Origin of the sequence: Herbaspirillum sp. CF444 (assembly GCF_000282135.1) — a bacterium.
Lineage (GTDB): Bacteria > Pseudomonadota > Gammaproteobacteria > Burkholderiales > Burkholderiaceae_D > Herbaspirillum.
In genome coordinates, this window is the sequence record NZ_AKJW01000080.1 from 1 (window position 1) to 112574 (window position 112574).

General features: G+C 60.5%; 112 protein-coding genes, 1 tRNA gene and 1 pseudogene (1 of these 114 running past the window's edge). 51 read left to right on the top strand and 63 right to left on the bottom strand.

Annotated features, from left to right (window positions below; all coding sequences use genetic code 11):
- Positions 1-98 precede the first annotated feature (98 nt).
- Together ilvN and PMI16_RS18055 are read right to left on the bottom strand one after the other, a co-directional pair.
- A complete protein-coding gene (gene ilvN, locus PMI16_RS18050; RefSeq protein ID WP_007882202.1) occupies positions 99-590 on the bottom strand; it encodes an acetolactate synthase small subunit in 492 nt (163 codons plus the stop codon).
- A gap of 2 nt (positions 591-592) precedes the next feature.
- On the bottom strand, positions 593-2311 hold the full coding sequence (locus PMI16_RS18055) for an acetolactate synthase 3 catalytic subunit (protein ID WP_007882203.1): 1719 nt from the start codon (positions 2309-2311) through the stop codon (positions 593-595).
- 525 nt (positions 2312-2836) lie between these two features.
- Here PMI16_RS18055 and PMI16_RS18060 point away from each other — a divergent pair.
- From PMI16_RS18060 to PMI16_RS18080, 5 genes are all read left to right on the top strand, one after another.
- The gene (locus PMI16_RS18060; RefSeq protein ID WP_007882204.1) at positions 2837-3406 is read left to right on the top strand and encodes an RNA polymerase sigma factor; all 570 of its coding nucleotides are present in this window, start codon (positions 2837-2839) and stop codon (positions 3404-3406) included.
- Positions 3403-3813, top strand: a complete 411-nt coding sequence (locus tag PMI16_RS18065; protein ID WP_007882205.1) for a DUF3619 family protein — start codon at positions 3403-3405, stop codon at positions 3811-3813. The genes PMI16_RS18060 and PMI16_RS18065 overlap by 4 nt, the downstream gene beginning before the upstream one ends.
- A 24-nt stretch (positions 3814-3837) precedes the next feature.
- On the top strand, positions 3838-4497 hold the full coding sequence (locus PMI16_RS18070; protein WP_007882206.1) for a DUF3106 domain-containing protein: 660 nt from the start codon (positions 3838-3840) through the stop codon (positions 4495-4497).
- 259 nt (positions 4498-4756) lie between these two features.
- Entirely contained in the window at positions 4757-5248 is a 492-nt protein-coding gene (locus PMI16_RS18075) for an RDD family protein (RefSeq protein WP_034381198.1), read from the top strand.
- Positions 5249-5324: 76 nt separating this feature from the next.
- A complete protein-coding gene (locus PMI16_RS18080; protein ID WP_007882209.1) occupies positions 5325-6257 on the top strand; it encodes an esterase/lipase family protein in 933 nt (310 codons plus the stop codon).
- A 60-nt stretch (positions 6258-6317) separates the two neighbouring features.
- On the opposite strand, the gene PMI16_RS18085 is transcribed toward PMI16_RS18080, so the two are convergent.
- A complete protein-coding gene (locus PMI16_RS18085; protein WP_007882211.1) occupies positions 6318-6653 on the bottom strand; it encodes a hypothetical protein in 336 nt (111 codons plus the stop codon).
- Between the two features lie 135 nt (positions 6654-6788).
- Positions 6789-7643, bottom strand: a complete 855-nt coding sequence (locus PMI16_RS18090) for a ferritin-like domain-containing protein (protein WP_007882212.1) — start codon at positions 7641-7643, stop codon at positions 6789-6791.
- 91 nt (positions 7644-7734) lie between these two features.
- Between PMI16_RS18090 and PMI16_RS18095 the strand changes: the two genes are divergently transcribed.
- The gene (locus PMI16_RS18095) at positions 7735-8259 is read left to right on the top strand and encodes a gamma carbonic anhydrase family protein (RefSeq protein WP_007882215.1); all 525 of its coding nucleotides are present in this window, start codon (positions 7735-7737) and stop codon (positions 8257-8259) included.
- A gap of 70 nt (positions 8260-8329) precedes the next feature.
- On the top strand, positions 8330-9250 hold the full coding sequence (hslO, locus tag PMI16_RS18100) for an Hsp33 family molecular chaperone HslO (RefSeq protein ID WP_007882216.1): 921 nt from the start codon (positions 8330-8332) through the stop codon (positions 9248-9250).
- A 57-nt stretch (positions 9251-9307) separates the two neighbouring features.
- Here the strand turns inward: hslO and PMI16_RS18105 are convergent, their stop codons facing one another.
- Both PMI16_RS18105 and PMI16_RS18110 read right to left on the bottom strand, forming a co-directional pair.
- Complete coding sequence (locus tag PMI16_RS18105; RefSeq protein ID WP_007882217.1) at positions 9308-10024, bottom strand: pseudouridine synthase; 717 nt, start codon at positions 10022-10024, stop codon at positions 9308-9310.
- Positions 10021-10794 (bottom strand): RNA methyltransferase, encoded by a 774-nt coding sequence (locus PMI16_RS18110; RefSeq protein ID WP_007882218.1) that lies wholly within the window; start codon positions 10792-10794, stop codon positions 10021-10023. Before PMI16_RS18110 ends, PMI16_RS18105 begins: the two co-directional genes overlap by 4 nt.
- A 187-nt stretch (positions 10795-10981) precedes the next feature.
- Between PMI16_RS18110 and PMI16_RS18115 the strand changes: the two genes are divergently transcribed.
- From PMI16_RS18115 to PMI16_RS18125, 3 genes are all read left to right on the top strand, one after another.
- The gene (locus PMI16_RS18115; protein ID WP_007882219.1) at positions 10982-11779 is read left to right on the top strand and encodes an inositol monophosphatase family protein; all 798 of its coding nucleotides are present in this window, start codon (positions 10982-10984) and stop codon (positions 11777-11779) included.
- Positions 11780-11932: 153 nt separating this feature from the next.
- Positions 11933-12412 (top strand): VOC family protein, encoded by a 480-nt coding sequence (locus PMI16_RS18120; protein WP_007882220.1) that lies wholly within the window; start codon positions 11933-11935, stop codon positions 12410-12412.
- Positions 12413-12424: 12 nt separating this feature from the next.
- Positions 12425-13183 (top strand): alpha/beta fold hydrolase, encoded by a 759-nt coding sequence (locus PMI16_RS18125; protein WP_007882221.1) that lies wholly within the window; start codon positions 12425-12427, stop codon positions 13181-13183.
- 1 nt (position 13184) lies between these two features.
- On the opposite strand, the gene PMI16_RS18130 is transcribed toward PMI16_RS18125, so the two are convergent.
- Entirely contained in the window at positions 13185-13619 is a 435-nt protein-coding gene (locus PMI16_RS18130) for a winged helix-turn-helix transcriptional regulator (protein WP_007882222.1), read from the bottom strand.
- Between the two features lie 85 nt (positions 13620-13704).
- On the opposite strand from PMI16_RS18130, the gene PMI16_RS18135 reads away from it, so the two are divergent.
- From PMI16_RS18135 to PMI16_RS18145, 3 genes are all read left to right on the top strand, one after another.
- Positions 13705-14022: a DMT family transporter gene (locus PMI16_RS18135; RefSeq protein ID WP_007882223.1), complete on the top strand. Its 318-nt coding sequence runs from the start codon at positions 13705-13707 to the stop codon at positions 14020-14022.
- A 218-nt stretch (positions 14023-14240) separates the two neighbouring features.
- The gene (locus PMI16_RS18140; protein ID WP_007882225.1) at positions 14241-15641 is read left to right on the top strand and encodes a DEAD/DEAH box helicase; all 1401 of its coding nucleotides are present in this window, start codon (positions 14241-14243) and stop codon (positions 15639-15641) included.
- Between the two features lie 36 nt (positions 15642-15677).
- Positions 15678-16166, top strand: a complete 489-nt coding sequence (locus PMI16_RS18145) for a GNAT family N-acetyltransferase (protein WP_007882227.1) — start codon at positions 15678-15680, stop codon at positions 16164-16166.
- Positions 16167-16370: 204 nt separating this feature from the next.
- Here the strand turns inward: PMI16_RS18145 and PMI16_RS18150 are convergent, their stop codons facing one another.
- The 6 genes from PMI16_RS18150 to PMI16_RS18175 all read right to left on the bottom strand — a co-directional run bounded on the left by PMI16_RS18150 (position 16371) and on the right by PMI16_RS18175 (position 22455).
- Positions 16371-17504, bottom strand: coding sequence for an osmoprotectant ABC transporter ATP-binding protein OsmV (locus PMI16_RS18150; protein WP_007882229.1), 1134 nt, complete (start codon positions 17502-17504; stop codon positions 16371-16373).
- Positions 17501-18151 (bottom strand): ABC transporter permease, encoded by a 651-nt coding sequence (locus tag PMI16_RS18155; protein WP_007882231.1) that lies wholly within the window; start codon positions 18149-18151, stop codon positions 17501-17503. Before PMI16_RS18155 ends, PMI16_RS18150 begins: the two co-directional genes overlap by 4 nt.
- Positions 18152-18161: 10 nt before the next feature.
- Positions 18162-19073, bottom strand: a complete 912-nt coding sequence (locus tag PMI16_RS18160) for a glycine betaine ABC transporter substrate-binding protein (protein ID WP_443134898.1) — start codon at positions 19071-19073, stop codon at positions 18162-18164.
- A 20-nt stretch (positions 19074-19093) separates the two neighbouring features.
- The gene (locus PMI16_RS18165; RefSeq protein WP_007882234.1) at positions 19094-19807 is read right to left on the bottom strand and encodes an ABC transporter permease; all 714 of its coding nucleotides are present in this window, start codon (positions 19805-19807) and stop codon (positions 19094-19096) included.
- A gap of 469 nt (positions 19808-20276) precedes the next feature.
- Positions 20277-21011, bottom strand: a complete 735-nt coding sequence (locus tag PMI16_RS18170) for a DUF4197 domain-containing protein (RefSeq protein WP_007882235.1) — start codon at positions 21009-21011, stop codon at positions 20277-20279.
- Positions 21012-21105: 94 nt separating this feature from the next.
- Entirely contained in the window at positions 21106-22455 is a 1350-nt protein-coding gene (locus PMI16_RS18175) for an MFS transporter (RefSeq protein WP_007882237.1), read from the bottom strand.
- 402 nt (positions 22456-22857) lie between these two features.
- On the opposite strand from PMI16_RS18175, the gene PMI16_RS18180 reads away from it, so the two are divergent.
- Entirely contained in the window at positions 22858-23301 is a 444-nt protein-coding gene (locus tag PMI16_RS18180) for an NINE protein (protein WP_007882239.1), read from the top strand.
- Between the two features lie 15 nt (positions 23302-23316).
- On the opposite strand, the gene PMI16_RS18185 is transcribed toward PMI16_RS18180, so the two are convergent.
- The 9 genes from PMI16_RS18185 to PMI16_RS18225 form a co-directional block, all read right to left on the bottom strand.
- Positions 23317-24420, bottom strand: a complete 1104-nt coding sequence (locus PMI16_RS18185) for an NAD(P)/FAD-dependent oxidoreductase (protein ID WP_007882240.1) — start codon at positions 24418-24420, stop codon at positions 23317-23319.
- Positions 24421-24445: 25 nt separating this feature from the next.
- Positions 24446-25603 carry an NAD(P)/FAD-dependent oxidoreductase gene (locus PMI16_RS18190; RefSeq protein WP_007882241.1) on the bottom strand — a complete coding sequence of 386 codons (1158 nt, stop codon included), beginning with the start codon at positions 25601-25603 and terminating at the stop codon, positions 24446-24448.
- Positions 25600-26985, bottom strand: a complete 1386-nt coding sequence (locus PMI16_RS18195; RefSeq protein WP_007882242.1) for an FAD/NAD(P)-dependent oxidoreductase — start codon at positions 26983-26985, stop codon at positions 25600-25602. The genes PMI16_RS18190 and PMI16_RS18195 overlap by 4 nt, the downstream gene beginning before the upstream one ends.
- Positions 26967-27299, bottom strand: coding sequence for a (2Fe-2S)-binding protein (locus tag PMI16_RS18200; protein ID WP_007882246.1), 333 nt, complete (start codon positions 27297-27299; stop codon positions 26967-26969). Before PMI16_RS18200 ends, PMI16_RS18195 begins: the two co-directional genes overlap by 19 nt.
- Entirely contained in the window at positions 27296-29191 is a 1896-nt protein-coding gene (locus tag PMI16_RS18205; RefSeq protein WP_007882247.1) for an ABC transporter ATP-binding protein, read from the bottom strand. Before PMI16_RS18205 ends, PMI16_RS18200 begins: the two co-directional genes overlap by 4 nt.
- Positions 29192-29195: 4 nt before the next feature.
- Positions 29196-30077, bottom strand: coding sequence for an ABC transporter permease (locus tag PMI16_RS18210; RefSeq protein WP_007882248.1), 882 nt, complete (start codon positions 30075-30077; stop codon positions 29196-29198).
- Positions 30074-31030 (bottom strand): ABC transporter permease, encoded by a 957-nt coding sequence (locus PMI16_RS18215; protein WP_007882249.1) that lies wholly within the window; start codon positions 31028-31030, stop codon positions 30074-30076. Before PMI16_RS18215 ends, PMI16_RS18210 begins: the two co-directional genes overlap by 4 nt.
- Positions 31031-31066: 36 nt before the next feature.
- The gene (locus PMI16_RS18220) at positions 31067-32695 is read right to left on the bottom strand and encodes an ABC transporter substrate-binding protein (protein WP_007882250.1); all 1629 of its coding nucleotides are present in this window, start codon (positions 32693-32695) and stop codon (positions 31067-31069) included.
- 123 nt (positions 32696-32818) lie between these two features.
- Positions 32819-33487, bottom strand: a complete 669-nt coding sequence (locus PMI16_RS18225) for a haloacid dehalogenase type II (RefSeq protein WP_007882251.1) — start codon at positions 33485-33487, stop codon at positions 32819-32821.
- A gap of 525 nt (positions 33488-34012) precedes the next feature.
- On the opposite strand from PMI16_RS18225, the gene PMI16_RS18230 reads away from it, so the two are divergent.
- From PMI16_RS18230 to PMI16_RS18290, 14 genes are all read left to right on the top strand, one after another.
- On the top strand, positions 34013-34906 hold the full coding sequence (locus tag PMI16_RS18230) for a GNAT family N-acetyltransferase (protein WP_007882252.1): 894 nt from the start codon (positions 34013-34015) through the stop codon (positions 34904-34906).
- Positions 34907-34960: 54 nt separating this feature from the next.
- Positions 34961-35887 (top strand): 2-hydroxyacid dehydrogenase, encoded by a 927-nt coding sequence (locus PMI16_RS18235; protein WP_007882256.1) that lies wholly within the window; start codon positions 34961-34963, stop codon positions 35885-35887.
- A gap of 181 nt (positions 35888-36068) precedes the next feature.
- A complete protein-coding gene (locus PMI16_RS18240) occupies positions 36069-36767 on the top strand; it encodes an HAD-IA family hydrolase (RefSeq protein ID WP_007882260.1) in 699 nt (232 codons plus the stop codon).
- Between the two features lie 70 nt (positions 36768-36837).
- Positions 36838-37197 carry a cupin domain-containing protein gene (locus PMI16_RS18245; protein ID WP_007882261.1) on the top strand — a complete coding sequence of 120 codons (360 nt, stop codon included), beginning with the start codon at positions 36838-36840 and terminating at the stop codon, positions 37195-37197.
- 117 nt (positions 37198-37314) lie between these two features.
- Positions 37315-37500, top strand: coding sequence for a hypothetical protein (locus PMI16_RS26035; protein ID WP_157212695.1), 186 nt, complete (start codon positions 37315-37317; stop codon positions 37498-37500).
- A gap of 201 nt (positions 37501-37701) precedes the next feature.
- Entirely contained in the window at positions 37702-38994 is a 1293-nt protein-coding gene (locus PMI16_RS18250) for an NAD(P)/FAD-dependent oxidoreductase (protein ID WP_007882262.1), read from the top strand.
- A gap of 58 nt (positions 38995-39052) precedes the next feature.
- Entirely contained in the window at positions 39053-40672 is a 1620-nt protein-coding gene (locus tag PMI16_RS18255) for an ABC transporter substrate-binding protein (protein WP_007882263.1), read from the top strand.
- Positions 40673-40714: 42 nt separating this feature from the next.
- Entirely contained in the window at positions 40715-41671 is a 957-nt protein-coding gene (locus PMI16_RS18260) for an ABC transporter permease (protein ID WP_007882264.1), read from the top strand.
- A 16-nt stretch (positions 41672-41687) separates the two neighbouring features.
- The gene (locus PMI16_RS18265) at positions 41688-42614 is read left to right on the top strand and encodes an ABC transporter permease (RefSeq protein WP_007882265.1); all 927 of its coding nucleotides are present in this window, start codon (positions 41688-41690) and stop codon (positions 42612-42614) included.
- Positions 42614-44239 (top strand): ABC transporter ATP-binding protein, encoded by a 1626-nt coding sequence (locus PMI16_RS18270; RefSeq protein ID WP_007882273.1) that lies wholly within the window; start codon positions 42614-42616, stop codon positions 44237-44239. Before PMI16_RS18265 ends, PMI16_RS18270 begins: the two co-directional genes overlap by 1 nt.
- Positions 44240-44254: 15 nt before the next feature.
- Positions 44255-45343: a tartrate dehydrogenase gene (locus PMI16_RS18275; RefSeq protein ID WP_007882277.1), complete on the top strand. Its 1089-nt coding sequence runs from the start codon at positions 44255-44257 to the stop codon at positions 45341-45343.
- A gap of 33 nt (positions 45344-45376) precedes the next feature.
- Positions 45377-46855 (top strand): NAD-dependent succinate-semialdehyde dehydrogenase, encoded by a 1479-nt coding sequence (locus PMI16_RS18280; protein WP_007882278.1) that lies wholly within the window; start codon positions 45377-45379, stop codon positions 46853-46855.
- 261 nt (positions 46856-47116) lie between these two features.
- Positions 47117-48493: an aspartate aminotransferase family protein gene (locus PMI16_RS18285; protein ID WP_007882281.1), complete on the top strand. Its 1377-nt coding sequence runs from the start codon at positions 47117-47119 to the stop codon at positions 48491-48493.
- A gap of 166 nt (positions 48494-48659) precedes the next feature.
- Complete coding sequence (locus tag PMI16_RS18290) at positions 48660-49154, top strand: Lrp/AsnC family transcriptional regulator (protein ID WP_007882282.1); 495 nt, start codon at positions 48660-48662, stop codon at positions 49152-49154.
- A gap of 546 nt (positions 49155-49700) precedes the next feature.
- Here the strand turns inward: PMI16_RS18290 and PMI16_RS18295 are convergent.
- From PMI16_RS18295 to PMI16_RS18325, 7 genes are all read right to left on the bottom strand, one after another.
- Entirely contained in the window at positions 49701-51026 is a 1326-nt protein-coding gene (locus PMI16_RS18295; RefSeq protein ID WP_007882283.1) for a hemolysin family protein, read from the bottom strand.
- 173 nt (positions 51027-51199) lie between these two features.
- A complete protein-coding gene (locus PMI16_RS18300; protein ID WP_007882286.1) occupies positions 51200-52858 on the bottom strand; it encodes a flavodoxin domain-containing protein in 1659 nt (552 codons plus the stop codon).
- A complete protein-coding gene (locus PMI16_RS18305; RefSeq protein WP_007882288.1) occupies positions 52855-53862 on the bottom strand; it encodes an FAD:protein FMN transferase in 1008 nt (335 codons plus the stop codon). Before PMI16_RS18305 ends, PMI16_RS18300 begins: the two co-directional genes overlap by 4 nt.
- A gap of 113 nt (positions 53863-53975) precedes the next feature.
- Positions 53976-54794, bottom strand: a complete 819-nt coding sequence (locus PMI16_RS18310) for a DUF4198 domain-containing protein (RefSeq protein ID WP_007882289.1) — start codon at positions 54792-54794, stop codon at positions 53976-53978.
- A gap of 12 nt (positions 54795-54806) precedes the next feature.
- Positions 54807-55343 (bottom strand): DUF2271 domain-containing protein, encoded by a 537-nt coding sequence (locus PMI16_RS18315; RefSeq protein WP_007882290.1) that lies wholly within the window; start codon positions 55341-55343, stop codon positions 54807-54809.
- A gap of 38 nt (positions 55344-55381) precedes the next feature.
- Positions 55382-55999 (bottom strand): PepSY-associated TM helix domain-containing protein, encoded by a 618-nt coding sequence (locus PMI16_RS18320; protein ID WP_034381206.1) that lies wholly within the window; start codon positions 55997-55999, stop codon positions 55382-55384.
- A 314-nt stretch (positions 56000-56313) separates the two neighbouring features.
- Complete coding sequence (locus PMI16_RS18325) at positions 56314-56982, bottom strand: glutathione S-transferase (RefSeq protein WP_007882293.1); 669 nt, start codon at positions 56980-56982, stop codon at positions 56314-56316.
- A 69-nt stretch (positions 56983-57051) separates the two neighbouring features.
- Here PMI16_RS18325 and PMI16_RS18330 point away from each other — a divergent pair, with 69 nt between their 5' ends.
- Positions 57052-58509, top strand: coding sequence for an aminotransferase-like domain-containing protein (locus PMI16_RS18330; protein ID WP_007882294.1), 1458 nt, complete (start codon positions 57052-57054; stop codon positions 58507-58509).
- 3 nt (positions 58510-58512) lie between these two features.
- On the opposite strand, the gene PMI16_RS18335 is transcribed toward PMI16_RS18330, so the two are convergent.
- From PMI16_RS18335 to PMI16_RS18375, 10 genes are all read right to left on the bottom strand, one after another.
- On the bottom strand, positions 58513-58761 hold the full coding sequence (locus PMI16_RS18335; RefSeq protein ID WP_007882295.1) for a helix-turn-helix domain-containing protein: 249 nt from the start codon (positions 58759-58761) through the stop codon (positions 58513-58515).
- A 10-nt stretch (positions 58762-58771) separates the two neighbouring features.
- Positions 58772-61108, bottom strand: a complete 2337-nt coding sequence (locus PMI16_RS18340) for an FdhF/YdeP family oxidoreductase (RefSeq protein WP_007882296.1) — start codon at positions 61106-61108, stop codon at positions 58772-58774.
- A 258-nt stretch (positions 61109-61366) separates the two neighbouring features.
- Positions 61367-62374, bottom strand: coding sequence for an ABC transporter ATP-binding protein (locus tag PMI16_RS18345; RefSeq protein ID WP_007882297.1), 1008 nt, complete (start codon positions 62372-62374; stop codon positions 61367-61369).
- Positions 62371-63399, bottom strand: coding sequence for an ABC transporter ATP-binding protein (locus PMI16_RS18350; protein WP_007882298.1), 1029 nt, complete (start codon positions 63397-63399; stop codon positions 62371-62373). The genes PMI16_RS18345 and PMI16_RS18350 overlap by 4 nt, the downstream gene beginning before the upstream one ends.
- A gap of 26 nt (positions 63400-63425) precedes the next feature.
- Positions 63426-64259 carry an ABC transporter permease gene (locus PMI16_RS18355; protein ID WP_007882299.1) on the bottom strand — a complete coding sequence of 278 codons (834 nt, stop codon included), beginning with the start codon at positions 64257-64259 and terminating at the stop codon, positions 63426-63428.
- Positions 64260-64291: 32 nt separating this feature from the next.
- Entirely contained in the window at positions 64292-65233 is a 942-nt protein-coding gene (locus PMI16_RS18360; protein WP_034381208.1) for an ABC transporter permease, read from the bottom strand.
- Positions 65234-65533: 300 nt separating this feature from the next.
- Entirely contained in the window at positions 65534-67105 is a 1572-nt protein-coding gene (locus PMI16_RS18365; RefSeq protein WP_007882303.1) for an ABC transporter substrate-binding protein, read from the bottom strand.
- Between the two features lie 256 nt (positions 67106-67361).
- Positions 67362-67718, bottom strand: a complete 357-nt coding sequence (locus PMI16_RS26040; protein ID WP_157212697.1) for a hypothetical protein — start codon at positions 67716-67718, stop codon at positions 67362-67364.
- A 34-nt stretch (positions 67719-67752) separates the two neighbouring features.
- Positions 67753-68205 carry a MarR family winged helix-turn-helix transcriptional regulator gene (locus PMI16_RS18370; RefSeq protein ID WP_007882304.1) on the bottom strand — a complete coding sequence of 151 codons (453 nt, stop codon included), beginning with the start codon at positions 68203-68205 and terminating at the stop codon, positions 67753-67755.
- A 48-nt stretch (positions 68206-68253) separates the two neighbouring features.
- Positions 68254-68742, bottom strand: coding sequence for an Lrp/AsnC ligand binding domain-containing protein (locus tag PMI16_RS18375; RefSeq protein WP_007882305.1), 489 nt, complete (start codon positions 68740-68742; stop codon positions 68254-68256).
- 105 nt (positions 68743-68847) lie between these two features.
- Here PMI16_RS18375 and PMI16_RS18380 point away from each other — a divergent pair, with 105 nt between their 5' ends.
- Complete coding sequence (locus PMI16_RS18380; protein WP_007882306.1) at positions 68848-70131, top strand: D-amino acid dehydrogenase; 1284 nt, start codon at positions 68848-68850, stop codon at positions 70129-70131.
- Between the two features lie 300 nt (positions 70132-70431).
- Entirely contained in the window at positions 70432-71562 is a 1131-nt protein-coding gene (locus PMI16_RS18385; protein ID WP_034381212.1) for a DNA topoisomerase IB, read from the top strand.
- 60 nt (positions 71563-71622) lie between these two features.
- Here PMI16_RS18385 and PMI16_RS18390 read toward each other — a convergent pair whose 3' ends face one another.
- The 4 genes from PMI16_RS18390 to PMI16_RS18405 form a co-directional block, all read right to left on the bottom strand.
- A complete protein-coding gene (locus PMI16_RS18390; protein WP_007882308.1) occupies positions 71623-72858 on the bottom strand; it encodes an MFS transporter in 1236 nt (411 codons plus the stop codon).
- 115 nt (positions 72859-72973) lie between these two features.
- Positions 72974-73621 (bottom strand): DNA oxidative demethylase AlkB, encoded by a 648-nt coding sequence (gene alkB, locus PMI16_RS18395; protein ID WP_007882309.1) that lies wholly within the window; start codon positions 73619-73621, stop codon positions 72974-72976.
- Between the two features lie 22 nt (positions 73622-73643).
- Positions 73644-74744: a bifunctional DNA-binding transcriptional regulator/O6-methylguanine-DNA methyltransferase Ada gene (gene ada / locus PMI16_RS18400; protein WP_007882310.1), complete on the bottom strand. Its 1101-nt coding sequence runs from the start codon at positions 74742-74744 to the stop codon at positions 73644-73646.
- A 92-nt stretch (positions 74745-74836) separates the two neighbouring features.
- Complete coding sequence (locus PMI16_RS18405; protein ID WP_007882311.1) at positions 74837-75355, bottom strand: Lrp/AsnC family transcriptional regulator; 519 nt, start codon at positions 75353-75355, stop codon at positions 74837-74839.
- Positions 75356-75533: 178 nt separating this feature from the next.
- Between PMI16_RS18405 and hppD the strand changes: the two genes are divergently transcribed.
- Both hppD and PMI16_RS18415 read left to right on the top strand, forming a co-directional pair.
- Positions 75534-76628, top strand: a complete 1095-nt coding sequence (gene hppD, locus PMI16_RS18410; protein ID WP_007882312.1) for a 4-hydroxyphenylpyruvate dioxygenase — start codon at positions 75534-75536, stop codon at positions 76626-76628.
- Between the two features lie 129 nt (positions 76629-76757).
- Positions 76758-77045 carry a hypothetical protein gene (locus tag PMI16_RS18415; protein ID WP_007882313.1) on the top strand — a complete coding sequence of 96 codons (288 nt, stop codon included), beginning with the start codon at positions 76758-76760 and terminating at the stop codon, positions 77043-77045.
- Positions 77046-77084: 39 nt separating this feature from the next.
- On the opposite strand, the gene PMI16_RS18420 is transcribed toward PMI16_RS18415, so the two are convergent.
- The 6 genes from PMI16_RS18420 to PMI16_RS18445 form a co-directional block, all read right to left on the bottom strand.
- The gene (locus tag PMI16_RS18420; protein ID WP_034381217.1) at positions 77085-77720 is read right to left on the bottom strand and encodes an FMN-binding negative transcriptional regulator; all 636 of its coding nucleotides are present in this window, start codon (positions 77718-77720) and stop codon (positions 77085-77087) included.
- Between the two features lie 265 nt (positions 77721-77985).
- On the bottom strand, positions 77986-78690 hold the full coding sequence (locus tag PMI16_RS18425; protein WP_007882317.1) for an ABC transporter ATP-binding protein: 705 nt from the start codon (positions 78688-78690) through the stop codon (positions 77986-77988).
- Entirely contained in the window at positions 78690-79475 is a 786-nt protein-coding gene (gene livG / locus PMI16_RS18430; RefSeq protein ID WP_007882318.1) for a high-affinity branched-chain amino acid ABC transporter ATP-binding protein LivG, read from the bottom strand. The genes PMI16_RS18425 and livG overlap by 1 nt, the downstream gene beginning before the upstream one ends.
- On the bottom strand, positions 79472-80698 hold the full coding sequence (locus PMI16_RS18435; RefSeq protein ID WP_007882319.1) for a high-affinity branched-chain amino acid ABC transporter permease LivM: 1227 nt from the start codon (positions 80696-80698) through the stop codon (positions 79472-79474). The genes livG and PMI16_RS18435 overlap by 4 nt, the downstream gene beginning before the upstream one ends.
- Positions 80698-81624, bottom strand: coding sequence for a high-affinity branched-chain amino acid ABC transporter permease LivH (gene livH / locus PMI16_RS18440; protein WP_007882320.1), 927 nt, complete (start codon positions 81622-81624; stop codon positions 80698-80700). The genes PMI16_RS18435 and livH overlap by 1 nt, the downstream gene beginning before the upstream one ends.
- 113 nt (positions 81625-81737) lie before the next feature.
- Positions 81738-82835: a branched-chain amino acid ABC transporter substrate-binding protein gene (locus PMI16_RS18445; RefSeq protein WP_193365744.1), complete on the bottom strand. Its 1098-nt coding sequence runs from the start codon at positions 82833-82835 to the stop codon at positions 81738-81740.
- A gap of 527 nt (positions 82836-83362) precedes the next feature.
- Here PMI16_RS18445 and PMI16_RS18450 point away from each other — a divergent pair.
- From PMI16_RS18450 to PMI16_RS18465, 3 genes are all read left to right on the top strand, one after another.
- Positions 83363-84160 (top strand): phosphodiester glycosidase family protein, encoded by a 798-nt coding sequence (locus tag PMI16_RS18450; RefSeq protein ID WP_157212698.1) that lies wholly within the window; start codon positions 83363-83365, stop codon positions 84158-84160.
- A gap of 133 nt (positions 84161-84293) precedes the next feature.
- Positions 84294-85094, top strand: coding sequence for a MetQ/NlpA family ABC transporter substrate-binding protein (locus PMI16_RS18455; protein WP_007882324.1), 801 nt, complete (start codon positions 84294-84296; stop codon positions 85092-85094).
- A gap of 851 nt (positions 85095-85945) precedes the next feature.
- Entirely contained in the window at positions 85946-86641 is a 696-nt protein-coding gene (locus tag PMI16_RS18465; RefSeq protein WP_007882326.1) for a M15 family metallopeptidase, read from the top strand.
- A gap of 15 nt (positions 86642-86656) precedes the next feature.
- Here PMI16_RS18465 and PMI16_RS18470 read toward each other — a convergent pair whose 3' ends face one another.
- Positions 86657-87247: a chorismate mutase gene (locus PMI16_RS18470; RefSeq protein ID WP_007882327.1), complete on the bottom strand. Its 591-nt coding sequence runs from the start codon at positions 87245-87247 to the stop codon at positions 86657-86659.
- 158 nt (positions 87248-87405) lie between these two features.
- On the opposite strand from PMI16_RS18470, the gene PMI16_RS18475 reads away from it, so the two are divergent.
- Together PMI16_RS18475 and PMI16_RS18480 are read left to right on the top strand one after the other, a co-directional pair.
- Positions 87406-87744, top strand: coding sequence for a hypothetical protein (locus PMI16_RS18475; protein WP_007882328.1), 339 nt, complete (start codon positions 87406-87408; stop codon positions 87742-87744).
- A 162-nt stretch (positions 87745-87906) separates the two neighbouring features.
- Complete coding sequence (locus tag PMI16_RS18480) at positions 87907-88122, top strand: hypothetical protein (protein WP_007882329.1); 216 nt, start codon at positions 87907-87909, stop codon at positions 88120-88122.
- Positions 88123-88373: 251 nt separating this feature from the next.
- Here PMI16_RS18480 and PMI16_RS26045 read toward each other — a convergent pair whose 3' ends face one another.
- Positions 88374-89018, bottom strand: a complete 645-nt coding sequence (locus PMI16_RS26045) for a hypothetical protein (protein WP_007882330.1) — start codon at positions 89016-89018, stop codon at positions 88374-88376.
- A 207-nt stretch (positions 89019-89225) separates the two neighbouring features.
- On the opposite strand from PMI16_RS26045, the pseudogene PMI16_RS25425 reads away from it, so the two are divergent.
- Positions 89226-89548 (top strand): annotated as a pseudogene (locus PMI16_RS25425) (helix-turn-helix domain-containing protein); the annotation flags it as partial.
- A gap of 237 nt (positions 89549-89785) precedes the next feature.
- Here PMI16_RS25425 and PMI16_RS18490 read toward each other — a convergent pair.
- Positions 89786-89862: transfer RNA gene (locus PMI16_RS18490), tRNA-Met, on the bottom strand.
- Between the two features lie 259 nt (positions 89863-90121).
- Between PMI16_RS18490 and PMI16_RS18495 the strand changes: the two genes are divergently transcribed.
- The 4 genes from PMI16_RS18495 to PMI16_RS18510 all read left to right on the top strand — a co-directional run bounded on the left by PMI16_RS18495 (position 90122) and on the right by PMI16_RS18510 (position 93707).
- Positions 90122-90697 (top strand): NUDIX hydrolase, encoded by a 576-nt coding sequence (locus PMI16_RS18495; protein ID WP_007882331.1) that lies wholly within the window; start codon positions 90122-90124, stop codon positions 90695-90697.
- 280 nt (positions 90698-90977) lie between these two features.
- A complete protein-coding gene (aat, locus tag PMI16_RS18500) occupies positions 90978-91700 on the top strand; it encodes a leucyl/phenylalanyl-tRNA--protein transferase (protein ID WP_007882332.1) in 723 nt (240 codons plus the stop codon).
- 155 nt (positions 91701-91855) lie between these two features.
- Positions 91856-92584: an arginyltransferase gene (locus PMI16_RS18505; RefSeq protein WP_007882334.1), complete on the top strand. Its 729-nt coding sequence runs from the start codon at positions 91856-91858 to the stop codon at positions 92582-92584.
- An 88-nt stretch (positions 92585-92672) separates the two neighbouring features.
- Positions 92673-93707, top strand: coding sequence for a quinone-dependent dihydroorotate dehydrogenase (locus PMI16_RS18510; protein WP_007882336.1), 1035 nt, complete (start codon positions 92673-92675; stop codon positions 93705-93707).
- Between the two features lie 234 nt (positions 93708-93941).
- Here the strand turns inward: PMI16_RS18510 and PMI16_RS18515 are convergent, their stop codons facing one another.
- From PMI16_RS18515 to PMI16_RS18535, 5 genes are all read right to left on the bottom strand, one after another.
- On the bottom strand, positions 93942-94664 hold the full coding sequence (locus PMI16_RS18515; protein ID WP_007882341.1) for an amino acid ABC transporter ATP-binding protein: 723 nt from the start codon (positions 94662-94664) through the stop codon (positions 93942-93944).
- A complete protein-coding gene (locus PMI16_RS18520; protein ID WP_007882342.1) occupies positions 94661-95413 on the bottom strand; it encodes an amino acid ABC transporter permease in 753 nt (250 codons plus the stop codon). The genes PMI16_RS18515 and PMI16_RS18520 overlap by 4 nt, the downstream gene beginning before the upstream one ends.
- An 85-nt stretch (positions 95414-95498) precedes the next feature.
- Positions 95499-96278, bottom strand: a complete 780-nt coding sequence (locus PMI16_RS18525; RefSeq protein WP_007882343.1) for a basic amino acid ABC transporter substrate-binding protein — start codon at positions 96276-96278, stop codon at positions 95499-95501.
- Between the two features lie 212 nt (positions 96279-96490).
- Positions 96491-97399, bottom strand: a complete 909-nt coding sequence (rocF, locus tag PMI16_RS18530) for an arginase (RefSeq protein ID WP_007882344.1) — start codon at positions 97397-97399, stop codon at positions 96491-96493.
- A 40-nt stretch (positions 97400-97439) separates the two neighbouring features.
- A complete protein-coding gene (locus PMI16_RS18535; protein WP_007882346.1) occupies positions 97440-98507 on the bottom strand; it encodes an ornithine cyclodeaminase in 1068 nt (355 codons plus the stop codon).
- 133 nt (positions 98508-98640) lie between these two features.
- Between PMI16_RS18535 and PMI16_RS18540 the strand changes: the two genes are divergently transcribed.
- Positions 98641-99108 (top strand): Lrp/AsnC family transcriptional regulator, encoded by a 468-nt coding sequence (locus PMI16_RS18540; protein WP_007882349.1) that lies wholly within the window; start codon positions 98641-98643, stop codon positions 99106-99108.
- Here PMI16_RS18540 and PMI16_RS18545 read toward each other — a convergent pair.
- Positions 99089-99742: a tRNA-uridine aminocarboxypropyltransferase gene (locus PMI16_RS18545; protein WP_007882358.1), complete on the bottom strand. Its 654-nt coding sequence runs from the start codon at positions 99740-99742 to the stop codon at positions 99089-99091. The genes PMI16_RS18540 and PMI16_RS18545 overlap by 20 nt on opposite strands.
- Positions 99739-100659, bottom strand: coding sequence for a LysR family transcriptional regulator (locus PMI16_RS18550; RefSeq protein WP_007882359.1), 921 nt, complete (start codon positions 100657-100659; stop codon positions 99739-99741). The genes PMI16_RS18545 and PMI16_RS18550 overlap by 4 nt, the downstream gene beginning before the upstream one ends.
- A 96-nt stretch (positions 100660-100755) precedes the next feature.
- On the opposite strand from PMI16_RS18550, the gene PMI16_RS18555 reads away from it, so the two are divergent.
- A complete protein-coding gene (locus PMI16_RS18555) occupies positions 100756-101763 on the top strand; it encodes an SDR family NAD(P)-dependent oxidoreductase (protein ID WP_007882360.1) in 1008 nt (335 codons plus the stop codon).
- A 64-nt stretch (positions 101764-101827) separates the two neighbouring features.
- Here the strand turns inward: PMI16_RS18555 and PMI16_RS18560 are convergent, their stop codons facing one another.
- From PMI16_RS18560 to cysT, 4 genes are read right to left on the bottom strand one after another with little or no spacing between them, the layout of a single operon-like run.
- Positions 101828-102763, bottom strand: coding sequence for a CysB family HTH-type transcriptional regulator (locus PMI16_RS18560; protein WP_007882362.1), 936 nt, complete (start codon positions 102761-102763; stop codon positions 101828-101830).
- A complete protein-coding gene (locus PMI16_RS18565) occupies positions 102760-103845 on the bottom strand; it encodes a sulfate/molybdate ABC transporter ATP-binding protein (RefSeq protein WP_007882364.1) in 1086 nt (361 codons plus the stop codon). The genes PMI16_RS18560 and PMI16_RS18565 overlap by 4 nt, the downstream gene beginning before the upstream one ends.
- 3 nt (positions 103846-103848) lie before the next feature.
- Complete coding sequence (cysW, locus tag PMI16_RS18570) at positions 103849-104766, bottom strand: sulfate ABC transporter permease subunit CysW (protein WP_007882365.1); 918 nt, start codon at positions 104764-104766, stop codon at positions 103849-103851.
- Position 104767: 1 nt separating this feature from the next.
- Positions 104768-105631, bottom strand: a complete 864-nt coding sequence (gene cysT, locus PMI16_RS18575) for a sulfate ABC transporter permease subunit CysT (RefSeq protein WP_007882366.1) — start codon at positions 105629-105631, stop codon at positions 104768-104770.
- A 436-nt stretch (positions 105632-106067) separates the two neighbouring features.
- On the opposite strand from cysT, the gene PMI16_RS18580 reads away from it, so the two are divergent.
- From PMI16_RS18580 to PMI16_RS18605, 6 genes are all read left to right on the top strand, one after another.
- Positions 106068-106808, top strand: coding sequence for a FadR/GntR family transcriptional regulator (locus PMI16_RS18580; protein WP_007882367.1), 741 nt, complete (start codon positions 106068-106070; stop codon positions 106806-106808).
- Between the two features lie 120 nt (positions 106809-106928).
- Positions 106929-108350: a glucuronate isomerase gene (gene uxaC, locus PMI16_RS18585; protein ID WP_007882368.1), complete on the top strand. Its 1422-nt coding sequence runs from the start codon at positions 106929-106931 to the stop codon at positions 108348-108350.
- A gap of 114 nt (positions 108351-108464) precedes the next feature.
- Positions 108465-109652, top strand: coding sequence for an extracellular solute-binding protein (locus PMI16_RS18590; protein WP_007882370.1), 1188 nt, complete (start codon positions 108465-108467; stop codon positions 109650-109652).
- Positions 109653-109741: 89 nt separating this feature from the next.
- Positions 109742-110842: an ABC transporter ATP-binding protein gene (locus PMI16_RS18595; protein WP_007882371.1), complete on the top strand. Its 1101-nt coding sequence runs from the start codon at positions 109742-109744 to the stop codon at positions 110840-110842.
- A 5-nt stretch (positions 110843-110847) separates the two neighbouring features.
- On the top strand, positions 110848-111717 hold the full coding sequence (locus PMI16_RS18600) for an ABC transporter permease (RefSeq protein WP_085942288.1): 870 nt from the start codon (positions 110848-110850) through the stop codon (positions 111715-111717).
- A 29-nt stretch (positions 111718-111746) separates the two neighbouring features.
- Positions 111747-112574, top strand: the 5' portion of a protein-coding gene (locus PMI16_RS18605; RefSeq protein ID WP_007882376.1) for an ABC transporter permease. The gene runs 51 nt beyond the window's last position; the window shows 828 of its 879 coding nt (coding positions 1-828); its start codon is at positions 111747-111749; its stop codon lies off the right edge, out of view.

The following is a 112574-nucleotide window of genomic DNA, read 5'->3' on the forward strand; positions in this document are numbered from 1 at the left end:
CTTTGTCGTAAAAAACTTTCATGATTTTTCCTATTAACTAATTTTTAAAATACTAAATACTGAATTAAATACAGAGAGCTACCAACGATGGTCGTGCATCAGACTTTGAGGATCCGTTCGCCGCGGCCGATACCGGAGCCGCCGGTACGAACAGTCTCAAGAATCGCCGCACGGTCGATCGAGTCGATAAACGCGTCCAGCTTGCCCTTGTTGCCTGTCAATTCGATGGTGTAGGTTTTTTCGGTGACGTCGATGATGCGGCCGCGGAAGATGTCCGCAGTACGCTTCATTTCTTCACGCTCTTTGCCTACGGCACGTACCTTGATCAACATCAGTTCGCGCTCGATATGCGCGCCTTCAGTCAGATCCACGACCTTCACCACCTCGATCAGGCGATTCAGGTGTTTGGTGATTTGTTCAATCACGTCGTCCGAGCCGCTGGTCACGATGGTCATGCGCGACAAGGTGGCGTCTTCGGTAGGTGCAACAGTCAGAGTCTCGATGTTATAGCCGCGTGCGGAGAACAGACCCACGACACGGGACAAGGCGCCGGCTTCGTTTTCCAGCAGTACAGAAACAATATGGCGCATGATTACAGATCCTCCGAACCCAAGAGCATTTCAGTCAAACCCTTACCCGCCTTGACCATCGGCCAGACGTTTTCGGTTTGATCCGTAATGAAGTTCATGAAGACCAGCTTGTCTTTCATGCCGAACGCTTCCTTGAGCGCACCGTCCACATCGCCCGGTTTCTCGATCTTCATGCCGACATGGCCAAACGACTCGGCCAGCTTGGTGAAGTCGGGCAAGGAATCCATGTACGACTCGGAGTAGCGCGAACCGTAATCGATTTGCTGCCACTGGCGAACCATGCCGAGGAAACGGTTGTTCAGCAGAATGATCTTTGGCGTCAGGTGGTATTGCTTACAGGTTGCCAGCTCCTGGATGCACATCTGGATCGATGCTTCGCCGGTGATACAGGCGACGGTCGCGTCCGGATTGGCTTTTTGCACGCCCATGGCGTACGGCAAGCCGACGCCCATGGTGCCCAGGCCGCCGGAGTTGATCCAGCGGCGCGGCTTGTCGAAGCCGTAGTACTGCGCAGCCCACATCTGATGCTGGCCGACGTCGGACGTGATGAAAGCATCACCCTTGGTGATTTCCCACACGTTCTGGATCACGGCCTGCGGTTTGATGAATTCGTCCGAAGTGGCAAACTTCAGGCAATCTCGCTCGCGCCACTTGTTGATCTGCTTCCACCAGTTCGCGACGGCAGGCGCGTTCGGCTTGGTTTCGGAGGCATCCAGCTGCGCCAGCAATTCCTGCAGCACGTCCTTGACGTTGCCGACGATGGGAATGTCGACCTTCACACGCTTGGAAATCGACGAGGGGTCGATATCGATATGAATGATCTTGCGGGCGTTCGACGCAAAGTGCTTCGGATTGCCGATCACGCGGTCATCGAAGCGTGCGCCGATGGCGATGAGCACATCGCTGTGCTGCATGGCCATGTTGGCTTCATACGTGCCGTGCATGCCGGGCATGCCGACGAACTTGTCGCTGGTGGAACGGTAACCGCCCAAACCCATCAATGTGTTGGTGCACGGAAAACCCAGGCGATCGACCAGTTTGTTCAGCTCGGGCGCCGCATTCGCGAGGATGATGCCGCCGCCGGTGTAGATCATCGGACGTTCCGCCGTCAGCAACAGTTGCAGCGCCTTGCGGATCTGACCGGAATGGCCCTTGTCGACAGGTTTGTACGAACGCATTTCCACTGTCTTCGGATATTCATAAGCACAGGTGTGCATCGAGATATCCTTGGGAATATCGATCAGCACCGGGCCTGGACGGCCGGTTGTGGCGATATAGAATGCTTTTTTCATCGTCGCTGCGAGGTCTTTCACATCCTTCACGAGGAAGTTGTGTTTGACGCAGGGACGCGTGATGCCGACGGTATCGCATTCCTGGAAGGCGTCCTGACCGATCGCGGTCGAAGGCACCTGGCCGGAAATCACGATCATCGGGATCGAATCCATGTACGCGGTCGCCAGACCGGTCACCGCATTGGTGACGCCGGGACCGGAGGTCACGATGCAGACGCCGACTTTTTCGGAGCTGCGCGAATAGGCATCCGCTGCATGCACCGCAGCCTGCTCGTGGCGTACCAGGATGTGTTGGAATTTGTCTTGCTTGAAGATAGCGTCGTAAATATAAAGCACGGCGCCACCGGGATAGCCGAAGACGTGCTCAACGCCCTCTTCAGCCAGGCAACGGACGAGTATCTCCGCGCCGGTGAGGTTTTCTGCACTCATTACTACTTCCTTTCAAGGTCCATTGGAGATTGATCGGATGTTCTCTCCTGACGAAATCGTACTGATCGACTTGCTTCCTCCGGCATCCCTTCTTTGTGCGGTCACGTCATTTCTGCGCCTCAACCGTAGTGAGGTTCAAAATGCCGCTCAGCGCGACTCGTTCAGCCTTGGTGCAAGCACACCGTCACGAATTTCTCGCGCTTATGGCGCGGGTTAGAACAAACAGCTTTTCAATAAAGCGCGTCTTTAACAATCGCTACATTATGCGTAGCCACGTAAAGACCATAGAACTTCATGTTGATGAAGCGGACTGACACGTTAATGCGTCGCATCATTTTGGTCAAGCGAATTTCTTTGAGTAAGCCGCAAAACCGCCCGGAAATTGTGCATTTCCTATAAACACCACCACAAACAAGGGCTTTTTTGCTAGCATGCGCTCTTGTTACAAATCCGTACATTCCACCAACATGTCGGAAATGCATTCGATTCATCTATTCCCGGCTGCACATCCACAAGCCGCATTGCATGGCAACTGACAAAGAACTCTCCGATTTTCTCGAAAATGTCGAACGCCGCGCCTTCAAGCAGGCCGTCTACGCCGTGCGCAAAGATGAAGCCGCACTCGACATCGTTCAGGATGCAATGATCAAGCTGGCCGAGAAATACGGCGACAAACCGGCCGAGGAACTGCCCCTGCTGTTCCAGCGCATCCTGCAAAACACCATCCATGACTTTTTCCGCCGGGAAAAAGTCCGCACCACCTGGGTCAGCCTCTTCTCCAGCATCGGCCGCGATACGGAAAGCCAGGAAGACTTCGACTTGCTGGAAAGCTACGAGGCAGAGGAAGGTACACAGGCAGCCGAGTCCAGCGCCGACAAGGTTGAGCGCGAGCAAACACTCGCGTTGATTGACGCCGAAGTACAAAAACTTCCGACTCGTCAACGCGAAGCCTTCCTCATGCGTTACTGGCAAGACATGGATGTCGCCGAAACAGCTGCCGCAATGGGATGTTCCGAAGGTAGCGTCAAAACCCACTGTTCTCGCGCCACACACGCTCTGGCTCAAGCACTCAGGGCTAAAGGAATCAGTTTATGAACAACAAAGAACTACAATTTGCCTACCGGGTGAAGCGTGCTCTGGACGCGAATCTGGAACACTTGCCCGAATCCACCACGCAAAGCCTGGCGGAAGCGCGTCGCGTTGCGATTGCCCGCAAGAAAAAAACCGCTCCGAAGCGCGCCATCGCGCCGCAATTTGTATTGGCCGGCGCCATGGGCGGCAGCTTCCATGAACCGCAATCGTTTGCCTGGCTGGGCCGTCTGGGCGTCGCCATCCCGTTGCTGGCCGGCGTCTTGCTGTTTGCCGGTCTGTACGAGCACGAACACCAGCAACGCATCACCGAACTGGCGGAAATCGATGCCGGCGTCCTGTCCGACGAATTGCCGCTGTCGGCCTACCTCGATCACGGCTTCAACGCCTATCTGGCGCAGCAAGGCGAATAATTGATGGCGTGTATCCGGACTTCGATGAGCAACGCAATACGCAAGATGCTGAACCTTCCTGTTGCGGTCGTCGCCGTGCTTGCCTGCCTGGCCGGCGCGACGGCTCTCGCTCAGGGACCTTCGCCTGCACCCGCCACTGCCACTGCCCCGTCCGCATCACAACCTACTCCGTCGAAGCTGACAAAGAAGCCTGACACCAAACCGCTCTGGAACGAACTGACGCCTGTGCAGCAGCATGCGCTCGCTCCGCTCGCAGGAGAGTGGAACAAGATGACGCTCAACGGCAAGGAAAAATGGCTGGTCATCGGCAACAAATTCGCCGCCATGACACCTGCCGAGCAAGAACGCATGCAGGAACGCATGCGCGACTGGGTCAAACTGACGCCCGTACAACGCCGCTCCGTTCGCGAAAGCTATACTCGCGCCAAGAAGCTGGATGCCGACAAGAAATCGGCCCAGTGGAAGGAATACCAGCAGTTGTCGGACGAGCAAAAGAAAAAACTGTCGCAAGCCAAGTTGCCGAAGCATGTCGCTGCGTTGCCGGCGACGCAGAGCAAGGCTGCACCGACCATTCAGCTGCCTCAGGAAGCACGGGAACAGACTCTGGTACCGTCGCCGCCAACCATCGTGGCGCCGCCTGCTGCGCCGTCACCGGCACCAGCGGCGCCGGCCGAGACCAAATAAGCCGGATACGTCAGCCCGGGCAAAGTGCGACGGGCAAAAACATCGAACACCTCAAATGCCATGTCCGCGTGAGAATGCCGACATGGCATTTTTTCATGGCGGACACAAATGACGCCGCGTATGATGACCCCCTCATGCCGCCTGGCGCATGACTTAGCATGACTTAATCCGCCGCACGTCCGATTCATCATCGATAGAAGAGATCGCCTTGAGCGCCACATTGAACAGCACATCGAACCAGCAGGCATCGCCGCCCACGATGCCCACGCCCTCCCTCCGACGCCGCCTGTGCAGCATGCTGTATGAATCCATGCTGCTGTTCGGGGTGCTGTTCATCTCGGCCTGGCTGTTCTCCACCCTGCTGCAGCAACGCCATGCCCTGTATCTGCGCCACGCGCTGGAAAGCTGGCTGTTCATCATCCTGGGGCTGTATTTCGTCTGGTTCTGGACCCATGGCGGTCAGACGCTGGCGATGAAAACATGGCGCATCCGGCTGGTCGGCAATGACGGCTCGCCGGTCGGCACGCTGCGCGCGCTCGGCCGCTTCCTGCTGAGCTGGCTGTGGTTCATACCCGGTCTTGCGCTGGCCTGGGTCCTGGGCGCCAAAAACTGGATGCTGATAGGGATTCCCGTCGCCAACCTCATCGCCTGGGCCGGGCTGATCTATCTCGACCCGCAGCGCCAGTTCCTGCATGACAGGATTGCCGGCACCCGCATCGTCGATCTGAATCCCCGGAAAAAGAAGCAATAAGGCCTCTCTGAAACAAAACGGTCATGCAATCCTGTTACGCTAGACATTTCGTCCATCTTCACGAGGCCGCCGCTGCATGATCGCCCGCATCGCCAGAACCTTGCTGCTCACCCAATTTGGCGTTGGCATTCTGTTCTATCTCCTGCTCGTCAAGCTGCACGTCACCAACGTTCCTCTTGCGATCATCCTCAGCATCGCACTGGTCGCCTTGTTTCGTGCGTCCATCACGGCGAATAGTTTTTTTCTGACATGGCCGTATCGTGCCAAATCCGCCCATACGCCAGAGCTGACCTGGCCGGGCATTTTCAGGTTATTTGCCGGCGAATACTGCGCCACCATGGTGTGCTCGTCCTGGGGCATGCCCTTTCAGCGTTTCGACAAACGCATCTTCACCGACACGACATCCCTGCCGGTCTTGCTGATTCACGGCTACGGTTGCAACAGCGGCTACTGGCACTGGATGAGCCAGGCGCTCAGCGAAGCCCACATCACCCACTACGCCGTGGACATGGAGCCGGTCTTCGGCAGCATTGACGGCTATGCTCCGCTGGTGCACGAAGCGGTGCAACGGCTGGTCCTGGAGAGCGGCCAAGACAAGATCGTCATCGTCGCCCACAGCATGGGCGGCCTGGCGGCGCGCGCCTATCTCCGCGATCATGGCCACATCAATATCGCCAAGGTCATCACGCTGGGCACGCCGCATCACGGCACCACCATCGCCAACTTCGGCATCGGCATCAATTGCGGCGAAATGAACTGGCTCGGCCGCGCCGAAGAAGGCACCAGCAGCGAATGGCTGCACAAACTGGCCGCCACGGAAAATCCCGCCACGCGGGCCGTGATCCTGTCGGTCTATTCCCATCACGACAATATCGTGTCGCCGCAAATATCCTCTCACCTGCCCGGCGCGGAAAACATCCCCATCAGCGGCATCGGACACGTCGCCCTGGCGCTCGATCCGACCATCCAGGCGCTCGTCATCGAAGAAATCCACAAGGCCGACAAATAAAAAACCCGCATGCGAAGATGCGGGTTGTCGATGATTGTTGCCTGTCTCGGCTGAAAGCGATTACTTCTTGGCGTCTTGCGCCGCATCCTGAATTTTCTGCCCGGCAGCCTCGATCTTTTCGCCCGCCTTTTGCGCAAGATTCTTGGCTTCGTCCTTGGCGTTGGCGACGGCCTGGTCGAGCTTCTGGCCGGCTTCGCTGGCCGTTCCTTGCACCTTCTCCTGCGCCTTGTCGGCGGCGACGTTGGCCTGGTCTCCGGCGTTCTTCACGGCGCTGTCGATTTGTTTGCCCATCGTCTCTGCCGGGCCGGGCGTATCCTCTTTTTTCTGACAGGCGGATACCGCCAATGCCACTGCGCCGATCGCCAACACGGCGCTCATCAATTTAGCGAATTTCATCTTTATCCTTTCAAAATCAACATGTCCGGGAACACCCTGCGGCACGATAGCACGCCGGCGCAGCTCGGCAATCTCTGACCGTTCAAAACGGTAAAGATTTCTTCCTGAAACAATCGAATTTCTGACGCGTTGCCGTTATTCCATCAACGCCAGTTCGTCATCCGTAAAACCCGCGGCGCGGCGCGCACTCATATTGAACGGCCCCCGCATCACCGGCGCCTTGAACTCCACCGACAAGGCCGCAAAGGTGGCGATCGGATCAAGACCGCGCCGCTCGCACAGCCAACCGTACCAGCGGTTGCCGATGGCCACATGGCCGATCTCGTCGCACAGGATGATGTCGAGAATATCCGCCGCAGCCTGATCCCCGGCCTGCGCCAGTTTATTGCGCACCGGCGGCGCAGCGTCCAGGCCGCGCGCTTCCATCGTCCGCGGCACGAGAGCGATGCGGGCAAGAATGTCGGACCGTGTTTTCTCGGCCATGTCCCACAGGCTGTTATGCGCCGGGAAATCGCCGTAGGAATAGCCGAGCACCTGTAAATGCGCCGCCAGCAAGGAAAAGTGATACGCCTCCTCGCTCGCCACCTGCAGCCAGTCGGCATAAAACGCCTGCGGCATGTCCGGAAAACGCCAGATCGCATCCAGCGCCAGATTGATGGCATTGAATTCGATATGCGCCAGCGCATGAATCAGGGCGGCGCGCCCCTCTTCCGTGCGCATGGAGCGATGCGTCACCTGCAACGGCGGCACCAGCTCCGGACGCGCGGGCCGGCCCGGGATGACGGCGCCCTCCGCGGACAAGGCCGCGCCGCTATCCAGCGCCAGGCGCCCGGCATGCCAGTCGCTCGCCAAAGCCTTGACGCCGGCGACCTTCATGGCGCTTTCGGTCTGAACCAGGCAATGCAAGGCGCCCCGGCGCAGTTCGGCGCCGGCAAACAACTTGTCGTCCGGCAAATTGGCGCTCAACGGCGCGTTCAAAGGTGAATTCATGCAAGCAGCGGTAAAATGACGGGTTGATGCAACACAGTCCGTCCCAATATGGGTGTCTGTGTTCTCGATTAACCGAGGAGACAATTTTATTATGGCAATTTACAAGTTGGAACAAGACACGCCGGAAATCGCGGAAACCGCCTACGTCGCCGAGTCGGCCGTCGTGGTCGGCAAGGTCAGGCTCGAAGAGCATGCCAGCGTCTGGTTCAACGTCAGTATCCGCGGCGACAACGAACTGATCACCATCGGCGAAAACAGCAACGTCCAGGAAGGTGCAGTATTGCACACTGACGTCGGTTATCCGATGCACATCGGCAAGAACGTCACTGTCGGCCACCAGGCCATGCTGCACGGCTGCACCATCGGCGAAGGCGCACTGATCGGCATCCAGGCCATCGTGCTCAACGGCGCCAGGATCGGCAAGAACAGCCTGGTCGGCGCAGGCGCACTAGTCACCGAAGGCAAGGAGTTCCCGGAAAACTCCCTGATCATCGGTTCGCCCGCCAAAGCCGTGCGCACCTTGACGGAAGAAGATATCGCCCGCATGCGCGCCGGCACCGACAGCTATGTCGAACGCGCGCAGTTATTCAAAACCAGTCTCAAACGCATCGCCTGACGCGTCATCAAAACAAGGCACTCGACACGATGCGGTATCTGCCGCCCCTCGTGAGCATTAGAAAGAAACAATGAAAGATACGCTGCAAAAATTCATGGTTGAAGACGCACCGGTTCGTGGGGAGCTGGTGGAAATCTCGACGACCTGGCAACAGATCCTGGCGCGTCGCGATTATCCGATCGCGGTGAAAACGCTGCTCGGCGAAATGCTGTCGGCAGCCGCGCTGCTGTCGGCCAATCTCAAATTCAACGGCATGATCGTCATGCAGATCCATGGCGACGGTCCGGTCAGACTGCTGGTGGTCGAATGCGACTCCGAGTTGCGCCTGCGCGCCACGGCAAAAGTCGTCGACGGCGCGGAAGTGCCGGACGACGCCACGCTGGGGCAACTCGTCAACGCCAATGGCGAAGGCCGTTTTGCCATCACGCTCGACCCCAAGGACAAGATGCCGGGCCAACAAGCCTATCAGGGCATCGTGCCGCTGGACGGCGACAACGTCGCGACCGTGATTGAAAATTACATGCTGCGTTCCGAGCAGCTCGACACCAAGCTGTGGCTGGCCGCCGACGACAAGGTCGCACGCGGCGTATTGCTGCAAAAACTGCCGACGCATGGCGGCAAAAACGCACCGGCGGAAGAACTGGAAACCTGGAATCGCCTCTCCATGCTGGGCAACACCTTGCGCAATGAAGAATTGCTGAGCACCGATATCGAAACCCTGATGCGTCTCCTGTTCTGGGAAGAAAGCATCCGCGTGTTCGAACCCGATCATCCGGAATTCCACTGCTCCTGCTCGCGCGAAAAAGTCGGCAACATGCTCAAGATGCTCGGCCAGACGGAGATTGAAGAAGCGTTGGCAAGCCAGGAAAAACTAGGCATCAGCTGCGACTTCTGCGGTCAGCACTATGAGTTCGACGCGGTGGATTGCGCCCATTTGTTCTTTCCGGAAACGCCTGCGGACGCCGTGCCGCAGACCGATACCCGCCACTGATGCCTCATTGATCCGTTGACGTCCCGGCACATGCCGGGACGGTACAGCACTTCCGTCTCAGGCCGGCGCCAGCAACGCCAGTTGCGCCGCGTCGAGATAACACCATTCCCCCTCTTCCAGCTCCAGCGCATCCAGCAGCAGAGCCCCGATGGCAACCCGGCGCAAGGCGCTGCAATGATTGCCGGCCGCGGCCAGCATGCGTTTGACCTGATGGTATTTACCCTGCTCCAGCACGATCTCCAGCAGATGCGTATCGAGCTTGCGGCAGGTCACGGCCGCCAGCGGCGCCGACTCGTCATGCAGTTGCACGCCGCCCAGCAATTGCGCAATCAGTTCGTCCGTGACGGCATCGTGCGTGGTCGCCGCATAGACCTTGGGCACGTGGCGCTTGGGCGACGATTGCGCATGGATGAAGGCGCCGTCGTCCGACATCAGCAGCAAGCCGGTGGTGTCGTGATCAAGGCGCCCGACCGGCTGCACGTCGCGCCAGGAAAACTGTTCCGGCAAAATCGTCAGCACGCCCGGATGATGGCTGGGCTTGCGTGAACATTCAAAATTGGCCGGCTTGTTCAGCGCGATATAAACGTGTTCGCGATACGTCCACTCTTCGTCGAACAGCGTAAACACCAGACCTTCGGTATCCGGCGTAAAACGATAATCGTCGACCACTTCGCCGTTGATGACGACTTCGCCGTCTTCGATCAGCGAACGACAATATTTGCGCGATCCGAAACCTTGCGATTGCAGGATGCGATCCAGACTCAGCTTGCTCATTCCTTGGGCTTTCTTTCTTGTTTGGGGGTCAGAATCTGGCGGGCGATGCCGCGCAGGATATTGACCTCTTCGGTTTCCAGTTGCGTGCGTGAAAACAGGCGTTTCAGGCGCGGCATCAGTTTCTTGGGACTGTCGGGCTTGAGGAATTCAATGGCCACCAACGCTTCCTCCAGATGGCGGAACATGCCTTCGATCTCCGCCACGCCGGCCATCTCGCCCTGAAAGCCGATATCGGTCGCCTGCTTGTGATCGCCCAGTTCCGCCATGCGGCACTCGTAGGCCAGCACCTGCACCGCCTGCGCCAGATTCAGCGAGGAATAGTCGGGATTGGCCGGGATATTGATCAAAACGTTGCATTTCTGCACCAGTTCGTTGGGCAAACCGAAACGTTCGTTGCCGAAAATCAGCGCAGCCTTCAAGCCGGCATCGCCGGCGATCTGTTCGGCAATCGCGCGCGGCGTCACCACCGGCGGCGAAAATTCGCGCAGGCGCGCGCTGATGGCAGCGGCGAAGTTGCAATCCTGCAATGCCTCCTCGATGTTCGAGACGATGCGGGCGCCGGACAACACGTCCTGCGCACCGCTGGCGAAAGCCACCGCCGCTTCTTCCTGCACCGCATTGGGAAACCGTGGATTGACCAGCACCAGCTCGCCGAACCCCATGGTCTTGATGGCGCGGGCAGCCGCGCCGATGTTGCCTGGACTGCTGGTTTCCACCAACACGAAACGCAGGCGCTTGAAAACAGAATTATCGATTTTGGGCGTGTTCATTTAAAATAGCGGTATTCGCACGTCCGGAAACCTCGTAAGCCAGCCCAAAACAGGCTGGGCCATGCCGATTTGATGCTGAATCGGCAATTTCCGGACGGTGCACCGCTCATTAATTTCATTGTTGTGCAACTTCTCCCGACGGTAGCGAAACCGACGGCGAAGACGCCATTTTAACGGAACCCTCAGGATGCTTATCCCCCCAATGCTCAATACGGCGATCAAGGCTGCCCGCCGCGCCGCCGCCGTCATCAATCGCGCGTCCTTCGACGTCTCCCTGCTCAAGGTCACCAAGAAGCAGCACAACGACTTCGTCACCGAAGTGGACAAGGCGGCGGAAGACGCCATCATCGAGGTCCTGAAGACCGCTTATCCCGACCACGCCATCCTGGCGGAGGAATCCGGCCCATCGGCCAACCTGCACGACGACAATGAAAACGTCTGGATCATCGATCCGCTCGACGGCACCACCAACTTCATTCACGGCTTCCCGCAATACTGCGTCTCGATCGCGCTGCAACAGCGCGGCATCATCACGCAAGCCGTGGTCTACGATCCTACCCGCAACGACCTGTTCACCGCCTCCAAGGGCGCCGGCGCCTACCTGAACGAAAAGCGCATCCGCGTCAGCAAGCGCGACAAGATCGCCGACGCCCTGATCGGCACCGGCTTCCCGTTCCGCGACATGGACGGCCTGAACGAATACATGAAGATGTTCAAGATCATGACCGAAAACAGCGCCGGCCTGCGCCGTCCTGGCGCTGCCGCGCTGGACCTGGCCTATGTCGCCGCCGGCCGCCTCGACGGTTTCTTCGAAAAAGGCCTGAAGCCCTGGGACATCGCCGCCGGCTCGCTGCTGGTGACGGAAGCCGGCGGCATCGTCGGCACCTTCAAGGGCGACGCCGATTACCTGTACAAGGGCGACGTCCTGGCCGGCAATCCGAAGATTTTCTCGCAACAAGTCAATTTGCTGTCTGAATTCGCATAAGATTCAGACTTCAGTTCCGCATCACGCATTACGTACCGCTTCACAATCCGATCGCAGAACCGGAGCAGTCACCAAGTCACGCCAGGGAGGCGATGCAATTCAATTCGATCTGATTCGATTTGCAGCGCTTCCCAGCCACCCAAGGAGACGAGCATGGCAGTCAATCCCATTCCAGAAGGCTACAGCAGCGTCACGCCTTATCTGATCGTCTCCGACACCGCCAGCGCGATTGCGTTTTACGAGAAAGCCTTCGGTGCGACCGAGGTCATGCGCATCGACGGTCCCCACGACAAAATCTGGCACGCTGAAATCCAGATCGGCAACGCCCGCGTGATGCTGGCCGACGAATTCATCGAAATGGGCATCCATTGTCCCAAGACGCTCGGGGGCGCCGGCGTCAGCATGCAGATCTACGTCGACGACGTCGACACCATCTTCAACCAGGCCATCGCCATGGGCGCCGCCAAGCTGCGCGCCGTGCAGGACCAGTTCTACGGCGACCGCTCCGGCATGCTGCGCGATCCTTACGGCCATATCTGGTCGATCGCCACGCACAAGGAAGACTTGTCCAACGAAGAAATCCGCAGCCGCTCGCAAGCGCTGCTCAAGAAGTGCAAACCCACCCAGGCCTGAACCTTCCGCTCCATGCCATTTGCCCCCAGCGCCGGTCGGCGCATCCACTACGAAGTCAGCGGCGCAGGCCCTGACCTGCTTCTGCACCATGGCTTCACCAGCAGTTCGCAAGCCTGGCGTTTTTTCGGCTTCACCGAAGTCTTGCAACAACACTACCGGGTCATCGCCATCGATGCGCTGGGCCACGGCCTGAGCGACAAACCCCACGACACCGATGCCTATACGCTGCAGCAACGCACCGAAGACGTGCTGGCCGTCCTCGACGATCTCGATATCAACCAGGTCAACTACTGCGGCTACTCGCTCGGCGGCTGGGTCGGCTACGGCATGGTGCGCCACGCGCGGCATCGCCTGCAGTCGCTGATCCTGGGCGCGGCCCATCCTTATGCCGACCCCAGCTGGGACGCCTTCAAGGGCCTGGACGGTACTGACCCGGTCACATTCATCACGGCGTTCGAGTCGGTGCTCAATGAGCGGATTTCCGCCGAAGTAAAGATGATGATTCGCGCCAACGACCTGCGGGCGCTGGCATCGGCTGCGCAACAGCCGCGCGCATCCATGGAAGAATTGCTGCCGTTGATCGACATGCCCTGCCTGATGTTCTGCGGCGATGCCGATGCACGCCATGCTGCCGTCAAACGTTGCACCGAATTGTTGCCGCGCGCTTCTTTCGTATCCTTGCCGGGAGTCACACACTTCGGCGGACTGATGCAGAGCAAACTGGTCCTGCCTCCGGTGTTGGACTTTTTAGCGGCACAGGCCAAAGGCTGATTTATTTCAATTTGTGCACGATGCGGCCGGCGGTCTGTTCGCCGGCTTTTTCATTGTTGTCGAACTGCTCACGCGCGCGCCGCAAATCGGCGTGATGACGTTCCGCCCAGTTGTCCAGGGCAATCAGCGTGTCGCTCAGGGACTCGCCCAGAGGACTGAGCTCATATTCCACGTGCGGCGCGGCCGTCTCCAGATTGCAGCGCGTCACCAGGCCGTTGCGTTCCAGCTCCTTCAAGGTCTGCGTCAGCATCTTTTGCGAGATGCCCTCGATCTTGCGCAGCAAAGCGTTATTGCGCATTGGCCCCGCTGCCAGCGCAGGAAAAATCAACAAGGCCCACTTGCTGCCGACCAGCTCCAGCGCCTTGCGCGACGGACAGGCGAGGCTGTAAATATCGGTTTGCGGTTCTTCTGCAGAAATTTTGTTTGCGGGTTTCATGGTTACCAAAAAGTACCTACTTGTTGCACTTTCGCCCCTTGCCTATGCTGAGCGCCTGTTCAATCGTTTCATCATGGAGAAACAAATGGCTTGGATTTACCTGTCTTTGGCAAGTGTAGTGGAAATCATCATGGCGATCGCGCTCAAGTATGCAAACGGCTGGACCCGGCTCACACCCAGCCTGATCGGCGTCGGCGCCGCGGCATGCAGCGTGTTGTTCCTGACGCTGGCCATGCGCAACCTGCCGGCCGGCACCGCCTACGCCATCTGGACCGGCACCGGCTCGGTCGGCGTGGCGGTATTGGGCATTTACCTGTTCAACGACGCCTTGTCGCCGTTGCGCTTGCTGTGCATCGCCCTGATTATCGCCGGCACCATCGGCCTGCGTTTGCTGGACGCCTGAAACAAGCCTATCGACGTCTTGTCGTTGTCTGCACGGCAAGACGTTCATTTGGCGGCACGCCGATCAAGATTTATCCGCTGCGCTGCCGCACACCTGTTATACTGCGCCCCGTGCGGCACATTCTCCAGTCAAAGTCCGCTGTCCTCCCGACGTTTCAATCCCGTTTGCCTGCGACTGGCGCCCACTGCGGCGACAGGCCGATATTTTTAAATTCCACTATGTCATTCTCCTCTCTCGGTCTTTCCGAGGAAATCGTTCGTGCCGTAACCGAACAAGGCTATACCACGCCGACTCCCATCCAGACGCAAGCCGTTCCTGCAGTGCTCGCCGGCGGCGACTTGCTGGCAGGCGCACAAACCGGCACGGGTAAAACCGCCGGCTTCACGCTGCCGCTGCTGCAACGCCTGTCGTCGGTCGAACGCGTCAAGATCAACGGTCACGTGCCGATCCGCGCACTGATCCTGACCCCGACGCGCGAACTGGCTGCGCAGGTTGAAGAAAGCGTCCGCCTGTACGGCAAGTACCTGCCGTTGACTTCCGCCTGCATCTTCGGCGGCGTCGGCATCAATCCGCAAATTCGCCAGCTCAAGCAAGGCGTCGACATCCTGGTCGCCACACCGGGCCGTCTGCTGGATCACATGCAGCAAAACACCGTCGACCTGCGCAATATCCAGGTCCTGATCCTCGACGAAGCCGACCGCATGCTCGACATGGGCTTCATCCGCGACATCAAGAAGATCCTCGCGATCCTGCCGAAGAAGCGCCAGAACCTGCTGTTCTCGGCGACCTTCTCCGACGAGATCAAGGCACTCGCCGACGGCCTGCTGAATTCGCCTGCCATGATCGAAGTGGCGCGCCGCAACTCGACCGTCGAAGTGATCGGCCAAAAGATCCACCCGGTCGACCGCGACAAGAAGCACCCGATGCTGGCGCATCTGATCAACACCCATAAATGGACGCAAGTGCTGGTATTCACCCGCACCAAGCACGGCGCCAACAAACTGGTCGAACAGCTCGAACGCGACGGCATCACCGCCATGGCGATCCACGGCAACAAGAGCCAGGCTGCCCGCACCCGCGCGCTGGCCGAGTTCAAGGACGGCAAGCTGCAAGCGCTGATCGCCACCGATATCGCCGCGCGCGGCATCGACATCGACCAGTTGCCGCACGTGGTCAACTACGACCTGCCGAACGTGCCTGAAGACTACGTCCACCGCATCGGTCGTACCGGCCGCGCCGGCGCAACCGGCTCTGCCGTGTCGCTGGTGTGCGTCGACGAGCGCGACATGCTGCATGACATCGAACGCTTCATCAAGCGTGAAATCCCGGTCGAAATCATTCCCGGTTTCGAACCGGATCCGAAGGCCAAGCCGCAGCCGATTCAGCTGCGCAGCGGCGGTGGCGGCGGTCAACGTCGCCAGGGTGGAGGCGGTGGCGGCGGTCGTTCGCAACAACCGAAGAAATCAGGCGGCGCCGGTCAAGGCCAGGGACAATCGCAATCGGCCAAGCCGCGTCAAGGCGGTCCCGCCAAGCCGCAAGGCCAGGGTCCGGCACAAAACCGCGGACCGGCTGCACGTCCTTCGGCAGCCACACATCGTTCGGGCGGTCGCGGCAGGTAAAATGGCTGCTTTCGACTAAACGGCAGAGGTATCGAAGTGGCAGAAACGATCGACGTCATCAAGGCTGATCTCAACAATCCGCGACATGGCGTCGCCATTCTCGACATGCTCGATGCCTATGCATCCGATCTGATGGGCGGCGGCAAAGGCATCACCGATTTCGTCCGCACCCATCTGATCGATGAATTGCGCAAGCGCCCTGCCGTACATGTGTTCCTGGCGTTCGACGGCGATACGCCTGCCGGATTCGCCAACTGCATCGAAGGCTTCTCCAGTTTCGCCTGCAAACCGTTGCTCAACATCCATGACTTCGCCGTCGCGCCGGCTTATCGCGGACGCGGCATTGCAAAGCAGTTGATGCAAGCCGTGGAAAACTGCGCGCGCGAACTCGCCTGCTGCAAGATCACGCTGGAAGTGTTGGAGGGCAACACGGTTGCGCGCGCTCTTTACGCGGCCAGCGGTTTCAGCGGCTATGAATTGAATCCGACGACCGGCAAAGCCGTCTTCATGCATCGCCTGCTGTAAGGCAAAGAAAATAAAAAACTCCGGCTCTCCGGTAATGCGCTTCAGTTAAGCGTGCGACATTATTCCATCTTGCAAGAATTTTCATCTCCGTCGTCCTGACGAAAGTCAGGACCCAGTGTCGTATTGGCGGTTGTCACGACACTGGCTCCCAGCGTTCGCCAGGACGACGGTGAAAGATGGTAATCGACTTAACTGAACGGCTGATCAGGCAGCCAATTTCTGCCCGCGCGATTTGCCGGAACTGAGATAGTCGGCAATCGAATCCTGCGTCACCTCTCCCAGATACATCCCCTCCGCATCGATGACCGGCATCCAGCTCGCGCTGTGCTTGTACATCTTCGACAGCACCACGCGCAAATTCTCGTCCGGCGTCGCATTGAGCGTGAACGGCTTGACCTTGTCGCCGCTCACCCCTTGCACACCGCGAATGTCGCGACGGCTGACGTAACCGAGCGCGCGATTGTCGCTGTCGGTGATGGTCAGATATCGCGCATCCTGATCGTCCATCAGCGTCATCGCGTCCGTCAGCGGCAAGCCCGGACGCGCCGTCGCAGGCGTCGTTGCGGCGTCGCCTGCGCGCACCAGCAGCAAGCGCTTCAGGGTGTGATCCTGACCCACGAAAGCGCTGACGAAATCATCCTTGGGACGCGCCAGCAAGGTGTCCGGATGATCGAACTGCACCAGCTTGCCGGCGCGAAAAATCGCCACCTGATCGCCCAGCTTGATTGCTTCGTCGATGTCATGGCTGACCATGATCACCGTCTTGTTGAGCTGGCGCTGCATCTGGAAAAACTCGTTCTGAATCGATTCGCGGTTGATCGGATCAACCGCGCCGAACGGTTCATCCATCAACAGCACCGGTGCATCCGCCGCCAACGCGCGGATCACGCCGATACGCTGCTGCTGGCCGCCCGACAGTTCGCGCGGATAACGCTTCAGGAATTTCGCCGGATCCAGCGCCACCATCGCCATCAATTCGGTCGCGCGCTCGCGGCAACGCTTCTTGTCCCAACCGAGCAGGCGCGGCACGATGGTGATGTTTTCTTCGATGGTCATGTTCGGGAACAGGCCGATCTGCTGGATCACGTAACCGATGTGGCGACGCAGGCTGACCTCATCGATGCCGGTCGTGTCTTCGCCGTTCAGCAGCACGCGGCCAGACGTCGGCTTGATCAGCCGGTTGATCATTTTCAGGGTCGTGGTCTTGCCGCATCCGGACGGACCGAGGAAGACGCAGATCTCGCCTTCGGCCACTTTCAGGCTGACGGAATCGACGGCCTTGACCGGCGCGCCGTCTTTTTGCGTGTAGGTTTTGCTGAGTTGGTCGAGTTCTATCATTTTTGCAGTCCTTTCGGTGTCAGAAGTCGTTGCAGGCCTTGCAGCAGCACGTCGGCGACAATCGCCAGCACGCTGATGAGCACGGCGCCCACAACCAGTTTTTGCATATTGCTCTGGCTGATCGCATGCAGGATCAGCACGCCCAGCCCACCCGCGCCGATCACGGCGGCAATCGCCATCACGCCGATGTTCATCACCACGGCAGTACGCACGCCGCCCAGGATCACCGGCACCGCCAGCGGCAGGTCCACCATGCGCAAACGCTGCCAGAAGGTCATGCCGATGCCGATACCGGCTTCCTGGATGCTACTGTCGATGTTGTCGAGCGCCAGGAAGGTGTTGCGCATGATCGGCAACAGCGAGTACAAAAACACTGCCGTGATCGCAGGCAAGGGCCCGATGCCGGCGCCGAATTGCGAGAACACCGGAATCATCAAACCGAACAAGGCGATCGACGGCAAGGTCAGCACCACCGTGGCGAGGCCGAGCAGTGGCGTCGCCAGCCAGCGATGCCGCGTGATCGCAATGCCCAGCGGCACGCCGATGACGATGGCGAGACTGACGGCGATGCCGACCAGTTTCAGATGCTGCAGCGTCAGGTTGAGGATGTTGTGCCAGTCGCCGGCGAGGTATTGGATCAGGTTCATGGCCGGCTCCTCAGATCAGACCCTGCTGCTGCAGGAATTCGGTGACGACCTTGCCCACGGGCTCCTGGTCGATGTCGACGCGCTTGTTCATCTCGGTCATCTTTTCGGTGTCGATGGCGGCGGACAGCGCGTTAAGCTGCTCGGCCAGTTCCGGATTCTGCTCCAGCACTTCCTGGCGCACCACCGGCGTTGCCTTGTACGCAGCGAAGTAACCCTTGTTGTCTTCCAGCAGCTTGAGATGGAAGCCCTTGATGCGACCATCCGATGAATACGTCAAGCCGACATAGAGCTGCTCGTTACGCAAGGCGGTATAGACCAGACCCGGATCCATCTGCTTGACCTCGCTGCGGTCAAGCTGAAAACCGTACAGTTTTTGCATCGGATCGAGACCGTCGGGACGCGACGCAAATTCATAATCGACGCCCATCAGGTGCGGCTTGCCGCCGGCCTGCTGCTCTTGCGTGATGTGCTGGGCGAGATCTTCCAGCGTATTGATGCCCTGCGCGTCGGCCAGCTTTTGCGGCATGGCGAACGCATAGGTATTGTTGAGCGCGGACTCGTTGAGCCAGATCAGGCCGATCTTCTTGTCGAGCGCTTTGACGCGCTCGTAGGTTGCTTCGGCATCGAGTTTTTCATCGACGTGGTTGTAGACGATCAGCGAGGTGCCGGTATATTCCCAGACGATGTCGAGCTGATTGCTTTCCTGCGCCTTGCGCATGAGCGTCGAGCCGAGGCCGTTCTTGAGATCGACGTCGTAGCCTTTGGCGCGCAGGTATTGCGCGGTCATCTGCGACAGGATCAGTTGTTCGGTGAAGTTCTTGCCGCCGACCACCAGATCGGCAGCCTGCGAGGACGCCGTCGTCAGCATGCCCAGCGTCAATGCCAGTGCGCTGAAGGCGTGGGTGAAATATGTTTTTTTCATGATGCGGTTCCCCTTGATTGTCATGCCAGGCCGCGGCGCGACAGATACCAGTTGCTCAGCAGGCTGACCATCCCGTCCAGCAGCAAGGCCAGCAAGGCCGTGGCGGCGGCGCCCAGCAACAGCTGACCGTGGTTGTTCAGATAGATGCCGGGGAAGATCAGACCGCCCAGGCTCTCGCCACCGATCAGCATCGACAGCGGCGCGGTGCCGACGTTGATCACCAGCGCCGTGCGAATGCCCCCGACGATGATCGGCAAGGCGTTCGGCAGCTCCACGCGCAACAGCACCTGGTAAGGCTTCATGCCGATGCCTTTGGCGGCTTCGCGCATGGCTGCCGGCACGTTCTTCAAGCCTTCGAAGGTATTGCGCACGATGGGCAGCAGCGACGCCAGCCACAACGCGATGATGGTCGGCCAGTTGCCGATGCCGAAAAACGCCAGCGCCAGCGCAAGGACGGCAATCGACGGAATCGTGTTGCCGATGTTGAAGATCTGGATGAAATACTCGGCGCGGCGCGCCACCGACGGTCTGCTGAGCAGAATGCCGGCCGGAATGCCGACTGCCGTCGCCAGCAGCATCGACCACGCCACCAGCTGCAAATGCTTGCCGGTGTAGTAGATCAGATCGCTGCGGTATTGAATGATCACGTCCATGCCGATCCATTGGATCAGGCCGGCGATGACGAGCACGGAAACGGCTGCGCCACCGATGACGTTGCGGAAACATCGCGTCATGGTTACCCCCTGTGTGGCCGCCATGGTCGAGATCGATGGAATGCCGATACCGAAACCGCGACAGCGCGTTTGACTATTTTTCGTGGTTCGCTTGCCCCCGCGGGGCAGATCGTTTGGATACGAACCGATGCCGCAAGAAGCGGCGCTGAAATCGACGGCAGTGAAACAAAAGCTGCGCGATCGACGATTTATGCATCCCGGCCTGCAAGGAAAAACAGCACGCCGGAGAACGAGACAACCCGTAGACGGGTCAGGAATTACTTAGTAGTTGAACAAGATTTGTCGCTGGGACAGACATCACTATAACCGAATTGCTTAATGAAGTCCAGGCATGACATTTCAGGGAGTCATAACTGCCGAATCTGTAGACGTAAAAAAACCGGCTTTAAAGCCGGTTTTCATTGTTGCAAGGTAATTTTTACGCCCGGAATCAACTCAAATCCTCCCGGCGCCGAAAGGCCTTGGAACGCTATTTCAATGCACCAAACACCTTGCCGATGATGGCGCTGCCGGCGCCGACCGGGTCGCGGCGAATGGCTTTTTCTTCTTCGCCGATCATGAAGAACAAACCGTCGAGCGAGCGTTGCGTGACGTAGCCTTCGACGGTAGCTTGCTCACCCGACACCAGGCCGGTTTTGGAAACCTGCCCCATCGTCGCGTTGTATTTGGCCGAGAGGCCGTTTTTGTCGGTGATCTTCTTGACGATGGGAAGGAATTTTTCACCCAGCGGCGCGGAAGTTTTCTGGCGGAAGAAATCCGTCACGGACGTATCGCCGCCGGAGAGGATATTCTTCGCATCCGTCACCGACATCGACTTGACGGCATTGAGCAACAAAGGCTTGGCGAGCGGCACGGCGGACTCGGCGGCGCGGTTCATCGACACCACCAGGTCGTCCAGCTTCTGTCCCTGCCCGGTCATCTTCAGCAAGGGCATCGCTTGCTGCAGAGGCCCCGGCAACTGAATCTTGACCTTGTCGTTGTTGAGGAAACCGTTCTCGACGCCGAGCTTGGAGACGGCGACGTCGGCGCCCTTCTCCAGCGCCGCTTTCAGCCCGCTGGTGGCATCCTGGTTGCTGATGTCGGACAGCGAGAAGGCGAACGCCAGCGTACTGCACAGGACCAGGCCGGCAGCGATGGAAGCGTGTTTGACCGATTTGAAAGACGAATGGAAAGAAGACTTAGAAGATGGGCGAATGCGATGCATGGAAACTCCGTAAGAAATGACCGTGCCATCATAATACGCGCCCTGCCGCCGCGACCATCGGGGAATATCGATTTATTAGCGCTCTACTTGCTGTCTACTTGCTGGTCGCGGCTTTACCGTGCGTCAGCTCGCGCCCCGCATTGTGCGGCAAACGCCGGGTCACCGGCACCGACGCCACAGAGAACAATCCCACCACCAGGAAAGCCGGCCAGAAGTCCGCTTCGACGATCGTCGCGTGGCCCTGCACGTAATTGGAAATCTGCAGCACCAGGCCGGCAATCGTCACGCCCATGCCCAGCGACAATTGCTGCACCACGCTGGCCAGGCTGGTCGCACGCCCGGCATCGCGATTGCTGATGTCCGCATAGGCAATCGAATTGAGGCAGGTGAATTGCAGCGACGGGAAGAAGCCGCCCAGCAGCACCGACAGCAGCATCACCAGATACGGCGTGTGTGAGGAGAACAAACCGTACGACGCAATCGCCATCCCGGCGAACACCGCATTGAACATCAGCACCGTGCGGAAGCCGTAGCGGCGCAGCACCGTCGACGCCAGCGCCTTCATGAACATGGCGCCGAATGCGGAAGCGCAAGTGATCGTGCCGGCTTCGAACGGATTGAGGCCCAGCCCTTCCTGCAAGGCCAGCGGCAACAGGAAAGGCACTGCGCCCAAGCCAACGCGAAACAGCGATCCGCCCAGCACGCTGGCGCGCAGCGTGGGTATCTTCAGCAGGCGCAAGTCGAGCAAGGGATGTTCGACGCGCATCGCATGGCGGAAGTAAAAATACAGCGCAATCGAGCCGGCCACGCACATGACGATCGGCCACTCTTGCGGTATCAGATGATTGCCGATCAGCGAAAAGCCCAGCATCGCCACCCCGCCGCCACAGGCCGTCAGCAAGAAGCCTTTCATGTCGAGCGGCGCGGCATCGGGTTCGCGGAAGTTCTCGATATAGCGGCCGGCCAGATACAGGCCGAGGATGCACATCGGGATATTGATCAGGAAGATCCAGCGCCAGTGGAAATAGGTCGTGATGAAACCGCCCAGCGGCGGCCCGATCACCGGCCCCAGCAGCGACGGCAGCGTCAGGTAGCTGATCGCCTTGACCAGCTCGGCCTTGGATACCGAACGGACGATGATGATGCGCCCCACCGGCACCATCATCGCGCCGCCGATGCCTTGCAAAAAGCGCGCGGCCACGAAGGTGAACAAGGTGTTGGACAAGGCGCACAGGATGGAACCGGCCATGAAGGTGATCATCGCCGAGCGGAAAATCGTCTTGGCGCCGACCTTGTCCGCCACCCAGCCCGAAATAGGAATGAACACGCCCAGGCTGACCACATACGAGGTCAGGGCAAGTTTCAGAGTGATGGGATCCTGTCCAAGGTCGCGCGCCAGCGCTGGCAAGGAAGTGGCGATGACGGTGACGTCCATGTTTTCCATGAACAATGCACAGCCGACAATAAGCGGAACGATAAGCGAGGGAGACACGTTGATGCGGTACGACTGGAAAGGGTTCGGGTTGTTTCGGCGGGCCTGGTTGCTGCTTCGGTGCTACCGGCCTTGCTTCTGACAGCCTTCTAAGGTCTGACCAGTTTACACCACTTGCGGATTTGGCGTTGCGGACAGGAAATTTTGCCGACAACTCGCCGATGCATCGCCGGCATCGCCTCATACGCCGCATCATGTTTTCAGGGCCGCAGCGCATGAGCGCATCCGCAGGAACCATGAACGTTATACCCCTCCGCAAAGAAGCGGAAGCAGGCAGACTGCGGCGCATAAGCTCGGTACAATCGCCATGCCATCGGCCTGTTCTTCCCTTCAATCCCACTATGAGGAAACTGCATGAATATGAGTTCAGACGCCAACACCAGTCCCGGCCTCCTTGCCCACGACACGCACAGCAAGACCATCGGCTACCTGCTGTGGATCTTCGGCTTTACCGGCGCGCACCGGTTTTATTACGGCAAACCCGTCACCGGCACGATCTGGTTCTTCACATTCGGCCTGTTCGGCATCGGCTGGTTCGTCGACCTGTTCCTGATTCCCGGCATGGACAAGCAGGCCGACCTGCGCTTCAACGGCGGCGACATCAATTATTCGGTGGCGTGGCTGCTGCTGACCTTCCTCGGTTTCTTCGGCATCCATCGCATGTACATGGGCAAATGGCTGAGCGGCATCCTCTGGCTCCTCACCTTCGGCGTGTTCGGCATCGGCGTGCTGTACGACTTCTGGACACTCAACACGCAGATCTCCGAACGCAATCACGCCGCCGGCTTGTCCTCCTGAACAACGCTTTCGCCATCAATAACCGGCCGCCCATCTGCGCAGATCGGCGGCGCTTTGCCGACCTTCGAACATGCCCATGATGCGCTCGCCCAACAACGGACCGAATTTGAACATCTGACCATCGCAATTGGTGACGACGATGCCGTGACTGTGCGTCTCGAGATTGAAACGGCGCGAACTGTCCATCTCATAAAAACCGACTTGAATGCGGGTCGGTTTATAGCCTTCAGGTTCTTTGAGATAGGGCTTGAATGCGCCGAGAATGATGGCGCTTTCCGCTGCCAGATCGGAACCGAAGCCCTGCTCTTCCGGCTTGGCCGGCTTGCGATGACCGCCATGGCCGAATTTGAGGCCGGCGCCGCGGCGATCCGGCAAGGTGTAGCCGCCATGGTCGCCGATCGCGACAATCGCCGGCGACTGCCGCCAGCTTTCCACATAGGTGGCAGGAGGATCAACGTAGCAAAGTCCCTGTCGGAAGGTCGGGCTGTTGCCGAACCGTTCCTGCAGCAAGCGTGAAATCCAGGCGCCCGCTGCGACTACCAGCAAATCGCCGGCGACTTCGCCGCCATCGGCCAGTGTGGCCACGCCGCGCTCCAGATCGACGGCATCGACTTTGCAATGCGCCCGGATGACAGCGCCGTGCTCAAGCACCCATTGCGCCAACTCAGTGACAATCCGGCCGGCAAACAAAGGACCGCCGCGACCGCCCGTGACGCCCCAGGCATGGGCCGGCAACTCCAGATGCGGACACAAGGCTTCCATTGCAGCACGGTCATGCACCTCGTGTTCTTGCCCTACCTCGCGAAATGTGTTGAGCGTTTTCTCGCCATAGTCGTTGGGTTCCAGACTGATGGCAACCGCCCCGGTGTTTTCGAAATGCGCATGGCCCAGATCGCTCCAGACCCGCTCCCAGGCATCGAATGCCGGCGTCACCATGCGTGTGTAACCGCCGAAGGCGCCGTAGTGATAACGGATCATGCGATGCGAATCGAACGAGGCGCTGTGCGGATTCGGTACGCTGCTTTGCTCCAGAATCGTGACCTGGTGACCGCGCTTGAGCGCGTCGCGGGCGATGGAAAGGCCGACAATGCCGGCCCCGACGATGACGATATGAGGCATGACTGTTCTCTGAAAATAAGATTGTTCAGACAGTGACGGCCAGCGCTTCCGGCTGCACAAACCGACCGATGGAAAATGGCGCAATCGGCGTCGAGGTGCTGCCGGTGGCGATCAACTCCGCCATGACATCGCCGACGCCCGGCCCGAGCTGGAATCCCGCACCGCAAAACCCGAAGGCGTAATGCAATCCGGCCACGCGGGCGCTGGCGCCCATGATGGGCAAATCGTCCGGCAGATAACTTTCTATCCCGGACCAGACCCGGATCACATTGAGCCGGCGCAAAGCAGGCGCGATGCGTTGCAGTTGGCGTAACTGGTTCAATGTATTTTCCGGCCGGACATAAGCACGTTGGAGATCCGGATAGGCCGGACCGCGCTGACCACCGCCAAAGATGATGTTGCCGCGCGGGATCTGACGAAAATACAGCGTTTCCAGATCGGTCGGCGCCGACACCCCCACCACGGTCTTGAGGCCGTACGGCACGGGTTCGGTCACGCCCATTTGCGGGCCGTGCGCCACCAGATCGACCGCTTCGCCGAACTGCGTGCTCAGCTTGTTGGCCCAGGCGCCGGCGGTAATCAGCAAGGCCGGGGCGCGAAACATGCGACCATCGGTCGCCGTGGCAAGAAAATCGACGCCGTCCTTTTCCACCGTGCTCACTTCGGTATGCTCAAAAACCTGCGCGCCGGCGCGTGCCGCCGCGCGCCCGAATGCCGGCGCCGCCAAACGCGGATTGGCATGTCCATCCAGCGCGGAATAAGAGGCGCCGCCAACTTCCGGCCCCAGAAAGGGAAAGCGCTCGCGCAATCTGGCGCCGCTGAACAACTCCAGCTCCAGATCGTAATCGCGGGCCTTGCGGGCGTAGTCTTCGAACATCGCCAGTCGTTCCGTCCCATAGCAAATCCGCATATGGCCGGACGGCAGGAACTCCACATCCTCGCCGATCAGTTCCGGCAAATTGCGCCAGATCGCCAGCGAACGATTGGCCAAGGGCAATTGCAGCAAGGCCCGGCCTTGTCGACGCACATTGCCGAAATTGGTGCCGCTGGCCTGCTGCCCCAGCAGCCCGCGCTCCAGCAAGATCACCGAACGTCCGCGACGGCGCAGGAAAAAGGCGGCGGCGCTGCCCATGATGCCGCCACCGACAATAATGACATCGGCCTGAAAAGCGCGGGCGCTCATTGCGGCTCCTCGACGACGTTGAATGCCAGCGGCTTGACGGGCGCCTGCGTGCGCAAGCGCCCGACCTCGGCAATCGGACAACCGAGCGCAGCGGCAATCACTTCAGCGCCTGCATGACCGCAGTAGCGCCCCTGGCAACGCCCCATGCCGACCCGGCTGAAGGCTTTGGCGCGATTGGCTTCACGCGCGCCGTTGAGGTTGACGACGGCACGCAGCTCGCCGGCGCTGATGCCTTCGCATCGGCAAATCACGGCGGTATCGGGCAATGCCGCAGCCTGCCCCGCAGGCCACGGAAACGCCTGCTGCAAGCCGAGCCGAAAATCTTCCATCGGCAACTGCTGCCGCAGCAATTGCTCTGTTTGCCGTGGCGCCGCTGCGTAGCCGTGATCCGCCAGCGCCGCCAATGCCGCCAGCCGCCCGGCATTCTCGGCAGCGTCGGCACCGCGTATGCGCACGCCGTCGCCGGCCAGATACACGCCCGCCACCGAACTGCGGCCTTGCTCGTCAATCTGCGGCAACCACTGGCGCGAGGCGGCATCGAAACCGAATGCGCAACGCGCCAGATCCGCCAGTTGGGTTTCTGCACGCAAGTGGTAGCCCATGGCAACCGTATCGCAGGCAAGCTGATGTTCCGTCCCGGCGGCGGTGCGGTAGCGCACGCCCTGTACGCCGTTCTCAGCGTCGCCCGTAATCTGTATCGGCGTCACCCCACGCACGATCGGCACCCCGGCACGACGAATCGCCCTGAGCAGCAACATCCCTTTCCACAGCAAGCCCGGCCGCGCGCACAATTTCGGCAAGGCGCGCCATTGCAGCGCCAACGCCGAAGTATCCAGCACCGCGGCAACCTGCGCCCCCGCCTTGATATATTGGCTGGCCACCAGATACAGCAAGGGGCCGCTGCCGAGAAATACGATCCGGCGCCCGATCGCAACGGCCTGCGATTTCAGCGCAACCTGCGCCGCGCCCAAGGTATAGGTTCCGGCATATTCCCAGCCCGGGGTCGGCATCAGCCGGTCGGTGGCGCCGGTGCAGAGCACCAGGATGTCATAGGCCACGCTGGAGGCACGCGGCGCGCCGTCGTGATGCATCAGATGCACGCGGCCTTCGCTGATATTCCAGGCCAGCGTCTGCGGCAGATAATCCACTCGGCCGTGCAGTCTGTCGAAACTTGCATGCAGTGCTTCGGCACGGCCGGCTTCGGTGCCGTACAGCGTGGCGTAGGAACGCGAGAAATTAGCCGGTTGGCGCCGATAGATCTGCCCGCCGTCACGACGGCCTTCGTCGATGACGGTCGGCTTCAGCCCCGCCGCCACAAAAGCTTCGGCGCAGCGCACCCCGGCCGGGCCGGCGCCGATGATGACTACGCGAGGTTGGGCCATGTCGACTCCGGTGCATTGGTAGAAACCGCCATGCCTTCAAGCACTTCGGTCGAGCAGGCGCGCAAGCGACCGCCGTCGGCGGTCCATACCCAGCAATCCTGGCAGGCGCCCATCATGCAAAATCCGGCGCGTTTTTCGCCCCCGAACTCGGAGCGACGCACATGATCGCCGTACTGCAACATGGCCGTCAGCAAGGTATCTCCCTGTAGGGCGGATACCCGGCGACCGTCGATGAAGAAATCAACCGCGGTGCGGCCGGTCTCGCCCAGCCGGACGAAACGCGATGTTGTCCCTGCACTCATACCGTCACTCATACCGTCACTCCTTCTACCGGCACCAGCGGCAGTTGCATGCGTTGCAGATCGGCATCGGAACGATGGCACAGAATCTCGCCCCCATGCTCCATATTGCGGCGACGCGGCGGCACGGTATTGCAGACGCCGTCGATGCGCATCGGGCAGCGCGCCAGGAACGCGCAGATGTCCGCCGAGGCGCTTACCTCGCCGATCGGCGGCAAGTCATCCGGAGTACGGCCGCAGACTTGTTCCAGCCAACCCTGACGCAACGCCGGCACCGACGACAACAGCAAGTGCGAATACGGATGATACGGCGGCGCCATCATCGCTTCGCGCGGGCGGTTGGCCACCATGCGGCCGGCGTACAGCACCACGATGTCATCGCAGATCGCGCGCACGGTGCTGATATCGTGGCTGATGAACATATAGGAGACGTTCAGCTCGCGGCGCAACTCGGCCAGCAACTCCAGGATCGCGGCGGCCACCACCGTGTCTAGCGCCGAGGTCACTTCATCGCACAGGATCAGATCCGGTTTGGCCGCCAGCGCGCGCGCCAGATTGGCGCGTTGCTTCTGGCCGCCGGAGAGCTCGCCGGGCAGGCGGTTTGCCACGTCGGCAGGCAGTTGCACCAGATCCAGCAACTCTGCCGTGCGCTTGCGCATCGCCTCGCCCGACAGGCCATGATAGAAAGCCAGCGGACGGCTCAGGATGCGGCCGATGGAATGCGCCGGATTCAGCGCCGTATCGGCATTTTGAAACACAATCTGAATGCGCCGGAACTGTTCCCGCGAGCGCCCTGCCAGCGTCGGCGACAACGGCACGCCGTCAAGCGCAATGCTGCCGCGTGCCGGTGCGATCATGCCGGCCACGGCACGCGCCAGCGTGGTCTTGCCCGAGCCCGACTCGCCAATGATGCCGATGGTGGTGCCGCGTTCGATCTTCAAATTGATGTCGTCGAGGATACGCACGCCCGGCAAACCCTTGCTGTCCGGACTGCCATAGCCGGCAATCAGGCCGCGAATCCGCAACAAGGGTTCTTTCTGTTCGATCGGCTGCGCCGGTGCGGTGGCCGCATTGGCAGGCAGACTCGCGGCCGGCGCTGCCGCCGCCAGCAGGCTTTGCGTATAGGCGTTGGCCGGCGCCGTCAAAATTTGCGCGGTAGCGCCAACCTCGCGTACGCTGCCGTCGCGCAATACGATAATGCGATCGGCCATTTGCGCCACCACCGCCAGATCGTGCGAAACATAGACGGCGGTAGTGCCGATTTCCTTGACCACATTCTTGAAGGCGCGCAGCACTTCGATCTGTGTCGTGACATCCAGCGCGGTGGTCGGCTCGTCCAGAATCACCAGTTCAGGATCCGTGATCAACGCCATCGCCGCCATGGCGCGTTGCAACTGTCCGCCGGATACCTGATGCGGATAGCGCGCGCCGATATGCTCGGGGTCGGGCAACGCCAATGCGCGGAACAAACCGATTGCCTTGGCTTGCGCCGCGGCACGCGACATGGTCTTGTGGTTCAGCGCACTTTCGATCACCTGATCCATCAAGGTGCGCGAAGGATTGAAGGCCGCTGCCGCACTTTGCGCAATGTAGGCCACGTCGCAACCGCGCATGCCTTCCAGCGCCGCCTCGTCCATCGACAACACCTCGCGCCGGCCGATCCTGATCCGGCCGCCGGTGATATGGCAGCCGGAGCGTGCATAACCCATCAACGACAACGCAATGGTGGTCTTGCCGGAACCGGACTCGCCGATCAGGGCCAGCACTTCGCCGCGTGCAATCGAAAAATCGACATCCTTGACGATCACGACATCATCGCCGTCATCCGTGCCGGCGACCACCCGCAGACCGCTCACCTCGACCAGTGCCGCGGGTGTGTGGCCGTTATCCTTATCGCCGTGATGCATGGCCTCAATCCTTCCTGGCGCGTTTGCCGCGCAAATTGTCGATCAGCAGATTGACGCCGATGGTCAGCATGGCAATCGCCAGCGCCGGCATGATGACCGCCGTGGCGCCTTCACCCAGGCCGGAAATGTTTTCGCGTACCAGCGAGCCCCAGTCCGCATCCGGCGGCTGCACGCCGAGACTCAGAAAGCTCAGGCCGCTGAGCAGCAGCACCACGAACACGAAACGCAGCCCCAGATCGGCCATGACCGGGCCGATCATATTGGGCAGCATTTCCACGCAGGTGATATACAACACGCCTTCGCCGCGGGCACGCGCGGCCTGTACATATTCCATCGCCTGGATATTGACCGCCAGCGAGCGCACGATGCGGTAAGCGCCGGGCATGTAGGTAATGGCGGCGGTCAGGATCAGCAGCCACACCGACGAGCCGAAGGTCGCCACCATCAGCAACGCAAACATTTTGCTGGGAATCGAAATCAGCGCATCCAGTACCCGGCTGATGACCGCGTCAACCCAGCCGCCGGTCAGTGCCGCAAACAAGGCAATCGCCGTGCCCACCGAACTGGCCAGCAAGGTCGCCGCCAACGCCAGTCCGATGGTGTAACGCGTGCCGAACAAAATGCGGCTGAGCATGTCGCGGCCCAGGTAGTCGGTGCCAAGCCAGAACTTCCTGCTGATGCCGCTGAATACGTCGACATCGACGATGGCGCCGGCGTCATAAGGCGAAATGCTTGGCCCCAGCAATGCCATGGACAGCCAGAACAAGACAATTGCCAGGCCAACCAGGCTCAGCCAGGAACGGCCATTACCGTTACGCGCGTGCTTTTTCGCCGCAATGGCCGGTGCGGCAGTCACGTTTGCCGAGGATTCACGAGAGGGTTTCATCGATTTCTCAGCCTTGGGTTGGAGATGATGGCCAGCACATCGGCGGCGAGCACCAGCAACAGATAGCCGGCGCAGAAAATCATGGAACAGGCTTGTACCAGCGGCATGTCGCGCGTCGTGACCGCATCGATCATCAGCGTGGCGATACCGGGATAGTTGAAAATCGTTTCAACGATAATGACGCCGCCCAACAGGTACGACAGGCTCAGCGCCACCGCATTGGCAATCGGCCCGATCGCGTTCGGCAGCGCATGGCGCAACACGATGCGGGTGGGATTGACGCCCTTGAGCAAGGCCATTTCGACATACGACGAGCGCAGCTGATCGATCACCGCAGCGCGCGTCATGCGCGACATCTGCGCCACGATCACGCAGCACAAGGTCATGACCGGCATCGCATAGGCTTTGAGGAACTGCCCGACAGTGGCAACGTCGGAGGCATGCGAGAGCGCCGACAGCCAGCGCAGCTTGACGGCAAACACCATGACCGCAATGGTCGCCACCAAAAATTCCGGCACCGACACCAGCGACACCGCCGTCACATTGACGATGCGGTCGAACAAGGACCCGCGATACATGGCCGAGACGATGCCCAGCACCAGCGCCACCGGCACCGATACCGCCGCCGTCACGCCGGCAAGCAGCAACGACGCCGGCAGCCGGCCGGCAATCATTTGCGCCACCGGAGAATTATTGACCAGTGAAATGCCGGGATTGCCCGACAGCAAATTGACGAGCCAATGGGCATACCGCAGCGGCGCCGGCAGATCCAGGCCAAACTGCAAGCGCAAGGCGGCCACTGTTTCCGGTGTGGCGGCTTGCCCCAGCGCAGTCTGGGCAGCGTCACCCGGCAACAGGTTGGTGATGAAAAATACGCCGACCGACACCAGAAACAGGGTCAACACCCCCAGTGCCAGACGGCGCAGGATAAGACGCCCGACCATACCGTTCATATCAATCCCTTGTGGACAGGCTGCTGCCGATGCCGATCAGGCTTCGAGCCAGACGTATTCGGCGCTGGTGTAATTCATGAAGGCTCCCAGCGGAATCGGTTGCACGCCCTTGATCTTGCTGCTGATGCCTTCCAGGTTGATGATGAACACCGGAATCCCGATACCGCCCTTTTCGCTCACCAGCGTCTGCATGTCGGCATACATCTGCTTGCGCTTTTCAAAATCGGTCTGACCGCGTGCCGCGACCAGCAATTGATCGAACTGCGCATTCTTCCAGCCCGACTCGTTCCATTGCGCATCCGATTTGAAGAACTGGGTGAACAGGATATCCGCGCTGGGACGCGGATTGATGTTGCCGTAACCGAGCGGCACCTTCATCCATTGATTGGACCAGTAACCATCCGCCGGCAGGCGTTTGACGTCCAGCTTCAGGCCGATCTTCTGGGCCGACTGTTGCAATAACAATGCCATGTCGACCGAGCCGCCGGCGGCAACCGAGGCGACCAAAGGAATCGTGCTGCCGATGACGCCGGCTTTTTGCAGATGGAACTTGGCCTTGTCCGGATCGTAATGACGCTGCGGCAACCCGGCGAAGAAGAAACGGTTGGTCGGATCGATCGGCTGGTCGTTGGCGATCACCGCATAGCCGCGGAAGGCGGCGGTCTTGACCTGCTCGCGGTCCATCAGATACTTCATGCCGAGCGTGAAGTCCATGCTGTTGCCGGGCGCGACGTCCTGACGAATCACCAGATCGGTGTAAAGACCGGACTTGGTTTCCATCACGGTAAAACCGGAGGTCGACTTGATGCGCGGCGCCGAACGCGGATTGACCTCGTTGATCCAGTGCACGTCGCCGGACAGCAGCGCATTGACGCGCGCGGCCTCATCCGGAATACCGAACAACTCCACTTCGTCCAGATAAGGCTTGCCGGATTTCCAGTACTCATCATTGCGCACGCCGATGGTACGCACGCCGGGCGTGAACTCCTTGCACTTGAATGCGCCGGTGCCGTTGGCGGTGGTGAAGTTGCTGGTGCCTTCCTTGATGATCAGGAATTGCGCGGTGGCCAGGATCACCGGCAAGTCGGCATTGGGACCGACCAGCTTGATCTGCACTTCGTTCGGGCCGCTCGCCTTGATCGACTCGAACTGATCGGCGATGACCTTGACCTTGGATGCCGTTGCCGGATCCTTGTGACGCATCAGCGAAAACACCACGTCGGCCGGCGTCAGCGGCTTGCCGTCATGAAAACGAACGCCGCTGCGCAGCTTGACCGTCCACAAGGTGGCGTCGCTGGTGTTCATCTCTTCGGCCAGCACCATTTGCGGCCCCAGTTTGGTATCCAGCGTGGTCAGGCCGTTGTAGAACATATGCACGCGGGTGTAATCGGTGGAGTGCGCGCTCTTGGCCGGATCCAGCGTATCGGAGGTCGCACTCGACTGCGTGGCGATCTTGATCTTGCCGCCACGGCGCGGTGTTGCGGTTTGCGCCAGTGCCGATCCGGCGACGGTAAGCAAGCTGGTTGTCGTCGCCCCCATCAGGCTGCCGGCAAGGACGGTGCGCATCATGTCGCGGCGGGTAAAGCTGCCACGAACGTCTTCGATCGCATCGCCGGCGATGATGGTATCGACTGCGGGGTTTTGTTCGTTTTTTTGCTTACTCATGAAAAGCCTCATCAAAGAAGTTCAACCACGACGAATACCGGCCCACCGCACCGGCGGAATTTTTCAAGAAATGCACGTACAGCATGCCGGGATCGACGTGATATCGATCACAGCCACCTGGACTCAGAGTCCGACCACGCCCGGCAAGCCGCCCAGGTCGGAAATTTCGGTATAGCCGTAATGCGGCGTCGACGGTTCATGACCGCGCGCCACGAAGACCTTGTTCTTGATGCCCATGTCGGAGGCCGGCATCAGGTCGTAGCGCAGGCTCGACGACACGTGCAGCACGTCTTCGGGATTGCAGTTGAGGTTGTCGAGCATGTATTCGAAGGCGCGCAGACGCGGCTTGTAGGCTTGCGCCTGCTGCGCGGTGAAGACCTTGTGAAACGGCGCGCCGAGCTTCTCGACGTTGTGCATGATCTGTTCGTCGGCGGCATTCGAAAAAATCACCAGCGGAAATTCCTTGGCCACGCGCGCCAGCGGTTCCGGCACGTCGGGATGCGGGCCCCAGCCCGGCACCGCCTTGTAAAAGCTGCCGGCCTCTTCTTCGGTGGTTTGGATGTTCCAGCGCGCACAGGTGCGTTTGATGGCGTTCTTGACGACTTGCTCGTAAGGTTTCCATTGATCCAGCACTTCGTCCAGGCGATAGGCCGAGAATTGACGCAGGAAGAATGGCATGTCGGCGGCCGGGACACGATCGGCATACAGCGTGCGCGCCGTCTCCGACATTTGAAAGCGGGTCAGCGTGCCGTAGCAGTCGAAGGTAATGAATTTTGGCTTGAAAGTACTCATTGCAAATCGTCCTGTCAAAAAGTGATCGCGCGCCTGAATGGCGGCGAGAAAAAAGAATCGGGCGGTTCTCCTGGTAGCGCAGTGCAAAGACATTTCCTGAAGTGAATTACAACATAGCGAAACGCAGCATTTATTCCTTTTTTGAGGCATCGCGAGACACAAACATGTGTTTTGACCAGTGCAATCAGCATAGCTTGCCGAGCAGTGCAGCAATGCGCGCATGTAGAGCAGATTTACCCCCACCTCACCAAGGTGGTGCGAATGACGCCCGCCTGCTTCCTTCCATTGCGGCAGGCATCCTCAATGGTTCTTTCCTGAAGCAAGGAGACGCAGCGACGTGCCCGGCGTGCATGACAGCACGATGCGCATGCCGAAGCTGCATTATTTTGTGCCGAGAAGCCCGGGCATATCGCTATAAGATTGCGAAAATGCCCCGCCGAAGACTTCATCCTGAGTGGCATTCCAAGGCATGATGGATGTCGGCCCGCTGCCTTGATCAGCCGGTGCGTCCAATAAGGAATGTCTATGCAAAGCCCTGCAGCCCCCTCCGCCACACCGTCCAATCAATTTTCCCTGCGCGCCATGCGCGCCGCGGACATGGAAGCTTGTCATCGCCTGACGCTGGCGCTGAAATGGCCGCACCGCCTGGATGACTGGCAGTTTGTCGAGGCGCTGGGCAGCGGTTTCGTGATCGATGACGAGACTCCCGGCCACACGACGCCAAGCCTTGCCGGCAGCGGCCTGGTGTGGCGCTACGGCGACTCCCATGCCGCGCTGGGCATGGTCATCGTCGCCAATGCATTGCAAGGACTGGGACTGGGCCGCCAGCTCATGGAACGCCTGCTGGCCGAGGCCGGCGACCGCAGCGTGCTGCTCAATGCCACGGCGGCGGGACAAGCGCTTTACGAAAAACTCGGCTTCGTCGCCACCGGAAAATTGCATCAGCATCAAGGCAGCGTCTTTCAGGCCCCTCTGATGGCGCTGCCTGCGGGCGTGCGTGTCCGACCGCTGGGCGCGAATGACGCGCCGCGTCTGCTGGCGCTGGACCAGCGCGCCAGCGGCATGGATCGCAGCGCCGTCATCACGGCGCTGATGGACGTCTCCGAAGGCGTTGCCATCGCCGGCGACGGCGGCATGCTCGGTTTTGCCCTGGTACGTCGCTTCGGACACGGGCGCGTCATTGGCCCGGTGGTGGCGCCGGATGCCGAACATGCCAAGGCATTGATCAGCCATTGGATCAATACCTATGGCGGCACGTTCATGCGCGTCGACGTACCCGACCACGCAGGCTTGAGCGAATGGCTCGGCGACCTCGGCCTGACCCGCGTCGATACGGTCGTTTCCATGTGCAAAGGCAGTCCCCCGCAAGGCGATCGACAACGCCATCTGTACTCCCTCATCAACCAGGCGCTTGGCTAAACCGGCAGCCAGTCTGCCGGCCGCCACGCGTTCCAGAACAAGTTAGGAAGCAACATGAGTTTTCTGTACAAGGCAGACCCGGTACGCGGCGCCGAATGGGCCCGGTTATTCGCGCAAAAAGCCCCGGATATTCCATTTCACTGCTGGCCCGACACCGGCGACCGCAACGCCGTGCGTTACCTTGCCGCGTGGCTGCCGCCGGAAGACATGCTCAGCCAGTTCCCCAATGTCGAGATCGTATTTTCAGTCGGCGCCGGGATTGATCAGTTCGATATTTCCAGGCTGCCCGCACATATTCCGGTGGCGCGCATGATCGAACCCGGCATCGCCGCCGGCATGGTGGAATATGTCACCCATGCCGTGCTCGGCATCTACCGGCATAGCCGCCTGTATGCACAGCAGCAGCGCGACCGGCGCTGGCAGGCGCAGCCGGTCAAACCGATGAACTGCAATCGCATCGGCGTACTTGGACTGGGCGTGCTGGGCCGGGCGGTATTGAAGCAACTGAGCAGTTTTGGTTTCCCCTGTGCAGGCTGGAGCCGTTCCGCCCATACGCTGGACGGCGTGGAATGCCATAGCGGCAGCGACGGCCTGGCGCGCTTGCTCGCACGCACCGACATCCTGATCTGCCTGGTGCCGCTGACCGACGATACCCGCGGCATCCTGAACCAGCGCCTGTTCAACCAGTTGCCCAAGGGCGCGGCCTTGATCAACGTCGGCCGCGGCGCGCATCTGGTCGACGCGGACTTACTGGCAGCCCTGCAAAGCGGACAACTGTCGCAAGCCGTGCTCGATGTCTGCGAGCCCGAACCGCCGGCGCCGGATCATCCGTTCTGGTCGCATCCCGCCATCACCCTCACCCCCCATATCGCCAGCGCGACGCAGCCGGCCGGTGGGGTCGATGCCGTGCTCGACAATATCCGCCGACATCACGCCGGTCTGCCGCTGACCGGGCTGATCGATCGTCAACGCGGTTACTAGCCCCAATCGCGGAGCCACAAGAAAATGCCAAATCGGCGCGCAACAACAACATCCTGTGCCGCCGGATTGCGTCAGTTTGCTGAGCCGAGCTGCCGCCATCGCATTATGCTTATTGGTAGCATCCCCAATCAATCCAACCGCGGCGGCGTCGCCCGGTGTTTCCGTCATCACTGGAACTTACATGTCTCTGAAAAATTTTAAAGTACTCACATTTGATGTCGTCGGTACGCTCATCGACTTCGAAGGCGGCATGCTGGCCTATCTGCGCAAGGCGGTACCGGATAGCAAAATCACCGATGAAGAATTCCTTGCGGCTTACCGCGGCGCCCGGGCGGACGGCAACACCGGTTGGTATCCGGACGATCTGGAACGCTGCTGGCACGTGATCGCTCCCGGACTGGGCTTGCCGGATTCGGCGGCACTGGCAACCGGCCTGCGCGATTCGGTCGCCGACTGGCCGGCCTTTCCGGATTCGGTCGCGGCGCTACAGCGTTTGCGCAAGCATTTCAAACTGGTCACCATGACCAATGCACAAAGCTGGGCGCTCAAGCATTTCTCGGCGACGCTGGGCGAGCCGTTCGACATGCTGCTGAGCTGCGACGACGCACTCTGCGAAAAACCTGATCCACGCTACTTCGCCTATGCGCGCGGCCGCTTTGAAGGCGCCTGGGGTTATCTGCAAGCCGACAATCTGCATGTCGCGCAAAGCCAATATCATGACATCGGCGTATCCAAGAGCCTGGGCATCACCACCTGCTGGATCGAGCGCCGCCACGACAAGAAGAGTTCGGGCGGCACCATCGAATCCGAACACACCGTCCCCGACTATCACTTCCACACGCTGGCGGCGCTTGCCGACGCGGTCGAAGCCGGCAAGTGAGCGCAAGCAAGCACAAGTAAGCACAAGTAAGCACAAGCAAGCACATCATCGACTCGACGAGACCATCCACATGAGCATCACCATCCTCTCTCAATCGGCCGTCATCGGCGGCCTGCAAGACCAGGGTACGCCCGCGCGTCCGCTTTCCTCGCCATTGCCCAGATTAAGCGGCATTGAAGTCGAGGTCGCCGGCGCGGGGGATAACCGCAGCGGCATCTGGGAATGCGAACCCGGCCAATTCGAACGTCAACTGGCCAACGCCGAAGTCATGCACATTCTGACCGGCGCCGGCACCTTTACGCCTACCGGCGGTATCGCCAGGGAGTTTCGCGCCGGCGATACGCTGTTTTTTCCGGCCAACACCACCGGTGCATGGCATGTGCGTGAAACCCTGCGCAAGGTCTATGTCGTCATGGCGCTGCCGGCATAGACCACGCGGGCAATGTGTCTGCCCCAGCCATCGAAACGCGCCGGGTGCAGTCCTGCCGGCGCGTTTTTTTATTTGCATCAACGCGCGGCGTCGCCGTGTTTCAACCAGAAAAATGCCATGGGCAACAACGATGCGATGCAACATGGCCGTTTTTGGAGTCACGCATCAGAACTGTGCGGCACGCCTTCATATAAGGCGAAAATGGGTACGCGCGCACATGCGCTGTGCAGGCAGCAGAACATGCTGTCGCCAGCCGCGCAAAACACAGCTTCTCGTTCAGGCAAGCCCTATTTCCCTATATAACGCAGGCCGGCCCGTGTTGTAATCTAGGCGTCACAAGGCGAGCTGAAAAGACAGCCGGCGATACCGTCACAGGCAACGTCGACAGCCCCGAAAACACACTGTGCGTACTGATGCAGATGAAGAGGCAATATCGCGGCACTTTCTTCACGCCGATATCTGCATTGTTGAACAACCTATTTTCATGCGAGCAGCACCCCCATCATGAAGCTGGATTCCTACTGGACCGACTCTGCCCCCGCCTTCGCCTCTTCTGCCGGCGACCTGCCGGCACAGGTTGACGTTGCCGTCATCGGGGGCGGTTTCACCGGCCTGTCGGCAGCACTGGCGCTGGCCCGCCGCGGCGCCGTCGTCGCCGTGCTGGAAGCCGGCAACCGGGTCGCCGCGGAAGCGTCCGGACGCAACGGCGGCCACGTCAATAACGGCCTGGCGGTCGATTATGCCGAGCTGGCCGCCAAGGTCGGTATCGAGCGGGCGCGCAACTGGTATCACGCCTTCGACGATGCGGTCGATACCGTGGCCAACCTGATCAGGGAAGAACGGATCGACTGCGACTTCATGCGCCACGGCAAGCTTAAACTGGCCACCCGGCCGGGGCAGATGGAAATCTTGCAGCGCAATGCGCAACGTCTGATGGAGGACGGCGTGGATCAGGATGTCGAGATTCTGGATGCGGCGCGCGTGCGCGCCGAAATCCAGAGCGAGCGGTTTCATGGCGGCCTGCTGTACAAGCGTAGCGGCCAGATGCACATGGGACGCTTTGCCCACGGCCTGGCGACGGCAGCGCAACGCCATGGCGCACAGATTCACACCAATGCCGAAGTAAAACGCATCGAACGCCTGGGCGACGGCTATGCGCATCGCCTGCACACGGCGCGCGGCACGGTAGCGGCCAAACAGGTATTGCTGGCTACCGGCGCCAGCCGGCATGGCAGTTACCGCAGCTTCGGCTGGCTGCGCCGGCGCCTGGTCCCGATCGGCAGTTTCATCGTCGTCACCGAGCCGCTCGGCGCAGAACGCGCCCACGCGCTGCTGGCAGAACAACGCACTTATGTCACGGTCGCCAATATCCATCATTATTTCCGCCTGACCGCCGACCATCGGCTGGTGTTCGGCGGTCGCGCCCGCTTCGCCATGTCCAGCCCGCAATCGGATGCCGCCAGCGGCGAAATCCTGCGCGCCGGGCTGGCCGAGACCTTCCCGCAACTGGGCCGGGTGCGCCTTGACTATTGCTGGGGCGGCCTGGTCGACATGACCCGCGATCGCCTGCCGCATGCCGGCGAACGCGACGGGCTGTATTACGCCATGGGGTATAGCGGCCACGGCACGCAAATGTCGGTCCACATGGGGCAGCGCATGGCCGCCGTGCTGGCCGGCGATGCCGCCGCCAATCCCTGGCGCGATCGTGACTGGCCGGCCATTCCCGGTCATTTCGGCTCGCCCTGGTTCTTACCCGCCATCGGTTTGTATTACACACTCAAGGACAAGCTGGCCTGAGCGGCCTGCGCGCCCTTTTAATGTCTTTTCAACCCATTGCCTTCAGGAGTAGCAAAACATGAGCGATAACAACAAGAAATTCGAAAGCCTCGTCGGTCCCGGCGAAAGCCTTCGCATGATGGAATCCCTGAAACGCGGCGCCAGCCGCCGCGACGTGTTGAAAATGCTGATGGCCGGCGGCATGCAGGCCACGCTGGCCGGCGGCCTCGCCAGCACCGCGTTGTCGGCCTATGCGCAGACGCCGCGCCGGGGCGGTCGCATCCGCGTCGGCGGCGATACCTCGGCAGTCACCGATACGCTCGATCCGGCCAAACAATCGAACAAGACCGACTATTGCCGCAGCACCATGCTGTACAACGGCCTGACCTCGCTGGACGGCTCGCTGACGCCGCAGCCGGCGCTGGCCGAGTCGTTCACCACCAAGGACGCCAAGATATGGGTGTTCAAGCTGCGCAAGGGCGTGGTGTTCCACGACGGCAAGGCGCTCACGCCGGCCGACGTCGTCTTTTCGCTGATGCGCCACAAAGACCCCGCCACTGCGTCCAAGGCCAAAACGCTGGCCGATCAGATCAGCAGCGTCAAGGCCAGCGGCCCGAACGAAGTCACCGTCACGCTGGTCGCGCCCAACGCCGACTTGCCGGTCATCGTCGGCACCTTCCATTTCCATATCGTCAAGGACGGCACCACCGACTTCAACGCCGGGATCGGCACCGGTCCGTACAAACTCAAGGAATTCAAGCCCGGCGTACGTTCGGTGGTGGTGCGCAACGACGCCTACTGGAAACCGGGCAAGCCCTATCTGGACGAGATCGAGTTCATCGGCATCGGCGACGAAAGCGCCCGCGTCAATGCGCTGTTGTCCGGCGGCATCGACCTGGCCGCATCGCTCAATCCGCGCTCCATCGAGCGCGTCAAGGGCACCGCCGGCTATAGCATCTTCACCACGCAATCGGGCGCCTACAGCGACCTGATCATGCGCAAGGACCTCGGCCCCGGCGTCAATCCCGACTTTGCGCTGGCGATGAAGTATCTGTTCGACCGCGAACAGATGAAGAAGACCATCGCGCTGGATCATGCCGTCATCGCCAACGACCAGCCGATCGATCCGACCAACCGCTTCTATTTCGCCGGCTTGCCGCAACGCGGGTTCGACCTGGACAAGGCCAAGTTCCATCTGCAGAAATCCGGCGTAAGCGGCAAGATACCGGTAGTGGCGTCGCCGGCGGCAATGTATTCAGTGGATATCGCCCTGGTGCTGCAACAAAGCGCGCAACGCATCGGTCTCGATCTCGACGTCAAACGCATGCCGGCCGAAGGCTACTGGTCCAATCACTGGCTCAACAGCCCGGTCGGTTTCGGCACCGTCAATCCGCGCCCGAGCGCCGATGTGCTGCTGACGCAATTCTTCCAGTCGGACGCAACCTGGAACGAATCGCGCTGGAAGAATCCGAAATTCGATCAACTGCTCCTCAATGCGCGCGCCGAAATCGATTTCAACAAGCGCAAGCAGATGTATGCCGACATGCAGACCATGATTTCGCAAGAAGCCGGCATCGGCATCCCCATGTTCCTGGCCAGCGTCGATGGCCACGCTTCCAGGCTCAAGGGATTGGCGCCGATCCCGCTGGGCGGCCTGATGGGATATTCGTTTGCCGAAAACGTCTGGCTGGATGCGTAAAGCGGCATGCCAATCATGCCAATACCCGCTTGAGAGCCTCACATGAATGTTGCCGTCTTCAAACTTCTCGGCCAGCGTCTGCTCATGGCGCTGTTATCGCTGCTGGCGGTATCGGTGGTTGTCTTTGCGATCACCTCGGTACTGCCCGGCGACGCTGCGCAGGAACAGCTGGGACAGGACGCCACGCCGGAAGCCCTGGCCGCCCTGCGTGCGCAGATGGGGCTCGACATACCGGCGCCGACACGCTACGCCCATTGGCTCGGCGGCATTGTCCGGGGCGATCTCGGCACCTCCAGCACCACGCAGATGCCGGTCAGCGAGCTGGTTGCCAGCCGTTTGCCCAATTCGCTGTTGCTGGCGGCCGTGACGGCCTTGTTTTCGGTGCCGATCGCATTGGCCTTGGGGATCGCATCGGCAATGTGGAAGGGTTCATGGTTCGACCGCATTGCCTCGGCCGGCTCGGTCGCCGTCGTGTCGGTGCCGGAGTTTCTGGTGGCGACGCTGGCGGTCCTGATTTTCGCGGTCAAGCTGCACTGGCTGCCGGCGCTGTCTTATGCCACCGATATCGAATCGCTGGGACAGATGCTCAAGGCCTTCGCCATGCCGGTATTCAGCCTGTGTTGCGTCATCATCGCCTTGATGATGCGCATGACGCGCGCGGCCGTCATCGATCAACTGGAAGCGCCTTACATTGAAATGGTCAGCCTCAAGGGCGCCTCGCCGATGCGCACGGTGCTGGTGCATGCGCTGCCCAATGCAGTCGGCCCGATTGCCAATGCCATCGCGCTCAGCCTGTCTTATCTGCTGGGCGGCGTGATCATCATCGAAACCATTTTCAACTATCCCGGCATCGCCAAACTGATGGTCGACGGCGTCTCCCAGCGCGACATGCCGCTGGTGCAAAGCTGCGCCATGATTTTCTGCATCGGCTACCTGGTGCTGGTCACGCTGGCCGATGTCTGCGGCATTCTCGCCAATCCGCGGCTGCGCCATCGTTGAAGGAAAGACCAACACAATGAAGACCGATACTTCTACGCCTCCAGCCACCTCCACCGCCGCCGGCGTCGACACCGGAAAAAGCGGCGGACTGCTCAGTTGCCTGCGTTGCCTGCGTTGCCTGCGCTGGCTCGCCGGTTTCGGCTGGAGCGGCCTGATCGGCCTGGCGATTCTGCTGTTCTGGATCGCCGCAGCGCTGTTTGGCTCGTCCATGCTCACACGCACGCTGGCGGCCGACAGCAACGTGCAAATCTTCGGCGCGATCAGCCGCGCGCACTGGCTCGGCACCGACTACCTCGGCCGCGACATGCTGATTCGCGTGATTGACGGCGCCAGCTATACCGTCGGCGTGGCCTTCGTGGCCACCCTGCTGGCCAGCGGCCTCGGTACGATGCTGGCGCTGTTCGCGGCGGCCAGCGGACGCTGGACAGATAGCGTGCTGAGTCGCTCGCTCGATACCATCACCTCGATTCCCAGCAAGATGTTCGCCTTGATCATGGTGGCCGGCTTCGGTTCTTCGGTGACGATGCTGATTGCCACCGCCACCATCATCTATGTTCCCGGCGCTTATCGCATCGCCCGTTCGATGGCGATCAACATCAATGCACTGGACTATGTCACGGTCGCCCGCCTGCGCGGCGAAGGCACGCTGTACGTCATGCGACGCGAGATCCTGCCGAACATTGTAGGCCCCATGCTGGCCGACCTCGGCCTGCGCTTCGTGTACATCGTGCTGCTGCTGGCCGGGCTGAGTTTTCTCGGTCTGGGAGTACAACCGCCGGCGGCCGACTGGGGTTCGCTGGTGCGCGAAAACATCGGTTCGCTGGCGAGCGCCAGCGCCGCCGTCATCGCCCCGGCACTGGCCATTGCCAGCCTGACCATTGCCGTCAACCTGGTCATCGACAACTTGCCGGGCCGCGCCCGGCGTGAAACAGGAGTGAAGTAATGGGCGCCGCCGTCATCGTCAGGGATTTATGCATCACCGCAGGCGCGCAGACGCTGGTCGACAAGCTGAGCTTCGAGATTCATCCCGGCGAGGTACTGGCATTGATCGGCGAATCCGGTTCCGGCAAGACCACCACTGCGCTGGCCCTGATGGGTTTCGCCCGGCGCGGCTGTCAAATTTCCGGCGGCAGCGTGCACATCGGCGCAGTCGATGTCCTGCAAATGAGCGGGCGTCAGCAACGCGCGCTGCGCGGCCGCACCGTGGCCTATATTGCGCAGAGTGCGGCGGCCTCGTTCAATCCGTCGCGCACCATCCTGGATCAGGTCATCGAGCCGACCCGCATCCATCGGACCTGTACCCCGGCCGAAGCCAAAACCAAGGCGATTGCCTTGTTCCGCGAACTGGCGTTGCCCGATCCGGACACCATCGGCGAGCGCTATCCGCACCAGGTGTCAGGCGGCCAGTTGCAGCGCCTGATGGCCGCGATGGCGCTGATTACCGATCCGGACCTGGTGATTCTCGACGAACCCACCACGGCGCTGGATGTCACGACGCAGATCGAAGTCTTGCGCGCGTTTCGCCGGGTGGTGCGCGAGCGCCGCGCCACCGCCGTCTATGTCAGCCACGATCTCGCCGTGGTGGCGCAGATGGCGGACCATATTCTGGTATTGCGCAACGGCCAGATGCGCGAACTCAATTCGACCAGGCAGATACTGGAAGCGCCCGTCAGCGACTACACCAAAAGCCTGCTGGCGGCAGCCCGGCCCACGCCGCGCGAAGCCGGCAAAGCAGCCGACAACTCGCAAGCGCTGCTTGATCTGCATCAAATCGCGGTTGGCTACGGTCCGCTCGATGCCCGCGGCGAACCGGCCAAACTGGTATTGCAAGACATCAGTCTGAAACTCTACCCCGGCCAGGCCATCGGCGTGATCGGCGAGTCCGGCTCCGGGAAAAGCACGCTGGCACGGGCGATTGCAGGCCTGCTGCCGCCTTGTCGCGGCACCATCTTGTTCAATGGACGCGAACTCAAACCGCGGCTGGCGCAACGCAGCAAGGAAGAGTTGCGACAAATCCAGATGGTGTTCCAGATTGCCGATACCGCGCTCAATCCGGCGCAAACCATCGAAGACATTCTGGCGCGGCCTCTGCAATTTTATAAGGGCCTGCGCGGCGCGGCGCTGCAACGACGCATCCAGGAGTTGCTGGATCTGGTCAAACTGCCGCATACCGTCGCCAAACGCTTGCCGGGCGGCTTGTCCGGCGGCCAGAAACAGCGCGTCAACCTGGCCCGTGCCCTGGCCGCCGAACCCGACCTGATACTGTGCGACGAAGTCACTTCCGCGCTCGATACCGTGGTCGGCGCCGCCGTGCTCGACCTGATGGCAGAACTGCGACGCGAACTCAATGTCTCCTATCTCTTCATCAGCCATGACCTGCACACGGTGCGTGCCGTTTGCGATGAAATCGTCGTCATGCAACACGGCCGCAAACTGGATCAGGTAGCACGCGCCGACTACGACCGCGGCCCGCACCATCCGTATTACCAGCTGCTCGAACGCTCGGTGCCGGAATTGCGCCAGGGATGGCTCGACGAACTGGATCACACCCCCCCTTTAGCAACCTGAACTCAGGGAAACGAAATGACCAAGACATTCAAAATCGCACTGATCGCCGGCGACGGCATTGGCAAGGAAGTGATGCCGGAAGGCCTGCGCGTCGTCAAGGCCGCGGCCGCGCGCTTTGACATCGCGCTCGACTGCCGCGCCATCGAATGGGCCAGTTGCGACTATTACGCTGCGCACGGCAAGATGATGCCGGATGACTGGAAAGACCAGCTGCAAGGCTTCGACGCGATCTACTTCGGCGCCGTCGGCTGGCCGGCCACCGTGCCCGACCACGTCTCCTTGTGGGGCTCGCTGCTGAAATTCCGGCGCGAATTCGACCAGTACATCAACCTGCGCCCGGTGCGCCTGTTCGAAGGGGTGCCTTGTCCGCTGGCAGGCCGCAAGGCCGGCGACATCGACTATTTCGTGGTGCGTGAAAATACCGAAGGCGAATACACTTCGCTGGGCGGCATCATGTACGAAGGCACCGACCGTGAAATCGTGATCCAGGAATCGGTGTTTTCGCGTCACGGTTCCGACCGCGTCCTGAAATACGCTTTCGAGCTGGCCGACAGCCGCCCGCGCAAGCATTTGACGGTGGCCACCAAATCCAACGGCATCGCCATCAGCATGCCATGGTGGGATGGTCGCGCCGATGCCGTCGGCAAGGGCTATCCGGAAGTCAAGGTAGACAAACAGCACATCGATATCCTGTCGGCGCGCTTCGTGCTGCAACCGACCCGCTTCGACGTCGTCGTGGCCAGCAATCTGTTCGGCGATATCCTGTCCGACCTGGGGCCGGCCACCACCGGCACGATCGGCCTGGCCCCCTCGGCCAACCTCAATCCCGACCGCCGCTTCCCGTCGCTGTTTGAACCGGTGCATGGTTCGGCGCCGGACATCTACGGCAAGAACATCGCCAATCCGATCGCCATGATCTGGTCCGGAGCATTGATGCTGGATTTCCTGACACAGGGCCAAGGCGCCGGCCGCGCGGCGCACGATGCCATCGTCCGCGCCATCGAAGCCGCGCTGATCGAAGGCCCGCTCACGCCGGACCTGGGCGGCAAGGCCAGTACGACCGAACTGGGCGTCGCCATCGCGCAACGCGTTGCGGCCGCCTGATCTCCTATCCAATATCGAGGAAACCGATCCATCATGACTTTGACTTTACAGCGCCAGGACCTGATGCCGGGCGCGCAATTGATCGGCGCCAACTGGTGCGATGCCAGCGATGGCCGCCGTCTTGACGTCACCGATCCTGCCAGCGATACGGTCTTTGCCAGCGTGCCTGACGGCAGCGCGGCCGATGCCGCCGCCGCCGTCGATGCCGCCCATGCGGCCTTCCCCGCCTGGCGCGCGGTACCGGCCAAACAGCGCGCGCAAATCCTGAAACGCTGGAACGATCTGATGCTCGCCCATCAGGACGATCTGGGACGCCTGATCTCGCGAGAACAAGGCAAGCCGCTGGCCGAAGGCAAGGGCGAAGTGCTGTATGCCGCCAGTTACGTCGAGTGGTTTGCCGAAGAAGCCACGCGCGCCAATGGCGACGTGATTCCCGCCCCGGTACCGGGGCGCCGCATGTTCGCACTCCGGGAACCGGTCGGCGTGGTCGCGGCCATCACGCCGTGGAATTTCCCGGCGGCGATGATCGCGCGCAAGATCGCACCGGCATTGGCGGCCGGCTGCACGGTGGTGTGCAAGCCCGCCGAAGATACGCCGCTGACCTCGCTGGCATTGATCAAGCTGGCGCAGGAAGCCGGTGTGCCGGCCGGCGTCATCAACATCGTCACCGCCTCGCGCGAACGCACGCCGGAAGTGGTGGATGTCTGGCTCGACGATAGCCGCGTGCGCAAGATCACCTTCACCGGCTCGACCCCGGTCGGCAAGCATCTGGCGCGCCGTTCGGCGGATACCTTGAAAAAACTGTCCCTGGAACTGGGCGGCAATGCGCCGTTCATTGTGTTCGACGACGCCGATCTGGATGTCGCGGTCGAAGGCGTGATGGCGGCCAAATTCCGCAATGGCGGCCAGACCTGCGTGTGCCCCAACCGCGTGTATGTGCAAGCGGGCGTGCATGACGCCTTCCTCGACAAACTGGCCGCCAGGGTCGGCGCCTTGCGCGTCGGCCCGGCCACCGATCCGGCTTCGCAAATCGGACCGATGATCAATGCCCGCGCCGTCGACAAAATCGAACGCCATGTCCTCGATGCGGTGGCGCGCGGCGCCCGTATCGTGGTCGGCGGCAAGCGCCTGCGCTCGGCTTCGTGCGACGGCCCGAATTATTTTGCACCGACCATCCTGGCCGATGTCCATGCCGGCATGGAATGCAGTTACGAAGAAACCTTCGGTCCGGTGGCCCCGGTGACGCGATTTGCCACTGAAGCCGAAGTGATCGCGGCGGCCAACGACACGCCGTTCGGACTGGCGGCCTATTTCTACTCGACCGATGTGCGCCGCATCTGGCGTGTGGCGGAGGCGCTGGAATCCGGCATCGTCGGCATCAATGAAGGTGCGATTGCAGCAGAAGCGGCACCGTTCGGCGGCGTCAAGGAGTCAGGCTACGGACGCGAAGGTTCCGTGCACGGCTTGGACGATTATCTGCATACCAAATACATCTGCCAGGGCCAGCTCTGAAAGGCGCCGGGCGAACCCAATCGGCGTTCGCCCGGCCTTTCCCCGTCCTTCCGAACCGCTGCCGCGACCGTTCCGGGCATGGCCGAATCCGATTTCCGACATCACCGCAGAAAATGCTGCCACGCCGTATAAATAGCTTGAAGATGCGTTTCCGGCACGGCATCTTGCACACGAACACTGGTGCAGGCGGCTTAGGATATACCCAATCCGTTACCTGCTTTTTCCGCGCAGGCCCGTCAACGCCATCCAAAGCTCATCGACATGCAAACATCCACTCTCGTCTCCATTGACCGCGATCACCTGATCCATCCGGTCGCCAGTTTTCGCGAACATGAACACGTCGGCGTCACCATCCTTCAATCAGGACGCGGCGCCTATCTGACCGACCACGCCGGCAAGGAATTGCTGGATGCATTTTCCGGCCTGTGGTGCGTCAATACCGGCTACGGCCAGGACAGCATCGTGCGGGTTGCCGCCGAACAAATGACGCGCTTGCCCTATGCCACCGGCTATTTCCATTTCGGCTCCGAGCCGGCCATCCTGCTGGCGCAAAAACTGGTCGAACTGAGCCCGGCCTCGCTCACCCACGTCTATTTCACGCTGGGCGGCTCCGATGCCGTGGACGCGGCGGTCCGCTACATCACGCATTACTACAATTCCATCGGCAAGCCGACCAAGAAACATCTGATTGCATTGGAACGCGGCTATCACGGTTCCTCGTCGGTCGGCGCCGGGCTGACCGCGCTGCCGAATTTTCATTTCAATTTCGATCTGCCGCTGCCGCATCAGCATTACATCGCTTCGCCCTATCCCTACCGCAATCCGGCCACCGGCGACGAAGCCATCATCGCCGGTTCGGTCGCGGCACTGCGTGCCAAGGTTGAAGCCTTGGGTGCGGACAACGTCGCCGCCTTCTTCTGCGAACCCATCCAGGGTTCCGGCGGCGTGATCGTGCCGCCGGTCGGCTGGCTCAAAGCGATGCAAAAAACCTGCAATGAACTGGATATCCTGTTCGTCGTGGATGAAGTGATTACCGGCTTTGGCCGCACCGGTCCTCTGTTCGCCTGCGCGGCGGAAGACGTCCAGCCGGATCTGATGACCATGGCCAAGGGCCTGACCGCCGGTTATGCGCCGATGGGCGCGGTGATGATGTCGGATCGCGTCTACAACGGTATCGCCGATGGCGCCGCGCCACAAGTCGTGGTGGGCCATGGCCAGACCTATTCGGCGCATCCGGTGAGCGCCGCGATTGGCCTGGAAGTCCTGCGCCTGTATCACGAAGGCGGTCTGCTGGCCAATGCTGCGGCACAGGAACCGGTATTTGCCGGCGGCCTGCGTGCGCTGGCAGCGCATCCGCTGGTAGGCGATGCCCGCAGCCGCGGTTTGCTGGGCGCGCTGGAACTGGTGGCCGACAAACATACCAAACAGCGCTTCCCGGCGGAACTGAAGCTGCATGAACGGATCGCCGGCGCCGCCTACAAGCATGGTCTGATCTTCCGCGCGTTCGGCGACAATATCCTCGGCTTTGCCCCGGCCCTGTGCTACACCAGTGACGACTTCGCGCTGATGTTTGCACGACTCAAGACCATTCTGGATGAAGTGTTGGCGCAACCCGAGGTGCGCGACAGCATGGCCTGAGTGGCTTTGCGGGCAAAAGCACTGGCGGCGGAATCCGTGAAAGATTGAGGCGACGCAGGACATCGCAACGGATACGGCAAGACATATCAAGACACAGCAAGACACAATTTCAGGATTGTGCCGTGTGATAGGATAACGTTCTAACAAGTTGAACTAGAGGGCGACAATGAATGCTAATGGTGCTCTGAAACTGGATCGCATTGATTTACGGATTCTGTGCCACCTGCAGCAGAACAGCCGGATCACGAACGTGGTGTTGGCCGACGCCGTCGGACTGTCGCCCAGCCCTTGCCTGATCCGCGTAAAACGCCTGGAAAAAGCCGGCTACATCAGCGGCTATGGCGCCTATATCCGCCTGGAAAAACTGAGCGACGTACAGGTGGTGTTCACCGAAGTGACGCTGTCCGATCACCGCCGCGAAGACTTTGCCAAATTTGAAGCTTACATTCGCAATGTCGATGAAATCATTGAATGCCATCTGGTGAGCGGCGGCTACGATTATCTGCTGAAATTCGTCACGCGCAGCGTGGTGCACTACCAAAGCATTATTGAAGACCTGCTCGAACAGAATTTGCACATTGAAAAATATTTCAGCTATATCGTGATCAAATCGCCCTTCATCAAACACCACTATCCGCTGGAAAAATTCATTCAAACCTGAGCAGCCGCACTTGTTTGCATCAATGCTTTGAGGGATGCGCCGGCCGTGCATCCCCTTTCTCGCATGCTCTCGGGGGCCGTGACGGGTGTATTTATCTGAATAAACTCAACCACTTGCGAACAAGTCTGCGCAATACGGGGCGCGATAACAAAGCACAAGGTACGCCATCGGCATCCGAGCTGAATTGCTCCGCATTCCGGGCAACGGCGTCATTGCCGGCGAGATGAAGCAAGCAGGCATAAGGAAGATGTGTCATACACGACTCTCGCTTTCATACATGATCCGGACGTTCTCTTTATTCCTACCAACGTATGTGCAAGATATATGCCAATCTGAATGCAGATTGTCGTTTTGCACCGGAACCGATGATCTGCATCACTAGCCGTTTCATGGATGACCTGGCCTGAATGGCGACGTGCCGCCATGTCCTGAAAACCGCGCGCAACCTTGCGCACGACGGTGCTTCATGCAATGCATGCCGGCTCCTGTGAGCCCTCTCTGTTGCCGATGAATGGATCCTGCCGCGCTTGTTCGCGTCTTTTTTGTTCAGGCTTTTTCTTGTTCGGGCTTTTCGATTTTCTCCGGCTTGAATCGCGTCACCAGGAGCTGATTGATCCTGTTGCCTTCGATGTCGACAACTTCGAATTTGTAATCGGCGAACAGCGCAAAGTCGGTTTTCTTCGGAATTTTTCGCAGCATGTACATGATGAAACCGGCCAGCGTTTCATATCCCATCGGATTCGGATATTCGCTGATGGACAGTGCATTCATCACCTCGGCCAGCGGCGTGAGGCCGTCCATCAGCCAGGAGTGTTCGTCGCGCTTGACGATCTGCTGCTCTTCCGACGACAGGTTGAGCAGATTGCCCATCAGCACGCTGGTGACGTCGGTGATGCTGATGATGCCGACCACCAGCGCATACTCGTTGACGACGACGGCGAGGTCTTCGTCGACGGCTTTCATGCGCTCCAGCACTTCCCACAGATTGAGGCTGTCAGGAATCGACAGCGGCACGTGGATCAGGCCCTTGTCGCGCAGCGAAAACTGCTCGCCCTTGAGCAGGCGCTTGAGCACGTCCTTGCTGTCGATGTAGCCGAGCACGTCGTCGATATTGTTTTCGCAGACGAGGAAGCGCGAGTGCGGATGGTCGATGATCTTCTGGCGCAGCATTTCCTCGGTATCGGTGACGAGGAAATAGACGATGCTCTCGCGCTGCGTCATGGCCGAGGGCACGTAACGGCTTTCCAGCTCGAACACGTTTTCGATCAGGTGATGCTCCTGATGCAGCAAGGCGCCGGCCTGTGCGCCGGCGTCGACGATGGCGTGGATTTCATTGGGCGTGATGACGTCGTGGCGCACCTGCGGCAAACCGAACAGAGTGAAAAACATCTTCGACAAGCCGTTGAACAGCCAGATCAGCGGCTTGAACACGCGCTCCAGGAACAGCATCGGGCTGACCAGCATGATGGCAGCGCGCTCGGGCGCCAGCATTGCCAGGCGCTTGGGCATGAGGTCGGCAAACAGGATGAAGAAGGCGGTGACCAGCAAAAAGGAAATCGAAAAACTCACCGTATCCAGCCACGGTCCCTGATACACCGTGCTCACCGCGCTGACCATGTGCGGCGTCAGCGCCGGCTCGCCGACCACGCCGCCGAGAATGGCGACGGCGTTCAGGCCGATCTGCACCACCGTGAAAAAATTGCCCGGCTGCGCCTGCAGGGCGAGCACGCGCAAGGCATTGGCGTCGCCTTCCTTGGCGAGCATTTCGAGACGGATTTTGCGCGAGGCGGCGAGGGAAATTTCGGCGCAGGACAAAAATGCGCTGATGACCACGAGCAAGAGGATCAGTAAAAAGCTGGCGAAAAAACTCATTTTTCTTGTCTCTTGAAGTCGCTATGCGCCTATTCTCTCCTGTCGGAGGGGAAAAGTACAATCCGCAGCCTGGAGTCGTGAACAAAGCGCCGCTGGCAAGGCGCGCCCGCGCAGACAGTACGGAGGTACGGCAAGTGGGTGCAACGCCGCCAGCGGCGCTTTGTTCACGACTCTCAATAGACGTCGCGGCGGTAGCGGCCTTGCTCCGCCATGCTCTCCAGCACTTGCTCGCCCAGAATCGCACTCAGCGCCTGCGCCACGCCGCCTGCCATGCCCTCCAGACTGCCGCAGACATAGATGGCGGCGCCATCGTCGACCCACTGTTGCAGCAGGTGCGCCGCTTCGCGCAGGCGGTCCTGCACATAGATGCGCTGCGCCTGATCGCGTGAAAATGCCAGATCCAGGCGTGCCAGCATGCCTTGCGCCTGCCAGCGCTCGATCTCGGTGCGATGGAAAAAATCATGTTGCGCGGAACGTTCGCCGAACAACAGCCAGTTGCGCCGACGGTCCAAAACAATGCGCGCCTTCATGTGCGCGCGCAAACCCGCAAGGCCGGTGCCGTTGCCGATCAGGATCAGCGGACAATCGTCGACGGGCGGGTGAAAGCCGCGATTCTGCCGCACGCGCAAATCGAGTTCACCCCGCTCGCCCAGATGCGCCGTCAGCCAGCCTGATCCCAGTCCCGGATTGCCGTCCGGCAGAACCGTCCGGCGCACCAGCAATTCCAATTGACCGTCCTGCGGCAGCGAGGCGATCGAGTATTCGCGATGCGGCAGCGGCTTGAGACCGTCCGCCAGGGCTTGCGCCGTCATTCCCTGCAAGCGCGCCAGCTCCACTGCATCGTGCGGCAACAGGCTGCGTGCGAGGACCTCGCCAAGGGTGGCGGTTCCGTCCGGCGCCTGGTCATGCACGGGTGCGCCGCCATCCAGTTGCAAGGCATCCAGCAAGGCGCTCACTTTGGCGGGAGCGTTGCGCGGACCGATTTCGGCAATGTCGCCGGCTTGCCATGACAGCGGCTGTTGCGCATCGACAGGCTTGAACGCCAGGTGGAAAGCCGCTCCGCCGGCGCTGCCGGGATTGAGCAGACGCCGCTCGGACAAGGTCCAGCGCTCGTAGCCGGGCGCGCTCCAGTCGGCCATGTCGGCATGGCCGCTCAGCACGCCCAGATGATACTGCCAGTGGCGCAAGGCGCCGGGGTCGCCATTGTCGACCTCCACCATGTCGAACATCGCATGCGCGCCATGGTGGCGCAGCCAGGCATCGAGCGCATGGCCGAAGGCGCAATACTGCACGTAACTGCGATCGCCGAGCGCCAGCACGCCGTAGTGCACATCCTGCAGCGTCGCCGCCTGCCCCATCACCTTGCGCGCAAACCCTGCGGCACAGTCGGGAGCGTCGCCTTCTCCGGTCGTGCTGACCACGAACAGCACGCGGCGCACCGCTTGCAACTGCGCCAGATCCAGCTGTGCAAGGCTGCAGGCGCGAACCTGCATGCCGGCGTCTTTCAAGGCTTGCGCCGTCTGTTGTGCGATCTGCTCGGCAAAACCGGTCTGGCTGGCAAACGCGATCAGTACTTCTTGAGGGGTATCGCCCGTCCGGTTAGCATCGCCGTGCTGCCACACCAGCGCCGCCTGTTTCTTGCGACGATGGCTAACGAAAATGACAAAGCAGAACACCATGTAAAACAGCAGCACCAGCGCCGCCACGAACAAACGTCCGGCAGTCGCCTCCAGCAATTGCATCCGGCCGATGGCCACCGTCGCGCAGACGGCGCAGACCAGGCCGGTCAGGCCGGGACCGGGCAGGAATTGCGTACGCACAGGTTTGCTCATCCCAGCATCGCCTGCATGGCCGGGGTCAGGCGCTCGCGGAATCCGTCGCCGTCGCGACTGATGAACAAGGCCGCCACGCCATGGCGCAATGCGAGCGCAAGGCCGTCTTCGTCACCGAGCACCATCAATGCCGTGGCCCAGGCATCGGCGGTCATGCAGTCGGCATGCAGCACGGCGACGGATGCCAGCGCGTGCGCGACCGGTTGCGCCGTGCGCGGATCGATGGTGTGCGAGTAGCGGCGATCGCCGTCTTCGAAATAGCGTCGATAGTCGCCGGAAGTCGCCAGCGCCACGCCGTGCAGCGCGACAACGCTTTGCAGGCGATCATGCGTGCTCGATGTCGCGGGAGGATGCTCCATGCCTGCCCACCACGGCTGACCGTCGGCCTTGACGCCGTGTCCGTACAATTCACCGCCGACTTCCACGAGATAACTGACGACGCCGATTCTGCGCAGATAAGCGGCAACAAGATCGACGCCGTAGCCCTTCGCGATGGAAGAAAAATCGAGATACAGGCCGCCCGGTTGCAGCAAGGCATGGCGCGCGCGATCGATGTGAATGCGCTGCCAGCCGCAGCGCTGGCGTTCGCGTGCGATGGCGGCATCGTGCGGCCGGTCCGGGCGTTTGGGATCGGGGCCGAAGCCCCACAAATTAACCAGCGGGCCGACACTCGGGTCATACGCGCCGCCGCTGCGCTCGGCAACGGCAAGCGCACAATCGAGCACCTTCAGGAAATGCGCAGGCAACACATGCCAGCTATCGGCGGCAGCGTGGTTGTAGCGGCTCAGGTCGGAGTCGACGCTCCAGGTACTCATCTGCGCAACGACCAGATCGAGCTGAGCTTGTATGCCTTCCCGAATCGTCTCCGGATCACCGCCCGTCGGACGGATCAGCTTGACCGACCAGGACGTGCCCATCGTCAACCCGGACAGGCTGTCGACGACGGCATCAGCCGGAACAGGATCGGGTTGAGACAGGCTCAGCGGGATAAAAACGCGATTCATGACGGTACAGACAATTCTTTCCGGAGAGGGATGGAGAAGGCCGTCGGATGACGGCCCGTGAAAACAGCGTTCGCCGCCGGTACGGCGAACGCCTGACACGTCAACAGAGCTTCTTAAGGCGCCAACACTTCCAGCGTCGCGGTGTAATTGGCGCGACGATCGGTAGCCGGCTTGAGGTTGGGCTTGTTGTCCTTGACCGTCGCTTCCATCCAGTACATGCCGGCCGACGGCCAGGTCACGCTGAACTTGCCGTCGGCGTCGGTCGTCGGCGTCAGTTCGTTGAGCTTGTCGCGATAGCGCGTGCCGCCCGGCACCACCGTCACCTTGACGTTGGCGGCCGACTTGCCGTCGAGCAGCATGCGGAAGCTCGCCGTTTCACCGGCGATCAGATCGGTCGGATGCGTGATCGCCTGCAGCTCCAGGCCGGCGCCGGTGGTTTCCAGCACTTTCTTCGACGGCTTGCCGGCGGTGACGAAGGTCTCGATGCGGCCCTGCATCTGCGTCACTTGCAAATCCTTGGCATCGGCCGGGATTTCCCTGGCCAGGGTCTCGGCGGTGCCGCGCCAGCGTTTGGTCTGACCGGCGGCATCCTTGTAGCTGCCGAACAGGCCCATGCTGATGACGGCGATCTTGTAGGTGCCGCTTTGCGTCAGATGCAGGTCGAAGCTGGTGCGGTATTTGCCGGTGTAGGCGTTTTCCGGCTTGGCGAAGGTGCCGTCCGGCGCCGTCACTTGCAGGCCGTCCAGTTTCAGCGCGAAGCTTTCGAAGAAGAACAGATCGTTCGACACCGCGGCATCGACCGTGACCCAGGGATCATTGCCCGACAGGACCGTCGACGCCGGCAGCAGCCAGGTGCGATGCGCGCTGGCGGACAGCGGCAAACCGATTGCCAGCGCCATGGCCAGCGCGGCGAATTTGAATGAACGTTTCATGTGTCCTTCCGGTTACGGTTTGAAGTCCAGCGTGATGGCGCCAAGCTCGGATTCGCCCTTGCCTTTGGCGCTTTGCCCGGCCTTCGGCGGCCATTGCAGCGGCACCTTGACCACTTCGCGGCCGCCCACTTCGCGCGCCGCTTCCACCATCAGAACGTAGTCGCCGGGCGGCAATTGCGCCAGCGCGCCCTTGTCGCCGCTAAACGTCAGTTGCTGCTCGCCGGCAGGACGCGTCGCCCCGCTCACGCCGTCGACGGGCATCTGCACGTCGCGGCCGGCGCGGCGCCACCATTGGCGCAGGTCCTTCAGCCATTTCTCGCCTTCCTTGTCTTTCTTCTTGACGTCGTACCAGACCGCCAGCGTCGCCGCGACGCTTTGGTCGGGACGCTCCAGCCAGACGGCGACGTAGGGACGGTGGTACTCGGCCACGTTCAACCGCGGGATTTCGACTTTGACGTTCATGTCCGCCGCCACCACCGGCAACGACACCACGCCCATCAGGGCAGCCGACAACGTCGTCGGCAACAGACCAGGGACCAGCACGCGCATATGACTCAACCTCGCTTGTGAAAGAAATAAATGAAAAATCAATGAATGAAAATGATCGCCAGCACCAACGGCACGATCAGCCCGAGTCCGACCAGCGGCCAGGTCACCGGACGATTGCCGGCATGCAGTTGCAGCAAAAACATCCCCGTGATGCAGAACACCAGGCAAGCCACGGCGAAGATGTCGATGAACCAGCTCCACGCCGTGCCGGTATTGCGGCCCTTGTGCAAATCGTTGAAATAGGAGACCCAGCCGCGATCGGTTTTTTCATATTCGACCTTGCCGCTGCCGAGGTCGACGCGCAGCCAGGCGTCGCCGCCCGGACGCGGCAGGGAGACGTACAGCTCGTCGGCCGACCATTCGCCGGTCTGCTGCTCTATCGCGACCGACAATTGCTTGTCGAGCCAGGTCTTCAGCGGCGCCGGCAAGACATCCTTGTCCTTGTGCTGCTCCGCGGTCAGTTGCGCCAGCAAGTCCCTGGGCAACTGCGCCTGCTTGCTCGACACCTGCGGATGCGCCTCGATTTGCGCGGAATGATTCAGCGTCAGGCCGGTGGCCGCGAACAGCAGCATGGCGACCAGGCAGATGGCCGAGCTGATCCAGTGCCATTGATGCAAATGCTTGAGCCAGAACGAGCGACGTTGCTGTTTTGGCATGTTCCCGGCGGCGACTTCCCTCATGTTCCACTGAAGATGGCCTCAAAGCGCCAATCTAAATAATAATAATTCTCAATTATAACTTCGAGTTGAAGGAAAAATGCAGCCTTTCTTCAGGATTTACTTTGCGATACATAAGGCTGCAGATCGATACAGACGCCCGCCTCTCCGCGCGAAGGCAGGACTTCCACCGGCTGGATCTCTTGCAAAACCAACAAGATTCAGGACGAAAAAAAAATCGCCGGGCACATGTCCACGGCGATTCCGCTCCTTCAATGCAGATATGTCGCAATCCGCCGGCGGCTCACGCCATGTCAGCGCAGCAGCTCATAAGGACCGCCCCGCTCCAGCGCACGCTGATAGGCCGGACGTCCGTGGATGGCCTCCAGATACTTCAGCAGATTCGGATAATGCCCGTCGAGGCCGCCGCGCGAACGGGCGCCTTCCACCGGAAAGCTCATCTGGATGTCGGCTGCCGAGAAGGTATTGCCGGCAAACCAGGTGCTCTTGGAGAGTTCGCCTTCCAGATATTGCAAATGCCGTTTCAGTTGCGGATCGACCATGCGGCCCAACACCCCGTTGCAGATCAGGCGGGCGACCGGCCTGATCAGGCCCGGCACCGATTTCGGCAGACGGCTGAAGATCAGCTTCATCAGCAAGAGCGGCATCGCCGAGCCTTCTGCATAGTGCAGCCAGTAGCGATAGCGCAGCCGCTCAGGGGTGCCGGCTGCGGGGATGAATTGGCCGTTGCCGTAGCGTTCGACCAGATATTCGACAATCGCGCCGGACTCGGCGATCGTCAGGTCGCCGTCGGTAATCACCGGCGATTTGCCCAGCGGATGGATGTCGCGCAGCGACTGCGGCGCCAGCATGGTCTTGGGATCGCGCTGATAAAACTTGATGTCGTATTCGAGTCCCAACTCTTCCAGCAGCCATAGCACGCGCTGGGAACGGGAGTTGTTCAGATGATGGACGGTGATCATGTATGGCGCCTTTCTGTAGAATGCGTAGCAACGCTACTCTAACAGCAGAATAAAGCAGAACAATAAAGCATGGCCCGTACACCCACTACGCCTCAAATTCCGCTCTACAAAAAATTCGCCGACGAACTGGCGGCGTCCATCCGTGCCGGCGTCTTGCAGCCGGGCGAGCGCGTGACGTCGGTGCGCGTCGCCAGCCAGCAGCACAACGTCAGCGTCACCACGGTGGTGCGCGCCTACGAATTGCTGGAAAGCCGCGGCATCATCGAGAGCCATCCGCAGTCGGGCTATTTCGTCCGCAAGACCGCCGCGCAAACGCCAGCGCCGACGGCTCCCAAACTGCTGCCGCCGACACATCCTGCGACCCAGCAGCCGCATGAAGTCGACGTCAGCCGGCTGGTGCTGGCGACGCTGAAAACCATCCAGCAAGACGGCACCATCCCGCTCGGCTCGCCCTACCCGAATCCGGCGCTGTTCCCGTCGCAGCGCATCGGCCAGTACGCCAGCCGCATCACGCGCAACAGCGACAGCTTCAGCGTCTTCACCGATCTGCCGCCGGGCCACCCCGACCTGCTGCGCCAGATCGCACGGCGCTATCTGGAAACCGGCCTCAACATCGCCCCGGAAGACATCATCATCACCGTCGGCGCGACCGAAGCCATCAATCTCTGCCTGCAAGCCGTGGCGCAACCGGGCGACACGATCGCGGTGGAGACGCCGACCTTCTACGCCATGCTGCACGCCATCGAACGCATGGGCATGCGCGCCGTCGAAGTGCCTACCGATCCGCTGGCCGGCATTGACCTCGATGCGCTGGAAGCCTTGCTGCAAACCCAGAAGATCGCCGCCTGCATGGTGATGCCCAACTTCCAGAATCCGCTCGGCTCGATGATGCCGGACGCCAACAAGCAGCGACTGGTCGACCTCGCGCATCAATACGACATGCCGCTGATCGAAGATGCGGTCTATAGCGAGTTGTTCTACGGCGCAGCGCATCCGACCTCGCTCAAAACCTACGACCGCGACGGCCTGGTGCTGCACTGCTCGTCCTTTTCCAAGAGCCTGACTTCGGCGTACCGCGTGGGCTGGGCGATTCCCGGCCGCTATCGCAACCAGGTCGAAAAACTCAAATTCCTCAACACGCTGGCCACGCCGACCATCCCGCAGCGCGCGATTGCCGAGTACCTGACGCAAGGCGGCTACGAACGCCATCTGCGCCGAGTGCGGCGCGGTCTGCTGCAACAGCGCGATCTGATGCGGCATTTCGTCTTGAGATTTTTTCCTGAAGGGACGCACGTGTCGGAGCCGGCCGGCGGCTACATCCTGTGGATAGCGCTGCCGCCGCGCGTGGATGCGATGGAGTTGTACCGGCGCTGCCTGGTGCTGGGCATCACGATCGCACCGGGGCGCATCTTTGCCGCGACCAACCGCTACAGCCATTTCATTCGCTTGAACTACAGCTATACGTGGTCGAAAGAGATTGAAAAAGCCTTGAAGACGATAGCCAAAATCGTCGCCGAACTTAGCTGAAACTCAGCCGTGCAATTTGAGTCCGGCAGCCGTCAGGATGGCGTTGCCGGCGCCGTCGTCATTGATCACCACCGTCGCAATTCCCGCCTCTTCCAGCGCCGTCAAAAAGCGCCGTAACGTACTCATGCGCAACTCGGTGCGCTTGGACAGACGCGCCAGCGACAGCGGCGCCTGGCTGCGCTGATACTCCTGGTACAGCTCATCCAGGATGCGCACCAGCTCGGGCGGCAATTGTTCGCTCGCGTCGTCCATGCAATGTCTCTCAGGCCGCCTTGGCGTGCTGTACCGCAGCGCGATGCAACAGTACTGGAATCGATTTCGACGTCGGCGTACGCGCCTGGTCGGCAAAACTTTCCAGCGGCACCAGCGGATTGGTCTCGGGATAGTAGCTGCCGAGGCAACCGCGCGGGATGTCGTATTCCACCAGCAGGAAACCGTCGGCGCGGCGTTCGATGCCATCGTCCCAGACGCTGACGACGTCGACCCACTCGCCGTCCTTCAACCCCAGCACGTCCAGATCCTGCTTGTTGATGAAGATCACGCGACGCTGGCCGAACACGCCGCGATAACGGTCGTCCATGCCGTAGATGGTGGTGTTGTACTGATCGTGCGAGCGCGTGGTCATGAGCGTCATCAGCTTCTCCCCGTACATCTTGCGCGCGCGATGGATAGGCGTATCCAGCGGAATCGCATTGACCACGAAATTGGCCTTGCCGGTGCCGGTCTTCCAGACGCGGTCGCGCGAGGCGACGCCCAGATGGAAGCCGCCGGGGTTGGCGATGCGCTGGTTGTAGTCCTTGAAGGAGTCGTAGACTTTTTCGATGGCGTCGCGGATGCGCGAATAGTCTTCGGCGTACCAGAGCCAGGCTATCTTCTTGCCATTGTCGCGATGTTTCATCGTCGCCTCGGCGATATGCGCGACGATGGCGGTTTCCGACATGCAGTTTTCCGAAGCCGGCTTGTTGATGCCGTAGGAGACGTGCACCATGCTCATCGAATCCTCCACCGTCACGCCTTGCGCGCCGCCGGCTTGCATGTCGATCTCGGTACGGCCCAGCGTCGGCAGGATCAAGGCGTCCTTACCGTGCACCAGATGGCTGCGGTTGAGCTTGGTGGTGATGTGGACGGTCAAGTTGCACGAACGCATGGCGTCGAAGGTGCGCGGCGTATCCGGCGTGGCCATGGCGAAGTTGCCGCCCAGGCCGATGAAGACCTTGGTGCGGCCTTCCAGCATGGCCATCACGGAGCCGACGGTGTCGTTGCCGTGGTGGCGCGGCGCCTTGAATTCGAACACCTGTTCCAGGCGGTCGAGGAAAGCGTCGGTCGGCTTTTCATCGATGCCGACGGTGCGGTCGCCCTGCACGTTGGAGTGACCGCGCACCGGACACAGGCCGGCGCCCGGACGACCGATATTCCCGCGCAACATCATCATGTTGGACAACAGCTGGATGGTGCCCACTGCATGCTTGTGCTGGGTCAGGCCCATGCCCCAGGTGGCGATCACGGCCTTGCCCTTGACGTAGACCTGCGCCAGCCTTTCGATATCCTCGCGCGACACGCCCGACTCGCCGATGATGTCGGCCCAGCTTTCGGCGCGTGCGTCGGCGGCGAATTCGTCGAAACCGGAAGTATGTTCTTCGATGAATTTCACGTCCAGAACGCGCTCACTGCCCTTGAGCAGCGCTTCGTCGTCCAGCTCGATGGTGCGCTTGATGACGCCCTTGATCAGCGCCAGGTCGCCTCCCAGCGTCGGGTGGATGAACATCGAACTGATCCGGGTGCTGCCCATGGTCAGCATTTCAATCTTGCTTTGCGGATCGGCAAAGCGTTCCAGCCCGCGCTCCTTCAAAGGATTGATCGCCACGATGGTGGCGCCGCGTTTGGAGGCTTCACGCAATTCGCCCATCATGCGCGGGTGGTTGGTGGCCGGATTCTGGCCGAACAGCAGCAAGGTGTCGCACAGGTCGAAGTCGTCCAGCAGCACGGTGCCCTTGCCGACGCCGACGGTGACCGGCAGGCCGACGCTGGTCGGCTCGTGGCACATGTTGGAACAGTCGGGGAAATTGTTGGTGCCGTACTGGCGCACGAATAGCTGAAACAGGAAGGCGGCTTCGTTGCTGGCGCGGCCGGAGACGTAGAAGTCGGCCATGTTCGGGTCGGGCAGCGCATTCAGATGGCGGCCGATCAAGTCGAAAGCTTGCGGCCAGGCAATCGGCACGTACTTGTCGCTGATGGCGTCGTAGACCATCGGCGCAGTCAGGCGGCCATGGTCTTCCAGCTCGTAATCCGACTGTTGCATCAGCTCGGCCACGGTGTGCTGCGCGAAGAACTCGTTGGTCACGCGCTTCTTGGTGGCTTCGGCCGCCACCGCCTTGACGCCGTTTTCGCAGAATTCGAAGGTGGAGGTGTGCTCGCGGTCCGGCCAGGCGCAGCCGGGGCAATCGAAACCGTCCGGCTGGTTTTGCGACAGCAGCGTGCGCAGGCCCTTGCCGTCGGCCACGTGTTCCTTGACCAGATTCAGCGCCACGTACTTCAGCGCGCCCCAACCGCCTGCGGGATTGTTGTAGGTCTCGATCTTTGCCTTGCCTGCCTTCGCCATTTTTCGCTCCACCAATACAATTTCAGATGATGGAGAGTTTACTCCTGAGCGCCGAGTCCGGCGTACACAGTAGGGTGGGCAAAAAGGAAGTACAGCCGGCGATATCGTCACGGGAGGCATTCTTGCCCACCGCCGACAGCATCACTTCCGTCGTCCCAGCAAACGCTGGGACCCAGTGTCGTTAAGACTTTAGCCTGAGCGCTGACGACGCTGGGTCCTGACTTTCGTCAGGACGACGGCGATGCGAGCCGGCAGACGTTACAGCAGCACGTCGTCCCGAATACACGCGCGCCAGCGGCCCGGCGCGACTTCGCGCAGCTCGGGAACCGTCGCCGCGCAAGCCTCTTGCGCATACGGGCAACGCGTGCGGAACACGCAACCCGAAGGAGGATTGGCAGGGCTGGGCAGATCTCCTTGCAAGGTGCGACGGTTTTTGGCCTGCTCCCGCGCATCCGACTCCGGCTTGGGCGAAGCCGCCAGCAAAGCCTGAGAATACGGATGCAAAGGCCTCTCGAACAAGGCGGAAGCCGGCGCGATTTCCATGACTTTGCCCAGATACAGCACCACTACGCGGTCGCAGATGTATTCGACCACGTCCAGATCATGCGAAATGAACAACATCGCCAGATTGAAACGCTGGCGCAGGTCTTGCAACAAATTGATCACCTGCGCCTGAATCGACACGTCCAGCGCCGATACCGGTTCATCGGCGACGATGAAACGCGGCTCCACCGCCAAGGCGCGGGCGATGCCGATGCGCTGGCGTTGGCCGCCGGAAAACTCGTGCGGATAGCGCGCACCGTGTTCCGCACGCAAGCCGACCAGTTGCAGCAGCTCGGCGATGCGCGCGGCGCGGGCTTCGCCGCGATGCAGGCCGTGGGTGTCGAGCGCTTCGCCGATGATGTCGCGCACGCGCTGGCGCGGGTTCAGGCTGGCGTAGGGATCCTGGAAAATGATCTGCATCTCGCGGCGCAGAGCACGCATGCGCGAGGCCGACAGATTGGAGATGTCTTCGCCCTGATAACGGATCTCGCCGCCGCTGCTTTCCATCAGGCGCAGCAGGGTGCGGCCGACGGTACTCTTGCCCGAGCCGGATTCGCCGACCAGGCCCAGCACTTCGCCCGGCATGATGGTGAAACTGACGTCGTCGACGGCGCGGATGGGCGCGTCTTTTTGCTTGCCGCTGAAGTATTTCTTCAGATTGCGAACTTCGACCAACGGCGCGACGTTGGCATTGTTGGCATTATTGGCGATATCAGTACTCATGCCGACTTCCTCAAAATACAGCGGACATTGTGCCCATCGTCACCCAGCGTCAGCGGCGGCATGGCGACACGGCAGGCATCCGAGGCATGGCTGCAACGCGGTTCAAAAGCGCAACCCGGCGGCGGCGCCAGCGGACTCGCCACCTGGCCGGGGATCGCCGCCAGACGCGGACGCTCGCCGGCGACGGCGTGGTTCTTGCTGCGGCCCGGCAGGCAGTTCAGCAAGCCGGCGGTGTAAGGATGCTGAGGCTTGTCGAAAATCTGCGGCACGCTCCCCTGCTCCACCATGCGGCCGGCATACATCACGGCGACACGGTCGGCGATCTCGGCCACCACGCCGAGGTTGTGGGTGATGAACAGGATGCCGGTGCCGGTTTCGCGCTGCAGCTTTTGCAGCAGCGCCAGGATCTGCGCCTGTATCGTCACGTCCAGCGCCGTGGTCGGCTCGTCGGCGATCAGCAGCGAAGGATTGCACGACAAGGCCAGCGCGATCATCACGCGCTGGCGCATGCCGCCCGACAACTGATGTGGATATTCATAGAGGCGACGCGCGGCGGCGGGAATCTCGACCAGCTCCAGCATGCGCTGGGCGTGGATCATGGCGTCCTTGTGACTCTTGCCCAGATGCAGGCGCACGCTTTCGGCGATCTGGTCGCCGAGCGTGAAGACCGGATTCAGGCTGGTCATCGGCTCCTGGAACACCATCGCGATTTCATTGCCGCGCAACTGGCGCAGGCTGCGTTGCGACAGGCGCGTCAGGTCGACGGTGTCGCCGTCGCGGCGCCTGAAGCGGATGCTGCCGCCGACCACGCGACCGGCATCGGCCGGAATCAAACCCATGATGGACAAGCTGGTCACCGACTTGCCGGAACCGGACTCGCCGACCACGGCCAAGGTCTCGCCGGCGTTGACGGTGAAACTCACGCCGTCGACCGACTTCACCGTGCCCTGCTCGGTGAAAAAATGCGTCTGCAGGTTGTCTACCTCCAGCAGCGGAGTCCCTTTCGGAACAATCTGTTGTTGCATGATCTGTACTCTCTTTGCTGGAGGAATTAGAGGCTCTTGCGCAGGCGCGGATCGAGCATGTCGCGCAGGCCGTCGCCGACCATCTGCAGCGACAGCGCCGACAGCACGATGGCGATGCCGGGGAACACCACCAGCCAGATCGCCTGCTCGGCGTAGGCCTGCCCGGAAGAAATCATCGTGCCCCAGGTCGGCAGCTCGGGCGGCACGCCGACGCCGAGGAAAGACAAGCCCGCTTCCGCCAGGATCGCGTAGGCGAAGATGAAGGTGCCCTGCACCAGGATCGGCGACAGGATATTGCCCAGCACGTGGAAGAACACGATGCGCACCGTCGACACGCCCAGCGCGCGCGCCGCTTCCACGAACAACAGCTCGCGCACCACCAGCGTGGAGGCGCGCACGATGCGCGCCACCCGCGGCGTATAGACGATCGCCAGCGCCAGCACCACGTTGATCAGCGAGGAGCCGAGAATCGCCACCAGCGCAATCGCCAGCAGGATGTCGGGGAAGGACATCATGGCGTCGACCACGCGCATGATGGGCGCATCCATGCGCTTGAAAAAGCCGGCGCACAAGCCCATCAGCACGCCCGCCACCAGCGAGATCACCACCACCAGCGCGCCGATGGTCAGCGAATAGCGACCGCCGGTCAGCACGCGCGTGAAGATGTCGCGGCCGAATTCGTCGGTGCCGAACCAGTGCGACGCCGACGGCGGCTGCAGCCGCGCCATGATGTCCAGCGCCGACGAATCGTAAGGAGAAGTCAGCGGCACCACGACAGCCAGGACGGCCAGCAGCACCAGGCTGATGACGCCGAACATGACCAGCTTGCGCCGCATGAATTTGGAGAGAAAAGCAAACATGGAAAATCCTGTGATTCTGTTCAAGAGCCGGATCAATACCGCACGCGCGGATCGATCAGCGTGTACAACAAATCGATCGCCAGGTTGATCAGCACATAGATCACGGCAATCGCCAGCAAGGCCCCCTGGATCACCGGATAGTCGCGCCGCTGCACCGCCGACACCACGAGGTTGCCGACGCCCGGCAAGCCGAACACGGTCTCGGTCACCACCGCCCCGCCTATCATCAGCGCCGCCGTCAGGCCGATCACGGTCACCACCGGAATCAGCGCATTGCGCAAGGCGTGACGCAGGATCACGCGACGCTCGTTCAGCCCCTTGGCGCGTGCGGTGCGGACGTAGTCATCAGACAGCACGTCCAGCATGGACGCGCGCGTGAAGCGGATGATCAGCGCCGAATTGAGCACGCCCAGCACCACCGCCGGCAGCAGCAAGTGATGCAGGCGGTCCCACAGCGGCGCGCCCGGATCGCCGTAACCGGCCACCGGAAACCAGCCCATTTTCACGGCGAATATCTGCATCAGGATCAGGCCGAACCAGAAGCTCGGAATACTCGCACCCAGCATGGCGATGCCGGTGAACACTTGATCCACCACGCGGCCGCGCCACACGGCGGAAACGATGCCGCAAGGAATGCCGATCAGGCAAGCCAGCGCCACCGCAAAAATCGTCAGGAAAAAAGTCGGCTCGGCACGCGACGCCAGCGCTTCGGTCACCGGCATCTGCAAGAAGATGGACTGGCCGAGGTTGCCCTGCGCCAGCTCCTTGAGCCAAAAGCCGAACTGCACCAGCATCGGCTTGTCGAGGCCGTATTGGGCGCGCAGTTTGGCGATGTCGGCGACGGTGGCCTGGTCGCCCAGCATGATCGCGGCGGGGTCGCCCGGCGCCAGGCGCGTGATGAAGAACACCAGCACGGCGACGATCAGCATGACGATCACCATGCCGGTGAAGCGTCCTGAAAGGTAACGAAGCATAGACGTGGAATCAGTTAGAAAAATTTGCCGGCCAGGCGGCTTCATCAAAAATGAAACCGCCTGGATTTACATTGAAGCAGTACAAGCTCGAACATGGCTGCAATGACACAGCCCAGCTAAAGAACGACATCTCTCATCAGCTTGTCGTCCTGACGAAAGTCAGGACCCAGTGTCGTATCGACCGTCTTGACGACACTGGGTCCCAGCCTTCGCTGGGACGACAGCGATGAACGGAAGCGCAGTCGAAGAGAGGTCCGCAGTCTGCGCATTGTTCAGCAATACTCCAGGCCATTTGATTGATCAATCCGCCAGCCTGGTATTCCAGAAATACGGCCAGGGCATCGGCGTGTAACCCTGCAGCTTGGACGATTTCGCGGTCAGGCTGTTGAAGCTGCCCAGGCGGATATACGGCACTTCGTCGTACACCACGCCCTGCACCTTGCCCCACAATGCGCCGCGATGCGCCGGATCCATCTCGTGCGAGAACACGGTGACCGAGACATCCTTGCCCGCGCTCTTCCAGCCGCCCGGCGCGCCGTCGCTCAGTTGCGGCGGCGACAGTGTAGGTTCAGGCAGGAAGGCCGAGTGCGTCATGTAGATGTCCCACAGCGCGGGATCGTTGCGACGCTGGATCAGCGTGGCCCAGTCGACCACCTGCATGTCGACCTTGAAGCCGGCCAGCTTCAGTTCTTCACCCATCACCAGCGCCATGCGGTAGTGGAACTCGTACTGCTTGCTGGTCAGGATCTTGACCGGCTCGCCCTTGTAACCGGCCTTGGTCGCCAGGTCGCGCGCCTTGGCGGCGTTGGCCTGGTTATACGAGGCCGTACCGTCCATCGAATAGAACGGCGAGCCCTTTGGGAAATGATTGCCTTCGACCGAGAAGAACTTCGGATCGCCGAAACCGGCGGTCATGATTTCCTTCATGTTGAGCGCCGCCTGAATCGCCTGGCGCACGCCCTGCTTTTGCAGCGGACCTTGCACCGTGTTCAGCACCACATACGGAAAGCCGAACGGCGCGGTGATGACCGGCACGACATTCGGTTTGCCTGCCAGGCGCGGCGATGCTTCCGCCGGCAGCAGATCCGCGAACTGATATTGGCCGGACAGCGAACCTTCGACGCGGGTGTTCGGATTCGGCACGGGGATGAAGCGCAGTTCGGACAGCAGCGCCTCGCGCTTGCCGGCGTAGCCGCTGGCGGCTTCCTTGCGCGCGCTGTAGCCGTCGAAGCGGGTCAGCAGCACATATTGATCGGGCTTGCGCTCCTTGAACTGATAAGGACCGGTGCCGATGAAATCCTTCAAGGGATTGACGGCGGATTCCTTCGGCATGATCGCAGCGAAACCGGACGGCAGCGCCAGGTGCGCCAGCAGCGGCGCATAAGCGTTCTGCATGCTCAGCACGATGGTGTAAGGACCTTTGGCGTCGAGGCTCTTGATCTCTTTGGATACCGCCTTGCCGCGCGGCGCGATGTCCATCCAGCGCTTGAGCGAAGCGACCACGTCGTCGGATTTCATCTCTTTGCCGTTGTGGAATTTGACGCCCTTGCGCAGTTCGATGGTGACGGTCTTGCCGTCGGCGCTCACCTTGGGCAGGCTCTCGGCCAGCATCGGTTGAATGACCCACTTGGCGTCGAAGGTGTACAGCGGTTCATAGACGTGCTGCATGATGGTCGCGACCAGATCGGTGGTCGACGCCATCGGGTCCAGCGTTTGCGGCTCGGCCACCATCGCCAGGTTGGCGACGCCGCCTGGAGCTGCCTGCACCAAAGGTGATACACCTATCGACGCCAGCACCGCTGCACTCGCCGCACATTGAAATAGCAGACGCCTGCCCTTGTTGAACGACGGTAAAAAAAATCGCACTGTCATCATCCTCTCCTACATGCCTGCTGGGTTGAAAATCCTGGCCTTGCGAACGGCTACCGGCTGAATCAGAACTGCCGATGAGGCGACGCCCCTGTTGCGCCGTTTGCTGATGTTTTGTTTTTTATTCTTTTGCTGCAACTGCTTGCTGAAATTTTTGGTAGTTTATATCACGATGTTTGAAGCAGCAATCAGTAAATACATGGGAAAGTTAGGAATCCCTTATCTACGAAGCATTACGAGAAAAAGCAAGAACTGTTATTTAGTAACATAAATGCTGCGCCGCCCCAAAAACAGGCGAAATATCGACCTCGCTCACCAAACAAGGGCGCGTCATCGGCGACGCCTTGCCGTCAAAAATTGCTGCAAAAATGCGACCCGGAATGCCATCGGAGACAGGTAACGGCCGGAGTAAAAATCGGCGCGCGTCACGAGATGGTGCATGGGGAAAAATTGCGCTTTGCAACAGACCGTCGCAGCGAACCGGCAAAAACGATGGGTGGATTTTTTGCAACAAGACGAGACGGTGAATGTCGTTGCTGTCGTTGCTGTCGTTGCCGAAGCAAAAGCGGCGAAATGAAAAAAACCGCGGGAGGGGGCAGCGGACAAGATGCCGCACTCGACACCCTGCGCCGTTGATGACATGGAACGACTCAGCTTTCCATCGCGATCAGCTTCTTGCGCAAGACCGTAAGGCCATGCCGCAGCTGCGCGATCTCTTCTTCGGAGTTGTCGCTCATGGCCTGATCGGTCACCTGGTCGACGATGACCTTGGCCTGCCAAAACATCTCGCGTCCGCGGTCCGTGATCTGCACCACCACCGATCGCTTGTCATGTTCAGAAGCGCTGCGCGCAATCCATCCGCGCGCTTCCATCGCGTGCAGGATGCGGGTGACGCGGGTACGCTCATAGGCGGTCCATTGCGCCAGTTCCTGCATCGTCAGCGGCCCCTTGCGCAGTATGGCGCTCAGGGTCCGGTATTCCGTGGGAAGGATTTCCAGCGGCCGCAAAGCGTCTTGCAACAAGTGATTGCGCCGGTACACCACCTGCGTGCACAGGAAGAAAAGATGCGTTTCCAGTTCCGCTTGATTTGACTGATCTGACATTTTTTAATGAACAAAAAATTGACGATATATCTGCTGCGCCCGGCAAGCTTATTCCTCCAGCGGCAGGGCCAGCGTTTCCTTGATCTCTTCCATCACCACATAACTCTTGGACTGCGCCGCGCCCGGCAGTTGCAGCAAGATGTCGCCGAGCAGCTTGCGGTATTCCGCCATGCCGCGGATACGCGCCTTGATCAGGTAGTCGAAATCGCCCGACACCAGATGACATTCCTGTACTTCGGGGATGCGCAGCACCTCGCGACGGAACTGCTCGAACATATTTCCCGACTTATGGTTAAGAGTGATCTCCACGAACACCAGCAAGGTCGCCCCCAGCGTTTCCGGATTGATGCGCGCGTAATAGCCGCTGATGACGCCGTCGCGCTCCATGCGCTTGACGCGCTCGATGCATGGCGTGATCGACAGGCCGACCTGCTCGCCGAGATCTTTCATCGAGATGCGGCCGTCCTTTTGCAGGACCGCCAGGATCTTGCGGTCGAGCTTGTCCAGGGTGCGTACTGAAAGCTGCTGCGTTCTCATTATTTTTTCTCGTTTTTAGCAATTAATACACAAACAAAGACTGCTTATTTATCAATATCATAGTTTTAAATTCTATATCCGTATAACTATTTCAGGGAAATCACCATGCGTGTCGTCATTCTGGGCAGCGGCGTCATCGGCGTCACCAGCGCGTACTACCTCGCCAAGGCCGGCCATCAGGTCACCGTGCTCGATCGCCAGCCCGGTCCGGCGCTGGAGACCAGCTTCGGCAACGCCGGCCAGATCTCGCCCGGTTACGCCTCGCCATGGGCAGCACCCGGCATCCCGCTCAAGGCCCTGAAATGGATGTTTGAAGAACACGCGCCGCTGGCGATCCGCCTCGACGGCACGCTGCAGCAGCTGCGCTGGATGTGGCAAATGCTGCGCAACTGCAATGCCGACCGCTACGCCGTCAACAAGGAACGCATGGTGCGCCTGGCCGAATACAGCCGCGACTGCTTCCGCCAGCTGCGCGCCGACACCGGCATAGCTTACGAAGGCCGCCAGCAAGGCACGCTGCAACTGTTCCGCACGCAAGAGCAATTCGACGGTGCGCAAAAGGATATCGCCGTGCTGCGCCAGACCGGGGTGCCCTACGAGCTGCTGACCCGCGACCAGCTCGCCGGCGCCGAACCGGCGCTGGCCAAGGTCAGCCACAAACTGACCGGCGGTCTGCGCCTGCCGAACGACGAAACCGGCGATTGCCAACTGTTCACTACCAAACTGGCCGCAATGGCCGAAGAACTGGGCGTGCGCTTCCGTTACGGCGTCGACATCGAGGCGCTGGCTATGGCCGGCGGCGAAATCGACGGCGTGGTGTGCGGCAAGGAGCTGGTCAAGGCCGACAGCTACGTGGTGGCGCTGGGTTCCTACTCCACCAACTTCCTGCGCAACATCGTCGACATCCCGGTGTATCCGCTCAAGGGCTATTCGATCACCGTGCCGGTGGTCAATGCCGAAGCGGCGCCGGTATCGACCATCCTCGACGAAACCTACAAGATCGCCGTCACGCGTTTCGACAACCGCATCCGCGTGGGCGGCATGGCGGAAGTGGTCGGCTTCAACAAGGAACTCAATCCGAAACGCCGCGCGACGCTGGAAATGGTGGTCAACGACCTGTTCCCCGGCGCCGGCAATACCGCGCAAGCCAGTTTCTGGACCGGCCTGCGTCCGATGACGCCGGACGGCACGCCCGTCGTCGGCGCCACGCCGATCGGCAACCTGTTCATCAACAGCGGCCACGGCACGTTGGGCTGGACGATGTCGTGCGGTTCCGGCCAACTGCTGTCGGATCTGATCTCGGGCCGACGTCCGGCCATCGCCTCGGACGATTTGTCGGTGGCGCGTTATATGGGGCGGCAACAATTCCACGCCACGGCGACGGCCTGACACGCTGCAAGTCACGGCGGATCACGACTCCAGCGACAACCTACCAAGCCGAAGCATTGCGCTTCGGCTTTTTTCATTTCCCGTTTCGTCCGACGATGATCGCCCATGTAGGAAACGTCCCACATGTGCTGTCTGGTTACACTGACATTCCTGCCGACGCAATACGCCGATAATCGATCCGTCGACGGTTGCATCTCACAACGCCCCTCCGCCGTTCACGATCAAGTCATTCTGCCGGAAGCGACAATCCGCAATCTGCAGCCATCCGCAAACGCAAGCTCTCTTGAAGAAAGACTTCGTATGCATACACAAGTCCATCGCGATGCGACCTGCACTCCAGGCTCGAACCCGGCCATGCCAACTGCAAAAAAAATCGCCCGGGAAAGCGGTCTGCGCTACGTCAACGACGACACGCCCGGCATCAGCCGCAGGCGCGATCATGGCGACTTCATCTATACCGACGGCGATGGCAAGATCATTCATGACAACGCTCTCCTGGCCCGCATCAAAGCGCTCGCCGTTCCTCCCGCCTGGGAGGACGTGTGGATCTGTCCCTGGCCCAACGGCCACATCCAGGCCACCGGGCGCGATGCGCGCGAACGCAAGCAATATCGTTATCACGCGCGCTGGCGCATCGTGCGCGACGAGGTTAAATACCAGCGCATGATCAGCTTTGCCCAGGTATTGCCGCAGATACGCAAATGCCTCGAGCACGACCTCAAGAGACCCGGAATGAGCAAGCAGAAAATACTGGCGACGGTCATCTATCTGCTGCAGGCCACGCTCATGCGTGTGGGTAACGACGAATATGCGCGCAGTAATCAGTCGTTCGGCATGACCACCTTGCGCAATCGTCACGTCAAGGTCGACGGCGCCGACATCAAGTTCCATTTTCGCGGCAAGAGCGGCGTGCAGCACACCATCAAACTGCACGATCCTTACATGGTGCGCATCGTGCGCAAGCTGCTCGACTTGCCGGGGCAGGATTTGTTCCAATACGTCGATCAGGCCGGAGAAACGCACACCATCGGCTCCGGCGACGTCAACGACTATCTGCATGAAATCACGGGCGAGGATTACACCGCCAAGGATTTCCGCACCTGGGCCGGGACCGTACTGGCGGCGCTGGCGCTCAACGAATTCAAGCAGTTCGACTCACAGGCGCAGGCCAAGAAGAATGTCGTGCAGGCGATCGAACACGTGGCCATGAAACTGGGCAATACGCCGACGATCTGCCGCAAGTGCTACGTCCACCCCGACGTGATCTCGTCCTATCTGGACGGCGTCACCGCGGGCACGCTCAAGCAGCAGGTGCACGACAACCTGGTCCACGACTTGCACGCCCTGAGTCCGGAAGAAGCGGCCGTGCTGGCGCTGCTGCAACAACGCTTGCAGGAAGAACCCGGAAAGCAGAAACCGCACAAGCGATAAAAAAATCGGCTTCCCATTTGCGTGGAAAGCCGATTTTTCGTTTTGGAAAGACCAACAACGCTAAGCCGCCACCGGCGCTTTCTCCAGCTTCGGCAGGAAAGCAGCCAGCAAGCCGATCAGCGGCAGGAAGGCGCAGACCTGATACACGAAGAAAATATCGGTGACGTCAGCCAGCTTGCCCAGCAACGCCGCGCCGATACCCCCCATGCCGAACGCAAATCCGAAGAACAGACCCGACACGGTGCCGACCTTGCCCGGCATCAGTTCTTGCGCGAACACCAGGATCGCCGAGAAGGCCGACGCCAGGATCATGCCGATGATGACCGTCAGTACGCCGGTCCAGAACAGGTTGGCGTACGGCAGCATCAGCGTGAACGGCGCCACGCCGAGGATCGAGACCCAGATCACCAGCTTGCGGCCGACGCGGTCGCCGATCGGTCCGCCCAGCACGGTGCCCACCGCCACCGCAAACAGGAACACGAACAGGTGGATCTGCGCATCCTGCACCGACAGCTGGAATTTGCTGATCAGATAAAACGTGAAGTAGCTCGACAGGCTGGCCATGTAGAAATACTTGGAAAAGATCAGCAGCAACAGGATGCCGACCGCCATGATGACCTTGTTGCGCGGCAGCTCGACGTAACCGGCGGATTTCTTCTTCGCCTTGGTCTTGCCGGCCAGTTGCTGGCGTTGGTACCAGTGACCGATCTGGCGCAGCACGACAATGGCGATCAGCGCCGCGATGGTGAACCACGCAATGCTGCGTTGACCGCCCGGGATGATGATCCATGCCGCCAGCAAGGGTCCCATCGCGCTGCCGGCGTTGCCGCCGACCTGGAACAGCGATTGGGCAAGGCCGTGTCGACCTCCCGAGGCCATGCGCGCCACGCGCGAGGCTTCGGGGTGGAATACCGAAGAGCCGGTGCCGACCAGCGCCGCAGCGACCAGCAGCACGCCGAAATTCGGTGCGACCGACAGCAGCAGCAAACCGCACAAGGTGGAACCCATGCCGATGGCCAGCGAATACGGTTTCGGATGTTTGTCGGTGTACAGGCCGACCAGCGGCTGCAGCAGCGAAGCCGTCACCTGGAAGGTCAGGGTGATCAGACCGATCTGGGCGAAGCTCAGGTGGAAGTTGCCCTTCAACAGCGGATAAATCGCCAGCAGCAGCGATTGGATCATGTCGTTGAGGAAGTGCGAAAAACTGATCGCGCCGAGGACGCGGAAACCGGTTTTTTCTGCGGCCTGTTTCTCTGCTGCCTGAGGCATTTCCGGCGGGTTGAGCGCTGTCTCCATGATGGCCTGTCTTATAGTGGGATGGGAAACCCGAAATTTTAGACCTCTTGGCCGGATTTGTCTTTTGACGCCCCATTTTGGGTCGCGCCGCCGGGTGCGGCGCAAGATTCAGGATTCAAGCGGCCCTGCGAAAAGTCAGGTTGTAGCGACACTTGCCGGTCAGTTCGTGCACGCCCTCCGCCAGCGTGTCGACGCCATGGAAACGCAAGCGCGCCAGGCCGCCCCACACCACTACGTCGCCGCTTTCCAGGCGCATGCGCACCGGCTTGTCGGCACGCTCGCTGCCGCCGAACAGAAAGGCGGCCGGCAAACCCAGCGACACCGATACGATGGGTTGCGCCATGTCGCCTTCATTCTTGTCCTGATGCAGCGACATGCGCGCACCGGGAACGTAGCGGTTGATCAGACAGGCGTCCGGCATGAACTTGTCGAAACCGGCCGCAAGCGCCGCCCTCGCCGCCAGCTCTGCAAACACGCCCGGCATCGCCGGCCACGGCCGCTGCGACAGCGGATCGTCGCGCTGATAGCGATAGCCGCGCCGGTCGGTGACCCAGCCGAACTCGCCGCAATTGCTCATCGCCACCGACATGGTGTAACCGCCCGGCGTCTGCATCTGGCGGAACGGCGCCTGCGCGGTCACCTGTTCGATGGCTTGCACCAACGCTGCAGCCTGTTCGTCGGCAAAGGCGCGCAGCCACGTGGCGCCGTCGTCGATCCGCTCGACGGACGGCGCGCGCAATGCGGCGAACAGATCGCCGGTCATGGCGTGCTCCGATTCGCTTGCCTCACGATTTCTCCTCTTTTTCGAGCAGGGCTTTCTTGCGCTCGACGCCCCAGCGATAACCCGACAGCGAGCCGTCCATGCGCACCACGCGATGGCAGGGAATCAGCACGGCAATGGCGTTCGACGCACAGGCGCTGGCGACGGCGCGCACGGCAGACGGCTTGCCGATACGCTGCGCAATATCGGAATACGTCACGCGCGCGCCGGCCGGGATCTCGCGCAAGGCTTGCCATACGCGTTGCTGGAAGGCGGTGCCGCGCACGTCGAGCGGCAGGTTGAGGTCGCCCTGCGGCGATTCGATGAAGCCGATCACTTTGGCGATCAGCTTTTCAAATTCCGCATCGCCGCCGATCAGTTCCGCCTGCGGAAACTGATCCTGCAGGTCGCGCACCAACTGATCCGGATCGTCGCCCAGCGTGATCGCGCAGACGCCCTTGGCCGTGGTCGCCACCAGGATCGCGCCCAGCCAGCACTGCGCCACGGCAAAATGGATCTGTGCACCGCTGCCGCCGCTGCGATAGGCGCTCGGCGTCATGCCCAGCCGGCCGCTGGATTCCGCATAGAAACGTCCGCTGGAATTGAAGCCGGCGTCATACATGGCGTTGGTGACGGTGTCGCTATCCGCCAATCCGGCACGCAAACGTTGCGCGCGATGCGCCGTCGCATACGCCTTGGGCGTGACGCCGGTCTTTTCTTTGAAGAGGCGATGAAAATGAAAGCGGCTCATGCCGGCGATCTGCGCCAGTTCGTCCAGCGCAGGCAATTCTTCCGCCTGCTCGATGGCGCGGCACACCATGGCGATGGCCTGCGCCTGGCGTTCAGTCAGTGCGGCTTCGTTCGGCTTGCAGCGCTTGCAGGCGCGAAAGCCGGCTTGTTCGGCTTGCATGCCGGTATCGTAGAAGGCGACGTTTTCGCGGCGCGCCTGGCGCGAGGGACACGACGGACGGCAATACACGCCGGTGGTGCGCACGGCGTAATAGAACGTACCGTCGGCGGCTTTGTCGCGTTGCGTGACGGCCTGCCAGCGCTGGTCGTCGAGGCTGGCGGCGAGCTTGGAAACAGGAGCGGATGAAATGGACTTGCGGGTATTCATACTGGACATGATGACACCTTTTGGTTACACGGTCATCGCAGTATGAGCGGCGGGCGGCAGCCTTACACTCCGCCTCTTGCTTTCAAATCCGACACGCTAAATCAGGACGAAAACTTGATGCGCTGACGGCTTTGCGCCGGTTGCGTGACGTGGTCCAGCGGCAGCACGTGCGAGTGCTTGATCTGTTTCATGGTGATGTTGGACTTGACGTTGGTCACGCCCGGCAGGCGCAGCAAGCGCGTCATCATGAATTCGGAAAACGCCGCCAGGTCCGGCGCGACGATGCGCAGGATATAATCCGCTTCGCCGGTGATGGAAAAACACTCCATGATTTCCGGCATGCTCTGCACCGCTTTTTCGAACTGGTCGCCGCGTGTTTCGCCCTGGCGATCAAGCGTGACATTGGTGAAGGCCGTGACCCCGAGACCGACGACGGCCGGATCCAGCACCGCGGTATAGCGTTCGATGACGTGCGCTTCTTCCAGGCGCTGCACGCGCCGGCTGATCTGGGAGGTCGACAGGTGCACTTTCTGGCCGAGGGCGCTGTTGGTGATGTGACCGTCGCGCTGCAGCTCAGCCAGCAAGGCGAGATCAAACCGGTCTACGGTGATGGTGCTCATATCGCCCTCTTCTCCCCATTATTTTGAACAATTTGTGCATCATACCGCGACAAATGCGGAAATAACAATCACATTTTGCACATCTCCTGCAATAAACTGAATCAACACACTACCCAGCCCGGAGCGGACGCCAGGTGTTCATGAGACAGCGGCCCGTTCCACATTCCAGGAGACCATGATGGGCCAAGCCACGCACATTTCTTCCACCTGCAGCAGCACCGACCTGTTCGACAACCCGATGGGCACCGACGGTTTCGAATTCGTCGAATATGCAGCGCTGGACCCCATGCCGATCGCCGCCGTGCTGGAGTCGATGGGATTCTCGGCCGTGGCGCGCCACCGCTCCAAGAACGTCACGCTGTATCGCCAGGGCCAGATCAATTTCATCGTGAATGCGGAACCGGACAGCAACGCAACCGAGTTCGCCAAGGTGCATGGCCTCTCGGTCAACGCCATGGCTTTCCGCGTCAAGGATGCCGCCGCGGTCTACAAGCGCGCGCTGGAAATGGGCGCCGAAGGCGTGCCGGCCAAGCTCGGTCCGATGGAACTGAACATCCCCGCCATCAAGGGCGTCGGCGGCTCGCTGCTGTATCTGGTGGATCGCTACGGCGAGCGCGGTTCGATCTACGACATCGATTTTGAATTCTTCCCCAACGTTGAACGCCATCCGGTCGGCGTCGGCCTGACGTATATCGATCACCTGACGCACAACGTGGTGCGCGGCGCGATGGATACCTGGTCGTCGTTCTACACGCGCCTGTTCAACTTCCGCGAAATCAAGTATTTCGACATCGAAGGCAAGCTGACCGGCCTGAAGTCGCGCGCCATGACCAGCCCTTGCGGCAAGATCCGCATCCCGATCAACGAGAGCGCGGACGACAAGTCGCAGATCGAGGAATTCATCAAGCAGTACAACGGCGAAGGCATCCAGCACATCGCGCTGGGCACCGACGACATCTACCAGACCGTGCGCATGCTGTATCAGCGCCAGGTGCCGCTGCAGGACACCATCAACACCTACTACGATCTGGTGGAGCGTCGCATCCCCGGCCACAAGGAAGACCTGGCGGCGCTGCGCGAACTGAAGATCCTGATCGACGGCGCACCGACCGAAGGCCAGGGCCTGTTGCTGCAGATTTTTACGCAGACGCTGATCGGACCGATCTTCTTCGAAATCATCCAGCGCAAGGGCAATGACGGTTTTGGCGAGGGCAATTTCAAAGCGCTGTTCGAGTCGATCGAATTGGATCAGATCCGCCGTGGCGTCATCTGATCTCATTGCAAAAAAGCAATCTCATGGCGGTGCTCCGGACGATCCGGCACACCGCCTTATTTTTGCCTTGTCCTAAAGAAATCGCGCATGAGGTCGTAAAAGGAAGTACTACTTCTGCGAGGGAACACCATGCCTGCCAGCGCTCAATTCGGGAAATACGCCGCCAACGCCGCTTCTGCCGTCGTCGAGGATATTTCCGAGCGCATCCGGCAGTTGGCTTGCCAGATTCGTGAGCTGCAACAGCAGTTGCAACAAGTGCTGTCATCCCTCTCCGAACAAGACCTGAACCAGCTGCGCCAACGCATCCAGGCGCACTACCAGGAAATCTTCCGGCTGGAAAAAGAGAAAGCCCGCAGTCGCGATCGCAACGACAGCTATCTCAGCGTCGTGCTGTCGGTCGCCACCAGCAACACCTGATTTTCAGCACAGCCTCAACGTCAATTCCGTCACCCTGCTTCAGCCTTTCTTGCTCGCCACCAGCGCTGCCATTGCAGCAGCATTCGGCTGTGTGCCGCTCGACAAACCGTCGATGACACCGGCGCGATTTTGCACCGGCTGATTCTGGCTGACCTTCCATTTTCCGACCAGCTTCGTGATCGGAATTTCAATGCCGACGATGGCGCCGATCATCTTGTCGATATAGTCCGCCGGCGCGTCGCCGACCGACCATGGCTGCGCCATCGCCGCTTCATGATGCGTCGTCAGCCTGGTCACCAGCGCACGCAGCCATTCGGCGTCGTCGATGATGCGCAAAGGGCCGCTGGCATGCACCACGGCGTAATTCCAGGTCGGCACGGCTTTGCCGTTTTCCTTCTTGCTGGGATACCACGATGGCGAGATGTAAGCGTCTGCACCTTGAAAGACCGCAAGGACTTCGGTTGTCGCCACGTAGTCCTTCCAGACCGGATTGGCGCGCGCGACGTGCCCGCGCAGGACGCCATGCTCGCCCTCGCCGGCGCTCAATATCAGCGGAATATGATTGGCGTCCAGGCCGGCCGACGTCTGCGTGATCAGCGTCGACAAAGGATAGTCCTGCATCAGGCGATGCAGGACCTGGCGGTCGGATTCGGCGAAATGGCTGGGTAGGTACACGTGTTTTCCCTTGCGATGATCGGTGCTGCGAACAAAATGCGCGCACAAAAAGTACGACGCATCGGAGCAGCTTACTGTAACCGACCGGGGAAGTTTTTTATAGCGGGCAAAATACTCGACAATGCCGGCCTGCGCGTGCAGCAAACTCGACAAGCGGCCGCGCGGAATACTGCAACGGAACACTGCAAAAAATTGCCGGTCCGCACCTGGCATGGTGCGGACCGGCAATCATGGCGTTACGGCATCACATCAGTGCATCAGTACATCACGCGTGCCCCAGATACGCCTTGCGCACGGCATCATTGGCCAACAGGTTGGCGCCGGTGTCGGCCAGCACCACATGGCCGTTTTCCAGCACGTAACCGCGATCGGCCACGCCCAGCGCCTTGTTGGCGTTTTGCTCGACGAGAAACACCGTCACGCCGTTGTCGCGGATGGTGCGGATGATCTCGAAAATCTGCGCAATCACCAGCGGCGCCAGGCCCAGCGTCGGCTCATCCAGCAACAGCAAACGCGGCTTGCTCATCAGCGCGCGGCCGATCGCCAGCATCTGCTGCTCGCCGCCGGACATGGTGCCGGCACGCTGGTTGGTGCGTTCCCTCAACCGCGGGAACAAACCGAATACGTACTGCACGCCCTCTTCGATTTGCTCGTTCGTGGCGAAGAACGCGCCCATCTTGAGGTTTTCCAGCACGGTCAGGCTCGGGAAGACGCGACGGCCTTCCGGCGAAATCGCCATGCCCATGCGCATGATTTCATGCGTCGCACGCTGGGTGATGTCCTGGCCTTCGAAGACGATCTTGCCGCTCGACGCGCGCGGCTTGCCGCACAAGGTCATGAGCAAGGTGGTCTTGCCGGCGCCGTTGGCGCCGATCAGCGTGACGATCTCGCCCTGCTGCACATTCAGCGACACGCCATGCAGCGCTTCGATGGCGCCGTAGTGGGTATGCACCTGTTCAAACTGCAACATCATTCTTCTCCCAGGTAAGCTTTGATCACGCGTTCGTCGTTGCGCACCTGGTCTGGCGTGCCGGTGACGATGGGCTTGCCGTGTTCCATCACCAGGATGCGGTCGGAGATGCCCATGATCAAGCTCATGTCGTGTTCGATCAGCAGGACGGCGACGCCGTGTTCGCGGCGCAGCGTATCGATGAGTTGCTGCAGCTCCTGCTTCTCTTGCGGATTGAGGCCGGCGGCGGGTTCGTCCAGCAGCAGCAGGCGCGGCCTGGTGATCATGCAGCGTGCAATCTCGACGCGGCGCTGCAGGCCGTACGACAAGGTCCCGGCTTCGCGGTTGGCCAGCGCGGTCAGGCCGAGCTGGTCGAGCCAGTAGGCGGCGCGATCCAACGCTTCCTTTTCCGCGCGGCGATAGCCGGGCAGCTTCAGCAAGCCGGACACCAGATTGGTGTTGACCTGGTTGTGTTGCGCCACCAGCAGGTTTTCCACCACGGTCAGGGTCTTGAACAAACGGATGTTCTGGAAGGTGCGCACCAGTCCCTGTTGCGCCACGACGTGGCTGGGCTTGCGCGCAATCGACTCGCCGCCCAGGCTGATGTCGCCCGTGGTCGGCTGGTAAAAGCCGCTGATGCAGTTGAACACGGTGGTCTTGCCGGCGCCGTTGGGGCCGATGATGGCGAAGACTTCCTTGTCCGTCACCGACAGCGACACGCCGTCGACCGCCAGCAAGCCGCCGAAGCGCATCGACAGGTCAGAGACCTGCAGCAAAGTAGAATTAGTGGTCGTCACGGGTTTCATTTTGGCAGCTCCACGTGAGGACGCGTTGCCGGCAACAAGCCTTGCGGACGCCACATCATCATCAATACCATCACCAGGCCAAAAATCAGCATGCGGTATTCCGCAAAACTGCGCGCCACTTCCGGCAAAATCGTCAGCAGGATCGCCGCCAGGATCACGCCCAGCTGCGAACCCATGCCGCCCAGCACGACGATGGCCAGGATCAGCGCCGACTCGATGAAGGTAAAGGATTCCGGATTCACCAACCCCTGGCGCGCCGCGAAGAAGCTGCCCGCCAGACCGGCGAACGCAGCGCCCAGCGTGAACGCCGACAGCTTGATCTTGGTCGGATTGATGCCCAGCGAGCGGCAGGCGATCTCGTCGTCGCGCAGCGCTTCCCAAGCGCGCCCCATCGGCATGCGGATCAGGCGGCTGGTCACGAAATAAGTAAACAGCACCAGCAGCAGCGCGACGAAATACAGGAAGATCACCATGTGGCTGCCCTGATAGGTCAGGCCCAGCATTTCATGGAAAGTGGTACCGCCCTCGACGCTGGCGCTGCGCGCCATTTCGATGCCGAACACGCTCGGTTTCGGAATGCCGGACACGCCATCCGGACCGCCGGTCAGCGAAGTCAGGTTATTGAGCAGCAGGCGGATGATTTCGCCGAAACCCAGGGTGACGATCGCCAGGTAATCGCCGCGCAAACGCAGCACCGGGAAGCCGAGGATGAAGCCGAACAAGGCCGACATGCCGGCCGCAATCGGCAGGCACTCCCAGAAGGTAAAACCGAAATACTGGTTCAGCAGCGCATAGGTATAGCCGCCGACGGCATAGAAACCGACATAACCCAGATCCAGCAGACCAGCAAAACCGACCACGATATTCAGGCCGAGGCCGAGGATCACGTAGATCAGCGCCAGCGTCACCACGTCGACGTTGCCGCGCGAACCGAAAAACGGCCACACCACGGCAACCGCAAACAAGACCAGCAAGGCATAGCGCTGTTGCCGCGGCTGCAATGTCGGCAGCGCGGGCAGACGCACGCCCTTGGTGCTGCGCGTCAGCGCCGGCTTGATCAGCTGGAACACGAACACTGCCAGCACGGCGATCAGCACCGGCGTCCAGTGCGCCTGCAAAACCACGCGATAGCCTTCAAGCTGTAATTGCAGACCGAGCAGCGGCGTGGTCAGGATGGCGGTGAGGATCGCCGCCGCCACGGCGTTTTTGAGAGTAATCGGCATCAGACTTTCTCCACGTCCGGCTTGCCCAGCAAACCTGTGGGACGGAACAAGAGGATCAGGACCAGCAGCGCAAACGACACCACGTCCTTGTATTCGGCCGGCAGGTAGCCTGCGGCGAATGTCTCGGCCAGACCGAGCAGCACGCCGCCCAGCATCGCGCCGGGAATGCTGCCGATGCCGCCCAGCACGGCGGCGGTGAACGCCTTGATGCCGGCGATGAAGCCGATGTAAGGATTGAGCTTGCCGATGGTCAGCGCAATCAGCACGCCGCCGACCGCCGCCAGCATCGCACCCAGCACGAAGGTGAAGGAAATCACGCGGTTGGTGTCGATGCCGAGCAGATTGGCCATGCCCATGTCTTCGGCACAAGCGCGGCAGGCGCGGCCCATGCGCGAGCGCGCAATGAACAGTGTCAGGCCCACCATCAGCAGCAGAGTGACGCCGACGATGATCATGCGCGAATAAGGAATCGTGACCGTGAAGTCGCTGCCCATCTGGAACTCGATGGCGCCGGAGATCAGGACAGGCACCGACATGTCGCGCGAGCCCTGGCCGATCTGCACGTAGTTCTGCAGGAAAATCGACATGCCGATGGCCGAGATCAGCGGCACCAGGCGCGGGCCGCCGCGCAGCGGGCGATAAGCGACGCGTTCGACGGTCCAGCCGTACAGGCCGGTGACGACGACGGAAACGATCAGCGCTGCACCGAGCAGCAACGGCAACGGATAACCCGCCTGCACGCCGATGGCGGTAAGCGTCACCAGCCCGACATAGGAACCGATCATGTAAATTTCGCCGTGCGCGAAATTGATCATGCCGATGATGCCGTAGACCATGGTGTAGCCGATGGCGATCAATGCATAGATCGCCCCCAGACTCAGCCCGTTGACGAGCTGCTGGGTCAGTTGAGGGAGCAGTTCATTCATAGGAAACTTGGCAAATATAGATGTGCAAATGCCCCATTCTTACCGCAATGGGGCATTTGCATGTTTGACGTCAATATGGACGACTACTGCAAGCCGTTAAAAACAACCTGAAATTACTTGGCTTCAGTCTTCGTTGCGTCTTTGTGCCATGTGAAGACAACGAACTTGAACGACTTCAGGTCGCCCTTCTTGTCGTATTCCACGGTGCCGATCGGCGTCTTGAAGGAATTGGCGTGGATGTACGCGGCAACCTTGGTCGGATCAGTCGACTTGGTGGCGGTGATCGCATCGGCAATCACCTTCACGCCCGAGTAGGCCGGCATCTGGAACGGACCGTTAGGATCGCGCTTCTGTGCGGCGAAAGCCTTGACCAGCGCGGCATTGGCAGGATCGGCGGCGAAGTCGGCCGGCAGCGTCACCAGCATGCCTTCGGAAGCAGGACCGGCGATGGCCGTGATGTCCTTGTTGCCGACGCCTTCAGGGCCCATGAACACGGCCTTGACGCCTTGTTCACGCGCCTGGCGCATGATCAGGCCCATTTCAGGGTGGTAACCGCCGAAGTAGACGAAGTCCACGCCTTGCGATTTCAGCTTGGTGATGACGGCGGAGTAGTCGCTGTCGCCGGCGTTCACGCCTTCAAACACGACGACCGGAATCTTTGCCGCTTCCAGGCCGGCCTTGACCGAAGTCGCCACGCCCTGGCCATACGATTGCTTGTCGTGCAGGACGGCGGCTTTCTTCGGCTTGAGCTTCTCGACCACGTATTTGGCGGCGGCAGGACCTTGCTGGTCGTCGCGGCCGATGGTGCGGAAGATGTATTTGTGCGGCTTGGCTTCGGTCAGCTGAGGCGCGGTCGCCGACGGCGTGATCATCACGACGCCTTCGTTTTCATAGATGTCGGATGCAGGAATGGTCGAACCCGAGCAGACGTGACCGATCACGAACTTGATGCCCTGGCTGACGATCTTGTTGGCGACGGCCACGGCTTGCTTCGGCTCGCAGGCGTCGTCCATCAGGACCGCTTCAAACTTGTTGCCGCCGGCGCCGCCGGCCGCGTTGATTTGTTCGATGGCGGTCAATGCACCGGCTTTGACCATGTCGCCGTACTGGGCCACGGCGCCGGTCATCGGGCCGGCGATCGCGATTTTCACGGTTTCAGCCTGGGCTGCACCGGCGAATGACACTGCGGATGCGACGAGGCCGGCGGCCATGGCGATTTTTGTCAGGCGGCGGTTCAAAGGGAATACGGATTTCATTGAATTTCCTCCAATATATTTATTCGTTGCAGGCATTGGCCGGCAACAACGTTGAGCGGACGTTTATATGAACAAAGCGCATCATCTTTACCGATGCTGGCGCTATGGGGCAGGAGTGTAACATTTTCGTCATATATCACAGCTTTTTTTATACGAAGGACTCACTATTTGCTATTTTTGCGCATATCGAGAATATTTCGCACATTTTTCATTCAAAAAACGAAAATTTTTAATCGATATTTCTAAATATGCGCTTGTTGCGCTGCACCCGACAGGCCTGGAAACGGCCTTTCAATGCTGCACAGCGGGCGCAGGCCGCTACCATGCAGCGAAGCCGCGATTGGAAACGCTGCCTCGTTATCGGTAGCGAAATATGTCGGCAGAAGTCACAATACGGATTCATCAATGAAGTCGCGAATGAAGTAAGCCATGCTCCTCCGGGACATGTTTTCCAACCCGCCGCCGCCCTTATCCATTCCTGCATGTTCTTCCCCTTTCGCCAGATCGCCAACGCTGCGGTATCGTTCCTTCCCGCAATGACGACCGCTCTGGCGCTATGCACCGCTCAGGCAACGACCGCCGATGCGGCGGAATTGCGGCAATACCATTACGAGCAAGTCAGCATCAGCGCTTGCCACATCGATCTGCAGCAAGACGCCTTGCGCATGTACTGGAAGGACCCGGCGGGCAATCTCTTCGGCACCTTTGCCAACTTGCGCGCCTGGCTGCGGCCTCAGGGCAAGGATCTGCTGTGCGCCACCAATGCCGGCATCTACGACAAGGACCATCGCCCGCTCGGCCTGTATATAGAAAACGGCGTCACGCTGCGCAAACTCAACACGCGCCAGAACGCCTACGGCAATTTTTACCTGCAGCCGAACGGCGTCTTTATCGTGGAAGAAAAACAGGCGCGCATCGTCGACACCGCCAGCGTCGACAGCGACCGTCCGCGCTGGCTGTCGACAGCGCTCTACGCCACGCAATCGGGACCGATCATGTTGCGCAACGGCGAAATCAATGCCGCCTTCGATCCGGCCTCGATCAATCTGTTCGTGCGCAATGCCGTCTGCATCGACCCGTCGCAGAAGATCGTGCTGGCCATGGCGAGAAATCCCATCACCTTCCACGATTTCGCCCGATTCCTGCGCGACAAACTGCATTGCGTCGATGCACTCTACCTGGACGGCAACGTCTCGCGCATCTATCCCTCGCTGGAAGCGGATATCGGCCCGGCCTTCGGCGCCATCATCGGCGTGGAAAAAGTCATCCCTCAAAAATAGCGACGCGTTCGCATTGTGCATATCGACATGCGAAATCATTCGTTTCGCGGGTATGAGCGATATGTGACCATCCTGCCTTGCCTTCGATGGATCACCTTCGGGCTCACCTTCGCACACGATACCGGGAGAAAAAATGCGCAGCTGGTCGATTTCCATACTGTTCGCCGTCCTGGCGCTCGGCGCCAATGCCGTTTCGGCGCAGGACAAGACAAAGATCAAGGTCGGCGTCTCGGTCGGCAATTCCGAACAGACGTTTGAAGTCGTCAAACGCGTCGCCGCGCGCGACGGCCTCGATATCCAGATCATTACCTTCAGCGACTACCTGCAGCCGAACGAAGCCCTGGCGGCAGGCGACCTCGACGCCAATGCATTTCAGCACAAACCGTTTCTCGACAGCCAGATCAAGACGCGCGGTTACAAGCTGACGCCGGTCGGTCTGACGATCACCGCGCCGCTGGGCATCTATTCAAAGAAGTACAAAACTGTCGATCAGTTGCCGCAAGGCGCCAGCATCGGAATACAGAACGATCCGTCCAACGGCAACCGCGCGCTGTTGTTATTGCAAAAAGCCGGCCTGATCAAACTCAAAGCCGGTGTCGGCGAAAATGGCGTCAACGCCACGCCGCTGGACGTGATCGAGAATCCGAAGAAACTGAAACTGGTGGAACTGGATGCCGCGCAACTGCCGCGCTCGCTCGACGACCTCGCGGCCGCATCGATCAATAACGACTACGCGTTCAAGGCAGGCCTGTCCCTGCAACGCGACACCATCGCCGTCGAAGACGCCAAGGGCCGTTACGCCAATCTGATCGTCACGCGCGTGGAAGACAAGGACAAGCCGTGGGCGAAGAAACTGGTCAAGGCGTACCAGTCCGATGAGGTTCGCAGATTCATCGAAGCCGAATTCAAGGGATCGCTGGTGCCGGCATTCTGAGCGGCATCGCCTGGCCAGCAAAAACAAGACAATCCAAGCACGCCATCATTGCGATGACGATCGCGTTATGTCAGAAGCAGCCGGAAGAAAAAAGACCCGCAGCAATGGACTGCGGGCCAAATTCCCTTTCAAGAGGGAGGTTGAAGGAACAGTTCAACCACTTTTAGGATTCACTCGCCATCACAAAGTTCGCACTTCTTCGAAACACTTCCGAAATTTACGTCATTTGATCGCAAACGCTAAAACGCCCATGCAGAATTTTTCCTGCATGGGCGCGCCGACATCTGCTTAATTCAAAGCTTCAAAATCTGTACCTCATCAAGGCTTCTTGTCCGTATTGCTTGTGTTGTCGGCCGGCGGTGTTGCCGGTGGCGCTGCATCTGCCGGCTTGGCGTCGCCTGCCGGCGCCGGTGGCGGCGTTATGGCTGGCGGAGTCGGGGTGGCCGGTGCGGGCGCGGCGCTGGACGAATCGCTCGCGGCCGGCGTGCCCGGTGCCTCATTGCGTTTGTTGCACCCCGCCAGCAAGGCGGTGAACATGACAGAAGCTAACACTGCGTGGCGTACTAACATAGTTCCTCCAAGAAGTTATTGAACACAAATAAGTACATGCAGAAATTTAGATGCGATCAGGCTCAATTGTTCCCTCCCGGCAGGCCGCATCTTGTAGGAGAATGACCATTCTTCGCGTAAGTTTTCGCGACAATCCATTCCGACAATTCCTTCTTCGCCCGCGCATGCCGAATAAACCTTCATCTCTGATATCGATCACGGCTTTTTGCATTGCTTCTTTAACACTGCCGTCCACAGTGCGCGCAGACGTCACGCCATTGACAAGCGAACAATGCGCTGCGATGCAAAAGAACAAGGTGCTGAGTGCGGAAAATCCCGTCAAATGCGAACGCCTGGCGCAAGTCTCGTTCCGCTATCGCGATTTTGAAGGACGCCTGCATGACGATGGCAACGTTGTCGTGCTGGATGTCGTCGCGCCGCAGGTGCAAGGCATTTTCGATGCGCTGCTGCAACGCCGGTTCCCGCTGCACAAGGCGGCGCCGCTGGACGCCTATCTCGGCGACGACGAAGCGTCGATGCGGGACAACAATACCTCCGCCTTCAACGGCCGTCCGATGACCGGCGGCGGCGCGTGGTCCAAGCATGCCTACGGCGTCGCCATCGACATCAATCCGCTGCAGAATCCTTACATCGGCAAAGACGCCGGCAAGCAGATCATCGTGCTCCCCCCGGCCGCGCGCGGGCAATATCAGTCACGCATACCGCTACGTCCCGGCATGGTCGACGAGGACGTGCAGGATATTTTCTTCCGGCATGGATTCATGATCTGGGGCGGCAACTGGAAGCAGCCGATCGACTATCAGCATTTTGAAATCGGCAGCCGGGACTTCATCGCGCAGTTGCTGGGCCTGCCGCTGAACGAAGCGCGCCGGGAGTTCGCGTCTTACGCCGCTACCTACGTCGCCTGCCTGTCCGACGCCGCGATCGCCAATCCCTCAGCGCGGCGCAAGGCGTGCGCCGGCAAAAGCAAGCGCTGAGCGGGTACGGCGCGTTCAGCGTACCTCAAGCAGAACGCGCACCGCTTCGCGACGCGCCGAACCTTCCGCGTCGCCGCGCACCAGCACTTCGCTGCGTTGCTGCAAATATTGCCGCGCCGACGCCTGCTTCAACAGCGGCAACGCCTGGTTGAGCGCTTCGATCAGCAGCGGCGTCAACCGGTCCAGCTCGGGCCGGATATCGCGCGCCAGATCGGGCGGAGCCGCGAAGCGTGCATGATTTTCCTTGCGCCATTGCGCGTGCAAGTCCAGCTGGATGAACTTGCCCGCATCGAATTGCGCCTGAAAAAAACTCCGCATGAAGACCTTCTCGTCCTCGCTTGCGCCTGTCAGCGAGGCGCTCAAATCCTCCAGGATTTTTCGTTCGCGCACGGGGTCGTTGATGGGTGCGCCGGAGTTCCATTTTGCCTGCGCCACCATCACGGCGACGTTCAGCCGCTGGTCAATCAGGATCAGCAGGCGGTCGATCTTGTGCTGCTCCACAACAGGCAGATTCGTCGGCAACGACTGGCATGCAGCCAACAGCATCGATACCGCTACAGCCTTCCACAGCCAGGCCAGCAAGGTGTTTTTTCTTGACAATGTCATCCCGATGTTTCCTCTGTTCAGTCTTGCGAAATTGCCCGGCCGTGTAGTTTCTCACAGACATATCATGCAACGGCTGCGTGCTTTGAGAGTTTTCCTATATTTTGCCGGACCGCAGATCCGCACAATGCAAAGCATCCCATTCCGTCCGCGATGCCCTCATGCAAATCGTCTTCCTTATCTGGCCCATCATGCTGCTTCCGGTGTTGGTGGCGTGGTTGACGCGTCCCCGCCCAAGCGGCAGTGCGCATGCAAAACCACACGCCTGCGCCGAACCTGAAATCGTTGCGGCGCCTGCGCAAAAAGACACGCTGCACACGCCTGTCTATCGCAAGGAAGCACGGCGCGCTTACCTGGAGATGCTGGAGCTCGCCGCAGAACAGCGACGCCGCGAATCCCCCGCATATCGCCGGGCGGCACAGGCCGCCTATGTGGAAATGCAGACGATGCACGACATGGCTGGCGATGCCCCTGACGATCCTCTTGTCCGCTCCGACTGAGCAGTCCCGCCCTCACGGCGATTGTTAAGAAAAATCCCCCGCTCCTCCACAAGCGTAAAGCTAGGTAAGTTATTCCGCACGTCATGAGACGAGGCGTCTTCCTCACCTATACTGGCCTCGCTGGATCGACTACAGAATTCTTTTCCATCAGAGGGGTACACCATGACGATCAATACCGTTTCTTCTTCCAACGCAGCGACAGCTGTGCACGCGCAACAAACCGCCAAACGCAAACCATCCTCCGTCGATTTCGCCAAGGTGATGGCCGGTACTAGCGGCGACATCAAGACCGATACCAACACGGCAACCAAGCAAAACAATTCGAGCTCCGCGACTGCCGTTGCCCAAAACGCCGACGGCACCAGAGTCAACGGCTGAGACGACATCCCGGTTGTTCTTGCCGCAAAATAAAAAAGCCACGTTTGCGTGGCTTTTTTTATGGCCGCTGCATGGAGGCGGTGCAAGAGATCGAAATGACGCCGAAGAATATCGGCGCAGAAATACCCAACAGGCAAGCCGCAATAAATACGCCTCAAAATGCAAAAAAAGCTGAGAGCCGGGAGCTAACAGCAGTTTTCAACAAATATCCTGTTGATTCAGCACAAGTTTATTCGTGCGGGAAGGCGCGACTATTCATTACCGGATACATTGACCAACCCGCGGCCTGGGCTATAAATGTAATGCATGTCCGTTCCTCTTTCCCTGCCCTCATTGACCACCCAGTGAAAGCGAAGCGAGTGGGGGATGCCGCCATATTCAAAATCAAGCTTTTCAATGGTGACTTCAATTTTCCGCACCAGTGCGCCTTGATTGCACTCGACCCTGAACACGCGAGTTTCATCTTCATGCCAGAGGCCCAGCGGCATCTTTACCTCGTCATTGCAATCGCGTTCATAGCGACTGTCGAAAACCCGTCCCAGACCGTCGCCCCGCGAGCTCAAGGTAAAAAGCTGGCTTTTGCCGCCATTTTCTCTTTTGTAAACCAGAATGGAATCACTGGTATTGGGACGGGTAAAAGGGATAGGACCGATGATGTGTTTATGCCCACCGAAATAGAGATCAGCCGGGAGCATTTTCAATTCCCGGGTACCATCCCATTTGCCGCCAGTCCACAGCTCGACAGGGATATAGCGCGTCTTGACTTGAGCGTCATAAGCCGCATCCCAAGCATTCTCATCAGCGGCAAAAGCGACACCATGGCTTGTTAACACGAGGGCAGCGAGAGATAGGAAGGCTTGGCGATGCGTAAAAAAATGACAACGCTTCATGTTCATTGCAAGATCCTTGCAGGGTCAAACCGGTATGCCTGGAAGCAGGCTTAGATTCCCAGCCCTTGATATTAAATGATTGGAAGCTGTTTGTGACAACATCCACAAAGCAAAAGGTGTCGGGTCCATACATGCCTCGAAAACTGATAATCATCTAGCCGTCCTCCCACGTTAGAACACAATTCTGCTTATGACCATAAGCAGGAGATCGGAGTGATCGACGTGGCATTACTAGGCATTATTCGACGCTGGCACTTTCGTGACCAAGTCCCATTGCGAGAGATCGCCAGGCGTTTAGGCATCTCACGCAACACCGTCAGACGGTACATTCGCGCGAAAACCATTGAGCCAGCCTATGCAGGCAGGCGTCCCCGGAGCTCTCTGGACAAGTACACGCTTAAACTCTCGGCCTGGTTAAAGACAGAAGCGGCCCAATCACGTAAGCAACGACGTACGTAAAACAGCTCCATTTGGAGCTGCGTGCACTCGGATATGAGGGGCCGTACGATCGGGCAGCAGCCTTCGCCAGACGCTGGATCAATTGGAGAGAATCAATTCTGCGAGCAAATCAACAGTGACGGGGGCATTTCGTGCCGAGACTGAGCTTTTGGTCTTTTTCTTTGGTTTTTAAGCGAAGGAAAACACTCCGCAACGGTTGAAATACAACCTTGGGGCTTTGATCTGAGGCATTAAAGGTGGCTCACTTAGTGGCACACCACCCGAAATGCAAAAAACCGCTGAAAGCCATAAGCGATCAACGGTTTTAGACAATTTGGTTGCGGGGGCAGGATTTGAACCTACGACCTTCGGGTTATGAGCCCGACGAGCTGCCAGACTGCTCCACCCCGCGTCTGAAGAAAAAGATTATACGACATATCCACAAACTATGCAAACGCATTACTCGAATTCTTTCCTATTCCGGCTTTTGGCCGAAGACCCTTGCCTCTGACGCCGGTCGCAACTCCCTGCCGACCGACGCTGTCGATAAAAGAGTTTCCCTCTGAACGACAGTGATACACTTCTATCCGCACTTTGCCATGAATCATCCCTCACCCGGTGGCGCCTGATCGCCGTCGGATATTCCTACAAAAATACGTCGACCGTCTTTTATGAAATTCTGTTCTGAATGCGCTCATCCGGTATCGCTGCAGATTCCTCCCGATGACAATCGTCCGCGCTTCGTATGCGGCAATTGCGGCGCCATTCATTATCAAAATCCGAAGATGGTGGTCGGCTCCATCCCGGTCTGGAAACACGACGGCGAATTGCGCGTGCTGCTGTGCCGTCGCGCCATCGAACCGCGCCACGGTTACTGGACGCTGCCGGCAGGCTTCATGGAAAACGGCGAAACCACCACCGACGCCGCCGCGCGCGAGACAGAAGAAGAAGCCGGCGCGCGCATCGAGCTCGGCCCGCTGTTCTCGCTCATCAATGTGCCGCATGTGCATCAGGTGCATCTCTTTTACCTGGCCGAACTGCTCGACCTCGATTACGCCGCCGGCACCGAAAGCCTGGAAGTCGCCTTGTTCAGGGAAGAAGAAATCCCCTGGCCGGACATCGCCTTCCCTACCGTCGAATACACGCTGCGCGCCTACTTCTCCGACCTGGCCAAGGTCAGGACCGGCGACGGCGGCTTTGGCCTGCATACCGACGATATCCGCAAACGCATGATGCAACCTGACTGAGAGCGTGTTATGTGCTATTTCAGCCCCCGCGTTCGGATAAAAAGGGATGCAGTGCAAGGCGCGCCGCGCCGCACAGGGTGGCCCCCTGTGCAAGCGTCGCAACGCCGCAATGCGCCCTTTTTATCCGAACCCGTCGGGCAACCCCGGGAACGAACTGTCTGCGGTGTTATTCCTCCTTGCCGTAGCACCGCTACGACGCGTCGTCTCGCCTTGCATTCAGTCCGTTCCCGGGGCTGCGCGGGGGCTGAAATAGCACATAACACGCTCTAGGGAACCACCCATGATTTCCTGGCTGGATGTCGACTCGCCCTTCCCGGATGTCTCCAAGGCGCTGACCGAGCCGGCCGGCTTGCTGGCCGCCGGCGCCGACCTGTCGCCGCAACGCCTGCTCAACGCCTATCGTCACGGCATCTTTCCCTGGTTCTCCGAAGGCCAGCCCATCCTGTGGTGGAGCACCGATCCGCGCATGGTGCTGCACACCGACCGCTTCATCATTTCCGACAGCCTCAAAAAGACCCTGCGCAAGATCGAACGCAGCCGGCATACCGACGCCCGCTGGGAAGTCCGCTTCGACTCGGCGTTCCGCGAAGTCATGCGCGCCTGCGCGGCACCGCGCAAGGATGACGCCGGCACCTGGATTTCGAAGGATATCGTCGACGGTTATTGCGGACTGCATCGCGCCGGCTATGCGCATTCGTCCGAGGTCTGGCTGGACGGCAAGCTGGTGGGCGGCGCTTATGGCGTATCCATCGGCCAGATGTTCTACGGCGAATCGATGTTTGCGCGCGTGTCCGATGCGTCCAAGGTGGCCCTGGCGTATCTGGTGCACTTCCTGCGCCAGCATGGCGTGCAGATGATCGACTGCCAGCAGGAAACCCCGCACCTGGCGTCATTGGGCGCGGCGCCGATTCCGCGCAAGGAATTCCTCAAGCATTTGGAGCAGGCCATCGACGCCCCGCAGATCACGTTCTGGCACCCTCTGGACCTGTTCGCCAAGCCATGAATGTTGCGTAAAAAACCACGCGGGAGCGCTGTTACCGGTTCTGGAAAGTAGTGTAAATTAACGGTAATCGTGACCAATTTGTTACACCGGCACCGTTGCGGCGAGCACAGCGAATTGAAGCAAGTGACAGCACCCCAGGACACCACAGGACGCACATGACGCACCTTAAAGACCTGCCGTTTTCCACGTTGCAGTTTTATGCGACGGCTCCCTACCCATGCAGCTACCTCGATAACCAGCAAGCCCGCTCGCAAGTCGCCACGCCTTCGCATCTGATCAACGCCGACGTTTATTCCGAACTGGTCAAGACCGGCTTCCGCCGCAGCGGAATCTTCACCTACCGCCCCTATTGCGACGGTTGCCACGCCTGCACGCCGGTGCGCATCAAGACCGCGGAATTCGAACCCAACCGCAGCCAGCGCCGCGCCTGGAGCAAAAATCAACAACTGGTGACGCTGGTCACCAACCTGACCTACGCCTACGAACACTACGAGCTCTACCTGCGCTATCAGTCCGTGCGCCATGCCGGCGGCGGCATGGACCAGGACAGCCGCGACCAGTACGCGCAATTCCTGCTGCAAAGCAAGGTCAACACGCGCCTGGTGGAGTTCCGCGAGCCCGGCGGCACGCTGCGCATGGTCAGCATCATCGACGTGCTCGATGACGGCCTGTCGTCGGTCTATACCTTCTACGATCCGGACGTCGAAGGCTCGTCCTACGGCACTTACAACATCCTGTGGCAGATCGAACAAGCCCGTCAACTGGATATTCCCTACGTCTATCTGGGCTATTGGATCAAGGAAAGCGCCAAGATGGCCTACAAGACCAACTTCAGGCCCCTGGAAGCATTGCAGAACGGCAACTGGACCGAGTTGCTCGATTAATTGCGCGATTAGCCCCGCCTGTCTTTTCGACGGGAAAACGCTCCGGACACGTTAGAATAGCGGCACTTTTTCCTCCAGCCGACTCATCGTGTCCGACAAATTCCTCTACGCCCTCGCCCGTCCCCTGCTGTTCTCCCTCGACGCAGAATCCGCCCACCATCTGACCTTGCCCGCCCTGCGCCGCGCCGCCGCGCTCGGCCTGACCGGTTTCATCGGCAAGCCTGCCCCCGATCCGCGCACCGTGATGGGCATCACCTTCCCCAATCCGGTCGGCCTGGCCGCCGGCCTGGACAAGGACGGTTCCTGCATCGACGGCCTGGCGGCGCTCGGTTTCGGTTCGATTGAAATCGGCACGGTCACGCCGCGCGCACAGCCGGGCAATCCCAAGCCGCGCATGTTCCGCCTGCCGGCCGCACATGCCATCATCAACCGCATGGGCTTCAACAACGGCGGCGTCGACGCTTTCGTCGCCAACGTGCAAGGCTCGCGCTTCTATCAGGGCAAACAAGGCGTCCTCGGCCTGAACATCGGCAAGAACGCCGACACCCCGATCGAACGCGCCGCCGACGACTACCTGCACTGCCTGGAAAAGGTCTATCCCTACGCCAGCTATGTGACCGTCAACATCTCGTCGCCCAACACCAAGAATCTGCGCCAGTTGCAAGGCGCCTCGGAATTGGACGCCCTGCTGTCGCAACTGAAGGAAGCGCAACTGCGCCTGGCCGACCGGCACAAGCGTTATGTGCCGGTAGCATTGAAAATCGCACCGGACATCGACAGCGAACAAATCAAGAACATCGCCGACGCGCTGCTGCGCCACAAGCTCGACGGCGTCATCGCCACCAACACCACGATCACGCGCGACGCCGTCAAGGGCTTGCAGCACGGCGAAGAAGCCGGCGGCCTGTCGGGCGCGCCGGTATTTGAATTGTCGAATCAGGTGGTGCGCGGCCTCAAGGCCGAGCTGGGCGATGCACTGCCGATCATCGGCGTGGGCGGCATCCTCAGCGGCAGCAACGCCCAGGCCAAGATGCAGGCCGGCGCCTCGCTGGTGCAGTTGTATTCCGGCCTGATCTATCGTGGCCCGGCGCTGGTCAAGGAATGCGCGGACGCATTGCGCTGAACAGAACGACGCGACCGGCGTAAAAAAACCGCCATTGCATTTGCGTGCAATGGCGGTTTTTTATTGCATGTGAAATACACGTGGAATTGCAGCGACCTCAACAATTTAATCCGTCGTCCCAGCGAACGCTGGGACCCAGTGTCGTTACAGCGCTGGCAAAAGCTTCATGCACCAACAAACTTCAACGACGCCGGGTCCTGACTTTCGTCAGGACGACGGCGCATGAGATTGGTATTACAACACCTTGCGCAGGAAATCCCGGGTGCGTTCATTCTTCGGCTCACCCAACACTTGCTGCGGCGGACCTTCTTCCATGATCACGCCCTGGTCGATGAACAGCACGCGATCCGACACTTCACGCGCAAAACCCATCTCGTGCGTGACGACCACCATGGTCATGCCTTCTTCGGCCAGGGTCTTCATCACCGTCAGCACTTCGCCGACCAGTTCGGGATCAAGCGCGGAAGTCGGTTCGTCGAACAGCATGACCTTCGGCTCCATCGCCAGCGCGCGGGCAATCGCCACACGCTGCTGCTGGCCGCCGGAGAGCTGGTTCGGGAAGGCGTCGATCTTGTCCAGCAAGCCGACCTTTTGCAGCAGTTTTTCCGCCACCAGCACCGCTTCGCGTCGCGACAGCTTCTTCACCTGCATCGGCGCCATGATCAGGTTTTCCAGCACCGACATGTGCGGAAACAGGTTGAAGCGCTGGAACACCATGCCCAGACTGGCACGCAGCGTGTTCAGGTCGACCTTGGGATCGTTGACCTTGACGCCGTCGATGAAGATCTCGCCGTCGCTCGCTTCTTCCAGGCCATTGAGGCAACGCAGGAAGGTGCTCTTGCCTGAACCCGAAGGGCCGATCACGCACACCACTTCGCTCTCTTTGATCTCGCAGTCGATGCCGCGCAGGATATGCGCCTGGCCGTACTGCTTTTGCAATTGCCTGACGCTGATCATCGTGCATCTCCTTTGCCGTAGCGTGTTTCGAGGTGGCGGACAAATGCCGACAGCAGCAAGGTAATACCCCAGTAAATCAGCGAAATGGTCAGGTACGGCTCCCAGTAACGCGCATACGCGCCGGAGACCGTGCGTGCGGCATACGCCAGTTCCGCCAGACCGATGGCCGACGCCAGCGACGAATCCTTGACGATGGCGATCGCGTTGTTACCCAGCGGCGGCAGCATGCGACGGAACGCCTGCGGCAACACTACCTTGCGCAAGGTCTGCATGTAGGTCATGCCGAGCGAGCGCGACGCTTCGCTCTGGCCGCGGTCGATCGACTGGATCCCGGCCCGGAAAATCTCCGACACATAGGCGCCCGAGTTCAGGGTGATGGCCAGCACCGCCGAGGCGAAGGCGCCGTATTGCGAACGGATTTCACGCGCGATGTCGCCGCTCAGGATCAGACCGCCGCTCGGGTTGATCAGCATCGGCATGAGCGCAAAGTGGATCAGCAGGATCTGCACGAACAGCGGCGTGCCGCGCAGGAAACTGACGTAAAAGCGTATCGGCCATTGCACCGCGTAACGCAGGAAATATTTCCAGAAACCATGGCGCGCTTCGGCCAGGCGGCCGACACCCAGCACCAGGCCCCAGCAGGTGCCGGCGATCACGCAGATGATCGCGGCCTTGATGGTCATCCACGTGCCCTCGACAAACAGGGGCAGGTACTCGCCGATGATTTCCCATTGAAAGAAAGAATTCATGAATGCAATCCGGGTAAAAATCTGCCCACGACCTGTAAACAGAGCGTGGGCATGGAGAAAACGTACTTAAGTGCGGATTGTCAGATTATTGCAGCGGCAATGTCGGCACGTTGGCGTCGAACCATTCCTTGTAGATCTTGGCGTAAGTACCGTCGGCGACGATCTTCTTCAGGCCGGCGTTGATCTTGTCCTGCAGTTCCTTGTTGCCCTTTTTCACGGCGATACCGAAGTATTGACGGGTGAACTTGGCGTCGCTGACCACCTTGAATTGCTTTTCAGGATGGCTCTTGATGTAGAACTTGATCACGCCGACGTCGCCGATCGCGGCATCGACGCCGCCGCGATACAGTTCTTCCAGCATCAGCGGGGTGTTGTCGAAACGGTGGATCGCGGTGCTGGACTTGCCGACTTCTTCGGACAGGACGATGTCGCCTGCGGTCGAGTTGACCACGCCGACTTGCAGCTTCTTCAGGTCTGCCAGTGCAGTCACTTTGGAGCCGGAATCGGTGATGATGACTTGCTCAGCCGGGAAGTAAGGCAGCGAAAAGTCGACCATCTGGGCGCGCTTTTCGGTGATGGTGATGCCGGAGACGATGATGTCGCGGTCGCCCTGGCCCAAGGTGGCGAAGATGCCTTCCCATGGCGTGCTGACCAGTTTGATCTGGAAGCCGGAAGCCTTGGCGATGGCCTTGATGATGTCGATGTCGAAACCGACCAGTTCCTTCTTCGGCGTTTCGAATTCAAATGGGCGGTAGGTGCCGCCGGCGCCGACGACGTAAGTCTGGTCGGCTGCCTGGGATGCGGTGGCGGACAGTGTCAGCGCGAGAACGCTGCTGGCGAGCACGACAAATTTCTTGAACGACATTGTTTTCTCCCTGAGGTGAGGCTGTAGTGAAGCTTTTTGTTGATGAAACATGCCAGGCCAATGGCACTGGTAAAAAGAATTCTTTGCTGCGCTGACTTGCCGGCCGGCATCGGCTCGCATTTACGCCAATCTCCGGAGGTCATGCCGCGCGCGCGAAACCCGACATGATCCGGCGTATGCTTCGATCCGTCAACTGACAATTTGTCGCTTTTTTATCGAATAAGCGTCGATTTGCCAAACAAACTTTCCACCAGCTCGACAACCAGCTCTGCCGTCTGGTTGCGCACGTCGCACGCGGGATTGAGCTCCATCACATCCAGCGATGCGAGACGACCTGTATCGGCAATCATTTCCATGCAAAGCTGCGTCTCGCGGTAAGTCGGGCCGCCCGGCACCGCCGTTCCCACCCCCGGCGCCACCGCCGGATCGAGGAAGTCGATGTCGAAACTCACGTGCAGATGGGTGTCGGCATCGATGCCGGCCAGCGCCTGCTCCATCGTCACTCGCATGCCGTGCTCGTCGATATGGCGCATGTCATAGACGCGCAGGCCGAGCTCGTGCAAGTGCTGCTTTTCTTCCCGATCGACGCTGCGGATGCCGATCTGACGGATCGCGTCCGGCAACAGCGCCGGCACCTTGCCGCCGATGCTCGTCAGTTGATCCGGACCGATGCCCAGCAGGCAGGTCACCGGCATGCCGTGGATGTTGCCGGTCGGCGTCGAGGTATTGGTATTGGCGTCGGCATGCGCGTCCAGCCACAGCACCAGCAGCTTCTTGCCCTGCTCGCGGCAATATTGCGCCACCGCCGCAATCGATCCGATGGCCAGCGCATGATCGCCGCCCAGCAGCACCGGCAGTTGTCCCTGCTGCAGCGTGGCATGCACGGCTTCGTGCACGCTGCGATTCCAGGCCGCGACCTGTTCGAGATGGCGAAAGCCGTCGACAGGCCCCTGCTGCGGATTGGGCGGTCCGCTCACGTCGCCGCCGTCCGTCACATCGAGGCCATGCTGTTGCAAAGCCTGCTGAAGATTGGCCACGCGCAGGGCTTCTGGCCCCATCGATGCGCCACGACGACCGGCGCCGATATCGGTAGGTGCGCCAATCAGTCTGAGTTGTTTCATGTAGGTTCCTTAAAATGAAGCAGGTAAAAACTATCGCAGCTCAGGCATGCAGCAATGCGCCGACCTTCTGCAATGGGGCCGGCACAGCCGGCTTGCCGCCAAGCACAACGCCGTACAAATTCTTGGGATCGGCCAGTTCCGGCACCAGATCGATGGATTGGGCGTCATCGTCGCCCACTTGTTCGTCCAGATAGCGCAAGGCGGAAAAATCCTCCAGCGCGAAACCGACCGAGTCGAACACCGTCACCTCGGCATCGCTGCCGCGCCCTGCCGCGGCGCCCGACAACACCTGCCACAGCTCGGTCACGGCAAAGTCGGCCGGCATCTGCTGCAGTTCGCCCTCGATGCGCGATTGCGGCTCGAATTCCACGATCACGCGCGCCTTGTCCAAGACCTCGCGATGCAACTCGGTCTTGCCGGGGCAGTCGCCGCCCACGGCGTTGAGATGCATGCCGGCTTCGATCATGTCCGGCGTCACGATGACTGCGTTGCGCTTGTCCGCGGTCACGGTCGTGACGATGTCGGCGCCGCGCACTGCCTCGACCGCACTGTCGGCGCGCACGATGCGCAAGGCCGGATAAGCGGCGAGATTGCGGCACAACTTGTCGGTCGCGGCGGCATCGACGTCGAATACGCGCAGCTCTTCAATCCCCAGGAGGCAATGAAAGGCGATGGCCTGGAACTCGCTCTGCGCACCGTTGCCGATCAGCGCCATCACGCGACTGTTGCGCCGCGCCATGTACTTCGCCGCCAGTACGGAAGTCGCCGCCGTGCGCAAGGCGGTGGTCAGCGTCAGCTCGCTCAACAGGCGCGGATAACCGCTGTCCACGTCGGCCAGCACGCCGAATGCGGTCACCGTCAGCAAACCGTGTGCAGTGTTCTTGGGATGGCCGTTGACATATTTGAACGAATACAGCCTTCCGTCCGAAATCGGCATCAACTCGATCACGCCGACCGTGGAATGACTCGCCATGCGCGCGGTTTTGTCGAACTGTTGCCAGCGCAAGTAGTCTGCTTTGATATAGCCCGTCAGCGCGTCGATGACGCGTTCCACCGAGTGAGTGGCCACGAAAGACTGCAATTCCCGGGTTCCGATGTACTTGACCATGATGATCGGCGTTACTGCTCGCCGCTGTTGTTTCAATGAAAGAAATTTTACAGATGAACATTGGAAATTTGCTTTCTTTATCCTATAAATAAAGAGATAGTTATGCAGCTTTATTTCTTTACAAGGAAAACCCATGGACAAACTCGACGTCAAGATCCTCGAATTGCTGCAAAACGACGGCCGCATGAGCAATGTCGACATCTCGGAAAACATCCATTTGTCGCCGCCGCAATGCCTGCGCCGCGTGCGCGTGCTGGAAGAACAAGGCGTCATCCGCCGGTATGCGGCGCTGGTCGCGCCCTCTGCAGTCGGACTGGATGTGACGGCTTTCGTGGCGCTGTCGCTCGATCGCGCCCAGTTCAAGCAGGTGCGCGAGGTGGAAAGCGTGATCCGGGCATTTCCCGAGATCATCGAGTGCTATACGATTTCCGGCGATTTCGACTATCTGCTCAAGGTAGTGTCGCACGACCTCAAGAGCCTGTCGCACTTTCTGACCGACCGCCTGATGCAGGTGCCCGGCGTGGCCGGCCTGCGCTCGATGATTTGCCTGGAAGAAGTCAAACCGCAGTCGGGCCTGCCGATCACGCTGGAGGATCGCTGAGCCCGGAAGGATCGGGGAGATAAGCGCTCTGCTGCGCCACAAAGCCGTCGAAAGCCTGCAGCAGCGGCAGGTACTTGCTTTCGTCGGCCTCCAGTTGCGCCAGCGCATGACAGGCGGCTTCCAGCGTCGACAGCTGATCGTCGCGATGCGCCTTGCGGATGCGGTATTGCGAAGCCGGCGGATCGACCAGCGGCAGGCGCGGCAACTGTTGCAGCAAGGGATTCAGGTACAGCATCTTGCGACTCTTGCGCCAGGTTGCATCGAGGATCACCAGCCGCAGGCGCGCCGGCACGGATAAATCCGGCAAGGCTTGCGCAGGCGATCCACCCGGCGTATCAGGATACAACAGCGGATACAGCAGCACCGGCCGTATCGGTTTGCCTGCCGCATCGGCATGCAGCAAACGGCGCAGTGCCTCTTCCTCAAACTGCTCGCCATGCACCAGCACGCTGTCTTCAAGGCTCAGATGCAGCAAACGCCCGCTGCCCTTGGCCTGATGGATTTCCAGTGGATGCTGCAGAATCAGCACCTGCGCCGCCGGCGCCAGCACCGTGATCCAGCCGCAAATGCAACTGCTCTGCGCGCGCAGGCAGCGCGCACAAGTCGGCCGTTTTGGATGCACGGCAAGGTTCATGAGGCGATGTATTCCTGCAAGCCCTCGACCAGCGCGTCGAAGGTCGCGCTCACGCGCGCGCTGTTGCGCAAGTCCTCATGCATCGTCACCCATGTCTCCAGCTTCATCGAAAACTGTTTCGGGAACAGGCGCACCAGATCGGCATGGCGTCTGGCCAGCGGCGCCTGGCATATGCCGATGCCGTAGCCCGCCCGTATCATTGCCAGTTGCGCCAGGTCGCTGTCGGTACGCAAGGAAAAATGGCTGCGCCGCATGATGGCCACGTCCTTGGCGGCATTGCGGATGAAGGCGGTTTCCTTGTCGAAACCGACCAGCGTGTGCTCCATCAGCTGATCCATGTTTTTCGGCGTGCCGCGTTGCGCGAGGTAATCCTTGTGCGCGTGAAAACCAAGTTCAATCACACCGGCACGGCGCGTCACCAGCACTTCCTGCGTCGGCCGCAACATGCGCACGGCGATGTCGGCTTCGCGCCGCAGCAAGTCTTCGACACGATTCGACAAGGCCAGCTCGACGACCAGTTCGGGATGCGCCCGCTTCAGCCTGACCAGAATCGACGGCAGGATTTCCGCTCCCACCACTTCACTGGCGGTAATGCGCACGGTGCCGCGCACGATTCCTCTCGCCGATGCATCCTTGCCGCCATGCGCCGAGGCGGCGCGCATCAAAGCCGCCGTGGTCGAGGCCAGGCTTTCTGCGTAAGGCTGCAAGCTCAGCGCCGCTTCGGTCGGCATGAAGCCGTGTTGCGAACGCGTAAACAAGGCAAAACCAACCGCCTGCTCGAGCGCGTCGACGTGGCGGCCGATGGTCGGCTGCGTCAGTCCGAGCGAACGCGCCGCCGCCGAGAGCGAACCCTCGTTGAGTACCGCGAGAAAGGAACGGTAAAGCTCCCAGCCGGGATCGGCAGCTTGTTTAGTCATACAAATAAGTATAGCACCTCACCTATTTTCAATAATTCCATTTAACCACGATTTATCCGACACTGGCTGTACTGGATCTCAATCACGGAGCGAATCATGGACAATGCATTGACTACGACAAAGACCGCACTGGTGCTAGGCGCCACCGGCGGCATCGGCGGCGAAATGGCGCGCAAGCTGCAGGCGCGCGGCTGGACGGTGCGCGCGCTGCATCGCAATGCCGGCAACATGGCGGCCCGTCCCGGCAGGGACAGATTCAACTGGATACAGGGCGACGCCATGCAACGCGCCGACGTGGTTGCCGCAGCGCGCGGCGTCGACCTGATCGTCCACGCGGTCAATCCGCCTGGCTATCAACGCTGGGCCGAGCTGATATTGCCGATGATCGACAACAGCATCGCCGCCGCCCAGGATTTCGGTGCGCGTATCCTGCTGCCCGGCACCATCTACAACTATGGACCTGACGCCCTGCCGCATCCGGACGAAGAGTCGCCGCAACGCCCCGTCACGCGCAAAGGCGCGATTCGCGTCGAGATGGAACGGCGCCTGCAGGCAGCCTCGGCAGATGGCGTGCGCAGCCTGATCGTGCGTGCGGGCGACTTCTTCGGTCCGCAAGCCGGCAATAACTGGTTCTCGCAAGGAATGATCAAGCCGGGCAAGATGCCGACGGCGATCACCAATCCCGGCAAGCCCGGACTGGGTCATCAATGGACTTACCTGCCCGACCTGGCGGAGACCATGATGCAACTGACGGAACGCGAAGAAGCGCTGGCGCCGTTCGCCCGTTTTCACATGCTCGGCCATTGGGATGCCGACGGCATGCAAATGGTCAACGCCATCCGGCGCGCCGTCGGCAACACGGCGCTGCCGATGCGCAGTTTTCCATGGTGGCTGCTGGCGCCGGCCGCGCCGTTCGTGCCGTTGTTCAAGGAAATGCAGGAGATGCGCTACCTGTGGCAACAACCGGTGCGCATGGAAAATACGCGCCTGCTGGAAGTATTGGGCAACGAGCCGCACACGCCGCTGGACGAAGCGGTGCGCACGACGCTTGAAGGCCTCGCTTGCCTGCCGACGCCCAAGCTGCGCGACACGACGATGGCCTGAGCAAACAAAAAACCGCCTTCAAATGAAGGCGGTTCGGATTGAGCAGAACAGCGTTAACCCGGCGTCAATGCGCGGTCGGCTCGTTCAATGCGGCAACGATGTCGGCGCGTTTGAGTTCCGGCGCAAATTGCAAAATGAAGTCATAGGTATAAGCCCGCAGATAGGCGCCGCGACGCACCGCCAGACGCGTGATGTTCTGCGCGAACAGATGCGATGCCTCGATCGCTTCCAGGCCATGGTGCTTGCCCTGCTCGATCGCCATCGACGCCACGATGCCGACGCCCAGGCCGAGCGCAACGTATTGCTGAATCACGTCCGAATCCATGGCCGTCAGCACGATATCCTTTTCGATGCCCGCAGTGCGGAAGGCGTCGTCGATGTGACCGCGGCCGGTGAAGCCGACGTCATAGGTAATCAGCGAATGTGCGGCCAACTCTTCCAGCGTGATCGGGTGCCTGAGCGACAGCAGCGGATGTCCTTGCGGCACGACGATGACGTGGTTCCAGGTATAACAAGGAAAAGAGACCAGATCCTTGAACTGGCTCAGGCCTTCGGTCGCGATGCCGACGTCGGCCTTGCCCGACATCACCCACTCGGCGATGTGTTCCGGCGCGCTTTGCTGAAGCGCAATGCGCACCTGCGGGAACGCCGCGCGGAAAGCCTGCACCACGCGCGGCAGCACATAGCGCGCTTGCGTGTGCGTGGTCGCGATGGTCAGCGTGCCGCTTTGCTCGCCGGCGTATTCCTGGCTGGCCTGGCGCAGGTTTTCCGCTTCCAGCAGCAGGCGCTCGATGATGTGCAGGATGCCCTTGCCAGGTTCGGTCAGGCCGATCAGGCGCTTGCCGTTGCGCTCGAAAATCTCGACGCCGAGTTCTTCTTCCAGTTCGCGGATCTGGCGGCTCACGCCGGGTTGCGAGGTGAACAGCACGTTGGCGACTTCGGTCAGGTTGAAGCCGCAACGCGCGGCTTCGCGGATGGAGCGTAATTGCTGGAAATTCATCGTGCATCCTTATTCTGCGCGGCATTGTCGACGAACACGTGGAGGCGGCGCGGACGCACCACCAGCGTTTCGCCGTCTTTCAGATTCAATTGTGCAAAGCGCTCATTGGAAATGACGGCTTCGATCAGTTCCGAATTGTCGTCACGTTCCAGCTCCAGTTGCGCCAGCGGGCCGATCGCGTGCGAGCGCCTGAGCTGGGCCACGATGCCTTCCGCTCCGGGCGAGTAGCGATCCACTTCGAGGTCGTGCGGACGGACATAGCCGATGCCCCTTTCGTCCTGCGCCTGTGCATGGTCGGGCGCATCGAAGGTGACGCCGCCGGCTTCCAGCACGCCTTCATGCACGCGGCCGTGGAACAGGTTGACGTTGCCGAGGAAGCCGTAGACGAACGGCGACGCCGGATGGTTGTAGACCTCGCCGGGCGAGCCGATCTGTTCGACGTTGCCCTTGTTCATGAGCACGATCTGGTCGGCGACTTCCAATGCTTCTTCCTGATCGTGGGTGACGAAAATGCTGGTGACATGCAACTCGTCGTGCAGACGGCGCAACCAGCGGCGCAATTCCTTGCGCACCTTGGCGTCAAGCGCACCGAATGGCTCATCCAGCAGCAGCACGCGCGGCTCCACCGCCAATGCGCGCGCCAGGGCGATGCGCTGACGCTGGCCGCCGGACAGCTGCGGCGGATAGCGATCGGCCAGCCAATCCAGTTGCACCAGCTCCAGCAGGCTCGTGACCTTTTCGCGGATCTGCGCTTCCGACGGGCGTTGACTACGCGGCTTGACGCGCAGGCCGAAGGCGATGTTCTCGAACACCGTCATGTGCTTGAACAAGGCGTAATGCTGAAACACGAAGCCCACCTGGCGCTCGCGCACATGGCGCGCCGATGCATCGTCGCCGTCGAGCAGCACCTGGCCGGAATCGGGCGACTCCAGGCCGGCGATGATGCGCAGCAGCGTGGTCTTGCCGCAGCCGGATGGTCCCAGCAGCGCGGTCAGTTCGCCTGCGGGGAAATTCAGCGAGACGTTGTTGAGCGCGACGAAATTGCCGAAACGCTTGTTGATGTCTTTGACTTCGATGCTCATGATTTACTCCTGATCTGCGGCAGCCAATGCCGTATGTGCGGTCAGCTGCTTGTGCAGACGCCATTCGATGAAGCTCTTGATCGCCAGCGTCGCCAACGCCAGGAAAGCCAGCAAGGACGCCACCGCAAACGCGCCGACGACATTGAATTCGTTGTAGAGGATTTCCACCTGCAGCGGAATCGTGTTGGTCTCGCCGCGGATGTGGCCGGATACCACCGACACCGCACCGAACTCGCCCATGGCGCGGGCGTTGCACAGGATCACGCCATACAGCAATCCCCACTTGATGTTCGGCAGAGTGACGTGCCAGAAGGTCTTCCAGCCGGAGGCGCCCAATACCAACGCGGCTTCTTCTTCTTCGCTGCCCTGCGACTGCATCAACGGAATCAACTCGCGCGCCACGAAGGGGAACGTCACAAACACCGTCGCCAGCACGATGCCCGGCACGGCAAACAGAATCTTGATGTCATGCTCGCGCAGCCAGGGACCGAAGTAGCCTTGCAAGCCGAACAGCAACACATAGATCAGCCCGGAAATCACCGGCGACACCGAGAACGGCAAGTCGATCAGCGTCAGCAGGATGTTCTTGCCGCGGAACTCGAACTTGGCGATCGACCACGCTGCGGCGACGCCGAACACCAGATTCAGCGGCACCGCAATCGCCGCCGTCATCAAGGTCAGCTTGATGGCCGACCAGGCGTCCGGCTCGATGATGGAATCGACGTAAACATCCCAGCCTTTTTTCAGGCCTTCATAAAACACCGCCACCAGCGGCACGAACAGAAACAAGGTCAGGAAAGCAAAAGCAATCCCCACCAGCACGATGCGCACCCACAATGGTTCCAGCGTGGCGGCCGGCACGTAAGCGGGCTCGCCGCGCATGGGCGTCGTGGCGATGCCTGGAGTAATGACGGCGCTCATGTCAGACTTTCTCGGCCTGGCCGCGCTTGCGTACCCAGGCTTGCAACAGGTTGATGGTCAGCAGCAAGGCAAAGGACACGATCAGCATCACCACGGCAATCGCGGTCGCGCCGGTGTAGTCGTATTGCTCAAGCTTGGTGATGATGAACAACGGGGTGATCTCGGACACCATCGGCATGTTGCCGGCGATGAATACGACCGAACCGTATTCGCCCGTGGCACGGGCAAACGCCAGCGCAAAGCCGGTCAGCAAGGCCGGAAACACCGTTGGAAAAATCACGCGGGCGAAGGTTTGCAAGCGCGAGGCGCCGAGGCTGGCGGCCGCTTCTTCGAGTTCGCGTTCGGCGTCTTCCAGCACCGGCTGCACCGTGCGCACGACGAACGGCAATCCGATGAAGGTCAGCGCCACCAGCACGCCCAGCGGCGTAAAGGCGACCTTGATGCCGAGCGGCTCCAGGTAGCGGCCGATCCAGCCGTTCTGCGAATAGAGCGTGGTCAGCGCAATCCCGGCCACCGCCGTCGGCAAGGCAAACGGCAAATCGACCAGCGCGTCAATGATGCGCTGGCCGGGGAATTTATAACGCACCAGCACCCATGCGACGATGCCGCCGAAGATCACATTCAGCAGCGCAGCTAATAGAGAAGCGCCGAAAGTCAGCCGATACGACGCCATCACGCGCGGCGAGGTCACGGCGCTGACGAAAGCATCCCAGGTCATGGTAAAAGTCTTGAGGAAGACCGCCGACAAGGGAATCAGAACGATCAGCGTCAGATAGAACAGCGTGAAGCCGAGCGACAGGCGAAAGCCCGGCAACACCCGGAACGGCGCTTTGTTAACAACAGGTAAGGCGATTGGCACAGTCACGCTTGTACTTCCTTCTTATTTGAACCAGTGCGGCACTTTTGAGAGCCGTCGCAAACATTCTCTTATTACAAATACGACTAATGAATGACGATATTCGCACCGCATTGTTATAAAGAGAACGAATTTTTTTGCATGTTTATAGAAAGATTACGCATATAGAAAGCCGCAAAAACAACCCGAATTGCGCAAATCCGGTCTCAGTCCTTTCCTTGGAAAACGGCTTCAGCTATAGTCATCCGACGACTGATCACCCATAAAATTAGAAAGTGGTCGACCACTTTTCATCACTATCAGTTAGATGCCCATTGCCTTGCAAGCCGCATCCACAAGCACTTTGGCGAACCACAAAATAAATCGGACAGACCATATTGCAATATTGGTCAGGCCAACCTAGAATGGCCTGACCAATTTTCCGCGACCTTTAGAAAAGCACGCCATGCTCAAAGTCGTCACCGCTCTCGCCGAACTCAGCGCCCCCGAAACGCGGCTTTACCGCGTGGTCGCCGATCGCATCCAGGCGGTCATCCGCGACGAGCAAATTCACGCCGGCGAACGCCTGCCGTCGGAACGCGACCTGGCGGCGCAGCTCAAGGTCAGCCGCGCCTCCGTCCGCGAAGCGCTGATCGCGCTGGAACTGACCGGCGTGATCGAGGTGCGCGGCGGTTCCGGGATTTATGTGATCGAGAAAAAAGGCGCGGCGCCGGCCATCCAGGAGATCGGCCCCGGCCCCTTCGAAATTTTGTCGGCGCGCTGCATGATCGAAGGCGAAGTCGCCGCGATTGCCGCGCGCATGGCTACCGACGGTGCGCTGGACGCCATCCTGCGCGCGCTCAACGACATGGAGCGCTTCTATCACGACCGCCCCAACAATGAAGAAGCCGACCGCACCTTCCACCTGTCGATCGCCCGCGCCACCGGCAACAGCGCCCTAGTCAGCGTGATCGAAAACCTGTGGGACCAGCGCGGCCGCCTGTGGATCAAAATGGAGGAACACTTCCATACCGAAGAATTGCGCCAGCAAACGCTGGTCGACCACCGCCGCATCCTTGAGGCCATCGTTGACCGCGACCCCGACGGTGCGCGCAAAGCCATGCACGCCCATCTCGAACGCGTGACCAGCGAGTTTTCGCGCGGCTGGGGCGGCGGCAAGGCTTACATGCCGCATAACCCGGAGTAGCTGCGCCAGATTCAACGCGATAACCGCGACGACGTCCGCCAGAGGCCTGGGTAACCAACACCCGACAGAGCCGAGGATGCCGGAAGCGATAAAGACAGACATTGGAAATCAGGAGACGACATGCCATTGCTGCACCCAGACCGACTGTTCCCCGCCGACCCGGACACGCGCGCCATTGCGCGCCGTCTGTATAAAGAGATCAAGGATGCGCCCATCGTCAGCCCGCACGGTCATACCGACCCAAGCTGGTTTGCCGACAATGCAGCCTTTCCCAATCCGTCCGCCCTGCTGATCCAGCCGGACCACTACGTTTTCCGCATGCTGTTCAGCCAGGGCGTCAAGCTGGAAGATCTCGGCATTCCGACCCGTGATGGCGCTGCCGTGGAAACCGATCCGCGCCGCATCTGGCGTCTGGTGGCCAAACACTGGCAGCTGTTTCGCGGCACGCCCTCCGCCATGTGGCTGGACCATGTGTTCCAGGAAGTCTTCGGCCTGGAAGAAGGTCTGAGCGTCGCCAACGCCGATCGTCTCTACGACCACATCGACGCCTGTCTGCGGCGTCCCGAATTTCGTCCGCGCGCCTTGTTCGAGCGCTTCAACATCGAAGTCATCGCCACCACCGAATCGCCGCTCGATCCGCTCGCGCATCACGGCAAGCTGAAGAACGATCCCTGGCAAACCGCGACAGGCCGTCCGCGCGTGGTCACCGCCTATCGTCCCGACCCGGTGATCGATCCGGAATTCGAAGGCTTCGCCGCCAACGTCGATCGCTTCGGCGAACTGACCGGCGAAAACACCCGCACCTGGGAAGGCTACCTGAACGCCCACCGCAACCGCCGCGCCTTCTTCAAGGAACACGGCGCCACCTCGACCGACCACGGCCATCCGAGCGCACGTACCGCCGACTTGCCGCTGGCCGAGTGCAAAGCGCTGTTCGACAAGGCGCTCTCGGGCAAGATCAGCCGCGACGAAGCCGAACTGTTCCGCGCCCAGATGCTGACCGAGATGGCGGCGATGAGCATAGCCGACGGCCTGGTGATGCAGATCCACCCCGGCTCCTGGCGCAGCCACAGCCCGACGATGCTGGCGCGCTTCGGCCGCGATAAAGGCTTCGACATTCCGATGCAGACCGAATACGTCGGCGCGCTCAAGCCGCTGCTCGACCGCTTCGGCCTGGATCCGCGCCTGTCCATCATTCTGTTCACGCTCGACGAAACCAGTTACTCGCGCGAACTGGCGCCGCTGGCCGGCGTATATCCGGCGCTGAAACTTGGCCCGGCATGGTGGTTCTTCGACGCGCCGGAAGGCATGCGCCGTTTCCGCGAACTGACGACCGAGACCGCCGGCTTCGCCAACACGGTCGGTTTCAACGACGACACTCGTGCCTTCCTGTCGATCCCCGCACGCCACGACGTCAGCCGCCGCATCGATTGCGGTTATCTGGCGCGACTGGTCGCCGAGCATCGCCTGCACGAAGACGAGGCGCTGGAGCTGGCGCACGACCTGACTTATCGGCTGGCCAAGCAGGCCTACCGCTTGTAATCCGTTTTTGAAAGAGAGTCCCAGCAATAGCAGTACGGTTTGAAGATCCATCAGAGCGTCACAAGACGTCCGCTTTATCCCGGTACCCAACAATTCATCCAGGAGGAGACAGTAATGAAACAGGTTTTGAACACCTTGCACAAGGCGACCCGTCGCACCGTCATGGCCGCCGCCATCGGCTTCGGCTTTGCCGCCATGGCCGGCAGCCCGGCAGCGCATGCACAGGCGGCAGTGACCATCAACGTGGTCGACGTGGCCGGTTCGCTGGCCTTGCTGCAAGACGCCATCGAGTCGTACAAGACGACGCATCCGAACGTCAAATTCACCTTCACCAAGGCGCCTGCACCTGAACTGCCGAGCAAGCTCAAGGCGATGCAGAACGCCAAGCGCAGCGACATCGATCTGGTCCTCGGCGGCACCGACATCCTGGCGGCCGGCATCGAGCAGAATCTGTGGGTGACGCTGCTGCCGGAGAACAATGCCAAGTTCGCGCCGCTGACCGACAACTACCTGCCTGAAGTAAAGAAGATGCAGGAACTGGCGCACAACCAGGGCCTGGCGGTCGCCTTCATGCCTGCCGGTCCGCTGCTGGAATACAACCCGGACAAGGTCAAGCAAGTCCCGACCACGCCGCAGGAATTGCTGGCATGGTGCAAAGCCAATCCGAACAAGCTGATCTATGCGCGCCCGGCCAACTCCGGTCCCGGCCGCACTTTCCTGATGGGCCTGCCTTACCTGCTCGGCGACAAGGATCCGAAAGATCCGGTCAAGGGCTGGGACAAGACCTGGGCTTACCTGAAGGACCTGAACACTTGCATCGAGTACTACCCGGGCGGCACCGGCGCCGTGATGAAGGAACTCGGCGAAGGCTCGCGCGACATGACCGTCACCGTGACCGGCTGGGACATCAATCCGCGCGCGCTGGGCGTGGTGCCGAAAGAGTTCAAGGTCGGCGCCTTCAAGAACATGACCTGGGTCAACGATACGCATTACATGATCGTGCCGAAGGGGCTCGCTCCCGCCAAGCAAGCCGTGGTGCTGGACGTGATGGCGTATCTGCTGCAACCGAAGCAACAGGCGCAGACCTACGACAAGGGCTACTTCTACCCTGGCCCTGCGATCAAGAACGTGCCGGTGACGATGGCGCCGCAAGCCAGCCAGGACACGCTCAAGGAATTCGGTCGCGCCGAGTACGCCGACTGGATCGCCAAGTTCCCGCACGTGCAACCGCTGGATGCGCAGGTGATGGTGAAAGCATTCCGTATCTGGGATGAACAGGTCGGCGCTCAAAAATTTAAATAAGCAAACGCAGCAAAAAAAAGCAGAGACAGGCCGGGCGGCAACGATGCATTCCACGCCACCCGGCTCATTACGATCAATAAGAGGCAAGCATGAAACCTGACTTCAAGACATTGCGACTGGATCGCGTGACACGTCGCTTTGGCGGCACCGGAAAAACGACCGAAGCGCCGCAAGTCGCCGCACTTGATGGTTTGCAAATGGACATTGCGCGCGGCGAATTCATCGCCCTGCTCGGCCCCTCGGGCTGCGGCAAATCGACCGCGCTGAACTGCATCGCCGGCCTGCTGCCGCTGTCGGACGGCGGCATCTATCTTGACGATCACCGTATCGATACCCTGCCGCCGGAACAGCGCGGCTTCGGCATGGTGTTCCAGAATTACGCCCTGTTCCCGCACATGACGGTGGCCAAGAACGTCGGCTTCGGCCTGTTGATGCGCGGCGTGCCTGCCGCCGAGATCCAGACCCGCGTCAAACGCGCCCTCGACCTGGTGCAACTGGCGCAACACATGAACAAGCTGCCCGGACAGTTGTCCGGCGGCCAGCAGCAACGCGTGGCGATCGCCCGCGCCATCGTCATCGAACCGCCGCTGATCCTGATGGATGAGCCGCTGTCCAACCTCGACGCCAAACTGCGTCTGGAAATGCGCTCCGAGATCCGCCGCATCCACGGCGAACTCGGGCGCACCACGTTGTACGTCACCCACGATCAGGATGAAGCGCTGTCGCTGGCCGACCGCATCGTCGTCATGAAAGACGGCAAGGTGCAGCAGATCGGCACGCCGCCGGAAGTCTACGGCCAGCCGTCGAATCTCGCCGTCGCGCGCTTCATGGGCTATCGCAATGAGCTGGTGCTCGACGTCGTCGGCCAGGATGCGCAGACCGTCACGCTGGCCGGTCCCGGCGTCAATCTGGTCGGCATTCCGAAGATGCGCCTGAACGGCCGCGCCGCCGTGTCGATCCGCCCGGAAGAATTCAGCATCTGCGCCGATGGAAGCAATCCTGCCAACAGCATCAGCGCGCGCGTCGAATCGGTCGAATACTACGGCCGCGAATCGCTGTTCATGCTGCGCACGCAAGACAATACCCGCCTCTACGTGCGTGCCGAAGGCAAGGCATCGCCGGGCGAAACCATCCGCGTGTCGGTCCCGGCCGACCGCGTGCTGGCTTATCCTTTTGAGCAGGTGGCATGATGCTGATGTCCTCGCAAACCGCCGGCTCGCGCTGGCGCGATCCCGCCATGTGGATGGCGGCGCCGGCCGTGATCTTCATGCTGGCGGTATTCGTCTATCCGTTCATTCACGGCCTGATCCTGTCGTTCCAGCCGCTGGAGGGCGGCATGCTGTCGAACTACATCAAGTTCTTCAGCACCGACAATCTGTGGATGACCATCGGCGTGACGCTCAAGCTGGCCTTGCCGGCAACGCTGATCAACATCCTGATCGCCGTGCCCGTGGCCTATCGCCTGCGCCACAAGACACCGTATCAGAAGATCGCCACCACCATCCTCGTGATCCCGATCACGCTGGGCACGGTGCTGATCGCCGAAGGCATGCTGACGTACTTCGGCCCCAAGGGCTGGTTCGCACAGATCCTGCAGACGCTGCATATCTATGAAGGTGCAATCCGCCTGACGCACAACTATGCGGGCGTGGTGATTTCGCTGGTGATCTCGGGCTTTCCATTCGCCTTTTTGCTGATCCTGTCCTACATCACCGGCATCGATCCGGTATTGCCGCGCGCCGCAGCGACGCTGGGTGCCACGCCCTTCAATCAGTTCCGCTACGTGATTTTCCCGCTGATCCTGCCGGGTCTGGCGATGGCGTTCTGCCTGTCGTTCGTGCAGGCGTTCTCGGTGTTTCCATCTGCCGTGCTGCTGGGTTCGCCGGCGGGTGCGACGCGGGTGATTTCGATAGCAGCGTATGAAGCGGCGTTCGAGAACTACGACTACTCCATGGCGTCGGCAGTAGCGATGATCATGGGTGCGGTGCAACTGGGCGTGGTGGTAATCGTGCTCGGTGCACGCAATCTGTTCTATCGCGGTCCGGTTACCGGCGGCAAGGGTTAATGATGAATCAAGCAACGACAACTTCTCCCATGATGACTTCGCAATCCATCTCAAGACAGCCGGCGCCGAAACGACGCACGCACTGGGCCAGCCGCGCCTGGAGCGGGCTGGTGGTCGGCCTGATGACCTTCTTCCTGATCAATGTCGGCCTGATGATTGCCTCGGTCGCCACCAACTCGGTCGCCAAGCGCTGGCTCGGCACCTGGCTGCCGAACGGCTGGACGCTGGAATGGTATTCCGCCGCCTGGCAGGAATTCCAGCTCGGCGACGTGCTGCTGGTGACCATACAGGTGGTGCTGTCGGTGGTGGTGCTGTCGATCCTGATCGGCGTGCCGGCGGCCTACACCCTGGCGCGACGCAATTTCCGCGGCAAGAAACTGCTGACCGGCTTGTTCCTGCTGCCGCTGATGATTCCGCCGATCACTTACGGCATCCCGCTGGCGACGCTGATGTATGAATTGCACCTGGCAGGCACGCTGCCCGGCGTGATCATCGCCAACCTGCTGCCGGCGCTGCCGTTCGTGATCCTGGTGATGACACCGTTCATCGAACAGATCGATCCCAACCTGGAGTCGGCTGCACGCGTGTTCGGCGCGCGCACCTTCACGATGTTCCGCCATGTGCTGGTGCCGCTGCTGGCCCCGGGCATTCTGGCCGCCTCGCTGCTGGTGCTGGTGCGCACGATTGCGATGTTCGAGCTGACCTTCCTGACGGCCGGTGCGGATACGCAGACGCTGGTGGTGGCGCTGTATTACTCGGTGTTCGCCGCAGGCGTGCGCGCTTCGCAATCGATCGATGCGATGGCGATGGTGTACATGATCGTCACGCTGATCTGGCTGCTGATCGCGATGCGTTTC

Excerpts from the sequence above, each read along its gene's own strand:
- PMI16_RS18310 (WP_007882289.1), bottom strand. The coding sequence starts at position 54,794 with ATGAAACGTTCATTCAAATTCGCCGCGCTGGCCATGGCGCTGGCAATC.
- PMI16_RS18415 (WP_007882313.1), top strand. The coding sequence starts at position 76,758 with ATGCCTGCCAGCGCTCAATTCGGGAAATACGCCGCCAACGCCGCTTCT.
- PMI16_RS18120 (WP_007882220.1), top strand. The coding sequence starts at position 11,933 with ATGGCAGTCAATCCCATTCCAGAAGGCTACAGCAGCGTCACGCCTTAT.
- PMI16_RS18525 (WP_007882343.1), bottom strand. The coding sequence starts at position 96,278 with ATGTCGTTCAAGAAATTTGTCGTGCTCGCCAGCAGCGTTCTCGCGCTG.
- PMI16_RS18385 (WP_034381212.1), top strand. The coding sequence starts at position 70,432 with ATGCATACACAAGTCCATCGCGATGCGACCTGCACTCCAGGCTCGAAC.
- PMI16_RS18520 (WP_007882342.1), bottom strand. The coding sequence starts at position 95,413 with ATGAATTCTTTCTTTCAATGGGAAATCATCGGCGAGTACCTGCCCCTG.
- ilvN (WP_007882202.1), bottom strand. The coding sequence starts at position 590 with ATGCGCCATATTGTTTCTGTACTGCTGGAAAACGAAGCCGGCGCCTTG.
- PMI16_RS18135 (WP_007882223.1), top strand. The coding sequence starts at position 13,705 with ATGGCTTGGATTTACCTGTCTTTGGCAAGTGTAGTGGAAATCATCATG.
- PMI16_RS18185 (WP_007882240.1), bottom strand. The coding sequence starts at position 24,420 with ATGCCTCATATCGTCATCGTCGGGGCCGGCATTGTCGGCCTTTCCATC.
- PMI16_RS18405 (WP_007882311.1), bottom strand. The coding sequence starts at position 75,355 with ATGAGCACCATCACCGTAGACCGGTTTGATCTCGCCTTGCTGGCTGAG.
- PMI16_RS18350 (WP_007882298.1), bottom strand. The coding sequence starts at position 63,399 with ATGCAACAACAGATTGTTCCGAAAGGGACTCCGCTGCTGGAGGTAGAC.
- PMI16_RS18320 (WP_034381206.1), bottom strand. The coding sequence starts at position 55,999 with ATGCCAAAACAGCAACGTCGCTCGTTCTGGCTCAAGCATTTGCATCAA.
- PMI16_RS18095 (WP_007882215.1), top strand. The coding sequence starts at position 7,735 with ATGGCAATTTACAAGTTGGAACAAGACACGCCGGAAATCGCGGAAACC.
- PMI16_RS18285 (WP_007882281.1), top strand. The coding sequence starts at position 47,117 with ATGCAAACATCCACTCTCGTCTCCATTGACCGCGATCACCTGATCCAT.
- PMI16_RS18105 (WP_007882217.1), bottom strand. The coding sequence starts at position 10,024 with ATGAGCAAGCTGAGTCTGGATCGCATCCTGCAATCGCAAGGTTTCGGA.
- hppD (WP_007882312.1), top strand. The coding sequence starts at position 75,534 with ATGGGCCAAGCCACGCACATTTCTTCCACCTGCAGCAGCACCGACCTG.
- PMI16_RS18110 (WP_007882218.1), bottom strand. The coding sequence starts at position 10,794 with ATGAACACGCCCAAAATCGATAATTCTGTTTTCAAGCGCCTGCGTTTC.
- PMI16_RS18555 (WP_007882360.1), top strand. The coding sequence starts at position 100,756 with ATGGACAATGCATTGACTACGACAAAGACCGCACTGGTGCTAGGCGCC.
- PMI16_RS18425 (WP_007882317.1), bottom strand. The coding sequence starts at position 78,690 with ATGTTGCAGTTTGAACAGGTGCATACCCACTACGGCGCCATCGAAGCG.
- PMI16_RS18505 (WP_007882334.1), top strand. The coding sequence starts at position 91,856 with ATGACGCACCTTAAAGACCTGCCGTTTTCCACGTTGCAGTTTTATGCG.
- rocF (WP_007882344.1), bottom strand. The coding sequence starts at position 97,399 with ATGAAACAACTCAGACTGATTGGCGCACCTACCGATATCGGCGCCGGT.
- PMI16_RS18545 (WP_007882358.1), bottom strand. The coding sequence starts at position 99,742 with ATGAACCTTGCCGTGCATCCAAAACGGCCGACTTGTGCGCGCTGCCTG.
- PMI16_RS18205 (WP_007882247.1), bottom strand. The coding sequence starts at position 29,191 with ATGCATCACGGCGATAAGGATAACGGCCACACACCCGCGGCACTGGTC.
- PMI16_RS18450 (WP_157212698.1), top strand. The coding sequence starts at position 83,363 with ATGTTCTTCCCCTTTCGCCAGATCGCCAACGCTGCGGTATCGTTCCTT.
- PMI16_RS18240 (WP_007882260.1), top strand. The coding sequence starts at position 36,069 with ATGTCTCTGAAAAATTTTAAAGTACTCACATTTGATGTCGTCGGTACG.
- PMI16_RS18245 (WP_007882261.1), top strand. The coding sequence starts at position 36,838 with ATGAGCATCACCATCCTCTCTCAATCGGCCGTCATCGGCGGCCTGCAA.
- aat (WP_007882332.1), top strand. The coding sequence starts at position 90,978 with ATGATTTCCTGGCTGGATGTCGACTCGCCCTTCCCGGATGTCTCCAAG.
- PMI16_RS18565 (WP_007882364.1), bottom strand. The coding sequence starts at position 103,845 with ATGAGCATCGAAGTCAAAGACATCAACAAGCGTTTCGGCAATTTCGTC.
- PMI16_RS18475 (WP_007882328.1), top strand. The coding sequence starts at position 87,406 with ATGCAAATCGTCTTCCTTATCTGGCCCATCATGCTGCTTCCGGTGTTG.
- PMI16_RS18190 (WP_007882241.1), bottom strand. The coding sequence starts at position 25,603 with ATGAGCGCCCGCGCTTTTCAGGCCGATGTCATTATTGTCGGTGGCGGC.
- PMI16_RS18355 (WP_007882299.1), bottom strand. The coding sequence starts at position 64,259 with ATGTTTGCTTTTCTCTCCAAATTCATGCGGCGCAAGCTGGTCATGTTC.
- PMI16_RS18315 (WP_007882290.1), bottom strand. The coding sequence starts at position 55,343 with ATGCGCGTGCTGGTCCCTGGTCTGTTGCCGACGACGTTGTCGGCTGCC.
- PMI16_RS18115 (WP_007882219.1), top strand. The coding sequence starts at position 10,982 with ATGCTTATCCCCCCAATGCTCAATACGGCGATCAAGGCTGCCCGCCGC.
- PMI16_RS18140 (WP_007882225.1), top strand. The coding sequence starts at position 14,241 with ATGTCATTCTCCTCTCTCGGTCTTTCCGAGGAAATCGTTCGTGCCGTA.
- PMI16_RS18220 (WP_007882250.1), bottom strand. The coding sequence starts at position 32,695 with ATGAGTAAGCAAAAAAACGAACAAAACCCCGCAGTCGATACCATCATC.
- PMI16_RS18330 (WP_007882294.1), top strand. The coding sequence starts at position 57,052 with ATGGCCCGTACACCCACTACGCCTCAAATTCCGCTCTACAAAAAATTC.
- PMI16_RS18150 (WP_007882229.1), bottom strand. The coding sequence starts at position 17,504 with ATGATAGAACTCGACCAACTCAGCAAAACCTACACGCAAAAAGACGGC.
- PMI16_RS26045 (WP_007882330.1), bottom strand. The coding sequence starts at position 89,018 with ATGAACATGAAGCGTTGTCATTTTTTTACGCATCGCCAAGCCTTCCTA.
- PMI16_RS18595 (WP_007882371.1), top strand. The coding sequence starts at position 109,742 with ATGAAACCTGACTTCAAGACATTGCGACTGGATCGCGTGACACGTCGC.
- PMI16_RS18345 (WP_007882297.1), bottom strand. The coding sequence starts at position 62,374 with ATGAGTACTGATATCGCCAATAATGCCAACAATGCCAACGTCGCGCCG.
- PMI16_RS18200 (WP_007882246.1), bottom strand. The coding sequence starts at position 27,299 with ATGAGTGACGGTATGAGTGCAGGGACAACATCGCGTTTCGTCCGGCTG.
- PMI16_RS18515 (WP_007882341.1), bottom strand. The coding sequence starts at position 94,664 with ATGATCAGCGTCAGGCAATTGCAAAAGCAGTACGGCCAGGCGCATATC.
- PMI16_RS18080 (WP_007882209.1), top strand. The coding sequence starts at position 5,325 with ATGATCGCCCGCATCGCCAGAACCTTGCTGCTCACCCAATTTGGCGTT.
- PMI16_RS18580 (WP_007882367.1), top strand. The coding sequence starts at position 106,068 with ATGCTCAAAGTCGTCACCGCTCTCGCCGAACTCAGCGCCCCCGAAACG.
- PMI16_RS18055 (WP_007882203.1), bottom strand. The coding sequence starts at position 2,311 with ATGAGTGCAGAAAACCTCACCGGCGCGGAGATACTCGTCCGTTGCCTG.
- PMI16_RS18210 (WP_007882248.1), bottom strand. The coding sequence starts at position 30,077 with ATGAAACCCTCTCGTGAATCCTCGGCAAACGTGACTGCCGCACCGGCC.
- PMI16_RS18175 (WP_007882237.1), bottom strand. The coding sequence starts at position 22,455 with ATGGAAAACATGGACGTCACCGTCATCGCCACTTCCTTGCCAGCGCTG.
- PMI16_RS18090 (WP_007882212.1), bottom strand. The coding sequence starts at position 7,643 with ATGAATTCACCTTTGAACGCGCCGTTGAGCGCCAATTTGCCGGACGAC.
- PMI16_RS18300 (WP_007882286.1), bottom strand. The coding sequence starts at position 52,858 with ATGAGCAAACCTGTGCGTACGCAATTCCTGCCCGGTCCCGGCCTGACC.
- PMI16_RS18335 (WP_007882295.1), bottom strand. The coding sequence starts at position 58,761 with ATGGACGACGCGAGCGAACAATTGCCGCCCGAGCTGGTGCGCATCCTG.
- hslO (WP_007882216.1), top strand. The coding sequence starts at position 8,330 with ATGAAAGATACGCTGCAAAAATTCATGGTTGAAGACGCACCGGTTCGT.
- PMI16_RS18540 (WP_007882349.1), top strand. The coding sequence starts at position 98,641 with ATGGACAAACTCGACGTCAAGATCCTCGAATTGCTGCAAAACGACGGC.
- PMI16_RS18065 (WP_007882205.1), top strand. The coding sequence starts at position 3,403 with ATGAACAACAAAGAACTACAATTTGCCTACCGGGTGAAGCGTGCTCTG.
- PMI16_RS18295 (WP_007882283.1), bottom strand. The coding sequence starts at position 51,026 with ATGAGTTTTTTCGCCAGCTTTTTACTGATCCTCTTGCTCGTGGTCATC.
- PMI16_RS18270 (WP_007882273.1), top strand. The coding sequence starts at position 42,614 with ATGGGCGCCGCCGTCATCGTCAGGGATTTATGCATCACCGCAGGCGCG.
- PMI16_RS18225 (WP_007882251.1), bottom strand. The coding sequence starts at position 33,487 with ATGAGTACTTTCAAGCCAAAATTCATTACCTTCGACTGCTACGGCACG.
- PMI16_RS18380 (WP_007882306.1), top strand. The coding sequence starts at position 68,848 with ATGCGTGTCGTCATTCTGGGCAGCGGCGTCATCGGCGTCACCAGCGCG.
- cysW (WP_007882365.1), bottom strand. The coding sequence starts at position 104,766 with ATGAGCGCCGTCATTACTCCAGGCATCGCCACGACGCCCATGCGCGGC.
- PMI16_RS18470 (WP_007882327.1), bottom strand. The coding sequence starts at position 87,247 with ATGACATTGTCAAGAAAAAACACCTTGCTGGCCTGGCTGTGGAAGGCT.
- PMI16_RS18360 (WP_034381208.1), bottom strand. The coding sequence starts at position 65,233 with ATGCTTCGTTACCTTTCAGGACGCTTCACCGGCATGGTGATCGTCATG.
- PMI16_RS18195 (WP_007882242.1), bottom strand. The coding sequence starts at position 26,985 with ATGGCCCAACCTCGCGTAGTCATCATCGGCGCCGGCCCGGCCGGGGTG.
- PMI16_RS18155 (WP_007882231.1), bottom strand. The coding sequence starts at position 18,151 with ATGAACCTGATCCAATACCTCGCCGGCGACTGGCACAACATCCTCAAC.
- PMI16_RS18180 (WP_007882239.1), top strand. The coding sequence starts at position 22,858 with ATGAATATGAGTTCAGACGCCAACACCAGTCCCGGCCTCCTTGCCCAC.
- PMI16_RS18365 (WP_007882303.1), bottom strand. The coding sequence starts at position 67,105 with ATGACAGTGCGATTTTTTTTACCGTCGTTCAACAAGGGCAGGCGTCTG.
- PMI16_RS18480 (WP_007882329.1), top strand. The coding sequence starts at position 87,907 with ATGACGATCAATACCGTTTCTTCTTCCAACGCAGCGACAGCTGTGCAC.
- PMI16_RS18085 (WP_007882211.1), bottom strand. The coding sequence starts at position 6,653 with ATGAAATTCGCTAAATTGATGAGCGCCGTGTTGGCGATCGGCGCAGTG.
- PMI16_RS18305 (WP_007882288.1), bottom strand. The coding sequence starts at position 53,862 with ATGAATCGCGTTTTTATCCCGCTGAGCCTGTCTCAACCCGATCCTGTT.
- PMI16_RS18280 (WP_007882278.1), top strand. The coding sequence starts at position 45,377 with ATGACTTTGACTTTACAGCGCCAGGACCTGATGCCGGGCGCGCAATTG.
- PMI16_RS18535 (WP_007882346.1), bottom strand. The coding sequence starts at position 98,507 with ATGGTCAAGTACATCGGAACCCGGGAATTGCAGTCTTTCGTGGCCACT.
- uxaC (WP_007882368.1), top strand. The coding sequence starts at position 106,929 with ATGCCATTGCTGCACCCAGACCGACTGTTCCCCGCCGACCCGGACACG.
- PMI16_RS18435 (WP_007882319.1), bottom strand. The coding sequence starts at position 80,698 with ATGCCGATTACTCTCAAAAACGCCGTGGCGGCGGCGATCCTCACCGCC.
- PMI16_RS18465 (WP_007882326.1), top strand. The coding sequence starts at position 85,946 with ATGCAAAAGAACAAGGTGCTGAGTGCGGAAAATCCCGTCAAATGCGAA.
- PMI16_RS18265 (WP_007882265.1), top strand. The coding sequence starts at position 41,688 with ATGAAGACCGATACTTCTACGCCTCCAGCCACCTCCACCGCCGCCGGC.
- PMI16_RS18070 (WP_007882206.1), top strand. The coding sequence starts at position 3,838 with ATGAGCAACGCAATACGCAAGATGCTGAACCTTCCTGTTGCGGTCGTC.
- PMI16_RS18060 (WP_007882204.1), top strand. The coding sequence starts at position 2,837 with ATGGCAACTGACAAAGAACTCTCCGATTTTCTCGAAAATGTCGAACGC.
- PMI16_RS18390 (WP_007882308.1), bottom strand. The coding sequence starts at position 72,858 with ATGGAGACAGCGCTCAACCCGCCGGAAATGCCTCAGGCAGCAGAGAAA.
- livH (WP_007882320.1), bottom strand. The coding sequence starts at position 81,624 with ATGAATGAACTGCTCCCTCAACTGACCCAGCAGCTCGTCAACGGGCTG.
- PMI16_RS18455 (WP_007882324.1), top strand. The coding sequence starts at position 84,294 with ATGCGCAGCTGGTCGATTTCCATACTGTTCGCCGTCCTGGCGCTCGGC.
- PMI16_RS18235 (WP_007882256.1), top strand. The coding sequence starts at position 34,961 with ATGAGTTTTCTGTACAAGGCAGACCCGGTACGCGGCGCCGAATGGGCC.
- PMI16_RS18600 (WP_085942288.1), top strand. The coding sequence starts at position 110,848 with ATGTCCTCGCAAACCGCCGGCTCGCGCTGGCGCGATCCCGCCATGTGG.
- PMI16_RS18255 (WP_007882263.1), top strand. The coding sequence starts at position 39,053 with ATGAGCGATAACAACAAGAAATTCGAAAGCCTCGTCGGTCCCGGCGAA.
- PMI16_RS18340 (WP_007882296.1), bottom strand. The coding sequence starts at position 61,108 with ATGGCGAAGGCAGGCAAGGCAAAGATCGAGACCTACAACAATCCCGCA.
- PMI16_RS18125 (WP_007882221.1), top strand. The coding sequence starts at position 12,425 with ATGCCATTTGCCCCCAGCGCCGGTCGGCGCATCCACTACGAAGTCAGC.
- PMI16_RS18290 (WP_007882282.1), top strand. The coding sequence starts at position 48,660 with ATGAATGCTAATGGTGCTCTGAAACTGGATCGCATTGATTTACGGATT.
- PMI16_RS18075 (WP_034381198.1), top strand. The coding sequence starts at position 4,757 with ATGCCCACGCCCTCCCTCCGACGCCGCCTGTGCAGCATGCTGTATGAA.
- PMI16_RS18550 (WP_007882359.1), bottom strand. The coding sequence starts at position 100,659 with ATGACTAAACAAGCTGCCGATCCCGGCTGGGAGCTTTACCGTTCCTTT.
- PMI16_RS26035 (WP_157212695.1), top strand. The coding sequence starts at position 37,315 with ATGGGCAACAACGATGCGATGCAACATGGCCGTTTTTGGAGTCACGCA.
- ada (WP_007882310.1), bottom strand. The coding sequence starts at position 74,744 with ATGTCCAGTATGAATACCCGCAAGTCCATTTCATCCGCTCCTGTTTCC.
- PMI16_RS18445 (WP_193365744.1), bottom strand. The coding sequence starts at position 82,835 with ATGGCCGCCGGCCTCGTCGCATCCGCAGTGTCATTCGCCGGTGCAGCC.
- PMI16_RS18160 (WP_443134898.1), bottom strand. The coding sequence starts at position 19,073 with ATGAAAAAAACATATTTCACCCACGCCTTCAGCGCACTGGCATTGACG.
- PMI16_RS18370 (WP_007882304.1), bottom strand. The coding sequence starts at position 68,205 with ATGTCAGATCAGTCAAATCAAGCGGAACTGGAAACGCATCTTTTCTTC.
- PMI16_RS18130 (WP_007882222.1), bottom strand. The coding sequence starts at position 13,619 with ATGAAACCCGCAAACAAAATTTCTGCAGAAGAACCGCAAACCGATATT.
- PMI16_RS18165 (WP_007882234.1), bottom strand. The coding sequence starts at position 19,807 with ATGACGCGATGTTTCCGCAACGTCATCGGTGGCGCAGCCGTTTCCGTG.
- PMI16_RS18260 (WP_007882264.1), top strand. The coding sequence starts at position 40,715 with ATGAATGTTGCCGTCTTCAAACTTCTCGGCCAGCGTCTGCTCATGGCG.
- PMI16_RS18250 (WP_007882262.1), top strand. The coding sequence starts at position 37,702 with ATGAAGCTGGATTCCTACTGGACCGACTCTGCCCCCGCCTTCGCCTCT.
- PMI16_RS18275 (WP_007882277.1), top strand. The coding sequence starts at position 44,255 with ATGACCAAGACATTCAAAATCGCACTGATCGCCGGCGACGGCATTGGC.
- PMI16_RS18325 (WP_007882293.1), bottom strand. The coding sequence starts at position 56,982 with ATGATCACCGTCCATCATCTGAACAACTCCCGTTCCCAGCGCGTGCTA.
- alkB (WP_007882309.1), bottom strand. The coding sequence starts at position 73,621 with ATGACCGGCGATCTGTTCGCCGCATTGCGCGCGCCGTCCGTCGAGCGG.
- livG (WP_007882318.1), bottom strand. The coding sequence starts at position 79,475 with ATGAAACCCGTGACGACCACTAATTCTACTTTGCTGCAGGTCTCTGAC.
- PMI16_RS18170 (WP_007882235.1), bottom strand. The coding sequence starts at position 21,011 with ATGCATCGCATTCGCCCATCTTCTAAGTCTTCTTTCCATTCGTCTTTC.
- PMI16_RS18215 (WP_007882249.1), bottom strand. The coding sequence starts at position 31,030 with ATGAACGGTATGGTCGGGCGTCTTATCCTGCGCCGTCTGGCACTGGGG.
- PMI16_RS18375 (WP_007882305.1), bottom strand. The coding sequence starts at position 68,742 with ATGAGAACGCAGCAGCTTTCAGTACGCACCCTGGACAAGCTCGACCGC.
- PMI16_RS18590 (WP_007882370.1), top strand. The coding sequence starts at position 108,465 with ATGAAACAGGTTTTGAACACCTTGCACAAGGCGACCCGTCGCACCGTC.
- PMI16_RS18560 (WP_007882362.1), bottom strand. The coding sequence starts at position 102,763 with ATGAATTTCCAGCAATTACGCTCCATCCGCGAAGCCGCGCGTTGCGGC.
- PMI16_RS18495 (WP_007882331.1), top strand. The coding sequence starts at position 90,122 with ATGAAATTCTGTTCTGAATGCGCTCATCCGGTATCGCTGCAGATTCCT.
- PMI16_RS18230 (WP_007882252.1), top strand. The coding sequence starts at position 34,013 with ATGCAAAGCCCTGCAGCCCCCTCCGCCACACCGTCCAATCAATTTTCC.